Below are 113,581 nucleotides of genomic sequence, written 5' to 3' on the forward strand. Positions count from 1 at the left end.
CCCAGAGCAACGCTGTTGGCACCGCGCGCGGTGGCGTAGTAGCCAACGGCGGTGCTCTGCGCGCCACTGGCCCAGGTCTGTGCACCCAGTGCGCTGGCGTTCTCGCCCGGCGCATAGGCGAAGTAGCCAACGGCAACCGAGTCGGTGCCGGAGGCCTCGGTCAGGCTGCCGTTGGCCACGGCATGGTCGCCGCTGGCAATCGCGCCGGCACCGACGGCCGTGGCCGCTTCGCCGCTGGCCTGGGTCTGCACGAAGAAGCCCAGGCCCGGGATCAGATCGGCCGGACCACCGACGGCCACGCTGCTGGTGCCGGTAGCGTTGCTCTGCGTACCGACGGCCGTGGAGTAGTCGCCGATGGCATTGGAGACCGCACCGAACGCCGACGACTGCGCACCTGCCGCGTAGGCACCCACGCCGTACGCCGAGGCGGCGAAACCACCGGCATCGGCGCTGGCACCGACGGCGGTACCACCGACCCCAGCACTGGTGGCACCGGTCTCTACCGGCACGCCACCACTGGTGATCAGCGGATTGCCATCGGCATCCACCGCAGCACCGCCGACGGCGACGCTGCCCGGACCGACTGCCTGTGCGTTGTTGCCGAAGGCAGCACTGTTCTGGCCCGATGCCAGCGCGTTGTTGCCGACCGCAGTGGCGTTCTGCGCGACAGCGGTTGCACCCGCACCGACGGCGGTCGTGCCGTTGCCGATCGCATTGGCAGCTTCGCCAGCGGCGAGCGCGTCATCTCCCTCGGCCAATGCGCCGGCATCGCTGTTGCTGCTGCCGGTGGCCTGGAAGCGCTTGGCGGTGGTCTCGGCTACTGCCGCCACGCCCTTCAACTGGCCGACGTTGACCGCATCGGTATCTTCGGTACCTGCGGCAACGCTGGTGATCTGCCGGGTCAGGCCGTAGTCGACCGCACCTACCGACACGGTATCCACGCGATCGGCCAGCGAGCCGGCGCCAAGCGCCACGCTGCCGGTGGCCACGGCGGCCGAATTGGAACCCAGCGCGGTGCTGTACTCGCCTACCGCCGTGCTGAACGCACCGACGGCAATCGACGCTTCGTTGGCAGCAGTCGCACCGCGGCCCAGCGAGGTGCTGCCCGGGCCCATCGCCACTGCGCCTGCACCCACCGCAGTTGCGCCATCGGCGCTGGCTTCGGACAGTGCACCCAGTGCGGTGGCTGCGCCGTTCTCGCTGGCGGCAACGGCATGGGCACCAACGGCGGTATCGCCAAGGCCGAATGCGGCCGCGCTCTGCCCGACCACCACGCTGGCGTCACCGAAGGCGAGCGCGTTCTGGCCGAAGGCACTGGCACCGACTCCCGCAGCAATCGCTTGGGTGCCGACCGCAGTGGTGGCGTTGGCCAGCGACTGGCTGCCACTGCCGACGGCAATCGCGCCGTCGCCTTCGATCTTCGCCGCGTCGCTGTTGTCACCCGCGCCATCGGCCTTGAAATAACGGCTGCCCTCGGCCGCCGCCTGCGCAAGCGCAGCCTGCGTGGCGCGTGCCTGTGCATCCAGCTGCGCCTTGTTCACTGCATCGGTGGCGGCGGTACCGGCGGCGACGTTGGTCACCTGCCGTTCCTTGCCAGCATCACCGACAGAGACGGTGTTGGCGCGCGCTGCCTTGGAACCGGCGCCCAGCGCCACGCTGTTGGCGCCGGTGGCACTGGTACCCGCACCGATCGCCACGGCATTGCTGCCCTTGGCGCTGGCAGTGCCATCGACCGCGCACTTGTCCACCACTTTGCTGTTGAGCACCACGCAGTTCGCGCTGCCGCCAATCTCGACCGACTGCGCCGAAGCGATGCCGGTCATTCCCAGTCCCATTGCCAAGGCCAACGCTGCGGCCAGTCGTGCCGGCGCGGCATCCGTCGCACTGCGGCGCTGATCAACGACCCCGCCTGATGAGCTGGAAGAGGCCAGTTCCGAGGCCACCACCAACTGACCCAGTGCTTTGTTCCAGACCTTGCGATAAATCCGATTCATCGGTACGGCTCCTGATTGGACTGGTTTTGGGCAAAGCAACGCCACCGCCGAACCTTCGTGGTTCAACGTCCCCTGGGGGCGTTATTCGCGTGATTTACTGCGGGGTATTGCCGAACGGCGCGCAGGGACAGAAAACCGAGCGCATGCGCCGTGCGGTTACTGCGGGATGAACAGATTTGAAACGGGGGTCAAGTGTTAACGGCATCTTTGCGAATCGTCAAGACTTTGACGCAGCAAAAGCGATTGCCGTGAAGCAGTTCACTGTTTCACTTGTTTATGTACGTATTTTGTTAGGCGTACGTGATGGAATCTTCACGCATGAAAACGTATGTAACTAATGGCCAGTGCAGAAGTTTCCGTATTCAAAAAGAAAAACCCGCCGGTTTCCCGGCGGGTTTCCATACGCGATGGCATCGTCAGCTGCGCAACGCGTGTGCGATCAACCGCACCACACCCGTGCGTTGCGGAACATGCGCATCCAAGGTGAATCGCCCTGCCACTCGGCTGGGGCCCAGCTCAGGTTGAGCGCGCGCGGGGTGCGCTCCGGGTGCGGCATCATGATCGTCACCCGGCCGTCGGTGCTGGTCAGGCCGGTGATGCCGTCGGGCGAGCCGTTCGGATTCAGCGGGTACTGGCTGGCGACGTTGCCGTTGCCGTCGATGTAGCGCAACGCGACACGGGCTGTGGCCTGGTCGACGGCGTTGTCGAACACCGCCTGGCCTTCGCCATGCGCCACCGCCACCGGCAGGCGGGAACCGGCCATGCCACGCAGCAGGATCGACGGCGACTCCACCACTTCCAGCAGCGCGGTGCGGGCTTCGAACTGCTCGCTGGCGTTGCGGCGGAACTGCGGCCAGTGTTCGGCACCGGGGATGATGTCCTTCAGCTGGCTCATCATCTGGCAGCCGTTGCACACGCCCAGGGCGAAGCTGTCCTCGCGCGCGAAGAACGCAGCGAAGGCATTGCGCAGCGCAGTGCGCTCGAGGATCGAGGTCGCCCAGCCACGGCCGGCACCGAGCACGTCGCCGTAGCTGAAGCCGCCGCAGGCGACCAGGCCGGTGAAGTCCTGCAGCGCCACGCGGCCTTCGATGAGGTCGCTCATGTGTACGTCGAATGCGCGGAAGCCGGCACGTTCGAAGGCGTTGGCCATTTCAATCTGGCCGTTGACGCCCTGTTCGCGCAGGATCGCAACGCGCGGACGCGCCCCGGTCTGCACGAACGGTGCGGCAACATCCTCATTGAGGTCGAAGCTCAGCTTCGGCTTCAGGCCCGGCGCGGTGAAGGCGCGGGCGATCTCGCGCTCGGCATCGGCGTTGGCCGGATTGTCGCGGCGCTTCTGCATCGCGTGGGTCACCGACCACCAGGCATCGAACAGTGCTTCCCAGCGCCATTCGGCCAGCGAGTCACCGCCCAGCGACACCCGCACCACCGGCGCGGTGGTCGGCTTGGCGATGCGCTGCGCGCACTCGGTCAGCGCGTGGCGCTCGACCAGGTCGGCGAACGCGGCGCGGTCTTCGCGGGCGATCTGCACGACGGCGCCCAGCTCTTCATTGAACAGGCTGCGGAACGGATCATCGCCCCAGGCGTCGAGGGTGATGTCCAGGCCCAGGCGCGAGGTGAAGGCCATTTCGCACAGCGCGGCGAACGCACCACCGTCGCTGCGGTCGTGGTACGCGCGCAGCAGGCCGGCCTGGCGTGCATCGCGGATCAGCTCGAAGAAGCCACGCAGGCGCTGCGGGTCGTCCAGGTCCGGGGCGGCGCCGGCGAACGCAGGCAGGTCGCCATGGTCAGCGTGCACCTGGGCCAGGATCGAACCGCCCAGGCGCTGCTTGCCGGCACCGAGGCCGATCAACCACAGCTCGCTGTCGATATCGCGGTCCAGCAGCGGGGTCAGCTGCTGGCGTGCATCGGCCACCGGCGCGAACGCGGTGATCACCAGCGACACCGGCGACACGCTCTTGTGCGCTTCGCCCTGGTCGTGCCACTGCGCCTGCATCGACAGCGAGTCCTTGCCCACCGGGATGCTGATGTCCAGCTGCGGGCACAGTTCCATGCCCACCGCCTTCACCGCGTCGTACAGCAGCGCGTCTTCGCCCGGGTGGCCGGCAGCGGCCATCCAGTTCGCCGACAGCTTGATTTCATCCAGCGCATCGACCGGGGCCGCGCACAGGTTGGTCAGTGCCTCGCCCACGGCCATGCGGGCCGAAGCAGCCGCGTCCAGCAGCGCCAGCGGCGTGCGTTCGCCCAGTGCCATCGCCTCGCCGGCCACGCCGTCGAAATCGGCCAGGGTGATCGCCACGTCGGCCACCGGCAGCTGCCACGGGCCGACCATCTGCTCGCGCGCGGTCAGGCCGCCGACACTGCGGTCACCGATGGTGACCAGGAAGTTCTTGGAGGCCACCGTCGGGTGCGCGAGCACGCGCAGACCGGCTTCCTGCAGATCCAGACCACCGGTCTTCAGTGCCGGCCAGCGCGGTGCCGGCGGGTGCGCGGTATCGCGGTGCATCTTCGGCGGCTTGCCGAACAGCACGTCCATCGGCAGGTCGATCGGCGCATCGGCCGGGATGTTGCCCGGCACGGCGCCATAAGCCACCACCAGGTGTTCGGCTGCAGTGGCGACACCGACCGCAGCGAACGGGCAGCGCTCGCGTGCGCACAGCGCAGCGAATTCGGCCAGGCGCTCCTGCGCCACACCGAGTACGTAGCGCTCCTGCGATTCGTTGCACCACAGCTGCATCGGCGACAGCGACGGATCGTCGGTGGGCACCTTGCCCAGGTCGATGATGCCGCCCACGCCGGAGTCGTGCAGCAGTTCGGGAATGGCATTGGACAGGCCACCGGCACCGACGTCATGGAAGAACTTGATCGGGTTGTTGGTACCCATCGCCACGCAGCGGTCGATGACCTCCTGGCAGCGACGCTCCATTTCCGGGTTGTCGCGCTGCACGCTGGCGAAGTCCAGGTCCTCGGCGCTTTCACCGGAGGCGACCGAACTGGCGGCACCGCCGCCGAGGCCGATCAGCATCGCCGGGCCGCCGAGCACGATCACGGCATCGCCGTCCTGCAGCAGGATCTTGTCGACCTGCACGCGATCGATGGCACCGAGGCCACCGGCCAGCATGATCGGCTTGTCGTAGGCGCGCACCAGGTCGGCGCCTTCCGGCAGTTCGAAGCTGCGGAAGTAGCCGAGCAGGGCCGGGCGGCCGAACTCATTGTTGAACGCGGCGCCGCCGAGCGGGCCGTCGGTCATGATTTCCAGTGCCGGCGCCATGCGCGGGTTCAGCGCGCGCGGCGCTTCCCACGGCTGCGGCAGCTCGGGAATGCGCAGGTGCGAGACCGAGAAACCGCTCAGGCCGGCCTTCGGCTTGCCGCCACGACCGGTTGCGCCTTCGTCGCGGATTTCACCACCGGCGCCGGTCGACGCGCCCGGGAACGGCGCGATCGCGGTCGGGTGATTATGCGTTTCCACCTTGATCTGGAACGCGCTGGGCACCTGCGGTTCGCGGCGGTACTCGCCGCTGGCCGGGTCCGGGCGATAACGCGAGGCCGGATGGCCTTCGATCACCGCCGCGTTGTCGCTGTACGCGCTGAGCGTGTGCTGCGGCGTCTGCTGGTGGGTGTTCTTGATCATCCGGAACAGCGAGCGGTCCTGCTCCTGGCCGTCGATGGTCCAGCTGGCATTGAAGATCTTGTGCCGGCAGTGCTCGGAATTGGCCTGCGCGAACATCATCAGTTCCACGTCCGACGGCGACCGGCCCAGCGCGGTGAAGCGCTCGCGCAGGTAGTCGATCTCGTCCTGTGCCATGGCCAGGCCGAGGCGCTGGTTGGCGGCCTCCAGCTGGTCCACCGGTACGCGCTCGAGTTCGCCACGGGCCGGGGTCGAGAACAGGGACTGGCCCTGATCGACGGTCTCCAGCACCGACTGCGTCATCGGGTCGTGCAGCACCTTGATCAGTGCCTGCTGGGCGGCAGCGTCTGTCGGCCAGCCCTGGACGTCGATGCGCAGGCCACGCTCGACCCGGCTTACCGGCTGGCCGGCACCGCGGACCAGTTCGCTGGCCTTGCTCGACCACGGCGACAGCGTGCCCAGGCGCGGCACCACGATGCGGCTGACCGCACCATCCGCGACCGCCTCGGACTGCGGGCGGGCTTCCAGGATGCGGCACAGGGTATCGACGTCGGGGGCGGCAGTGCCCTCGGCCTGCACGAAGTAGACGTGCCAGGCACCGCTGATGCGCAGGGAGGGAGCGATGGACTGCAGGCGGGATTCAAGACGTTCGCGGCGGAACGGCGACAGGGCGGGCGCGCCCTCGAGGACCATCATGTCCGGGGAACCGTAGTTGGGAAACGGGCCCGACATTGTACCGGAAGCGGGGGTGGGCTTCGGCCGGGCGGCGCCCGGCACCCGCAGAGGCCAGAGCGCAGGCAACGGCCAAAGCAACAGCGGGCATTCCGCGGGATGGCGGGGTGGGTCCGGTTGCGGGGGACGCCGTGAATACGTCCATGTAGGCTCGGGCGCGCCATCCATGGCGCTCACGCCCCCGCAACCGGACCCACCCCGCCTTCGACAAATCTCCGCGATCTGTCGGCAGTTTAACGCCATGCGTAGATGCCCCCGGTAGTGCCGGCCGCTGGCCGGCAACCACAGGAATGCCTGCAATCAGACGCCTGAGAGCGAAGCGATCGGCGTTTGATCTTGATTTTTTGTTCTGTCTTTCGTGGCTGGCGCGCGCATGAATCTGTCCGTGGCCGGGTGGGTGGGCTGCGCAGGGGCGTGAGCCGCATGGATGCGGCGACCGAGCCTACAGGGACGTATTCACGGCGTCCCCTGCGCAGCCCACCCGCCCGGCCCACCCCCAGAAATCCGCTGTAAACGACCAACCCCAACCACGAGGGGGCTCCGCCGATGGCCGCCGACCGCGCGCCAGCGCCGCTCTCGCCCAAATCCCCGAACCATGCGCTCGCTCACGGATTGACCACGCAATTGATGACAACGTTGTCCCCACCTGGCGCCGGACTCTCTCCCCGGCCCACCAGGTACCTCCGTCCGCCCCCTCCGTCGCCTTCCCGGGCGATGTCCGGACCCTGCGTTACGTGCGGCGCCGTCTTGGCCCGTGCGCCAACCATCGATCGGAGACACACCATGTACGACCCGCTTGTGCAGAGTGCCGATGTACGCAGTGCCCGCCCTTCCCTTCATCGCTGTCGCCCGCGCCGTCTGGCCTGGCTGCTGGCTCTCGCCGGGGCGGTTGCCCTGCCCGGCCTGGCCCAGGCCGCCAGCTGTGCCGGCGTGGCCGAATGGGACCAGGCCAAGATCTACCGGAGTGGCGATACCCTGCAGAAAGGAGGCGTCCTCTACCGGGCGAACCAGGACATCTGGAACGCGCCGCCGGACCATCCGGCCGGGGCGCCCTACTACACCAACCTCGGCGCCTGCGACGGCGGCGGGGTCAACCAGCCGCCAGTGGTCAGCCTGACCTCGCCGGCCAACGGCGCCACCTTCAGCGCCGGCAGCACGGTCAACGTGACCGCCAATGCCAGTGATGCGGACGGCAGCGTCAGCAAGGTCGAGTTCTTCCGCGATGGCAGTTCGCTGGGCGTCGACACCAGCGCGCCGTACAGCGCCAGCTGGGCCAACGCCAGCGCCGGCAGCCACACCCTGCGCGCGGTCGCCACCGACAACAACAACGCCACCGCCAGCACCGCGACCATCACCATCACCGTCAACGCGGCCAGTGGCGATACCACCGCACCCAGCGTGCCCGGCGGCCTGGCCGTGGGCACCCGCACCGCCAACAGCATCGCGCTCAGCTGGAGTCCGTCCACCGACAACACCGGTGGCAGCGGCCTGGCCGGCTACGACGTATACCGCAACGGCAGCCTGGTCGGTTCACCGTCCAGCGCCAGCTATGTCGATGGCGGGCTGACTGCCTCCACCAGCTACAGCTACCGCGTGCGCGCCCGCGACAACGCCGGCAATGCATCGGCGCAGGGCACCGCGGTGACCGCCAGCACACTGGCCGGCGACGGTGGCACCACCGGCAAGCGGGTCATCGGCTACTTCACCCAGTGGGGCATCTATGGCCGCAACTACCGGGTCAAGAACATCGACAGCAGTGGTTCGGCTGCGCGCCTGACCCACATCAACTACGCCTTCGGCAACGTGCGCAACAACCGCTGCGAAGTAGGCATCACCCAGGCGTCGGACCCGAACAGCGGTGCCGGTGGCGATGCCTTCGCCGACTACAGCAAGGCCTTCAGTGCCGGCGAAAGCGTGAGCGGCAGCGCCGATACGTGGGACCAGCCGCTGCGTGGCAACTGGAACCAGCTCAAGCAGCTCAAGGCCAAGTACCCGGGCATGAAGGTGCTGATCTCGCTGGGTGGCTGGACCTGGTCGCGCGGCTTCTCCAGCGCGGCGCAGCCGGCCAACCGCCAGGCCTTCGTCGCCTCGTGCATCGACGCCTACATCAAGGGCAACCTGCCGGTGACCGACGGCGCCGGTGGCCCGGGTGCGGCGCTGGGTGTGTTCGACGGCATCGACATCGACTGGGAATACCCGGTGGCCTGCGGTATTGCCTGCGGCACGCCCGCGGACAATGCCAACTTCACCGCGCTGATGGCCGAGTTCCGCCGCCAGCTCGATGCGGTGCGTCCGGGCTTGTTGCTGACGGTGGCGGTCGGCGCCGGCATCGACAAGATCCGCGTCACCGATCCGGCCGCGTACCACCCGTACCTGGACTACATCAACGTGATGACCTACGACTTCCACGGTGCGTGGGATGCGAAGACCAATCACCAGTCGGCGCTGTTCGATTCGCCGAGTGATCCGTCCACCGGCGACCAGAAGCTGTACAACAGCAACGACGCCATCGAGGCCTTCATCAGCCGCGGTGTTCCCGCCGCCAAGCTCAACCTGGGCATCGGTTATTACGGGCGTGGCTGGACCGGCGTGACCAACGCCAACAACGGCCTGTACCAGAGCGCCACCGGTGCGGCACCCGGCACGTATGAAGCCGGCATCGAAGACTGGAAGGTGCTGAAGAACCTGGCGTGGCCGGGCTACACCGACAATACCGCCGGTGCCACCTGGATCTACAACGGCAGCACGCTGTGGAGCTTCGATACTCCGGCCAACATCACCCGCAAGATGGGCTACGTGAAGACCCAGGGATTGGGCGGTGCGTTCGTCTGGGAGTTCAGCGGCGACGATGCGCAGGGCACGCTGACCAAGGCGGTCAGTGATGGCCTGAAGTAGGAAAAAGGCCGGGGGCGCACTGCGTCCCCGGCCTCATTCGCGTTGCCACATCCGCCGGGCCAGGCCCGGCGCAATCGCATCAGATCAGCGGCCGCCGCCTGCAGCGCCTGCAGCCGAGCGCTTCTCCAACGCGGCACGCAGCTGCGCCGGCGGCAGGTAGCCGCCGAGCTGGGTGCCATCCGGCGCGAAGATGGCCGGCGTTCCGTTCACGCCCAGCTGCTGGCCCAAGGCGTACTGCATCGCCACCGGGTTGGTGCAGTTCTTCGCGGCCACCGTGCCACCGCGCTTGGCATTGGTCAGCGCCTGGCGACGATCGGCCGCGCACCAGACCGAGATCATGTCGGTGTAATCCTTGCTGCCCAGCCCCATGCGCGGGAAGGCCAGGTATTCAACGGTGATGCCGTTGCGGTTGAGCTCGGCGATGTCCTGGTGCAGCTTGCGGCAGTAGCCGCATTCGATGTCGGTGAACACGCTGATGGTGTATTTCGCGTTCGGCGCGGCGAACACGATGCGGTCGCCATGATTGGCCTTGGCCAGCAGGTCGCGGCGGTAGCCCAGCAGGCCTTCGCTGTTGGCCGGGCTCTTGGCACGGGTGTCGTAGGGCTGCGACTGGAACAGGTAACGGCCGTCGTCGGAGACGTACAGCAGCTGGCCGGAGACCACCACTTCACGGAAGCCCGGGAACGGCGCGGCGCCGATGTAGTCCACCTGGAAGCCGGGGTTGAGCTCGGTCAGGGCCTTGCGCACGGCCTGCTCGGCCGGAGCATTGGCGGTGGCGGCAGGACCGGCCTTGGCTGCCGCTGCGGCGGGCGCCTTTGCGGCTGGCGGGGCGGGCTGGGCGCAGGCACTCAGGCTGAGCGCGCCGAACACGGCGGCGATGGCGAATCGGAGCATGGAGCAGTCCGCAGCAGAAAGAAGACTTCGGATTCTGACACAGCCATCCTGAGCGGTCCGCGATGCCGCGCACAGGGCCGGCAGGGGTTCAGCCGTGGGCTCAGCCGCGTGGATGATGGCGGGCGTGCAGTTTCTGCAGGTGTTCGCGCGCGACCAGCGTGTAGATCTGGGTGGTGGACAGCGAGCTGTGGCCCAGCAGCATCTGCAGCGCGCGCAGGTCGGCGCCGCGGTTCAGCAGATGAGTGGCAAAACTGTGCCGCAGACCATGCGGACTGATCCGCGCCGGGTCGATACCGGCCACCGCCGCATAGCGCTTGACCAGGTGCCAGAACGCTTGGCGGGTCAAGCCATGCAACGCAGGCTCGATGAACAAGGGCGTCTGCCCGTCGGCCAGCGCCTGCACCTTGCCCTTGCCCACCAGTTGCGGTCGCGACTGCTGCAGGTAGCGTTCCAGCCAGTACTGCGACTCCTCGCCCAGCGGCACCAGGCGTTCCTTGCTGCCCTTGCCGGTCACCCGCAGCACGCCCTGGCGCAGGTTCACCGCCGTGGCGGGCAACAGCACCAGCTCGCTCACCCGCAGCCCGGCGGCATACATCAGTTCCAGCATGGCGCGGTCGCGCAGGCCGAGCGGACTGTCGATATCCGGCGCCGCCAGCAGCGCATCGATCTGGCTCTCGGCCAGTGCCTTGGGCAGCAGCCGTGGCAGCTTGGGTGGGTCGAGCAGTGCACTGGGATCTTCGCTGCGCTCGCCACGGCGCACGGCATCGGCAAAGAACGCGCGCAGCGCCGACAGCAGGCGCGCGTTGCTGCGCGGCGACCAGTTGTGGCGGGTGCGCCAGGCCAGGTAATCGAACAGGCCGGCGCGTTCAACACCGGCCAGCCCCCCGTCGCGTCCATCACACCAGCGCGCCAGGCCTTCAAGGTCGCGGCGGTAGCTGTCCAGCGTGGCGCGGGCCAAGCCGTGCTCGGCCCAGATCGCGTCGAGGAAACGCTGGATGCGCTGGCTGTCCTCGCCGCGCAGTTCGGGCAGTTGCTGGACCAGCTGACGACGTTCGGCGGGGGTGGAAGTGACGGCCATGCACGCAGGATACGAGGCCAACTGCGGGCACGGCCAGCATTGCGTATGCTCGGCACATGTCGAGCCCCGCCACCGATGCGGCCCACGTCGCCGCTGATACGCCCCGCCCGCGCGCGCTGCTGCTGTGGCGCCTGCTGGCGATGATCTATGACGCGTTGCCGGTGCTGGCCCTGTGGATGCTGGCCGGCACCGTGTTCACCCTGGCCTATACGTTCAGCGGCCATGCGCAGCGCGACAACATCGCGCCTTTCAGCGCATGGCAATGGCTGCTGTGGGCAGTGTGCTGGGGTTTGACCGGGTGGTATGCCACCGCCAGCTGGCGGCGCGGCGGGCAGACACTGGGCATGCGCCCGTGGCGCTTGAAGCTGGAATCACGCGATGGCACGCCGCTGCGACGCGGCCAGCTGTGGCTGCGGTTCGCGGTGGCCACGCTGTCGTTGTTGCTGGGCGGAGTGGGCTTCTGGTGGGCGCTGGTGGATCGCCAGCGGCTGACCTGGCACGACCGTGCGAGCGCCACGCGGGTGCTGCGGATGCCGAAGCGCTGAACTGTGCTGGTAGCGCCGGGCCATGCCCGGCGGACGTGGGATATCGGACACCTTCGCCGTGCATGGCCCGGCGCTGCCGCAATCAGCCCGATTTGCGTCGGAACAACAATCCGGACACCGCCAGCATCACGATCGGCGGCAGCGCGTAGGCAATGCGGTAGTCGAACTTCAGCGCGCCAGCCATGCGGCCGAAGAACAGCTGCAACAGCCAGAACGCCAGCGCGAACAGGATGCCCAGGAACAGGCGCTTGCCCATGCCGCCACTGCGCAGCGAACCAAACGCGAACGGCACCGCCGCCAGGCACAGCGCCAGCACATTCAGCGGATAGAACCAGCGGCTCCAGTACACATCCTCGTAATCCCGTGCATCCAGCCCGTTGCGCTCGCGGTAGGCGATGCTGGTGCTCAGCTCGGACACGCTGAGGTTGCGCGGCTTGGCGATGCCGGTGGCCAGGGCTCCGGCGTCCAGCTTGGAATTCCACGGCTCACGGGCCACTTCCTGGCGCGTTGCCGAGCGCTCGCCGAACGAGTCACGGCGCACGCCGGTCAACACCCAGCCATCCTTGTCATGCTCGGCGGTGGCGGCATGGGTCAACGTGCCGACCCGCCCATCCTCGTTGATCTTGTAGAGGCGCACGTCGCGCAGAATCAGCCGGGTGCCCTTGTCGCCGACCAGCTGTTCTTCGCCACTCTGTGCGTTGAGGAAGGTGTCACCCTCGCGCGCCCACAAGCCGGAGTAACGCGCTACCGCCATGTCGGTGCCCCACTTGGCACTCATCTTCAGCGAATCAGCGCGGTTCTGGCCCCAGGGCCCCAGGGTCTCGGCACTGATCACCATCAGCCCGGTCAGCAGCGACAGAGCGATCGCCACCGACACGCTCAGGCGCTTGCGCGACAGACCGAGCGCACGCAGCGCGGTCAGCTCCGAGGTCGCGGCCAGCTGGCCCAGGCCCATCAGCGCACCGATCACCGCCGCGGTCGGGAACATCGTGTAGGCCCGGCGCGGCACGGTGTACAGCACCCAGGCTGCAGCATGGCCCAGCGAATAGCCGTTCTTGCCGATGTCCTTGAACTCGCCGGAGAAGGCCATCAGCACGTCCAGGCCGACCAGCACCGCCCAGGTCAGCAGCACGGTACCCAGCACCGCGCGGCCCAGGTACAGATCGAAACGCATCGGTCGCAGCATCATGCGCGGGCTCCCTTCGGGCGGGCCATGCGGCCGTCACGCGCGTACATCCAGATCGCCAGTGCCAGCAGCGGCAGGGTCAGCCACCACAGGCCAAGCGCCGGCGGAATCTGGCCGTTGGCAATCCAGCCGCTGCCGATGAACATCATGTTGGTGCCGACCATATAGGCCAGCAGAGCCAGCATCATCCGTCCGTAGCGCTGCTGGCGCGGCGAACTGCGGCCCAGCGGCACGGTCAGCAGGGCGAAGGCCAGCGCGATCAGCGGCGGGGCCAGGCGGCGATGCAGCTGTGCCTGCGCCTCGGGGCGCTTGTCGCCGAACAACGCGGTGGTCGGCATCAGTTCGGGATCATCACTCTTGCGGGCCTCGCTGCCGTCGGGCAGCGCCACGTCGTTGCGGGCGAAGGTCGCCAGGCGGTAATCCAGTGCACCGGCCGCCGGCCCTTCCAGCTGGTGGCCATCATCCAGTTCGAGGAAGCGCTGGCGGGCGCCTTCGAAGTACATGCGACCGCTGGCGGCGGACACCACTTCAAGGCGATCCTCCTTCTGCCGCTGCAGGAACACCCGGCCCAGCTGGCTGCCATCGGGGGAGATCGAGGCGACGTAGACCACGCCACCATTGGGCAGCGGGGTGAACCGGCCCGGCTCCAGGCCGGCCATCAGCACGCTGCGGTTGGCGTCCTGGATCATCTGTTCGGCGGTGCGCTGGGCCCAGGGCCCCAGCCACAGCGAACAGGCACCGACCACCGCAATCACCGGCAGCACCAGCAGCAGCAGCGGCTTGAGCAGGCGTTTGGGGCCGACACCGATGGCGGTGATGACCGCCATTTCCGAGTCGCGGTAGAGGCGGGCGATGGCCAGCAGCAGGCCCAGCATCAGTGCCAGCGGCAGGATCAGCGGCATGTAGACGATGAACTGCAGGCCCAGCTGCGAGAACAGCAGCTTGGCCGGCAGCCGCCCGTCGGCGATGTTGCCGAGGATGTCCACCAGCACGCCGCCCACGCTGACCACCAGCAGGACGATCAGGGTAGCCAGGAAACTCTGGACGAAATCGCCCAATAGATAGCGGTCGAGCTTCAACATGGGGCGGTGGTTTAAACTCTCAGGTTCGTTCGCGGTGCCGCCCAGTCTAGCGTCTGGGCGTAAACGGTCCGCGATTGTACGGACTTGCCAATGGAATCTGCTCAATGGCTCTCGAATTCACCCTGAACCACCTCGCTGCGGCTTCGGCCGCCGTTGACTGCCTCGTCGTCGGCGCCTATGCCGACCATACCCTGACTGCGTCCGCGCAGGCACTGGATGCTGCAAGTGGTGGCCGCCTGGCCGCCCTGGCCCAGCGCGGCGACCTGTCCGGCAAGACCGGCGCCACCACCCTGCTGCACGACCTGCCGGGCGTGACCGCCCCGCGCGTGCTGGTGGTCGGCCTCGGCGATGCTGCCCGCTTCGGCGTGCCGCAGTACCTGAAGGCGGTCGGCGATGCCGTACGCGCGCTGAAGGCCGGCGCTGCCCGCAGCGCACTGTTCACCCTGTCCGAAGTGGCGGTGAAGGACCGCGACGCGGCCTGGGCGATCCGCCAGGCGGTGATCGCCGCCGACCACGCGGCCTACCGCTACACCGCCACTCTGGGCAAGAAGAAGGCCGACGATGCCGGCCTGGCGCAGCTGGCCATCGCCGGTGAGGACGCGCAGGCCCTGGCCCAGGGCCAGGCCATCGCCGCCGGTGTCGAGTTCGCCCGCGAGCTGGGCAACCTGCCGCCGAACTACTGCACCCCGGCATACCTGGCTGAAGTGGGCGTGAAATTCGCCGGCGAGCATGACGGTGCCGAAGCCGAAATCCTCGACGAGACCCAGATGGAAGCGCTGGGCATGGGCTCGCTGCTGGCCGTGGCCCGTGGCTCGGCCAACCGCCCGCGCCTGGTGGTGCTGAAGTGGAGCAATGGCGGCGACGCCAAGCCCTACGTGCTGGTCGGCAAGGGCATCACCTTCGATACCGGCGGCGTCAACCTGAAGACCCAGGGCGGCATCGAAGAGATGAAATACGACATGTGCGGTGGCGCCAACGTCATCGGCACCTTCGTCGCCGCGGTCAAGGCCAAGCTGCCGTTGAACCTTGTCGTGGTCGTGCCGGCGGTGGAAAACGCCATCGACGGCAACGCCTACCGTCCGTCCGACGTCATCACCTCGATGTCGGGCAAGACCATCGAAGTCGGCAACACCGACGCCGAAGGCCGCCTGATCCTGTGCGACGCCCTGACCTACGCGCAGCGCTTCGAGCCAGCTGCCCTGGTGGACGTGGCCACCCTGACCGGCGCCTGCCTGGTCGCCCTCGGCCACCAGACCGCCGGCCTGATGAGCAAGCACGACGACCTGGCCAACGAGCTGCTGGCCGCCGGCGAGCAGGTCTTCGACCGCGCCTGGCGCCTGCCGCTGTGGGACGAATACCAGCCGATGCTGGATTCCAGCTTCGCCGACGTCTACAACATCGGCGGCCGCTGGGCCGGTGCCATCACCGCTGGCTGCTTCCTGTCGCGCTTCGCCGAAGGCCAGCGCTGGGCCCATCTGGACATCGCCGGCGTGGCCAGCGATGAAGGCAAGCGTGGCATGGCCACCGGCCGTCCGGTCGGCCTGCTGAGCCAGTGGTTGCTGGACCAGGTCGCCCGCGCCTGACGCTGTACCTGACCCTGGCCGGCAACCGCCGGCCGGGGCCTCGCCGCTCCAGCCGTCACCCGGCATGGATCGGCACCTGCCTCACCTGGATGCCGCCATGCCCCGCGCCGACTTCTACCTGATCGCCAAGCCCCGATTCCTGACCGAGCCGTTGCGCCTGGTCTGCGAACTGGCGCGCAAGGCCAACGACGCCGGGTTGTTCACCCTGGTGCTGGCACGTGACCAGGCCCAGGCCGAAGAACTGGACGAACTTCTCTGGTCGTTCGACGACGATGCCTACATTCCGCACCAGATCGTGGGTGAGGATGTGGACGAGGAAGAGGCGCTGGTGCTGATCGCCCCGCCCGGTGGCGAGGCCCCCGTGCGGCCGCTGGTGATCAACCTGCGCGACGAACCCTGGCTGGGCCAGTGCGAGCGCGTGCTGGAAGTGGTGCCGGCCGATCCGGAAGCGCGCGAACCGCTGCGCGAGCGCTGGCGCCAGTACAAGACCGCCGGTTACGACCTGAACAAGCACGACATGTAAGCCCTGCGAGGACCCCTTGATGCGCCTGCTGATCGCCCTGATTCTTCCCTGGCTGTCCTTTTTCACCATCGGCCGGCCGTTTGCCGGCATCGTCTGCCTGATCCTGCAGATCACCCTGATCGGCTGGCTGCCCGCCGCGATCTGGGCTGCCTATTCGGTCAGCCAGTACCACACCGACCAGAAGATCCGGCGCACCCTCGGGTCGCGCTGATCTCCCTTCCCGCCTTGATGACTGGTTCCCCCGCATGACCCAACTCGCCTCCAGCTACGACCCGAAGTCCTTCGAGACCGACCTCTACGAGGCCTGGGAGAAGGCCGGCCATTTCAAGCCGTCCGGCAAGGGCGAGCCGTACACCATCCTGCTGCCGCCGCCGAACGTGACCGGCACCCTGCACATGGGCCATGCCTTCCAGCAGACCCTGATGGATGCGCTGGTGCGTTACCACCGCATGCGCGGCTACGACACGCTGTGGCAGGTCGGTACCGACCACGCCGGCATCGCCACCGAGATGGTGGTCAGCCGCAACCTGGCGCTGGAAGGCAACGGTGAGACCCGCGATTCGCTGGGCCGCGAGGGCTTCATCGGCAAGGTGTGGGAGTGGAAGCAGCAGTCCGGTGACATCATCGAACGGCAGATGCGCCGCCTCGGCACCTCGGCTGACTGGTCGCGCAGCACCTTCACCATGGACCCGCAGCCGTCCGAAGCGGTGATCGAAGCCTTCGTGCGTTGGCACGAACAGGGCCTGATCTATCGTGGCCAGCGCCTGGTCAACTGGGATCCGGTGCTGAAGACCGCGATTTCGGACCTGGAAGTGGAGAGCGCCGAGGAAGACGGTTTCCTGTGGTCGATCGCCTACCAGCTGGATGAAGGCCTGAGCTACGAGCACGTCGAGCGCGATGCCGACGGCGTCGAAACCCTGCGCGAAACCCGCGATTACCTGGTGGTTGCCACCACCCGTCCGGAAACCCTGCTGGGTGACACCGCGGTGATGGTGCACCCCGAAGACGAGCGTTACCTGCACCTGATCGGCAAGAGCGTGGTGCTGCCGCTGACCGGCCGCCGCGTGCCGGTGATCGCCGATGACTACGTGGACCGCGCGTTCGGTACCGGCGTGGTCAAGGTCACCCCGGCGCATGACTTCAACGACTATCAGGTGGGTGTGCGCCACAGCCTGCCGATGATCAACCTGTTCACTCCGGTGGCGGCGATCAACGACAACGCGCCGGAACGTTTCCAGGGGCTGGACCGTTACGACGCGCGCAAGGCCGTGCTGGGTGAACTGGAAGACCTGGGCATCCTGGTCGAGACCAAGGCGCACAAGCTGCAGGTGCCGCGTGGCGACCGCACCGGCCAGGTGATCGAGCCGTACCTGACCGACCAGTGGTTCGTGAAAATGGACGAACTGGCGCGTCGTGGCCTGGAACTGGTCGAGGACGGGTCAATCGCCTTCGTGCCGCCGAACTGGATCAACACCTACCGCCACTGGATGAACAACATCCAGGATTGGTGCATCAGCCGCCAGCTGTGGTGGGGCCACCGCATTCCGGCGTGGTTCGATGCCGCCACCGGCAACTGCTACGTCGGCCGCAGCGAAGAGGACGTGCGGGCGAAGCACAATCTCGGCAGCGACGTGGTGCTGAGCCAGGAAAGCGACGTGCTGGAGACCTGGTTCTCCTCGCAGCTGTGGCCGTTCTCCACCCTGGGCTGGCCGAACGAGCAGGCGATGGCCGAGCGCGGTTTCGACCGCTACCTGCCGTCGTCGGTGCTGATCACCGGCTTCGACATCATCTTCTTCTGGGTGGCGCGCATGATCATGGCCACCGACAACCTGACCGGCAAAGTGCCGTTCAAGGACGTCTACTTCACCGGCCTGATCCGCGATGGCCAGGGCCAGAAGATGTCCAAGAGCAAGGGCAACGTGCTCGACCCGCTGGACATCATCGACGGCATCACCATCGATGATCTGGTGGCCAAGCGCACCGGCGGGCTGATGCAGCCGCGCATGGTGGAGAAGATCGAGAAGGCCACGCGCAAGGAGTTCCCGGACGGCATCGCCGCCCATGGTGCGGATGCGCTGCGTTTCACCATCGCCGCACTTGCCACCCATGGCCGCGACATCAAGTTCGACATGAACCGCGCCGAGGGCTACAAGAATTTCTGCAACAAGCTGTGGAACGCCAGCCGCTTCACCCTGATGAACACCGAAGGTGCGGCGTTCACCGGCGTGCCGACGCCGCGTACCGATGCCGAGCGCTGGATCCTCTCGCGCCTGGCCGCCACCACCGCCGAAGCGCAGGGTCATTTCGCCGCCTATCGCTTCGACCTGCTGGCGCAGTGCCTGTACGAATTCGCCTGGAACGAGTTCTGCGATTGGTTCCTGGAGCTGAGCAAGCCGGCGTTGAACGGTGCCGATGCCGCCGACGCTGACAGCACCCGCCACACGCTGTTGTATGTGCTGGAGGCGCTGCTGCGCCTGCTGCACCCGCTGACCCCGTTCATCACCGAACAGCTGTGGCAACAGCTGGCCCCGCGCCTGGGCCTGGCCGAAACCACGCTGTCGCTGCGTCCGTACCCGACCGCCGCCGAGTTCGAGGGCGACCATGCGCAGGCCGAGGCCGACGTTGAATGGTTGAAGGCAGTGATCAGTGCCGTGCGCCGCGTGCGCAGCGAACTGAACGTTGCCCCGTCCAAGCTGGTGCCGCTGCGCCTGCTGGCCGGCCTGGAACAGGACCGCGTGCGCATCGAGCGCTTCAGTGCCTCGCTGTCGTTCCTGCTGAAGCTGGACAGCATCCAGTGGCTGGCCGACGCACAGAGTGCGCCGCCGGCAGCCGCCGCGATCGTCGGTGAACTGAAGCTGCTGGTACCGCTGGAAGGCCTGGTTGATCTCGATGCCGAGCGCGCGCGCCTGGACAAGGAGATCAAGCGCGTGGAAGGCGAGCAGGAGAAGAGCGAGACCAAGCTGGCCAAGTTCTCCGACAAGGTGCCGCCGGCGGTGATCGAGCAGGAGCGCGTGCGCCTGGTCGACTGGAACAACCAGCTGGCCGGCCTGCGCGAGCAGCGCGCGAAGCTGTAACAGCTGATCGGGTGGGTGCGGACCTTGGTCCGCGCCGCTGTGAAGTGCCAACCAAGGTTGGCACCTACCCTGCAGAGCAATGTGCCGACCAAGGTCGGCACCCACCCCTGCCTTTTGGCATCATCGCCTGATGCCGCTTTCCCTCTTCCTGCTGGTCCTCGCTGCCGCTGCACTGCACGCCAGCTGGAACGCGATCGTCAAACGCGGACCGGACAAATTCCTCGGCACGGTGCTGGTCACCGGCAGCGCCGCGCTGTTGTCTGCGCTCGTCCTGCCGTGGCTGCCCTTCCCCGCCGCGGAAAGCTGGCCGTGGCTGATCGCATCGGTGCTGCTGCAGGTGACGTACTACGCGTTGGTCGCACGCTGCTACCAGCAGGTCGACATGAGCCTGGCGTATCCGATGATGCGCGGCTGCGCGCCGATCCTGGTTGCGCTGGCCGGCGCCGTGCTCGGCGAACGCCTGCCGCCGTCGGCCTGGCTCGGCGTCATCCTGGTGAGTGGCGGCATCCTGTGCATGGCCCGCGGCGCATGCAGCGGCCAGCTGCGGCTGCCGTTGCTGACCGCCGCGATGATCGCCACCTACACGCTGGTCGATGCGCAGGGCGCACGGCTGTCCGGCAATGCGCTGAGCTATACGTTGTGGCTGTTCCTGCTGTCGGGCATTCCGTTGCCGCTGTGGGCACTGCATCGGCAGCGCGGCAAGCTGCTGGCGTATGCGCGCCAGCACTGGCCGCTGGGTGTGGCCGGCGGCATCGGCACCACCGCATCGTATGCGATGGCGCTGTGGGCGATGACCCAGGTGCCCGTGGCCATGGTGTCGGCGCTGCGCGAATCGTCGATCCTGTTCGCGCTGCTGATCTCGGTGTTCCTGCTGCGCGAGCGGGTACCGCGTGCACGCTGGACGGCGGCGACGTTGATCGTGGCCGGCGTGTTGGCGCTGCGGCTGGCGTAAACAACGCATCGGCAGCGCCGGGCCATGCCCGGCGAGCGCAGCGGCCACGCGACGCCGATTACAGCGGCGGCATCGTCTCCAGCTCGCCGTCCACCAGTTCGATCGCCATCACCAGCGCATCTTCGCGCCCCTGCGCAGCAGGGTAGTAGCGGGGGCGCCGGCCGATCTCGTTGAAGCCTTCGCTGTGATACAGCGCCAGGGCTGGCGTATTGGACGGACGCACTTCCAGGAACACCCGCTGCGCACCTCGATCACCAGCCAGGCGGACCAGCGCACGCAGCAGCTCACGGCCGAGGCCACGCGACTGCACCAGCGGATCGATGCAGATGTTCAGCACATGCGCTTCATCGGCAGCGAGGCTGAGCACGCCATAGCCGATCAACATGCCATCGCGCTCCATGGCCAGGCCGGGGTAACCGGCGCGCAGGCAATCCAGGAAAATGCCGCGGGTCCAGGGATAGGGATAGCCACGCACTTCGATGGCCATCACCGCGTTGAGATCGCTCTCGCGCAGTGCACGCATCGCCACCGGCCCGGGCTGGCTGACCGCACTCATGCGTTTCCGCCCTTGCGCAGCGCTCGCAGCTGCGGCCACAACGCGCGCTTGGCAGCAGGGTCGCGACGCAGTTGTTCCAGCGGCCAGCTTTCCATCAGCGTCTGTGTGGCGGGGTCGTTGGGATTGCAGCCCGACGCTCGCAACAGCGCGATCTGCAGGCGATCAGGCAGGCGCACCAGCGGCTGGCGCGCGTTTCCGGTGGGCAGCGGACGGGCAGCAGCCGGCACGGTATCCGGCGCCGCCACCGGCACGGCAGTGCGTGGCGGCGCGCGCTCGGGCCGCTGTTCCGGCGCAGGATCGCGCTGGTTGCGCGTGTGCTGCGTCGAAGGTGGAGCCGTGCGCGTCGGCTCGACCGCCGCAGGCATCGATGCCTCGGCTTCGGCCACGCTCAGCTGCAATGCCGCGTCCATCTCGGCGGCCAGCTGGCCGTCGTGATAGACGGTGTAGCCCATGGCCTGCAGCCAGGCCTGCTGGGCCGGGGACCACAACACGGGCAGGTCCTGACTCACGCTGCCTCGGGCTTCTTGCGCAGGCGCTGCACGCCCCACATCACCGGGCCTGACAGGGCGTAGAGGATGCCGACGACGAGCAACACACGTGGCAGATCGATCACCGCGATGGCGATGCCGATCGGTACCAGTGCCAGCACCAGGAACGGGACTCGGTCTGAACGTGCGCCCTCCTTGGCGGCGCCGCCCTTGAAGCTCCAGAAGCGGATGCGGCTGACCATCAGCAGTGCGGCGACAAGGGTCACCGCCAGCGCCACGAAGCGCAGCTCGTTGCCGTTCCAGCCCAAGGTGCCATCGGCGAAGGCCCACACGAAGGACATCATCAGGCCGGCAGCAGCCGGGCTGGCCAGGCCGACGAACCAGCGCTTGTCGACCACGGCCACCTGGGTGTTGAAGCGGGCCAGGCGCAGCGCCGCGCAGGCGGCGTACAGGAACGCCACAGCCCAGCCCAGGCGACCGACCAGCTCACCGTCGTACTTCAGTTCCGACAGGGACCAGTGGTACATCACCAAGGCGGGCGCCATGCCGAAGCTGACCAGATCGGCCAGCGAGTCGTACTGCACGCCGAACTCGCTGCTGGTACCGGTCAAACGCGCGACACGGCCATCGAGTCCATCCATCACCGCCGCCACGAACACGGCGATGCTGGCATTGACGAAATCTCCGTTGGCCGCGGCGATGATGGCGTAGAAGCCAGAGAACAGCCCAGCCGTGGTGAACAGGTTGGGCAGCAGGTAAATCGTGCGCGAGCGCGGCGGCGGTGTGATCGGGTCCATGGAATCCAGTTTAATCGACTTGCCAGCGGTCGGCGCCAATGCTGCAATCGGCGTTCTACGCCCATTCTGCGGAGTTTGCCATGCGTGCCCTGTCCTGCCTGGGATGCCTGCTGCTGTTGGCCAGTACCACTGCGCTGGCCGGCCCTGTCTACAAGTGGAAGGACGCCAAGGGCGTGACCCAGTATTCGGAAACGCCGCCGACCGGGGCCAAATACGAGACCCGAGCCCAGGCCAGGACACCGGTAGCGGGAGAAACGGAGGCAGCCAGTGCCGCTCCGGTGCCCAAGGAGTGCAGCACCGCCCGCGCCAACGTGGCGCTGCTGGAGGGCGGCGGCCCGGTGATGCAGGACACCGATGGCGACGGCAAGGCCGATACCGCGCTTACCCCTGAACAGCGCAGCGCGCAGAAGGACCTGGCCGAGGCGACGATCAAGGCGTACTGCCCACCGGCGGGTTGAGGGGGTAGCGGCCGGGCGGCGCCCGGCACCCGCAGAGGCAACGGCCGGAGCAACTGCAACGGCGGCTTCCTGGGGGATGGCGGGGCACTGTGGGTTTGCGGGGCCGCCGTGAACCCGTCCATGGGGGCTTGGTCGCCGCATCCATGCGGCTCACACCCCGCAAACCCACAGTGCCCCGCCTTCGACAGTTTCCCGGTGGCCAGTAGATCCACGCCATGTGTGGATGAATCTCCATCGAAATCGAATATTTCGACAATTGAACGTAGAACATCCACGCATGGCGTGGATCTACGGTGTCGACCAAGGTCGACACCCACCAAGAGCAGGCCATGCCATAGAGCAGGCCATGCCGTCCAGACAGATTGCGGAGATCTGTCGAAGGCGGGGTGGGTCCGGTTGCGGGGGCGTGAGCCGCATGGATGCGGCGACCGAGCTTACATGGACGTACTTGCAGCGGCCCCCGCAACCGGACCCACCCCGCCATCCCACGGAATACCCGCTTTTGCTTTGGCCGTTGCTCTGGCCGCTGCGGGTGCCGGGCGCCGCCCGGCCGATACCCCTCCCCCGGCCGGGCTGGCAGAATAGGTGTCTCTGCCGTAATCCGAAGCCGACGATGCGCCTCTCCCAGTTCCACCTGCACACCACCAAGGAAACCCCCAGCGACGCCGAGCTGACCAGCCACCGGCTGATGCTGCGCGCGGGCATGATCCGCAAGCTCGCGTCCGGCCTCTACACCTGGTCGCCGCTGGGCCTGCGCGTGCTGCGCAAGGTCGAACGCATCGTCCGCGAGGAAATGGACCGCGCCGGTGCCGTCGAATTCCAGATTCCGACCATCCAGCCGAAGGAACTGTGGGAGCAGACCGGCCGCTGGCAGAAGTTCGGCCCGCAGCTGCTGAAGATCAAGGACCGCAAGGAACAGACCTTCTGCTACAGCCCCACCGCTGAAGAAGCGGCCTGCGATTTCGCGCGCAGCGAACTGTCCAGCTACAAGCAGCTGCCGGTGAACTTCTACCAGATCCAGACCAAGTTCCGCGACGAGATCCGTCCGCGCTTCGGTGTGATGCGTGCGCGCGAGTTCCTGATGAAGGACGCCTACTCGTTCCACCTGCACGACGAAGACCTCGTGCGTGAGTACGAAAACATGAAGGTGGCCTACAGCCGCATCTTCACCCGTCTGGGCCTGGATTTCCGCATGGTGCAGGCCGATTCCGGTGCGATCGGCGGTGATGCCTCGCAGGAATTCCACGTGATCGCCGATTCCGGTGAAGACGCGCTGGTGTTCTCCACCGGTTCGGACTACGCCGCCAACATGGAAGCGGCCATTGCCGCCGATCCGGCTGCGCGCGCTGCGGCCAGCGAAGCGCTGCGCAAGGTCGAAACTCCGGTCCAGAAGACCTGCGAAGACGTTGCCGCCCTGCTCGGCATCGACCTGCAGCGCACGGTGAAGTCGGTGGCGCTGATCGCCGGTGAAGGCAAGGCACAGCAGTTCGTGCTGGTGCTGGTGCGTGGCGACCACGAGGTCAACGAAATCAAGCTGGGCAAGGTTGCTGGTCTGGACGAGCAGCGTTTTGCCAGCGAAGTAGAGATCGCCGACTACCTCGGCAGCGTGCCGGGCTTCCTTGGTCCGGTCGCAGCGGCCAAGCCGATCCGCGTGGTTGCCGATCGCGAAGTGGCGGCGATGTCCGACTTCGTCGTCGGTGCCAACGAGGCCGGTTTCCACCTGGCCGGCGTCAACTGGGGCCGCGACCTGGCCGAACCGGAAGTAGCCGACATCCGCAATGTACGCGCGGGTGATCGTGCGCTGGATGGCGGTGAACTGAAAATCGCCCGCGGTATCGAAGTCGGCCACGTGTTCCAGCTGGGCCGCACCTATGCCAAGGCGCTCGATGCCACCGTGCTGGACGAGAACGGCAAGGCCGCAGTGATGACGATGGGCTGCTACGGCATCGGCATTTCGCGTGTGGTCGCTGCAGCCATCGAGCAGAACCACGATGACGCCGGCATCATCTGGCCCGACGCGATGGCGCCGTGGCAGGTGGTGGTCTGCGTGATCAATCCGAAGGGCGACGCGGCCGTGGCCGATGCCGCTGCAGGCCTGCTGCAGGAGCTGCGCGACGCAGGTCTGGATGCTGCACTGGACGACCGCGGCCTGCGCCCGGGCGCGATGTTCGCCGACATGGAACTGATCGGCATCCCGCACCGGGTGGTGGTCAGCGAGCGCGGCCTGGCCGCAGGGACCTTCGAGTACCGCTCGCGCCGCGCGGCCGAAGCGGAGAGCCTGGACAAGGCCACCCTGCTGCAGCGCCTGCAGGATTGATCGGAAAAGACCGGGGTATACCCCGGTCTTTTTTTGCCGGACGGCCGCCCCCGGAAAATCGCAGCGGACATAATCCGGTCAAAATGGTCGCAACCGGGCCAGCCAGCCGACAGACGGTGACCTCAACTGTTTGTGCTGGGATTAATTCCTCATTACTCTGTCCCGCGACGCCACGGACCGGCTCGTCCCTGTCCCTAAATTAGTTTCTGGAGTAATCGTTGATGAGCATCGACCTGACCGGCCTGTCGGCACGTGAGCTGGGCGCATTGATCCGCACAGCCAAGAAGCAGCAGACCATCGTCGCCAAGCGTCGCCCGATCACCAAGGTACGTGCCCAGCTGAGCAAGCTGGCCAAGACCGAGGGTTACACCATCGAGGAACTGTTCGGTGGTGAACCCGCACCGCGTGCGCGCAAGGTCGCCAAGGCCACCAAGGCCCCGTCCAAGACCGCCGGCCGCAAGCTGGGCAAGGTTGCGCCGAAGTACCGCAACCCGGCCAACCCGAAGGAAACCTGGACCGGTCGCGGCAAGCAGCCGCGCTGGATGGCCGAGCTGACCGCCAAGGGCAGCAAGAAGCCGGAAGATTTCCTGATCAAGAAGGCCTGAGGCCAGATCGGGTTGCAATGAAAAACGCCGGCGAAAGCCGGCGCTTTTTCTTTGTCCGGTGTGTGGACCAACGGTCCACACCCACACCATTCAAGGGTGTGCGGACCAACGGTCCACACCTACAGGGTCTTGCGCGCCGGCATCAGCAGATTGCCGAACAGCAGGCCGGCGACCAGCGCCATCACCACGTTCAACACGGTCAGGAACACGCTCTGGCCGGCGCCCACGTCCTGTTGCTGGACCAGGGTCAGCACGCCGCGCAGGCTGGTGCTGCCAGGCACCATCATGATGATGCCCGGCAGGCGGATGATCGCGCCAGGGCGGCCGACCACGCGCCCGAACAGGTTGCCACCGGCGGTCAGCAGCATCGCCGACAGGAAGATGCCGGCCGGCGTACCCCAGGCATGACCACCAAATTTGGAGATCGCGTAACCGGCCACCGAGGCGGCGATCACCCACGGATAGTCGCGACGGTTGGCCTTGAACAACATGGCGAAGGCGAACGCCGCCGTCAGCAGCGAGCCCCACTCCACCCACGGCCCCTGTGGCCGCGAGGCACGGATCATCGGGTCCAGCCCCAGCACATCGGCCAGGGTCACCGCGATCATCGCGCCGACACTGAGCTTCATGATCGTGGTCAACGCGCCGGCAAAGCGCGCGGTGCCGGACACCCAGTGCTGGCTGGCCAGTTCATTGACCGCATTGGTCAGCGACATGCCCGGCAGCAGCACCACCAGCGAGGCGATGATCACGGTGTTGAGATTCAGGGCGCCCACGAACGTGGCGACCACGGTGGCGACCAGGCCGGCCAACAGCGCCGCCAGCGCTTCGGCCGCTTCACGGCTGGCCGGGCGCTTGTCGGTGACCATGCCGAGCAGGCCGATCAACAGGCCGATGACGCCGGCGGTGGCGATGTCCAGCCACGGCAGCTTCCACATTCCCGCCACGCCCGCCGCACCGAGGGTGAAGGACAGGATGGTGCGCAGCTTGCCGCGCCGGCCCGGATCCTTGTCCAGCTGGCGCAGCGCGGTGTGGCCCTGGGCGATGCTCATGCGGCCGTTGGCCACTTCTTCGGCGATCCCGTCAGCCACGCTGAGCTTGTGCAGGTCGTTCTCGCCGGGCGCCAGCCGGATCACCCGGGTGATGTCACTGGAGCCGATGGCCTGCGCCGGGTCGCTGAAACTGAGGATGATGCCGGTGGGATTCGACCACGGTTCACAATCCAGATCGAGCTGGCGGGCCAATGCAACCACCGCCGCTTCCAGGCGCTGGGCCGTTGTGCCGTAGCTGTGCAGGCGGCCGGCGATCTCGGAAACGAAGGCCACGCGCTGCGCGTAGGTGGCCTGGGGCGTGGGGATCGTGTGAGCGTCTGCGGACATGCGCCGTAGTATTACCTACGTCAGGCTCTGCTGGAGAAATTCATCCTGGTTCGACGCGACGTGCAATTCAGAACGGTTATGCTGCGACCCGAATGGCCCCCATGACCCCGACCCACGCCCCCCAGCTCGAACAGGACGCTCAGGATCCGGGACTGATCCGGCTGTCCGGCCACTGGACCCTGAAGACCGCGCTGGCCGCGGCCGAAGTGCTGCGTGGCGTTCCGGACACGCTGACCGGCATCGACGCCACCGGCATCGAGCTGCTCGACTCGGCCGGCGTGCTGCAGGTGCTGCGCGTCGCCCATCGTGCCGATCTCGGCGAGCACGCGCTGCAGTTCCGCCCGGACCACCAGGCGCTGGTGTGCACCATCGAAGAAGTGGCCGACGACCGTCCGAAGCCGAAGCGCGACTTCGGCGTGCTGGCGGCGCTGGAGCGGCTGGGCGTCAGCGTCCATGCCACGGGCCACAACATCAAGGCGCTGTGCAGCTTCCTCGGTGAGAACCTGGTCAAGGCCGCACGCTTGGTCAAGGAACCCCGACGTTTCCGCCTGACCGCGACCGTCCATCAAATGGAGCAGGTCGGGCTGGACGCAGTACCGCTGGTGGCGCTGCTGTCCTATCTGGTCGGTGCGGTGATCGCCTTCCTCGGCTCGACCATCCTGCGCGATTTCGGTGCGGAGATCTTCGTGGTCGAACTGGTGAACATCGCCTTCCTGCGCGAATTTGCCGTGCTGCTGACCGCGATCGTGCTGGCCGGCCGCACCGCCAGTGCGTTCACCGCGCAGATCGGTGCAATGAAGGCACGCGAGGAAATCGATGCGATGCGCACCCTGGGGCTCGACCCCATCGACCTGCTGGTGCTGCCACGCTTGGTCGCGCTGCTGGTGACGCTGCCGCTGCTGACTTTCATCGCGATGGTCGCCGGCCTGGCTGGTGGCATCACCGTCGGCGCGTTCGACCTCGACATTCCGCCGCAGATGTACATCGCGCGCATGCACGACACGATGGAAGTGCGGCACATGCTGGTGGGCCTGTCCAAGGCGCCGGTATTTGCGCTGGTGATCGGCCTGATCGGTTGCCTGGAAGGCCTGAAGGTCGAAGGCACCGCACAGTCGGTCGGCGAGCGCACCACCTCCAGCGTGGTGCAGACGATCTCGCTGGTGATCATCATCGACGCCTTCGCGGCGTTGTGGTTCATGCACATGGACTGGTGACATGAGCACGCATCCGATCCCCGAAGAAGTGCCCATGCAGGACGACGACGGCCACGACCTGGCCATCCGCGTGCGCGGGCTGGTCAACCGCTTTGGCAGCCAGACCGTGCATGAAGGGCTGGACCTGGACGTGCGCCGTGGCGAGATCCTTGGCGTGGTGGGCGGTTCGGGCACCGGCAAATCGGTGCTGATGCGCTCGATCCTGGGCCTGCGTGTGCCGGATGAAGGGCAGATCGAAGTGCTCGGTCGCGACGCGCGCGCCGATGACGCCGAGAGCCGCCTGCACATCGAACGCAATACCGGCGTGCTGTTCCAGGACGGCGCCCTGTTCTCGTCGCTGACCGTGGGCGAAAACGTGCAGGTGCCGCTGAAGGAACATCACCGCGAACTGCCCGAGCGCTGGCACTACGAGCTGGCCCTGCTGAAGGTGAAACTGGCCGGTCTGCCCGCCGATGCCATCAACAAGCTGCCCTCGCAGCTGTCTGGCGGCATGCGCAAGCGCGCCGGCCTGGCACGTGCGCTGGCGCTGGATCCGCCGCTGCTGTTCCTGGATGAACCCACCGCCGGGCTGGACCCGATCGGTGCGGCCGCGTTCGACCGTCTGATCAAGACCCTGCAGGAAGCGCTGGGGCTGACCGTGTTCCTGATCACCCACGACCTGGACACGCTGTATGCGATCTGCGACCGGGTGGCGGTCATCGCCGACCGCAAGGTGGTGGCCAATGCGCCGCTGCCGGAAATCGAGAGACTGGATCATCCGTGGATCCAGGAATACTTCCACGGACCCCGCGCGCGCGCCGCGCGTGGCGAACAGATCGAGAGTGCCTGAGCCATGGAAACGAAAGCCAACTACGTGCTGATCGGCGCGTTCACCCTGATCACCGGCCTGGCCCTGTTGGCCTTCGGCCTGTGGGCCGCCAAGTACTCCTCCGACCGTACCTGGCAGGAATACCGGGTAGTGTTCCGCGAAGCGGTGACCGGCCTGTCGGTCGGCAGCCCGGTGCAGTACAACGGCATCGCGGTGGGCTCGATCACCGAACTGAACCTGGTGCCGGACGATCCGCGCCAGGTGGTCGCACGCATCCGCCTGAACTCGACCACGCCGGTCAAGACCGATACCCGCGCCAAGCTGGCAATCACCAGCCTGACCGGCCCGTCGATCATCCAGCTCAGCGGCGGCACGCCGCAGTCGCCGGCGCTGACCACGGTCAACAAGGACCCGGCACCGATCATCCCGACCACGCCGTCGGCGCTGCAGAACATCACCGACGTGGCCAACCGCATCGTCGAGCGCATGGACCAGATCCTCAGCGACCGCAACGTCGCCTCGATCAACGCCACCCTGGCCAACCTGGAAACGATCAGTGGTGGCCTGGCCGACCGTGACCAGGGCACGCAGTCGCTGCTGCTCAGCGCGCGCGATGCCGCGCGCAGCCTGGACACCACCCTGAAGACCACCAACGGCACCATCGAGCGCCTGGACAAGAACCTGGTGCAGCAGTTGCCGGGCATCATCGACAAGCTCGACGCCACCCTGGCCAAGCTTGATTCGGCCGCCGGCAATGCCGATTCGATCCTTGGCGAGAACCGCGCGGCCATCAACAGCTTCGCCAATGACGGCCTGGGTCAGCTCGGCCCGACGCTGGGTGAACTGCGTGGCCTGATCCGCGACCTGCGCCGGGTCAGCGACCGTCTCGAGAACAACCCCGCACGCTACCTGCTCGGCCGCGACGCCCCGAAGGAGTTCGAACCCAAATGAGCCCGACCACCCTTCCGCGCCTGTTGCTGGCCGCGTCGCTGGCCACCCTGCTGGGTGGCTGCTCGATCCTCGGCAGCGGCGACAAGAATCCCGTCACCCTGTATTCGCCGGCCGTGCAGGTCAAGGTCGACCCCAGCTGGCCGCAGGCCGACTGGCAACTGGTGCTGGCCAAGCCCAGCGCCGCGCGCATGGTCGACAGCCCGCGCATCAACGTGCGGCCGACGCCGTCGGAGCTGGAGATCTACAAGGGCGCCAGCTGGGCACAGCCGGCCACCGACATGATCGAGGACACCCTGCTGCGCGGCTTCGAGGATTCCGGCCGCATCCACGGCGTGGCCCGCGTCGCCGCCGGCATCCGCGCCGACTACAAGCTGTCCACCGACATCCGTCGCTTCGAATCGGACTACCAGGGCCAGCCCACGCCGACGGTCGTCATCGAGATCAACGCCAAGCTGATCGACGTGACCAGCCAGCGGGTGGTCGCCGACCGTACCTTCCGCCAGCTGCAGCCGGTGGGCAGCACCGACGTGTCGGCCGTAGCCGCCGCCTTCGAGCGTGGCCTGCAGCAGGTGGCCCAGGACGTGGTGGGCTGGACGCTGACCAGCGGGCAGAATGACAAGCAGGCGCTGAAGCACTGACAGTCGCGCAGGTCGCAGCGAACCGATTGCCTTTGCTGGCTGCGGACTGATTGCCCTTGGTGGGTGCGGACCTTGGTCCGCATGACCGATCAGCGCGGTGTGATCCAGCGGAACGTCAGGTTGATGCGTTCACCCTGCACCCGCGCCATCTTCGGCAGCGCGTGCTGGTAGTGGCGCTGGGTCTGCCCTCCCATCAACAGCAGATCGCCGTGGCCGAGCAGGTACTCGGCCTTGCGTGCCGGGTCGTCGCGGCGGCGAAGCAGGAACCGTCGCGCCGCCCCGAGGCTCAACGAAGCAATCAGCGGCGCCGGCCCCAGCTCCGGCTCGTCATCGCTGTGCCAGCCCATGTAGTCGGTGCCGCCGCGATAGCGGTTGAGCAGTACGCTGTTGAACTCGCCCGTGCCCTGTTCCTGCAGGCGCATGCGCAGCGCCTGCAGCATCGACGGCCATGGATGCGGGATGAACTCGGCGCCTGAATAGCGGTAACGCGCCTGCGGATCACCGATCCAGCAGCTCAACCGCGGTGAATCCACCCAGTTGCCGAACATGCGGATGCGGTGGGTTTCCCACAGGATTTCGGCTTGCAGCGCCTGCTGCAGGGCATCAGCCTCAGCTGCGGGCAGCCATCCGGTCAGGTGACGGACATCGGCATCTGGCAGGTCGTGGGGGAACAGCATGGGGCTTTCAGAGAGATGGGGCAGCGACGCGCTGCCCCGTGGATGTTCAGCGGCGCTTGAACACGACGCCGGTCTTTTCCTTCAACTCATCGTCACCCACACCCGCGGCGGTCTCCACCAGCACCAGACCGTCATCGGTCACATCGAATACCGCCAGGTCGGTGATGATGCGGTCGACCACGCCCACACCGGTCAACGGCAGCGTGCATTCGGCCAGGAGCTTGTGCTCGCCGTTCTTGGCGGTGTGCTCCATCAGCACCACCACGCGCTGCACGCCGGCCACCAGGTCCATCGCGCCGCCCATGCCCTTGACCATCTTGCCGGGCACCATCCAGTTGGCCAGGTCGCCCTTGTCGGTCACCTGCATCGCGCCGAGGATGGCGAGGTTGACGTGGCCACCACGGATCATCGCAAAGCTGTCATGGCTGCCGAAGTAGCTGGCACCGGCGCGCGCGGTCACCGTCTGCTTGCCGGCATTGATCAGGTCGGCGTCAACCTCGGCCTCGGTCGGGAACGGGCCGATGCCGAGCAGGCCGTTTTCCGACTGCAGCCATACGTCCACGCCCTCGGGGATGTGGTTGGCCACCAGCGTCGGCAGGCCGATGCCCAGGTTCACGTAGGCGCCATCGGTCAGTTCACGCGCAGCGCGCGCCGCCATCTCATCGCGGGTCCATGCCATGTCAGTTGCCCTCCGCACGGATGGTGCGCTGTTCGATACGTTTTTCAGGGGTGGGGTTGTGCACGATGCGGTGCACGTAGATGCCCGGCAGGTGCACCTGGTCCGGATCGATGCTGCCGACCGGCACCACCTCCTCCACTTCCACGATGCAGACCTTGCCGGCCATCGCACAGGCCGGGTTGAAGTTGCGCGCGGTCTTGCGGAACACCAGGTTGCCGGCCTCGTCGGCCTTCCAGGCCTTGACCAGGGCAACGTCGGCGCGCAGCGCGGTTTCCATCACGTAGTGCTTGCCATCGAACTCACGGGTTTCCTTGCCCTCGGCGACCACGGTGCCGTAGCCGGTGGCGGTGAAGAACGCCGGGATACCCGCCCCGCCGGCACGCAGGCGCTCGGCCAGGGTGCCCTGCGGATTGAATTCCAGCTCCAGCTCGCCGGCCAGGAACTGCCGTTCGAATTCCTTGTTCTCGCCCACGTATGACGAAATCATCTTGCTGATCTGCCGGGTTTCCAGCAGCTGGCCCAGGCCGAAGCCATCGACGCCGGCGTTGTTGGAGATCACGGTCAGGCCCTTGGCGCCACTGTCGCGCAACGCGGCGATCAGTGCCTCGGGAATGCCGCACAGGCCGAAGCCCCCCACGGCCAGGGTCTGGCCATCGGCGACCACGCCCTGCAGGGCCTGCGCCGCAGAGGCGAAACGCTTGCTGCGCGTGCCGCTGGAAGTTGATTGCTGCATCTCTACTGCCCTACCCGGTGAGAATGCCGCCATTCTAGCGGCACACCCGACGCCGGCTGGGATGCGCCGCAGCATGAACCGGCATGCAGGGCTGCCAATCCGTAGAATGTTCCCTTTCCCGCTTGCGGTGCCCTTGGCAACGCGTGCTGTAGATGGAGAGGACAGGACGACGCATGGCCGAAGTATTCACCGGAGGGGAACTGTCCCGCTGGCTGGATGCCGGGACGTTGGAAAAGGGCAACCGCCGCGTGTCGGCAGTGCGCGAGCTGCGCTACCAGTCACCACTGCTGACCGCCCAGGTCGAGGGCTGGCAGGTAGCGATCGACCTGGATGCCAGCGCCCGCACCCCGCACAGCCCCCTGCAGAGTCGCTGCACCTGTCCGGCTGGAACGCACTGCGAGCATGTCGCCGCCGTGTTGCTGGCCGCGCTGCAGAACTCACTGGAGGGTGAACCGGGTTCGCTGCGTGCGGCCGCCGATCCGATACTGCCCGCCCTGCAGACCCAGGCGATGACGCCGATCCTCCATCTGCACAGCATGGAATACCGTCCTGCCTGGCTCACCGAACGGGACCCCTCGCAATGGCTCGACGTCGCCACCGTCGCTTTCGAGTACGACGAGCACGTACGTTTTCTCGACGACCCGTCGCTGTTCGTGCATGGCGGCGAGGGTCAGCTCTACCTGTTGCCGCGTGACCTGGCCGGGGAGGCACGGCGCGAAGCTGAACTGAACAGCGTCCACCTGCACCGCGAGCGGCAACCGCGCATCGTGCTGGAGGGCGGCGGTCCGTTGTTCGAGCTGCGCAGTTTCGACTGGACCCGCTTCCTGCTGGAGGATGTACTGCAGCTGGAAGCGCTGGGCTGGAAGATCGAGACCGACGATGCCTTCCGTCATCGCATCACCCGGGTGGAGGAGATCGACCTGGATGTACGGTCGGTGCCCACCGACAACTCCGCGTTCGACCTGGCCCTGACCATCGACATCGATGGCCGCAGCATTGCGCTGGCTCCGCTGTTGCAGGGCGTACTGCAGTCCGATCCGCGCTGGCTGCGCGGCCAGCTGGACGCGATCGGCGATGACGAGAACGTACTGCTGACGACAGCGGGCAATGAACGTCTTGCCCTGCGGGCAGCCCGGCTGAAACCGGTGATCGCGCTGCTGGCGGATCTTTTCGGCGACCGCGGGCAACCGCTGCGCCTGCAGGCGCACGACCGCGGACGCCTGTTGGCACTGCAGGACGCCGCGCAGCTGCGACTGCACAGCAGCAACGATACCCGCGCACGCGTGCAGCGCCTGCTGGACGCACCGGCGATGACCGCAGTCCCAGCGCCCCAGGGCTTGCGCGCGACGCTGCGCAGCTACCAGCTTGAAGGCCTGTCCTGGCTGCAGTACCTGCGCCAGCAGGGCCTGGGCGGCGTGCTGGCCGATGACATGGGCCTGGGCAAGACACTGCAGACCCTGGCCCATCTCCTGGTTGAAAAGCAGAGCGGCCGCCTGGACAAGCCGGCGCTGGTGGTCGTGCCAACCTCATTGCTGCACAACTGGCAGAGTGAAGCGGCGCGCTTCACTCCGGATCTGCGCGTCCTGACCCTGCACGGGCCTGGACGTGACACGCAGTTCGATGCCATTGCCGCACATGATCTGATACTGACCACCTATCCCCTGCTCTGGCGCGACGAACACGCGCTGCAGGCGCACACCTATCACCTGCTGATCCTTGACGAGGCACAGCAGGTGAAGAACCCCAGGTCGCGTGCAGCGGCCACGCTGCGCACGCTGCTGGCCCGTCATCGACTGTGCCTGACCGGCACCCCGCTGGAAAACCATCTGGGCGAGCTGTGGACGCAGTTCGACTTCCTGCTGCCCGGGCTGCTCGGCAGCGAAAAGCAGTTCAACCAGCACTGGCGCCACCCCATCGAGCGCGGCAGCGACCGCCGGCGCACACAGCTGCTGGCCCAGCGCCTGCGCCCTTTTATCCTGCGCCGACGCAAGGACCAGGTCGCCTCCGAACTTCCGCCGAAGACGGTCATCACCCGCACTGTGGCGATGGAAGGCGGCCAGCGCGAACTGTACGAAACCGTGCGCGCGGCAATGGAAAAGCAGGTCCGCGAAGCGATCAACGGCAGCGGGCTGGCGCGCAATCACATCGTGGTGCTGGACGCGCTGCTGAAACTGCGCCAGGTCTGCTGCGATCCGCGCCTTCTGCCGGGCCATGCACCCGCGCGCACTGCAGGCTCAGCCAAGCTGGACCTGCTGCGCGAGATGCTGCCGTCCATGGTCGAAGAAGGACGCCGCATCCTTCTGTTCTCGCAGTTCACCGGCATGCTGGCCCTGATTGCGCAGGCATTGGATGCCCTCGGTCTGGCCTACGTGACCCTGACCGGCGACACCCAGAACCGGGTCACACCGGTGCAGCGCTTCATGCAGGGCGAGGTTCCCGTGTTCCTGATCAGCCTGAAGGCCGGCGGCGTGGGCTTGAACCTGACCGCCGCCGACACCGTCATCCACTTCGATCCATGGTGGAACCCGGCTGCCGAGAACCAGGCCACCGACCGTGCCCATCGCATCGGCCAGGATCAGCCCGTGTTCGTCTACAAGCTGATCGCCGCCGGCAGCGTCGAGGAACGGATCGCCAAGCTGCAGCAGCGCAAGGCCGACCTGGCCGATGCGATCCTGGAAGGTGGCGGGGGCACGGGGCCGCGCTTCGATGCAGCCGATCTGGAGGCACTGCTGTCTCCCCTGCCCGGCGCGCCTGCAAAGCGCCCCGCGCGCAAACGCCGGTCCGCCCACACGTGACAGCTTCGGCGGTCAGGCAGCGTTGGGGCTATGGAAACGATTCCCATACAAGGCTGGGATTACACTAGCCAACTGATCTGACAAAGGATTCCAGCGATGCCCCTGCCCGCCTTCAAGGCTTATGACATCCGCGGCCGCGTGCCGGAAGAACTGAACGAAGACCTCGCCCGCCGGATCGGTGTGGCCTTGGCCGATCAGTTGTCGCCCGGGCCGGTGGTGGTGGGGCACGACGTGCGCCTGACCAGTCTGGCACTGCAGGACGCGCTGGCGGTGGGCCTGCGCGGCGCGGGCCGGGAAGTGATCGACATCGGCCTGTGCGGCACCGAGGAGGTCTACTTCCAGACCGACCATCGCGGTGCGGCCGGCGGTGTGATGGTCACCGCCAGCCACAACCCGATGGACTACAACGGCATGAAGCTGGTCAAGGAGAACGCGCGCCCGATCAGCTCGGACACCGGCCTGTTCGCAATCTCCGATGCGGTTGCCGCCGATACCGCGCCCGCCGCACCGGCCAAGGCCGGGCAGACCGCCCAGCACGACAAAAGCGCCTACATCCAGCACCTGCTGTCCTATGTCGATGTCAGCAAGCTGAAGCCGCTGAAGCTGGTGGTGAACGCCGGCAACGGCGGCGCCGGCGCCATCGTCGACCTGCTGGCGCCGCATCTGCCGTTCGAGTTCATCCGCATCTGCCACGAACCCGATGGCAACTTCCCCAACGGCATTCCCAATCCACTGCTGCAGGAGAACCGCGCCGCGACTGCCGAGGCGGTTCGCGAGCACGGCGCCGACTTCGGCATTGCCTGGGACGGCGACTTCGACCGCTGCTTCTTCTTTGACCACAGCGGGCGCTTCATCGAGGGCTACTATCTCGTCGGCCTGCTGGCCAAGGCGGCGCTGGACCGCAACCCGGGCGGCAAGATCGTGCATGACCCACGCCTGGTCTGGAACACCGTGGAGATGGTCGAACAGGCCGGCGGCGTGCCGGTGCTGTGCAAGAGCGGCCATGCTTTCATCAAGGAAAAGATGCGCGCAGAGGATGCGGTGTACGGCGGCGAAATGAGCGCCCACCACTACTTCCGCGAATTCGCCTATGCCGACTCGGGCATGATCCCCTGGCTGCTGATCGCCCAGCTGATTTCCGAAAGCGGCCGTTCGCTGGCCGACTGGGTGGAGGACCGCATGGCGGCGTACCCGTGCAGTGGCGAGATCAACTTCAAGGTCAGCGATGCGAAGGCGTCCGTGGCCCGCGTGATGGAACACTTCGCCGCGCAGTCGCCGGCGCTGGATCATACCGATGGCATCAGTGCCGACTTCGGCGACTGGCGTTTCAACCTGCGCAGTTCCAACACCGAACCACTGCTGCGCCTGAACGTGGAATCGCGCGGGGATGCGGCGCTGATGCAGGCGCGCACCGATGAAATCGCCGCGCTGTTGAAGGCCTGAGCGGAGATGTCCCGATGAACACCGTCCAGCCCGTCATCCTCTCCGGGGGCTCCGGCACCCGCCTGTGGCCGCTCTCGCGCGAAGCGTATCCCAAGCAGTTCCTGCCCTTGGCCGGTGAGCTGACGATGCTGCAGGCGACCTGGGGGCGCGTGGCGCCCATTGCCAGCCGTGGCCCGCTGGTCATTGCCAATGAGGAACATCGCTTCGTTGCGGCCGAACAACTGCAGCAGGTCGGCGCCGAGCCGGCCGCGATCATCCTCGAGCCGGTCGGCCGCAACACCGCCCCGGCCATTGCCGTGGCCGCGCTGGAAGCCACCCGTGATGGCGCCGATGCACTGCTGCTGGTATTGCCATCCGATCACGTGATCACCGACGAAGCCGCGTTCCGCGCTGCGGTGCAGGCGGCCGCCGACGCTGCTGAAGCCGGCAAGCTGGTCACCTTCGGTATCGTGCCGACCGGCCCGGAAACCGGCTACGGCTACATCAAGGCCGCCGACGGCCAAGGCGTGCGCGCGGTTGAGCGTTTCGTCGAAAAGCCCGATCTGGACACCGCCACCGGCTACGTGGCCAGCGGCCAGTACTACTGGAACAGCGGCATGTTCCTGTTCAAGGCCTCGCGTTACCTGCAGGAGCTGGAACGCCTGCAGCCGGCCATGTTGTCGGCCTGCCGCGACGCATGGCAGAGCGCACGCCGCGATGCCGATTTCACCCGGTTGGACAAGGACGCGTTCACTGCCGTGCCGTCCGATTCGATCGATTACGCCGTGATGGAAAAGACCGCCGATGCAGTGGTGGTGCCGTTGGATGCCGGCTGGAACGATGTCGGCTCCTGGACCGCACTGCGCGATGTATCGCAGCAGGACGGCGATGGCAATGCGCACCAGGGTGATGTGATCGCCATCGACTGCCGCAACACCTATGCCTACGGCCAACGCCTGGTGGCGATGGTCGGGCTGGATGATGTGATCGTGGTCGAGACCGACGACGCGGTGCTGGTCGGCAAGGCCGATCGCATGCAGGAGGTCAAGACGGTGGTGGCGAAGCTGAAGGCTGACGGCCGCAGCGAAGCGACCTGGCATCGCAAGGTCTACCGACCGTGGGGAGCCTACGATTCAATCGACAACGGCGAGCGTTTCCAGGTCAAGCGGATCACGGTCAAGCCCGGCGGTACGCTGAGCCTGCAGATGCACCACCACCGTGCCGAGCACTGGATCGTGGTCAGCGGCACTGCCGAAGTGACCCGCGGCGACGAGGTGATCCTGCTGAGCGAGAACCAGAGCACCTACATCCCGCTGGGCGTGACCCATCGCCTGCGCAACCCGGGCAAGCTGCCGCTGGAACTGATCGAGGTACAGTCCGGCAGTTACCTCGGCGAGGATGACATCGTGCGGTTCGAGGATACCTACGGGCGGAGTTGACCCTACGCCCTGCGGTGGGTGCCGACCGTTGGTCGGCACATCGCCTACCGGGTCAGGCAATCTCAGCCATGACCCGCTTCAGGCCGTCCTGCCAAGTCGGCAGTGCGATGCCGAAATCCTGCTGCAGCTTGCGGTTGTCGAGCACCGACCATGCGGGACGCTTGGCCGGGGTCGGGTATTCGGAACTGGGGATGGCTTCAACCGACGGCACCTTGTCCAGCACGCCCGTCGCCAGCGCTTCAGCGAAAATCGCTTCGGCAAAGCCATACCAGCTGGTCTGCCCCGACGCCGTCAGGTGCCACGTCCCCGACAGCGCGCCCGGATGCTGCAGCACCTGCACGGTGACATCAGCGATCAATGCCGCCGGCGTCGGCGTGCCGATCTGGTCGGCCACCACACGCAGCTGATCGCGCTCAGCGCCCACCCGCAGCATCGTGCGCAGGAAGTTTGCGCCGTGCGAGGCATACACCCACGCCGTGCGGAAGATCAGATGACGGCCGCCCGCAGCGCGCACGGCGTCTTCGCCATCACGCTTGCTGGTGCCATAGACCCCCAGCGGCGCGGTCGGTTCATCCTCACGGTACGGGGCCGTGCCCTGGCCATCGAACACGTAGTCGGTGGAGTAATGCACGAACGGCACGCCTTGCGCCGCACACCAGCGCGCGATCAGGCCCGGCGCCTGCGCGTTGGCCGCAAAGGCGGCGTCGACCTCCTGTTCGGCACGGTCGACGGCGGTGTAGGCGGCCGCATTGACCACGATCGACGGTTGCAGCCGGTCTAGCAGGGCCGACAGGCTGTCAGGCTGGCCGAAATCGGCCGTTTCGCAAGCGCTGCCGTCGGGCAGGACGCCGCTGCGGGTGGTCGCAACCACCTTGCCCAGCGGTGCCAACGCGCGCAGCAGCTCCTGGCCGACCTGGCCGTTGCCGCCAAACACCAGCACTGTCATGGCTGGTACACCGGCAAGCGATCTTCGGCGATGTCCTTCAGGAACGGGGCATTCTCGTCCTTGGCCGAAAGGGTCGGGATGCTGATCGGCCAGTCCACGGCGATATCGGCATCGTTCCAGCGGATGCCGGCATCCACCTCCTTGACGTAGACATCCGTGCACAGGTAGCTGAACAATGCTCGCTCGGACAACACGGCGAATCCGTGGGCGAAGCCTTCCGGAATCCAGAACTGCTTCCTGTTTTCAGCGCTCAACACGACCGCTTCCCAGCGGCCGAACGTCGGCGAGCCGCGGCGGATGTCGACGGCGACGTCGTACACCTCGCCTTCCAACACCGATACCAGCTTTCCCTGGGGCCGCGGCCATTGGTAATGCAGTCCGCGCAGTACACCCCGGCTGGAGGTGGACACATTGCTCTGCACGAAGCGATCCGGCAGGCCCAATGCAGCGAAGCGCTCAGCGTTCCAAGTCTCGTAGAAGAAACCACGTTCATCACCGAATACAGCCGGTTCGATCACCCGGCAACCCGGCAGTGAAGTTTCGATCACTTTCACGGAACGACTCCGCGCTGGGCGAGCGTGTGCAGGTACTGGCCGTAGCCATTCTTGATCAGCGGCGCAGCCAGTGCTTCCAGCTGCTCAGCGTTGATCCAGCCCTGACCGAAGGCGATTTCTTCCGGACAGCAGACCTGCAGGCCTTGGCGGGTCTGGATCGTCTCGATGAAGTTGGACGCTTCCAGCAGCGACTGGTGGGTACCGGTATCCAGCCACGCATAACCACGCCCCAGCGCTTCCAGGTGCAGATTGCCCTCCTGCAGGTAGCGCTTGTTGAGATCGGTGATCTCCAGTTCGCCACGCGGCGAGGGCTTGAGCTCGGCAGCGTAATCGCTGGCCTTGCCGTCGTAGAAGTACAGGCCGGTGACAGCGTAGTTCGAACGCGGCTTCTCCGGCTTTTCAACCAGGTCGATCACCTTGCCGCCCTTGTCGAACTCGGCCACGCCGTAGCGCTCCGGATCATTGACCCAGTAACCGAACACCGTCGAGCCGTCCACGCGTTCGTCGGCACGCTTCAGCACCTCGCGCAGGCCGTGGCCATGGAAGATGTTGTCGCCCAGCACCAGGCAGCTCGGCTTGCCGCCAACGAAGTCCTTGCCGATCAGATAGGCCTGCGCCAACCCGTCCGGGCTCGGCTGCACGGCGTACTGGATGTCCATGCCCCACTGCGAACCATCGCCCAGCAACTGCTGGAACAGCGCCTGTTCGTGCGGGGTATTGATGATCAGTACTTCACGGATGCCCGCCAGCATCAACACACTGAGCGGGTAATAGATCATCGGCTTGTCGTACACCGGCAGCAGCTGCTTGCTGACGCCCTTGGTGATCGGATACAGCCGGGTGCCGGAGCCGCCGGCGAGGATGATGCCCTTGCGTTGGGTCATGTCGTGTCCTTGGTTCAGGCCGCGGTGCCGATGCGCTGCAGGCGATAGCTGCCGTCGAGCACGCCGTTCACCCATTCCTGGTTATCCAGATACCAGTCGACGGTGAAGCCGATGCCCTGTTCAAAGGTGTAAGCCGGTTCCCAGCCCAGGTCGTTCTTCAGCTTCGAGGCATCAATCGCGTAACGGCGGTCATGGCCCGGCCGATCGGCGACATAGGTGATCTGGCTGCTGCGCGGCTGGCCATCGGCACGCGGACGGCGCTGGTCCAGCAGCGCGCAGATGGCCTGCACCACTTCGATGTTCTGCTTTTCCGAATTGCCACCAACATTGTAGGTCTCACCCACCTGGCCCTTGGCCAGCACGGTGCGGATCGCCTCGCAATGGTCGGACACGAAGAGCCAGTCGCGCACCTGCTTGCCGTCGCCGTACACCGGCAGCGGTTCGCCGGCCAGGGCCTTGGCGATCACCAGCGGGATCAGCTTCTCCGGGAAGTGGTACGGGCCGTAGTTGTTCGAGCAGTTGGTGGTCAGCACCGGCAGCCCGTAGGTGTGGTGGAACGCACGCACCAGGTGATCCGAGGCGGCCTTGGACGCCGAGTACGGCGAGTTCGGTGCATACGGGGTGGTTTCGCTGAACTTGCCGGTCTCGCCCAGCGTACCGTACACCTCATCGGTGGAGACGTGCAGGAAGCGGAACGCCGCGCCCTGCTCGGCCGGCAGCGCCTTCCAGTAGTCGCGCACGGCCTCGAGCAGGCCAAGGGTGCCGACCACATTGGTCTGGATGAACGCGCCCGGACCATCAATGGAGCGGTCGACGTGGCTTTCGGCGGCGAAGTTCAGCACGGCATCCGGCTGGTGCTCCGCCAGCAGGCGGGCAACCAGCGCGCTGTCGCCGATGTCACCCTGGACGAACACGTGGTTGGGATTGCCGTCCAGGCTGGACAGGGTCTTCAGGTTGCCGGCGTAGGTCAGCGCATCGAGATTGATGACCTTGACGCCGCGGGCGGCAGCCTCGAGAACGAAGTTACCGCCAATGAATCCGGCGCCGCCGGTGACAAGCCATGTGGGCACTACCTGTTCTCCTGATTATGATTCGCGGGACAGGGCCTTCGTGGCCCCGACAATGCAACGTGAAAGGATACAACGCACTTCCTGTAGCGGGCGATCACACAGGTGAACTGGCGCCCACTGAATTGCTGCGCCGCAGCAAGAGGCAAGTCCACCATACGCGTTCGCATGGTCACCCCAAGCCAGCTAGAATCGGGATCCCACCCCCGAACCGGTTGCTGTTGCAGGACCGGGCGTTCTCCGCAACTGTGAGCCGGCCAGCGACCGGCACTACAAGGATCTCGTACCAGATGAAAATCCTCGTCGCGTACAAGCGCGTGGTGGACTACAACGTCCGCATTCAGGTCAAGCCGGACGGTTCCGGCGTGGTCACCGACGGCGTCAAGCTGTCCCCCAATCCCTTCGATGAGATCGCCCTGGAAGAAGCGTTGCGCCTGCGCGACAAGGGCATCGCCAGCGAGGTGGTGGTTGCCACCATCGCTCCGGCCGACGCCCAGGCGCACCTGCGCAACGGTCTGGCCATGGGCGCCAACCGTGCCATCCACGTGGTCACCGACCAGGCTATCCAGCCGCTGACCGCCGCGCGCACCCTGCTCAAGCTGGTCGAGAAGGAACAGCCGGACCTGGTGATCCTGGGCAAGCAGGCCATTGACGACGATGCCAACCAGACCGGCCAGATGCTGGCCACGCTCTGGGGCCGTCCGCAGGCGACCTTCGCCAGCAAGCTGGACATTGCCGACGGCAAGGCCACGGTGATCCGTGAAGTCGATGCCGGCCTGGAAACGCTGGAAGTCGACCTGCCGGCCGTGGTCACCACCGACCTGCGCCTGAACGAACCGCGCTTCATCAAGCTGCCCGACATCATGAAGGCCAAGGCCAAGCCGCTGGAGACCCTGCAGCTGGCCGACCTCGGTGTTGAAGCTGCCGATACCTTCAAGACCACCCAGTACGCCGCGCCGTCCAAGCGCAGCAAGGGTGTGATGGTCAAGGACGCGGCCGAACTGGTTGCCGCACTCAAGCAGAAGGGGTTGCTGTAATGAGCAGGATTCTCGTCATCGCCGAGCACCACGACGGCAAGCTCAACGCCGCTACCGCCAAGACCGTCAGCGCTGCTGCAGCCGTTTCCGGCGCCAGCATTGACGTGCTGGTGCTGGCCGCCGACCCGACCGTCGTTGCTGCTGAAGCGGCGAAGATTGCCGGCGTCGCCAAGGTCCTGACCGTGGCCAACGCCGCCAACGCGCAGGCCTTGGCCCAGGTACTGGCCCCGCAGATCGCGCAGTTGGCCAAGGGCTACACCCACGTGTTCGGCCCGTCGACCACCTTCGGCAAGGACCTGATGCCGTGCGTGGCCGCCCTGCTCGGCGTCAACCAGGTCTCCGACCTGATGGCCGTCGAAGGCAGCCACACCTTCAAGCGCCCGATTTACGCCGGCAACGCGATCATCACCGTGGAGGCCCCGGCCGACCAGATCGTGGTCGCCACCGTGCGTGCCGCGTCGTGGCCGGAAGCGGCCCAGGGCGGCAGTGCCGCCGTTGAAGCTGCAAGCGTCGATGCAGCCCTGCCGACCCATACCCGCTTCGTCGGCCTGGCCGCCGGTGCCAGCGACCGTCCGGACCTGCAGAGCGCCAAGCGCGTGGTGTCCGGTGGCCGCGGCGTGGGCTCGGAAGAGAACTTCAAGGTCATCTTCCAGCTGGCCGACAAGCTCGGCGCCGCCGTCGGTGCATCGCGCGCTGCGGTCGATGCCGGCTACGTGCCCAGCGACCTGCAGGTCGGCCAGACCGGCAAGATCATCTCGCCGGAGCTGTACGTGGCCGTGGGCATCAGCGGTGCGATCCAGCACCTGACCGGCATCAAGGACGCCGGCACGATCGTGGCCATCAACAAGGACGCGGATTCGCCGATCTTCGAGATTGCCGATATCGGCCTGGTGGGGGATCTGTTTGCGATCCTGCCAGAGCTGGAAGCGGCGCTATAAGACAGGACGTCGCCATCCACTGCCGAATGGCGACGTTTTGCCGGAGGGAACCCCGCCGGCATGAGTCAAAGCGTGGAACCGGCTGCCGCTGAAGCCATCGCATCAGGAATGGTTACAATCGGCAGGGTATTGCCCAGCCCCGGCAGCCTGCTGCCGGCGCACCCACTAGAAGCGCGCTTGGAGCTTTGCTTCCAATGGCTTCAACCACAGCAGAATCCATTTCAATGACGCTTGAAGCCATTCCTGTCAATTCCCTCTCCCGTCACATCGAGCCGCTGAAGGATGCTCTTGCGGCAGCCGCCACCGAAGTGGTGGGAAGTGGCTATTACGTGCTGGGCCCAAACGTCCGTGCTTTCGAATCTGCCTTCGCCGCATATTGCGGCGTCGAGCACTGCATCAGCGTTGCCAACGGCACCGACGCGCTGGAGCTGTCGTTGCGCGCACTGGAGGTTGGCGGCGCGGACCGCGTCGCGGTCGTGGCCAACGCTGCGATGTACGGCACCTCGGCCGTACTGGCCTGCGGTGCCGAACCGGTCTTCATCGACATCAGCGCCGACAGCGCGACGATGGATCCGGCCAAGCTGGAGGCAGCACTGACCGACGGCGGCATCAAGGCCGTCATCGTCACCCATCTGTACGGCCAGCTGGCCGATATCGAAGCCATCGCGGCCCTGTGCAAGGCGCGCGGCATTGGCCTGGTGGAAGACTGCGCGCAGGCGCATGGCGCCCGTAACGACAATGGCGTGGCCGGCTCGTTCGGCGACATCGCCAGCTTCAGTTTCTACCCAACCAAAAACCTCGGCGCACTGGGCGATGGCGGTGCAGTAGTCACCGGTCGCACCGACCTGGCCGATCGCGTTCGTATGTTGCGCCAGTACGGCTGGACGCAGAAGTACACCAACGGCCTGGCCGGTGGCCGCAACAGCCGCCTGGATGAGATCCAGGCCAGCATGCTGCTGCTGATGCTCCCGCATCTGGACCAGTGGAACCAGAACCGCCGGAGTGTCGCCGAGCGCTACGCCGTTGGCATCCGCAACCCCAGGATCCGCACCAATGCCAGCGCCGGTCAGGGCTATGTTGCGCACCTGTATGTCATCCGCACCGATGAACGCACCGCGCTGCAGCAGCACCTGACCGACAACGGCATCCAGACCGACGTGCATTACCCCATCGCCGATCACAAGCAGCCCTGCCATGCGGGTCGATTCGACCGCGTCACGCTGCCTCAGACCGAGCTGGACTGCACCACCGTGCTCACCCTGCCGTGCTTCCCCGAACTGACGGATGCCGAAATCGATCGGGTCATCGACGCATGCAATCGCTTCTGAGCCCCTCGCTGACCGTCGTTGTCCCGGTTTACGGCAATGAAGGCTCGATCACGCCGCTGATCGCCGCACTTGCATCGATCAAGCAGGAGGCAGGCGTTGCATTCGAGGCGGTATTCGTCGTCGACGGCAGCCCTGACCAGAGCTATGCGCGCCTGCGCGAGCAGCTTCCCACGGCGGGATTCGATGCCCAGCTGATCGCGCTGTCACGCAACTTCGGCGCGTTCTCGGCGATCCGGGTCGGGCTTGAGCACGCGAAGGGATCGATCATCGCCGTGATGGCGGCCGACCTCCAAGAGCCCCCTGCCCTGGTGATCGACCTGTTCAAGGCCCTTCGGCCAGGCGACAAGGACATCGCCATGGGCGTGCGCGAGTCGCGTGAGGATCCGGGCCTTTCCAAACTGGCATCGGGGACCTTCTGGTCGCTTTACCGCCGCTTTGTGATGCCGGACATCCCCAAGGGTGGCGTGGACATCTTCGCGGTGACCTCGGACATGCGTGATCGCCTGCTTCTTCTGAAGGAAAGCAATACCAGTCTTCTGGCACAGCTGTTCTGGCTGGGGGGGCGACGTGCCTTCGTGTCCTACCAGCGGCTCCGCCGGGAACACGGCAAGAGTGCCTGGACTCTGAAGAAGAAGCTCCGCTACCTGTCCGACAGCGTGTTCGCCTTCACCGACCTGCCGGTGCGCCTGCTGATGGCCATCGGCACACTCGCGCTGATCGCCGCAGTTGGGCTGTCCATCCTGATCCTCGCCGCCAAGCTCTCCGGGCTGGTGGCGGTGCCGGGCTATGCCGGCACGATGGTGACCATTCTGTTCTTCGGCGCACTCAACTCGCTCGGTCTGGGCGTGGTGGGTGCCTACGCATGGCGGACCTTCGAGAACACCAAGGCCCGCCCGCTGTCCATCCTGCAGTCGCTGGAAACCTTCCCGGAACGTCATTCATGAGCTTCTACTGCCATCCCAATGCACTTTGCGAATCCGACCAGATCGGCGACGGCACCAGGATCTGGGCATTTGTCCATGTACTCCCCGGTGCCGTGATCGGCGATGACTGCAACATCTGCGATGGCGTGTTCGTTGAAGGCAATGTCGTGGTCGGCAACCGGGTCACCGTGAAGTCGGGCGTCCAGTTGTGGAATGGCACGCGCCTCGGCGATGACGTGTTCGTGGGCCCCAATGCCACGTTCACCAACGACCGTTTTCCGCGCTCCGGCCAGCATCTGGACAGCTTCCCGGAGACCGTGGTCGAAGCAGGCGCTTCGATCGGCGCCAATGCGACCCTGCTGCCGGGCGTACGCATCGGCAGCGGTGCCATGGTCGGCGCCGGCGCAGTGATCACCCGTTCGGTCCCGCCCAACGCCATCGTGGTGGGCAATCCGGCGCGCATCGTCGGCTACGTCACCGATGGCAAGACGCAGACCCGCCCAACCGCAGTATCCAGCGATGACACGCCACTCAGCAGCGTGTCCGGGGTGAAGCTGCACAAGCTGCCGCGCTACCAGGACCTGCGCGGCGCGCTGTCGGTGGGCGAGTTCTCCAAGGACCTGCCGTTCCAGCCCAAGCGCTATTTCCTCGTGTTCGACGTGCCCAGCCAGGAAACCCGCGGCGAACATGCGCATCGCATCTGCCACCAGTTCCTGATCTGCGTCAAAGGAAGCGTGCGCGTGCTGGCCGACGACGGTACCCGCCGCGAAGAGTTCACCCTGGATTCGCCAAGTGTCGGCCTGCACCTGCCGCCGATGATCTGGGGCACCCAGTACCAGTATTCGCCGGGCGCGGTGCTGCTGGTGTTCGCCTCGGAAGGCTACGATTCGGACGAGTACATCCGCCACTACGATGAATTCATCGCCCTGACCTCTGCGGCCAAGGCGTGAACCTGCGCGCATCCCTGCCAACCATCTTGCGATTCCTGGCAGGTGGTGCGCTCAATACCGGCAGCACCTTCGTGCTGTACTGGCTGTTACTGCTGGTGGTGGAGTTTCGAGTCGCGTATGCGATCAGCTTTGTCGCCGGCATCCTGCTCAGCTATGTGATCAATACCAAATTCGTGTTCCGGACCGATTACAGCCTGCGAAAAATCATCCTTTTTCCGCTGGTCTACCTCGCCACGTATCTCGCAGGCGCGGTAGTACTGGAACTCTCGGTGTCACGCTTCGGAGTGGATGCGCGGATTGCACCGTTCATCTCGATCTGCGCGACCTTGCCACTGACCTATCTTCTTTCCAAGCTGGTGCTCGCCGGCGGCCGCAGTCCCCCACGGCGCAACTGATCACCGTGCGGTCGTCGAAGCCGCCACTGATTCGAAGCAGCCCGTTCATGCGAGAATCCCAAGGATCTCCGACCGCTGTGTTTGTGCTGCCACGGCGGGAGAAGGCAACTCTCCAGAATTCAGGGACACAACCATGAAGAATTATTTCGGCATCCACCCCACCGCTCTCATCGGTGAGAACGTCAGCCTCGGCCAGAACGTTACTGTCGGCGCTCGCACGATCGTCTACGACAACGTCGTGATCGGCGATAACACCTTCATCGGCCCGGACTGCATCATCGGTGAGCCGAACGTGGCCATCCACTCCGAGCGCGACGCCTACGTCAATCCGGTACTGTCGATCGGCAGCAACTCACTGATCCGTTCCGGCACCATCGTGTATGCCGGCAGTACCTTCGGCGATCATTTCGAGACCGGTCACCGGGTCACGATCCGCGAACAGGCCAACATCGGCCACCACGTCCGCATCGGCACCCTGTCGGACATCCAGGGCCACTGCGACATCGGCAACTACGTGCGCCTGCACAGCAACGTGCACGTTGGCCACAAGAGCACCATCAAGGACTACGTCTGGATCTTCCCGTACGTGGTCCTCACCAACGATCCGCACCCGCCGTCGAGCACCCTGGTGGGTGTGACCATCGAAGAGTTCGCCGTGGTCGCCACGATGAGCGTGGTACTGCCGGGCGTGACCATCGGCAAGGATGCGCTGGTTGGCGCATCCTCGCTGGTGCGCTCGGATGTGCCGGCCGAGGCCGTCATCGTCGGCAATCCAGGCAAGCAGGTGGCAAGCGTGCGTGATATCAAGTCGAAGTTCGATGGTACGCCGGTGTACCCGTGGCGCGAGACTTTTGATCGCGGCATGCCGTGGCAGGGCGTGGGCTACGAGCAGTGGGCAAGCGCCAAGGCCAGCCAGCCCGCGGAGTAAACCACTCGCAGGAAGAAGGCCACGCCACTGACGGTGGCGTGGCCTTTTTCATTTCCAACGACGCTCGAGTGGATGAACTATGCGTTCGCCTTGGCATCCTTGATCCGCAGCCTGACGAATCCGACGCCGATGGCCATCAGCAGACCGATGAGTACGCAAAGGTAGGCAGGAAGCAGTGACGGCGGATGATAGCGGAGCTTGACCGTCCAGTTTCCTGGTGGCACCTGCCACGACCGAAGCGCCTGACTGGTCGAAACAACAGGGATCTCAGCCCTGCAATCATGCTCTGTGCACAGTGAGACCGCCCAACCAGGCCACCAGATCTCGTTCTCGACCACCCGTATTTCCCTCTGCGTCGAGATGCGGTAGTCGACCGCGTCACTACCATAGCTCAGGAAATTAACGCTCACCCCGTGGCTCTCGCCAGCCAGTGAGGCATCGTCAGGCCCATCCAGAGCAGGAATCCTGTCATCAGAAGGACCTGACAGAATCAACAGCTGCTGCGGACGCGCGGCGAATCTGGCGAGCTGGTCCCCGCCTTCCCCGCCAACGGCATCGCTGAACTTCCGGTGTGGCTCCGACAGTCGAAGGTTGTTGTAGCCGAAAGTGCAGAAACTGTGCGCATACCAGCAACGGTTGTACCGTGAGTTGTTCTTGTGCAACAGCACTTCGGCGGCATTTTCGCCAAGCTGGTAGCGCGCCGGACGTCGCTTGAGCGCACCCTCGCGTTGCTGGGCGACGAAACCATCGAACTCGCCCCCGAATGAGTCCAGTTCCGCGGCCTTGGTCCACGCCGGGCGCCATGTCGAAGGCTGGCTGCGATAGTAGCTGTAGCCATCCAACGCCGTGGTGATCAACAGCAGCGCCGGCAGAAGCATAGTCCAGCGCCTGGACGCGATGGCGCCATGCTGGAACAGACCGGCGATCATGCTCAACGCCATCAGGACGAACAAGACGGCCAGGACACGCGTCAGCATCTGCGCGGGATAGCCGAAACGGATCGCAGCGATGACGAGAAGTCCAATGGCTGCAAGCACCGAAAAGGCGCCAACAACGGTGCGCAGCAGCGAAAGCTGCTGCTCCAGAAGACGCTTCCAACCCGAAGCTCCTACCAGGATGATGCCCAGATGAAGCACCGGCCGCCAATCGGAGACAGGGAACCTGCTCATGCGCGCTCCGGGCAGCACCTGCTGCAGCAGTTCAGAACGCGGCACCACAAAGCCCATCACAAGCGCCAGGGTGATGAACCCCAGTCCCGTCAGCACCAACCTGTCGCGCATCCGGGCAAACGCAATCCCCCAGAGCGCGGCGGCCGGCAACCACAGCGCGCGCATGGTCAGGTCGTTTGACAGGCCGTCGAACTGGTAAGGCATCACCAGGGTCAAAAGGTGGTGAGCCATGATGGGCGTAGGTGCTACCGGATCCATCCCCAGTCCCGACCCGCTGAACAGAGCGACCGGCAGCCATTTTGGCATCGACATCAATGTCCCGCCGATGACTGCCACCGCGACTTTGAGCGTGTAGTTCTTCAGCTCATCGCGGTTCTGCACGGCGAGGGCCAACTGGAAGGACAATACCCAGAGTACGCAAGCATAGGCACTGGATATAATGTTGCCTGGATAGCCCGAGATCAGCAGTTGGGAGAGCACCACGGCGGCAAGAAGTGGCGCCCATGCCTTTCGGCTCAGGAGAGAAGGATGGAGCGACAGCAGCAGCCAGGGCAGCCATGCAACTGCGCGGATGATGTCCACGTGCTGCTGGTTGGAATAGAAGGTCGCTCCGTAGTGATAGATGACGGCGGCGAACAGCGCCACCAGCTTTCCCCAGCCAAGCACTCGTCCCAGGCAGTACATGCCCACGGCACCGAGGAGCACATGCAGAACCTGCACCATGGTGGCGACATGGATCGAGTAGGTCACACCGGCTGCGTCCAGCAGCGCGAGCGGCAGATACCAGGCCCCAGACTGGATTGCCAGGAACGCCGGGAAACCCATGTCCGACCAGGGCAGCCAACTGGGAGGCGCGAAAATGCTGCCCGCGTCAAACCAGCCGAACGCCTGCGCGTGGTAACCGCCCAGGAAATCCCAGGGGAACGTCGATTTACCACGATAGTGCCGGGCAAACGTTGCGAAATTGACGATTCCAAGCACCAGCAATGGGAAAAAACCGGTGAGGACACGTCGGATTCTATTGGGCATCAAGACTTTCCTTTCCGCGCGGCCCAATGGCCTACGTAAACGGTGCAGGCATTCTACAGCAGGCCCCCGCCTTGGCCGATGCAGCTGTATCCCTGTGAGCCTCGATCGCGTGTAATCAACTCACCGATAGGCCCGTGCACTTTCCCGAGCCAGGATGTGCATCACGGTGCCCATGTTGGCATCGGTCAACAGATCCACATTGGCTTGAGGTGCAGTCCAGATGCGGTCCTGCAGCGGAATCTCCTGCCTCGGATCATCCGAGGGATACTCGACCACGAATGCCCAGCTCTTCCCGGGCAGAGGGAGAACCCTGAATCCGTGGGGTTCGAACACTCGTTGCGCGGCGGTGACCGACCAGCAGGTGATATGACCACGCAGGAACGGATCCAGATAGCCCGGGTCTTCGTGCCGGACATACTCGGTCAGGCCGGTATTGAACAGGAACAGCGACCCTGGAGCGGACACCTTGCGTAGCGAGCCGGCCAGGGATCCGGCCATGGCCGGGGTCAGATGTTCGATGACTTCTACGCAGACGCCGCACTCAAAGGACATGCCCATGTCAGCCAGATCGGCGCAGACATAATTGGCATGCCTGGAACGGAACTCGGGGTCGGGAGGGAATTTCTCCACACCGTAGAAGCTGCTGGAGCTGGTAGGTAGATACCGATCCACCGCATCCAGCAGGAAACCCGGACCAGTACCGATGTCGATGAACTTGCGCACCGGCACCGCGCAGTACAGCAGCGCTTCACCGACCCGCGCCAACGATGATCCGTAGGAACGGTCGCGCGCTGATTCCAGCTCGGACCGCCAGTAGTCCTCGTCGTACTCCCGCGGAGACTCCCCGGCATCGATGGCAGCGATCAATGCCGGATCAGCGAAGATGAAATCGCACGCGCCACACTCGAAGTACTGCACGCCGTCGACCACTCGAAACGGAACGGCAGGATTGCTGCACAGGAGGCAGTTGCCCTCCTCTGACACGGACTTGAAACGCGTCACGGACCTCTCCCTTCCATGATGGTTCCAGCATGCTAGCAGTGCCGGGGCGGAGAAGATGACTGCGCTATCGGTATGGGCAGCTATAGCCGTGCCTGTACGTCGCCCAGCGTCTCCACCACAACGGCATTGTGCGGTGCGTCACCTTTACCGACATCGCCTGCCAGCAGGAACAGGCGCCCCACCCCTGCGGCGTGCCCAGCGTGCATATCGCTGATTTTGTCCCCCACCAACGCTGACTGTGGCAGATCGATCGGGTAGCGCCTGGCCGCCTCCAGGAACATGCCCGGGGCCGGCTTGCGGCAGCGGCAGACGGTGGTGAACGGCCCATTCCCTGCATCCGGGTGGTGTGGGCAGTACAGCGTGGCGGCAATGGCGATGCCACGTTGTGCGAACTGCGCATGCATCCAGCGCGTATAAACTTCGAACGCGGAAATGTCGTAATAGCCCCGCGCGATACCGGCTTGATTGGTGGCGATCACCAGCGCGTAGCCTCGGGCCTGCGCCGTTGCGCAGAGCTCGAAGATGCCCGGCACCCACTGCGTCTGCTCCGGTGTATGCACGTATCCGAAATTGACGTTGATGACGCCATCGCGGTCGAGAAACAGCACCCGACCGGCAGCCTGGTCGGTCATTCCCGCGCCCTCCACCAGCCCGGGACCCGCGGCTGCACGACTCATCGCGCCGCGAACTCGATCTGCGCGCGACGGAAGTCCTCCGGCACCCCGATGTCGATGAAAGCAGCGGTGTCCACCAGCGCACCCACCTTTCCCTTGGCCGCGGTCGGCTCCAGCACCTGCTTCTCGAACGAAAAGGCCGCTTCGGCCGGCAACTCGGCAAGCGCCGTGGCGCTCAGAAAATAGCTGCCGGCATTGATCAGGCCGCTGCCGCCCGGCCGCTTCTCGTGAAAACGCAGGACCTTGCCCTGCGCGACATCAACCGTACCGTACCGCGAGACATCCTCTACCCGCGCAAGCGCAATTGCCATAGGCAAGCCTTCTGCGGCCGCCTCCAGCGCAGCAGGAGAATATTCAAGATAGGTATCGCCATTGCACACATGCAGGCCGTTGCCGCTCGCCAGACGCGCGGCAGCCGCAATGGCACCGCCGGTTCCCAATGGCGTCTGTTCGCGTGAGTACACCACGTCCATTCCGGCCCAGCGCGTGCCGATGGTCTCTTCGACCACCTCACCGAGATAGCCGGTGGCCAGGATCACCTTGGTCATGCCGACGGTTGCATAGCGGTCCAGCAGGTAGCTCAGGAACGGCCGACCGGCGACGGGCGCCAGCGGCTTGGGCAGGTCAGGCACTTCGCTGCGCAAGCGGGTGCCGAAGCCCCCCGCCAGGATCAGGATCTCGGTGGCGGCCATGTCAGCGCGGGAACATTTCGCTTTCGATCAGCGCACACAGCAGGTGGCCGATGAACTCGTGGCCCTCCTGGATACGCGGCGTTTCGTTGGACGGCACGCGGAAACAGATGTCGCAGCGATCCTTCATGTCACCGCCGTGCTCGCCGGTGAAGCCGATCACGCGCACCCCCTTGGCTTCGGACGCTTCCAGCGCGCGCATGATGTTCTTCGAACGGCCCGAGGTGGAGATCGCAACGAAGACATCGCCTTCCTGGCCGAGCGCTTCGATCTGACGTGCGAACGTGTAGTCGTAGCCGTAATCGTTACCGATCGCCGTCAGGATCGAAGTATCGGTGGTGAGCGCGATTGCCGGCAGGCCCGGACGGTCGTAATAGAAGCGGCTGACCAGCTCGCCGGCCCAGTGCTGCGCATCGGCGGCGCTGCCACCGTTGCCAGCGAACAGGATCTTGCGCCCGGCCTTGAGCGCATCCACGCACAGTGCCACGGCCTGCTCGATCTGCGCGGCCAGCGCTGCATCGGCGGACATGCGCTGGAAGTTTTCGAGGGTCTTGCCGAACTCGGCCTTGATGAAGTCGTTCATCCGATTTTCCATGCCGTTGCCCCTTGATGGGTAAAGTGTGTGTCAAAGACGGTGCCGCCGGCGCCAGAAAGCGCGCGCACCAGATCAACCCGGTGTGCCGGATCGCAGAGGAACATCATGAAGCCGCCGCCGCCCGCGCCCGACACCTTGGTCGCGCGCGCGCCATGGCGCATGGCCAGCGCTTCGATCTCATCGATCATCGGGTTGGAAATACTGCTGGCACTGAGCTTCTTTGCTTCCCAGCCGGACTGCATGACCTGCGCAAGCCGCTCGAAGTCGCCGCGCAGCAGCGCCTCCTTCATCTGGCTGGCTTCCACCTTCAAACGATGCATCGCATCGAGCGAACTGGCCTTGCCTTCCTTGATGTTGCGCGACTGCTCATCAATGATTTTCGCGGAAGCCCGGGAGACTCCGGTGAAGTACAACACCAGGCCGGCCTCAAGTTCGGACCAGATCCACTCCTTGATGCGCAGCGGGTTCACGATCACCCGGTCGGCATCGTAGAACTCCATGAAATTGAAGCCACCGAACGCGGCCGCGTACTGGTCCTGCTTGCCGCCTGACAACTGCAGGTCGACGCGCTCGATGCGGTAGGCGAGCTGGGCGATCTCGTATTCGCCCAGAGGCAGGGAGAAGTATTCGGCAAATGCCGTGACCAGTGCCACCACCATCGTCGAAGACGAACCCAGGCCGGAGCCGGGAGGCGCATCGGAGTGGGCACGGATGCGGATGGCGGGCCGCTTGCCCTGCAGAAAGTCATTGCAGATGCGCAGGTAGACGCCCTTCATCAGCTGCAGCGGGCCTGGGTCAGCGACCACTGCGTGCGGATCGACGCGCTCGCAGGCGCCCGCATCCTGTGCGTGGAATTCGACCAGGCCATCGGGCGAGCCATCAAGGGTCGCGTAGGCGAATTTGTCGATGGTCACGTTCATGACGAAGCCACCGAACTGGTCGCAGAACGGCGACACATCAGTACCACCGCCGGCCAGGCCCAGGCGCAGCGGCGCGCGCGAACGAACGATCATGCCTTCTTCTCCATTGCGAATGCCGATTCCAACGCGCGTCCCAGTGCATCGCGCGAGAACTGGCCGCGGCAGTAACTCGCCGCCGCGCGCGAACGCTGCAGCCACAGCGCGTCATCCTCCAGCAACGACAACAGTCCTGCGGCAAGGCCATCGGCCTCGTCGGCCACTGTGGCTACGACCTCAAGGCCCACCAGGCCTTGGGCACCAACACCGGTAGTGACCAGCGGCAGGCCCTGCTGCATGGCTTCGACGACCTTGCCCTTGACACCGGCACCGAACCGCAGCGGAACGATGGCCACGCGCGCGGCACCGTAGCGCTGGGCCAGCTCTTCATCGCTGACAAAGCCGGTCACCTCGACATGCTCGCCGGCCAGTGCGCGCACGGCGTCGGTCGGGTTCGACCCGACCAGCGACAGCTTCACACCGGGGTGCCGTGCCCAGACCTGCGGCATCACCGATTCGACCATCCACTGTGCAGCGTCGATATTGGGACCGTGGGCGAAACCAGCGACGAACAGGATGCCGGAACGCTGTGCGGGTACAGCTTCATCATTGAAATGGTCGAAGGCATACGGGAGTATCGCGCGTGCATCGACGGATGGCTCGAGCACGCGGACGTCCTGCGCCTCTTCCGCGGAGGGATAGAGGACGCGGTCGACAGACGTCCAGATACGCCGTTCCAGCTGTTCCATGCGGCGTGCATCGCCATCGCTGCCACCGTTGCGCTGCGCCTCCATGTCCATGCGTCGGAAATGCAGATCGTGACCGTAATAGACCGTGCGCACGCCCGGGTGCTTCTGCAGGGCGTCGATGTAATGCTCGGAGATGTGCGGGCGCGAAAGCATCACGGTACCCACATGGGGGTTGTCCTGCAGGTAGCGCGCGAAGACGCCTACCCACTGGCCGCCGTACATCACTTCCACGCCACGGGCCTGCAGCGGCGGGGTGTAGATCGGGTCGAAGTACAGGTTGTCAGCCCAGAACTTGACTACGCAGCCACGCGCCAGCAGCGCGTCGATGAAGGCGATCATGGTCCGCGAACCGGCATCACGATCGGGCTGCGGCACGTAATGGTCAACGATCAGCACCGTTTCCTTGTGCCAGGCACGGTCGCGGGCCAGCACTACGTGCTCACCATTGGGTTCGTGCTGTGCCAGTTCGTCCTGCCAGCGCTCGCGCAGCTTCTTCTGGTTGGCTACCTGGTAGGCCTTGATGCCGCTGCCGGTATCGGTGCCGTGGGAGATGCCTTCGTAATGCACGACTTCCGAGGTCGGGCAGTAATAGAGCTGGAAGCCTGCCTTGCGCACGCGGAACGCCAGGTCCGAATCCTCGCAGTAGGCCGGCACGAACTCGGGATCGAAGCCGCCCAGCTCACGCAGCAGCGCACTGGGAATGAGCAGGCTGGCGCCGCTGCAGTAGTCCACCGGGCGCAGGTAGTTGTACTGGCTATCGGCCGGGTTATCCAGGCGGCCGTAGTTCCAGGCCGAGCCATCACGCCAGATGATGCCACCTGCTTCCTGCAGACGACCATCGGGATAGACCAGTTTGGAACCGACCATGCCGCAGTCGGGCAGGCGCTGGAACACGTCCAGCATCTGGTCCATCCATCCCGGACGCACCTCGGTGTCGTTGTTCAGGAAATAGGTGTAACGGCCGCGGGCCAGTTCCAGCGCCTGGTTGCAGGACAGCAGGAAGCCGAGGTTTTGCGGGTTGTGGTGGAAGCGCAGTCCCGGAACCGGCACCAGCTTCTCGATCTCGGCATCGCCGGAGGCATCTTCCAGCACAAGCACTTCATAGCTCACCGCCGGCGGATGGGCGGCAATGGAGCGCAGGCAGGCCAGGGTGTGCGGGAGGTTGCCGTAGGTGGGAATGACGATGCTGACTTCCGGCGATTCATGCACCGGGAAGGAGAGGGTCTTGAGCACTTCGTCGGGATCTTCCACCACCGACTGCAAGACAAGGCCGGCAGGCGGTTCGACCTGGCCCTTGTCATGACGCAGCAGCCAGCCACGGACCGGGCGCGCCAGCGGCGCCAGCAACGGATGGCGTGCCAGGCCGCTGGCACGCAGTGAAGCGATGATCGCCGGCACGTCGCCACGCAGCAGGCGGGAAGCGAAACGCATCGGGCGGGTGATGCGCCAGGATTTGGAGGCGAGCACCTGGGCGAACGCTTCGTTCAGGCTTTCCAGCTGTTCATCGTATTCACGGATGACCTGCTGCACTGCCAACTCGGACGCATCTTGCTGGCCGGGCCGGACCGCCACGCCAAGGCGCCGTTGCAGATCACGGCTGACTTCGGAACGGCTGGCAACGGCCTCATGGGCCGTCTGCAGAAGACGGCGCAGCTCGGCCGCTTCGTGCTGTGACGCCTGCTGGTGGCGCTGCAGATCGGTTTCGATGTTGGCCTTCTCAGCCTGCACCTGTTCCAGCTCCTCCTGCACCTGTTTCAGCTGGGCCTGCAGCACATCGTTGCGTGCGCGCAGTTCGGCAGCGCCGTTGTGGCCGCCGCTGGCCTGGACGATCTGGTCCAGCTCCAGCGCCCAGCGCGTGCGCTCATCGAACTCACCTTCCAGGCGGTGGTAATCGGTGCGGGCCTTCTCCAGGTCCGATTCAAGCGAACGCGCCCAACGAACGGTGTCCTCACGTTCGTTGTCCAGCCCCTGCGCCCAGCGCGCGATGTCATGCTGCTGCGCGTACAGGTCTTCGGCTTCGGCGTAGAGGATCGATGCCGGGGTCGGCGGCAGCAGCGCCGCGTCCGCTGCAGCCACGATCACGAAGTAGACTGCATCGGGGACGCTGGCAACCCGCGCCTCAACGGCGGTGCCCGTGTCGGTCAGGGCCTGGTAGCGATCCTGGCCAGCCGCATGCTGCAGCGGCGTGATGGTCGAGCACACCGACATACGATGGCCGCAAAGCTGCGATGCGGGGAAATAGCGGGCCACCAGCGCCTGGAATTCGTCCTGGTACAGCTCCTTCACATGGAAGTCGTTGTGGTAGCCGGCGCGATCGGAGTAGACCTCCTTGTTGGGCGAGGACATCACCATCACGCCGTCGGGCCTGAGCACACGGCGGATTTCGGCCATCATCTCTTCCTGCTCGAGCAGGTGTTCGATGGTCTCAAAGGAAACAACGACATCAACGCTGGAATCCGCCAGCGGAATGGCGGCAGCCGAGCCCTGCATGTAGGTCAGGTTCGACAGCGCTGCGTAGCGCGCTGCTGCGTGATCCACCGCCTCCTGGGAGATATCCACGCCCCGCACGGAGCGCGCGCGGGAAGCGAGCATCGCGCTGCCATAGCCCTCACCACTGGCGACATCCAGAACGTCCTTGCCTTCCACCATCGGCAGGCACCATGCATAACGATGCAGGTGCTCCTGCCGGATTACGCCATGCTCGGTCGGCACGAAACGCTCGCCGGTGAATTCGATCATTGCAACTCCTTGGAAACTTGGATCGACAACATCGGCAGCCCAACCAGGCCAAAACGCATCGTTTCATCCATCGCACGGAACTCCAGCGCATCGTGGATCCAATGCTGCTGTGTATGGTCATGCTGGTCACCGGAAGCGACCGCCGCGTCGACCATATAGGAGCCGGAAGGCATGATCGGCATGCGGAACACGAAGGTGCCGACGACCTGTTCCCCTGCCTTGCCGGAAACCGGCGTCTCCCGGCAAGCGAAGTAACTGTTGTCGCCAAACAGGCGCTGTCCCAGCCGATCCTTCACGTAGAATCCGACGATCAGATTGTCCAACGCCTGCTGCAGCTCGACACGCACCTGCAGGCGGACCAGTTCGCCCCCCTCTAGGACACCGACCCTCTGACCCTGATCGTTGGTCATGCTGACGTCGATGATGCGCGCGCCGCGTGCACCGAATTCCTGGCCCACGTTGTCCGGATCGAACTCGAAGAGCGCGATCCGATTGGAGACGCCAGCTTCAAGCAACGCGTCGTGACGGAAATCCGGGGTATCGAAAGCAAGCTTGCGCTGCTTCTTCTCTACGACGATCTCGGCATCACCTATTTCGCGGCGTCCAACCACATGCTGTTCGGTCATATACGCCTCGACCACTTCCTGCGAAGTCCCGGACAGACGCATCTGCCCGTTCTGCAGCCACACCGCGTTCTCGCACAGGTTGGTGACCGCCGCCGCGTCGTGACTGACGAACAGCAGTGTTCCGTTCTTCTGGAACTCACGCAGGAAGCGCATGCACTTCTGCGAGAAGAACGCATCGCCCACCGCCAGCGCCTCATCGATGATGAGAATATCGGCATCCACGTGGGCAATCACCGCGAAAGCAAGACGCACCGACATGCCGCTGGAATAGCTGCGCACCGGCTGGTCGATGAACTCACCGATATCGGCGAAGGCGAGGATCTTCTCCAGCCGCTGTTCGATCTGTGCACGCGAAAGACCCAGGATCGCCGCATTGAGGAACACATTCTCGCGACCGGTAAACTCGGGATTGAAGCCGCTGCCCAGCTCCAGCAAGGCCGCGACGCGCCCGTTCACCGATATCGAACCCTCGGTGGGATTAAGCGTGCCTGCGATCATCTGCAGCAGAGTGGATTTGCCAGAGCCATTGCGACCAACGATGCCGACGGTCTGCCCGCGGCGCACGCTGAAGCTGACGCCGCGCAGCGCCCAGAAGTCCTTGTAGTAGGCCTTGCGCTTGCCCGCCAATGCCTGCCACAGGCGGTGCGAGGGGCGCTCGTACATGTGGTAGCTCTTGCCGACCCCACGGACGTCGATCACCACTTCCGAATCGACACGATCAGAGCACATCGGCGAACCCCACTCGCAGTTTGTTGAACACGCGGTGCCCTATCAGTGCCACGGCACAGGCGATCAGCGCGTAGATGCCCAACCCCTCCCAATCCGGCAGCCGTCCCCAGATCACCACTTCACGCACCTGGTTGATGATGAAGGTGAGGGGGTTGAGCTCGAACACGATGCGATAGCTGGCCGGCACGGATTCGGGCGGCACGATAGCCGAAGAAAGGAACAGCATTGCGGTAGCGATCACGCCTGCGATCTGGCCGATGTCGCGCAGGTAGACGCCCAGCGCGGAAACAATCCAGCTCACCCCTACCGTGAGGATCACCAGCGGCAGCAGCACCACCGGCACCAGGACCGCTGTCGGGGGGATGCTGCCCTTCACTGCCAGATGCAGCAGCAGAAGGACCACGATGTTCATCAGCAGATGGAACAGCGCAGAGAAGGTCATGCTCCAGCCGAGGATGTCCAGCGGGAACACCACACGCTTGACATAGCTGGTGTTGGCCACGATCAGCTGAGGGGCGCGCGTGAAGCACTCAGCGAAGAACCCGTGCACGGTCAGGCCGGCGAAGAGGATCAGCGCGAAGTCAGTCGTGGAACCCGTCGAACCCGGCCAACGTCCCTTCATGATGTAGCCGAAGGCCATGGTGTAGACCAGCAGCATCAGGAACGGACTGATCAGCGACCACAGCAGGCCGAAACTCGCCCCACGATAGCGGCCAAGCACTTCACGCTGGGTCAGCTCGAAAGCCAGCGAGCGATGCTTGCCGAAGACCGAGAGAATGCCCATCAGGCTGCCTGCGCTCCCAGCGCCCGCTCAAGATCCACCTGCAGATCCCCCAGATCCTCAACACCCACGCTCAGCCTTACCAGTGCATCACTGATCCCCAGCTGCTCGCGGCGCGCCACCGGGATCGAGGCATGTGTCATCACCGCCGGGTGGTTCACCAGGCTTTCCACCCCGCCCAGCGACTCGGCCAGGGTGAACAGTTCGGTCTTCTCGCAGAAGCGCTTGGCCGCGTCGAAACCACCCTTCAGCACGATCGAGACGATGCCGCCGTAGCCGGCCATCTGCTTGCCCGCCAGCTCATGCTGCGGGTGCGAGGCCAGGCCCGGGTAGATCACCTTCTCCACCGCCGGGTGCTTTTCCAGCCACTGTGCGAGCGCCATCGCGTTGGCGCAGTGCGCCTTCATGCGCAGCGGCAGGGTCTTCAGGCCACGCAATGCGAGGAAGCTGTCGAACGGGCCCTGCACGCCACCGATGGAGTTCTGCAGGAAGGCCATCTGCTCGGCCAGTTCGGCGTTGTCGCCGACCACGACCATGCCACCGACCATGTCCGAATGGCCGTTGAGGTACTTGGTGGCCGAATGCAGCACCAGGTCCGCGCCCAACTCCAGCGGACGCTGCAGCATCGGCGAGGCGAAGGTGTTGTCGACCACTACGATCAGGCCATGGCGCTTGGCGATGGCGGCGACCGCGGCGATGTCCACGATCTTCAGCATCGGATTGGTCGGGGTCTCGATCCAGACCATCTTGGTCTTCGGCGTGATCGCCGCTTCGAAGGCGGCCAGATCGGTCAGGTCGACGAAGCTGAAGTCCAGCGCAGCGGTGCGGCGACGCACGCGCTCGAACAGGCGGAAGCTGCCGCCATAGATGTCGTCCATCGCCACCACGTGGCTGCCGGCATCCAGCAGCTCGATCACGGTGGAGCTGGCGGCCATGCCCGAGGCGAAGGCGAAGCCACGGGTGCCACCTTCCAGCGAGGCCACGCAACGCTCGTAGGCGAAGCGGGTCGGGTTGTGGGTACGCGAATACTCGAAGCCCTGGTGCTCGCCCGGGCTGGACTGCGCATAGGTCGAGGTGGCGTAGATCGGCGGCATCACCGCGCCGGTGCTCGGGTCGGGCGACTGGCCGCCATGGATGGCCAGGGTGGCCAGCGCCAGCGCGCGGTCCGGGGAAGAAGCGTTGGACATGTCGTTTCCTGATTGGCGCCGATGACCGGCGCCGTCGAAGGAGCGGGAGTCTATCAGCGCGGCCTTAACGAGCTTTGACGCGGATAAACCGGGATTCAGCAGCGATCTGCGGCGATAAACGCCTTACTGAACGCGCCGACGCAGGTAATTCAGCAGATCGATGCGGGTGATCAGGCCGAGGAAGGCGTCACCATCCATCACGATGGCCACCTGGCCACGGTCGAACACCGGCAGCAGCGCCTCGATCGGCGACTTCACATCCAGCCGGTCCAGCTTGCTGACCATGGCGGTGGCCACCGGGTCGCGGAAGCGTGCTTCGTCGCCGTAGACGTGCAGCAGCACGTCGCTTTCATCGACGATGCCGACCAGCTGGTCGCCGTCCATCACCGGCAGCTGCGACACGTCGTACAGCTTCATGCGCTGGTAGGCGGTGGTCAGCAGGTCATTCGGGCCGATCACGACAGTGTCGCGCTGGCCATACGGGCGCAGGATCAGGTCGCGCAGGTCGCCGTGCTGCGGGCGCTGCAGGAAGCCGTTGTCCAGCATCCAGTAGTCGTTGTACATCTTCGACAGGTACTTGTTGCCGGTGTCGCAGACCAGCACCAGCACCTTCTTCGGCGTGGTCTGTTCCTTGCAGTACTTCAGCGCCGCCGCCAGCAGGGTGCCGGTGGAGGAACCGCCGAGGATGCCCTCCTTGGCCAGCAGCTCGCGCGCAGTGTGGAAGCTCTCAGCGTCGGTGATCGCATAGGCCTGCTTCACCCGGCTGAAATCGGAGATCGAGGGCAGGAAGTCCTCGCCGATGCCCTCCACCAGCCAGCTGCCCGACTTGTCGTTGAGCACGCCGTCATTGATGTACTCGGCCAGGATCGAGCCGACCGGATCGGCCAGCACCAGTTCGGTCTTCGGCGACAGCGTGGCGAAGGCGCGCGACAGGCCGGTCATGGTGCCGGAGCTGCCGCAGCCGAACACGATGGCATCCAGATCGCCGCCCATCTGCTCGAGGATCTCCGGGCCGGTGCCGAATTCGTGTGCGGCCGGGTTGTCCGGGTTCCCGAACTGGTTGATGAAGTACGCGCCCGGGGTCTGCTCGGCGATGGTCTTGGCCAGGTCCTGGTAGTACTCCGGGTGACCCTTGGCCACGTCCGAGCGGGTCAGGCGCACTTCGGCACCCATCGCCTTCAGGTTGAAGATCTTCTCCCGGCTCATCTTGTCCGGGACCACCAGGATCAGCTTGTAGCCCTTCTGCTGGGCCACCAGTGCCAGGCCCAGGCCGGTGTTGCCGGCGGTGCCTTCGACCAGGGTGGCGCCAGGCTTCAGATCGCCGCGCTTTTCTGCCGCCTCGATCATCGACAGGCCGATGCGATCCTTGATCGATCCGCCCGGGTTGGCGCTTTCGAGCTTCAGGTAGAGCTCGCAGACGCCTGCATCCAGGCGCTGGGCCTTGACGATCGGGGTCTGGCCGATGAGTTCGAGGACGGAAGAATGGATGGGCATTCGGGGGACTTCGGTTCGCGCCACGCAGGGCCGGACCGATGATTATCCGACGGATGGCGACGAAAGTCAGGCCGGTTCGATGCCAAGGCGACAGCCCGCCCCAAAAGGGATGCGGACGGCCCCGGATCGACGAGGAGACCGGTACCGCCCGCATCGGGGGACGTGCCTGCAGGGCCAAGGCACCACCGCGTGTGGTGCCTTGGCGCGACGCCTGCGTTCAGCGGCGCCGCGTTGCCAGGTCAGGGGTGCCTGGCAGGGCCATCGATGGCCGGGTCATGCCATTCCGGGCACGACAGGGGTGCGTCAATGCGTGGGGGACGACGTTGCAAGCGGTGTTTCATACATTCGCAGAAGGCGTTGCTTGGCCAGCAGCTTCTCGCGCTTCATTCGACCCAGGGTGACATCATCGATCGGGAGTACACCCAACTCCGCATCCATGCACTTCTTGTTCAACTTGCGGTGCTGGTCATGGAGTGCCCGGAACTCCGGATCGCGCGCGCGACGGGCGTCGATCTCGCTCTGGGGCTGATCTTCAAACATGATGGACCTCCTTCGACAGATACACGAACGCCCCGGCCGCAAGGCACGGGGCGTTGTTCATGGAGGAGTGCCGGTCGATGCCCACATGGGTGCCCACAACGAAGTGCGGCACTGGCCTGCGCACGTCGATCTGCTGCGGTTCGCGCCCTGCTTGCATCGGCCCGGCCCTCCCATCGTCCGGTCCGCGTTATTGCGTCCCGGACGATTGACCCTACGCTTGCTCTGGACGGGGTTCAAGCCCCTGCGGCAAAAAGACCGAACCCCGCCGAGGCGGGGTTCAGGCTGAATACTCAACACAACGAAAAACAAACAATATCAAGCAATTACGGCGCGATCACGACCTCGGCCGAGCGGGCCCGGGTGGAGGCGGCCTTCTTGCCGGCAACCTGGATCCGGCTACTGGCGACGCCGGCTGAAACCAGCGCGTCGCGCAGTGCCTCGGCGCGCTTCTGGCCTACGCCATTGGCACTGTCGTAGGCCTCGATGCGGATCCTGCCCTTCTTGCCGATGTTCACGTACTCGGCCAAGGCCTTGGCCTGGTTGCGGGCGCCACCGGACAGGCTCGAGGCCCCGGCAGCGTACGCGTCACCGGCGAAAGTGAAGACCTCCCCGCGGCTATCGAACCTTGAGCCCGGCAGCTTCTGCCCGGACACCAGCTCAGCTTCCTCACGGGCCAGCTTGGCCGCGTTCTGCTGGGCCGAGCTGAGGCGCTGCTGCTGCTTGCCGGCCACGCTGGTCAGGGCGTTTTCGGCATCCTGGCGGGCCAGGGTCTCGGCCTCAGCCGCCTGGCGCAGGCGTTCAGCCTCTTCTGCCTGCATCTGCGCCTGCATGCGCAGCTGCTCGGCTTCCTGGCGGGCGCGGGCGGCATCGCGGCGGCTGGCCTCGATCAGCAGGTCGCTGCGGGTGCGCTCCAGACGGTCCACCTCGCGCGCGGCCAGCGCAGCCCGCACAGCGGTCTCGGCGATCTCGACCCGGCGCTCGGCCAGGTAGGTGGCCAGCTCCTGGTCGCGGCGCTTGGCCTTCTCCAGGGTCGCGATGGCCTGCTGCGCCTGCATGCGCTCGAAGGCACCCAGCTCGGCGGTGTCCGGATTGGCCTGGATCGACAGCAGGCGCTGGCTCAGCTGGCCGACCATCGGGTTGTCGGCGGCCAGGGCCAGCGTCGGCAGGGCCAGCAGCGTGGCCAGGGTGAGGGCGGAAATCGTCTTCATCGGCGGTCCTCCCCGGTCGACAACTGGCGTTGCAGCTGGTTGACCTCGTTGCGGCGCAACTGCAGCTGTGCGGTCGCCGTGGCTTCCTCGCTACGAGCACGGGCCAGATCGGCGTCCGCGGTGGCACGCAGGGCCATGGCCGGTGCGTTCTTGCGCTCGCGGCGGTCGCCCGCGGCACGCTGGGCCTGCTCCAGTCCCTGGCGGGCCAGCCCGATCAGGTCCGGGGCGTACTGGTCGGCATCGGCCTGGGTGGCTTTGTCCACCGCCTGCCGGGCCTGCGCCAGTTCCAACGCGCCGTCCTGCGCCCAGACGGGGGCAGAGAGTGCGAATGCAAACGCCATCACATACAGGCTGTGGCGCATTCGTGCGAAGCTAAGTCGTTTCATTGGGGAGGCCGTACCGGTTGTCGGTTCGCGGCCATTGTCGTCAAGCCGGTACCGTGCTTGCAACGGGCACCGGCAGTTTCGTTGGGGAAAATTCGCAATGGATATCGGCTACTTCCTGAAGCTGATGACCGAAAAGAACGCTTCGGACATGTTCTTGACCACCGGCGCGCCGGTCTACATCAAGATCGAGGGTAAGCTGTATCCGCTCGGCAATACCGGCCTGCCGCCGGGAATGGTGAAGAAAATCGCCTACTCGCTGATGGACGAGGGCCAGGTGCCCCAGTTCGAGCGCGAGCTGGAGCTCAACATGGCCATCGCCCTGGCCGATGCCGGGCGTTTCCGCGTCAACGTGTTCAAGCAGCGCGGTGAAGTGGGCATGGTCATCCGCGCCATCCGCAGCAGGATTCCGAGCATCGAAGAGCTCAACCTGCCGCAGGTGCTGAAGGACGTCATCATGACCCCGCGCGGGCTGGTGCTGGTGGTGGGGTCCACCGGCTCCGGCAAGTCCACCTCGCTGGCGTCGATGATCGATCACCGCAACAGCACCACCACCGGTCACATCCTCACCATCGAGGACCCGATCGAGTACCTGCACAAGCACAAGATGTCGATCGTCAACCAGCGCGAGGTCGGGCTGGATACCCATACCTTCCACGCCGCGCTGAAGAATGCGATGCGTGAAGCACCCGACGTGATCCTGATCGGTGAGATCCTGGATGCGGAAACGATGGAGGCCGCCATTGCCTTCGCCGAAACCGGCCACCTGTGCCTGGCCACACTGCATTCCAACAACGCCGACCAGACCATCGAGCGCATCCTCAACTTCTTCCCGGAAAGCGCCCACAAGAACGTGCTGATGAACCTCGCGCTGAACCTGCGTGCGGTGGTCAGCCAGCGCCTGGTGAAGAACAAAGAGGGGCGCCGCCTGCCGGCCACCGAAGTGCTGATCAACACGCCGATGATCCGCGACCTGCTGCGTCGCGGCCAGGTGCACGAGATCAAGGCAGCAATGGAGGCCTCGCTGGAAGAAGGCATGGAGAGCTTCGACCAGTGCCTGTTCCGTCTGGCCAAGAACGGCACCATCGATCAGGAAGAGGCACTGCGTGCGGCCGACTCACGCGATGGGCTGGCGCTGAAGTTCCGCCTGTCCGAAGGCGGCAGCGGCGAGCATGATCCCTATGCGGACTTCTCGGCCGGCGCGCCGAGCATTACCCACGGGTTCTGACACGGGTATCCGCCGGGCATGTCCCGGCGCTACCTGCCCGCCACTGGTAGCGCCGGGCCATGCCCGGCGTTGTTTGCTGAATTGTTCACCGGCTGTCTCATCCAATGAGACCTCTTGTCCGTAGGTTCCTTCAATGGAAACCATACGCAAGCTGGCCATCCTTGCCGACGCCGCAAAATACGATGCCTCCTGCGCCTCCAGCGGTGCGGGCAAGCGCGATTCGCGCGCCTCCGGCGGCATCGGCAGTACCGAAGGCATGGGCATCTGCCACAGCTACACGCCCGATGGCCGCTGCGTGTCGCTGCTGAAAATCCTGCTGACCAACTTCTGCGTCTACGACTGCGCTTACTGCGTTAACCGGGTGTCCAGCAACGTGCAGCGCGCGCGTTTCAGCGTGGACGAGGTGGTCACGCTCACCCTGGACTTCTACAAGCGCAACTACATCGAGGGCCTGTTCCTTTCCAGCGGCATCATCCGCAATGCGGACTACACGATGGAACGCATGGTGGAAGTGGCACGACGGCTGCGCGAGGAGCATCGGTACGCCGGTTACATCCATCTGAAGACCATCCCCGAGGCATCGCCAGAGCTTCTGGCCGCTGCGGGACGTTACGCCGATCGCCTGTCAATCAATGTTGAACTGCCCACCGAAGCGGGCCTGGCCACCCTCGCCCCGGAAAAGACCAGCACATCGATCCGCGGCGCGATGGGTGAGCTGCGCTGGCGTATCGAAGAAGCCAAGGAGGCCCGCAAGGCGCCGGCCGTGATCGCCCCGCTATCCACCCGCAGCGCACGCCCTCGCCCTCCCCGCTTCGCCCCTGCCGGGCAGAGCACGCAGATGATCGTCGGTGCCGACGGTGCCAGCGACCAGCAGATCCTGACCAGTGCCGACAGCCTCTACGGCAACTACCGCATGCGCCGGGTGTATTACTCCGCCTTCAGCCCGATTCCCGATGCGAGCCGCCAGCTGCCGCTGCAACCACCCCCGCTGCAGCGCGAGCACCGCCTGTACCAGGCCGACTGGCTGCTGCGTTTCTACGGCTACGGCGTGGAGGAGATCACCGACACCACCCAGGGCGGCATGCTGGATCTGGACATCGATCCGAAGATGGCTTGGGCGATCCGGCATCCCGAGCGCTTCCCGGTGGACCTGAACCGTGCGCCGCAGGAACTATTGCTGCGCGTGCCCGGACTGGGCGTGCGCAACGTCAAGCGTGTGCTGATGGCGCGCCGCCACGGCCGCCTGCGCGTGGCCGACCTGGCCCGGCTGAAGGCACCGATGAGCAAGCTGCTGCCGTTCGTGCAGCTGGCCGACCACCATCCCCGCAACGCGCTGGATGATCCGACGGCGCTGCGCGCGAAGCTGACCCCACCGCCGCGCCAGGGCTCGCTGTTCGATGCCGCGCCCGCTGTCTGAGATGCAACGCTGGTCTTTGCGGGTGGACCCGCCGTGGTCACTGGACGCCTGGCGCAACGCGGCGCGGGAGGCGTTGCTGCGCGGCGTGCGCCCTGAACAGCTGGACTGGCTGATGGATTCCGAGTCGTCCCTGCTGGATGCGCCAGCGGTCCAGCAGGCGCCGTTGCCCGACGGTGCCACCGCACCGAACGTGCCGCGCGACTTCGTGGAACTGGCCGCGACCTGCCTGTGTCATCGCGATCCGCAGCGCCTGCCGTTGCTGTACCGCCTGCTGTGGCGCATCGCCCACGGCGAACGTACGGTGCTGTCCAATCCCGCCGATGCTGATGTGCTGCGTTTGATGGCGCTGGCGCAGGCGGTGCGCCGCGATACGCACAAGATGAAGGCCTTCGTGCGCTTCCGCGAGGTGCCCGGCGAGACCGACACGTTCATCGCCTGGTTCGAGCCCGATCACAACATCGTCGACCGCGTTGCACCGTTCTTCGCCCGCCGTTTCGCCGGCATGCGCTGGGCGATCCTGACGCCCACGCGCAGCGTGCAGTGGGATGGCAGCGCGCTATGGTTCGGCGATGGCGGCACCCGCCAGGATGCCCCCGCCGAAGACGCACGCGAAACGCTGTGGCAGACCTATTACGCCAGCATCTTCAATCCGGCGCGGCTCAACACGCGGATGATGCAGCAGGAAATGCCCACCCGGTACTGGAAGCACCTTCCCGAAGCACAGCTGTTGCCTGGCCTTGTGCGCGATGCGGCCAACCGCGTGCAGGAGATGCACGATCGGCCGGCGCAGGCCCCGCAACGACGTATTCCAGCGCGGCCGAACGGTGCCATCGATGCCGCTGCGGACGATGGCAGCCTGCAGGCACTGCGCCAGCAAGCAGCCGTCTGCCGGCAGTGTCCGTTATGGGAGGCATCCACCCAGACCGTGTTCGGCGAAGGTCGTGCCGATGCACGCATCATACTGGTGGGCGAACAGCCCGGCGATGTCGAGGACCTGAGTGGTCGCCCCTTTGCGGGACCGGCCGGCAAGCTGCTGGACCGCGCGCTGCAGGAACTGGGCATCGAACGCAGCACGCTGTACCTGACCAACGCGGTGAAGCATTTCCACCACGAGCGGCGCGGCAAGGTGCGCCTGCATAAACGCCCTGAGAGCCGCCATGTGCACGCCTGCCGGCCGTGGCTGCAGGGCGAGATCGCACGCGTGAAACCGCAGGTGATCGTCTGCCTGGGTGCCACCGCAGCGACCGCGTTGTTCGGCAACGGCTTCAATCTGATGCGCGACCGCGGCCGCTGGCACGTACTGGACGACGGCACCCGTGGTTACGCCACCGTGCATCCGGCCTGGGTACTGCGGCAGAAGGATGAAACGCGGCGCGAGGACGCCTACCGGTTGTTCCGCGACGACCTGCGGCAGTTGCAGGAAGGGGACGACAAACAGCGGTAGCGCCGGGCCATGCCCGGCGAGCACCGCGGCACGTCAGGCAGCGTCGATCTGGTTTTCCGGACGTGCACCGGTGAATGCGTCGAGCTGCTGGCAGGCGGTCTCGATCCGGCGGAGGAACGGGTACGGCGCCAGATCCAGACCAAACCGATGCGCGTTGTACAACTGCGGCAACAGGCAGATGTCAGCCAGACCCGGGCGGTCACCGTGGCAGAACCTGCCGGTGTCTACGCTGGCGGCCAGCATCGCCTCCATCGCCGCGAAGCCTTCGGCCATCCAGTGCAGCGTCCATTGCGTGCGTGCATCGGCAGGCAACTGCAGATCGCGCTCCAGGTACTGCATCACCCGCAGGTTGTTGATCGGATGGATGTCACAGGCCACCAGTTGCGCCAGCGCCCGCACGCGTGCGCGGCCAGCAGCGTCGGCCGGCAGCAGCGGCACCTGCGGGAAGCGCTCTTCCAGATACTCCAGGATCGCCAGCGACTGGGTCAGCACGTGACCGTCATGCAGCAGCGTCGGCACCAGCTGCTGCGGGTTGAGCCCGCGATAGGCGTCATGATGCTGCTCACCGCCCTCGCGCACCAGATGCACCGGTCGTGCTTCGAAGGCCAGGCCTTTCAATGCCAGGCCGATGCGCACGCGGTAGGCGGCGCTGGATCGCCAGTAGGTGTACAGCACGATGCCGTCGTCGACCGGAATCTCCATCGCCGCCTCCATGCTCAGGGCTTGGCCGCCTGTTCGATACGCTGCTCGATCGCACCGAAGATGCTGTTGCCGGCGGCATCGAGCATTTCGATGCGCACCACATCGCCGAAGGACATGAACGGCGTACTCGGCTTGCCGTCGCGCAGGGTTTCCACCACGCGCTGCTCGGCGAAGCAGGAAGCGCCCTTGCTGGTGTCTTCGTTGGCGATGGTGCCCGAGCCGACGATGGTGCCGGCACTGAGCGGACGCGTCTTCGCCGCGTGTGCAACCAGCTGGGCGAAGTTGAACTGCATGTCGACACCGGCTTCCGGCGCGCCGAACCACTTATCGTTGATGTGGGTCAGCAGCGGCAGGTGCACCTTGCTGTCCTGCCAGGCAGCGCCCAGCTCATCGGGGGTGACAAACACCGGCGACAACGCCGAGCGCGGCTTGGACTGCAGGAAGCCAAAGCCCTTGGCCAGCTCGCCCGGGATCAGATTGCGCAGCGAGACGTCGTTGACCAGGCCGATCAGCTGGATGTGGCCGGCGGCCTGCTCCGGCGTGGCCGCCATCGGCACGTCGTCGGTGATCACCACGATCTCTGCTTCCAGATCGATGCCGTAGTCCTCGCTGACCACCTTGACCGCATCGCGCGGGCCGTAGAATCCGGCACTGGTGGCCTGGTACATCAGCGGATCGCTGTAGAAGCTCTCCGGCACCTCGGCGCCGCGGGCGCGACGTACGCGCTCGACGTGCGGCAGGTAGGCGCTGCCGTCAACGAATTCGTAGGCGCGCGGCATCGGCGCGGCCAGGGTCAGCGGGTCCAGATCGAACACGCCATCGGCGTCACCGGCATTGAGCGAGTCATACAGGGCGTTCAGGCGCGGGGCCAGATGGCTCCAGTCCTCCAGGGCCAACTGCAGGGTGGCGGCGATGCCGGTGGCGCGTACGCCGTGGCGCAGGTCACGCGAGACGACGATCAGGGTGCCGTCGCGGCCGCCTTCCTTCAAGGAACCAAGCTTCATGGTGGGTGTCCGGAGTCGTGGGCAAACAAGTTTCAAGTGTAATCAAATATGCGGCGCAGCCAAGCTGCAGCGCGGCATCGCCTCACCCTACCGTAGTGGGGGGTGTTAGGCAGGGCTGCGCCCTGCACCTGCAGAAGCTTTCAAGCCAAAGCCCGAGCAACGGCCAAAGCGGCATTCCGTGGGATGGCGGGGCGGTGTCGGATTGCGGGGACGCCGTAAACCCATCCCTGGGGGCTTGGCAGCCGCATCCATGCGGCTGACACCCCGCAATCCGACACCGCCCCACCTTCGACAGTTTCCCGATGACGGTTGGTAGATCCACGCCATGCGTGGATGGATCTCCATCGAAATCAAATATTTCGACAATTGAACGTAGATCCACGCATAGCGTGGATCTACCGTGTCGACCTAGGTCGACACCCACCAAGAGCAGGCCATGCCATCCCGACAGATTGCGGGGATCTGTCGAAGGCGGGGTGGGTCCGGTTGCGGGGGTGTCCGCGGCATGGATGCCGCGGCCAAGCCTACAGGGACGCACTTGCGGCGTCCCCCGCAACCGGACCCACCCCGCCATCCCACAGGAACCCGGCTTTTGCCGTTGCCGTTGCCTTGGCCTCGGCGGGTGCAGGGCGCAGCCATGCCGGAAACCCCAACCTGAACAGCCTGTTTTGCGTGAGGTCTCATCCTTCCGCTAGACTATGCGGGTCTGCAGCGGCCGTCCGTTTCCCTCCGGGATCGCCGGCGACAGGGGTCCGCCCCATCGCCCGCCCCCACTCCGACGCCGTTCGTCACGCATTCCAGCCTGCGCTTCGCGTTGGCTGCACCCAATTCTCGCAGCGCGGTTCACGGGAACGCTCCGAGTCAGCCGATCAGTTTGATCTGCCCCCGTCTGTCCGTTCGGACAGGCGTTAACTGTACTTGGAGCAATCTCGATGTCTTTTGAATCCCTGGGCCTTGCGCCCTTCCTGCTGCGTGCGCTCGCCGAGCAGGGCTACGAAACCCCGACCCCGATCCAGCAGCAGGCGATCCCGCTGGTGCTGGCCGGTCGCGACCTGCTGGCCGGCGCACAGACCGGCACCGGCAAGACCGCCGCGTTCGGCCTGCCGCTGCTGCAGCACCTGGGCACCGCTTCGCAGGAAGTGCGCACCGGCCCGCGCAAGCCGCGCGCGCTGATCCTGGCACCGACCCGCGAACTGGCCACCCAGGTGCATGACAGCCTGCGCGGTTACAGCAAGTACCTGCGCATCCCCAGCGCCTGCATCTACGGCGGCGTCGGCATGGGCAACCAGCTCGACATCCTGCGTCGCGGCGTGGACCTGCTGGTGGCCTGCCCGGGCCGCCTGATCGACCATCTGGAGCGTCGCAGCATCGACCTGTCCGGCATTGAACTGCTGGTGCTGGACGAAGCCGACCGCATGCTGGACATGGGCTTCCTGCCCTCGATCAAGCGCATCCTGGCCAAGCTGCCCAAGCAGAACCGTCAGACCCTGCTGTTCTCGGCCACCTTCGAGGACAACATCCGGCAGTTGGCGCTGGAGTTCATGCGCAACCCGGAGCAGATCCAGGTCACGCCGAAGAACACCGTGGCCGAGACCATCACCCACAAGGTGCATCCGGTCGATGCCAGCCGCAAGCGCGATCTGCTGCTGCACCTGTTGGCGCAGGACAGCCGCGAGCAGACCCTGGTGTTTGCCCGCACCAAGCACGGCAGCGACAAGCTGGCCGCGTTCCTGGAAAAGTCCGGCATCAAGACCGCGGCGATCCACGGCAACAAGAGCCAGGGCCAGCGCCTGCGTGCGCTGGGCGACTTCAAGGCCGGCCGCGTGACCGTGCTGGTGGCCACCGACATCGCCGCGCGCGGTATCGACATCAACGAGCTGCCGAAGGTGATCAACTTCGATCTGCCGATGGTGGCCGAAGACTACGTGCACCGCATTGGCCGTACCGGCCGCAACGGTGCTACCGGTGAAGCGATTTCGCTGGTTGCGCAGGACGAAGTGAAGCTGCTGCGCGCGATCGTGCGCCTGCTGGGCCGCGACATGGACATCCGCGATGTGCCGGGCTTCGAGCTGCAGACGCCGATCCGCTGGGGCAACAGTGCTCCGGGCAAGGCCGAGGCCGATACCGGCGAGCGCGTGCCGCGCAAGACCCACGCGCGCCGTCCGCACGGCGATGCGCCGCGTCATGCACACGCAGGCCCGAAGAAGGCCGGCGGTGGCCGCCGCGAGGGTGCTGGCAACGGCCAGCAGCGCGCGGGCGCAGGTGCCGGTCAGGGCCAGCGTCGCGGTGGCGGTGCCAATACGGGTGGCGGTCGTGGCCGCGGCCAGGGCGGCGGCGGCGGTCGCGCCAGCTGATCCCGGCTGACAGGGATGGCGTCTCCCGCTGCGCGGGGGCTGCTTATCGGGGGACGACGCTGACGCGTCGTCCCTTTTTTGTTGCTGGCTGCCGAATGGTTTGAGAGCTGGCGGTGGGCTTGGCTTGAGGCGGCGCAGGGCGGAGTGGGCGCAAAACACGCCGTAAACCCATCCATGGGGGCTCGATCGCGCCATCCATGGCGCTCACGGTTTTGCGTCCACTCCGCCCTACGCCGCTTCCATCATTACCAGCGCCTTCTTGTCCCGCCGGATAGCCGGGAGAAGAAGGATCAAGTTCAAATTCAAAGACAAAAGCAAAAGCCGAAATTCCAGCTTTTGCTTTTGCATTTGCCCTTGCTCCCGCCTTGGGTTTGATGCATCCGCGCCCGCAGGAAACTGTCTGGGGAGGACGGATGGGCCGCGCAGGACCGCAGGCGCCATGGATGGCGCCTACGAGCCTACAGGGACGTACTTGCGGCGTGTCCTGCGCGGCCCATCCGTCCTCCCTATCCCAGCGTCAATTCGGCGCGTAATGCCTCAACCCCGCGCTTTCGCCGGATTCACCAGATTCCCAAAGAAGATCGCATTGATCAGCAACCGGTCGGTGCCATGCCAGTACTTGCGATGCGCCGGATCATCCGCAAACAGGATCACGTTGCCCTGCCCCTGCGCCGACACCAGCAGCCACGCACTGCCAGCCACGCGACTGCGGTTGCGCTCGGACAGATACCCGTTTACCCGTGGCGTGTCGTCGATCCGTACCACCGTGGAAAACCCGTTCGTGCTCGGCTGCAGGATGACCGTGTTCTCCTTGTTGATCGCCAGCTGTCGGCGCGGCACGCCGAACGCCAAAGGATGGCTGGGATCGACGTCGGCGCTGAGGATGTTGCCGCTGACACGCTCGATCGCGGCGATATCTCGCTGATCACCGAAAGCGCGGCGCGCGGTGTCGCCTGCGTCCTCCTCCTTGCCCAGCTTCTCGCCGTCGGCAAGCTTCTGTTCGATCGCCCACTTCGAAGCGCTGCCATAGGTGACCAGTGATCCACCGGCCTGGATCCAGCGCTTCAATGCCGCTACCGCGGTTGCGTCGATGCCCGTGTAGGTGCCGCCGGAAAGCACGATGGTGGTGTAGCGGTCCAGCGATACCTTGCCCAGCTGCTGCGGGTCCAGCTTGCTGGCCGGCAAGCGCAGCTGCTGGTCGAGCAGGAACCAGGCCGAACCGATTTCGGTGGCGGCCACGCCCTCGCCCATCACCAGCGCGACGGCGGGCTTGCGCAGTGCCTTGACGCCGTCACTGCCAAGGTCGATGCCATCGCGGCTGCGACCGCTGGCCAGTGCATGCACCTGCACGCCAGCGGCCCGCGCAGCGGCGGTGACCGCCTCCTGCAGCGCCGCGCCCTGCAGCGGCTGTCCCGCCACCGGCACCACGATGCTGCCACCGGCAAAGGCCACGTCACCCTGTGCGGTGCTGGCGGTGAACGGCTGGAAGGTGGCACGCGTGGACAAGCCCTTGGCCTGCAGGCCGGCCAGTGCGCGGCCCGCGTTGTAGTCGCGCCAGTCGATCACGTAGGCGAAGCCCGCTTCACCACCAATCACCCCGCCCTGTACTGCGGGAACCTCAAGCACGCGGGCGCCGCCGTCGATGCGGCTGCGGCTGCCGGCAGAGGCCACGCCGTAGGCCGGTGCGATCGCATAGCTGGTGCTGCCGTAGAACACGTCGCCCTTGATCGGCGGGGTCTCGGCGAAGATCGAATGGACCAGCCGGAACTGCGCCTGCTGCACCGGCACCACGTAGGCAGTGCCCGCTTCGAAACGCTGGCCATCCACGGTGACGGCGCGATCCAGCGCATGCACTTCAATCCTGTGCAGCAACAGCAGTTCCAGCAGGCGTCGGGTCAATGCCGGATCATGCGCGTCGCCGAACACGAAGCTCTTCACCGGCTGCTGCGCGGCCTGCTTCAGCGCGCTCTGGAAGAACTGCTTCTGCAGATCGAACAGCGCGCTGCGCTCGGTCACCGCACCCCGTACCGTGCCCAGACCGGTGGCAACCTGGTTGCGGATGGTGAACGGGAACGTCAGCAGGCCATTCACCGATTCCTGCACGCGACCACGCGAACTGGCCTGTTCGACGGTGACACCAACCGCGCCGTGGAAATCCGGATAGGTCGAGCCGTACACGGGCGAAAAATTGTCGAAGTTCTCACCGGTGTAGTACAGCGAACCCAGTGCATCGAGTGCCTGGGCGTGGTACTTGGCCAGGGTCTTGTTGAACTCGTACGACGCCGCCGGGATCAACGGACTATGCATGCTCTTCGGCGAGGGCTCGAAGTAGTACGTGCTGTCCTTGCCCATCTCGTGGAAGTCGATCTGCACGTTCGGGTACCACTGGTGGAACTGCGCCACCTTGGGTCGCGAATCCTGCTGGGTCAGCGCCAGCCAATCGCGGTTGAGATCGGTGAAATAGTGGTTGGTGCGGCCCTGCGGGAACGGTTCGACGTGCTCCTTGTCGGCCGGATCGGCCGAGGCCGGATCTGACGCCCAGGCGTTGTGCCAGTTGGCGGCGCGGTCGCGGCCATCGGGATTCTGCGCCGGGTCGAACAGCACCACCGCCTGTTGCAGCCACTGCTGCGTTTCCGCGCTGCGGTTGGCCACCAGGTAGTAAGCGGTCAGCATCGCGGCTTCGCCGCTGGAGGTCTCGTTGCCGTGCACGCTGTAGCCCAGCCACACCACCACCGGACTGTCACCGGCAGCGCTGCGCGGCTGCGCCGGATCGACCAGGGTCGCGTGCTGCTGGCGGATCTGTTCCAGCCGCGCGTGGTTGCCGGCAGCGGTGACCGTGGCAATCAGCAGCGGGCGGCCCTCATAGCTGCGGCCGATCTCGCGCACGCTGATCTTGTCCGAGTGCTTGGCCAGCTCCTGGAAGTAAGCCACCAGCTGGTCGTGGCGGGTGTAACGGCTGCCGATCGGATAACCGAGGAACTGCTCCGGCGTGGGAATGGCGGTATCGAAGGCCGCTGCATCGGTGGTCTGCGGGAAGAAATAGGCGCTCTGCGCATGCACCGCAGAGGGCAGCGATACGGCGGTGGCGACGGCAAGCAACAGCGGGAAAACAGCACGGCGGCGGAAGGACACGGTGACTCCCCAGGAACATGGCAACACGGCCGGCCACACAGGGTGGCCGGCCGCGGCGGGTGGATCAGAAGCGGTAATCGAAGCCCAGCGTGAAGTAGCGGCCACGCAGGTCGTACTGGCTGAAGTCGTACGGCGCGCGGATGCCCGGGAACGAGGCGTCGTACGGCGGCGTCTTGTCACCAAGGTTCTGCACCTTGGCATACACGGTCAGGTTCTCGATGCCGGTGTAGCCCAGGTACAGATCGAACTGGTTGTAGGCGTCGACGCGGTTCTGCACCGCAGCGGCGGCGGTGCTGGCCTTCTGGTCGTAGCCACTGGTGTAGTACCAGGTCACCGCAGCGGTGTAGTCGCTGTACTTCCAGTCCAGGGTGGTGGTGGCCTTGTTCTTCGGCAGGGTGGCGCCGAGGTTGCTGCCCGCATAGTCCACCAACGGGCCACCGACCACGGTCGGGCGCCGGTAGTCGCGCACGTGGGTGTAGGCCGAGGTCACGGTGAAGTCACCGAAGGCGGTGGTCGGGATGCGCTGGCGCAGCTCGACGTCGATGCCCGAGGTCTTCAGCTCGCTCAGGTTCTGGTAGCGGTTGTAGACCGCCTGCAGCTTGCCGCGCTCATCGCGCTGCACAGCACCAGCCACGTTGTCGTTGACCAGGGTCTGGGTGTTGTTGGTACCGACCAGGTTGTCCAGCTGGATGCGGTAGTAGTCGATGCTCAGGTTGGTGTTCGCCCACGGCGACAGCACCACCCCGAAGTTCACGCTCTTGGTGCGCTCCGGCTTCAGGTCGCTGTTGCCGACGGTGAAGAAGGTCGGGTTCTGCCGCGAGCCCGGCACGTCCGGATCACGCGGATCGACCACGCTGCCGTAGGCGATGCTGGTGCTGTTGGAATTCTCCGACAGCGACGGCGCACGGAAGCCCTTCGACGCGGACGCACGCACCAGCAGGAAATCCAGCGGCTGCCAGCGCAGACCGAGCTTGGGCGAGAACGCGTCGCCGAAGTCATCGTAATGATCGGCGCGGGCGGCGGCGGACAGTTCCAAGGTCGAAGCCAGCGGCACGTTGACCTCGGCATAGGCGGCGCTGACCTTGCGTTCGCCATGCACTTCAGCGATGGCCGGGCGCACCTGCAGGCCGGCATCGATCTGCCACGGGTTGTTCGAATCGAGCTTCTCGCGGCGCCATTCGGCACCGGCAGCGAAACCGATGTCGCCGGCCCAGGTATGGCCGAGGCTGCCGGAGATCTTCGCGTCGATGCCCTGCAGCACCGACTCGGCCGGACGCAGGGTGGCGATGTTGATCGAATCGCGCACCGACTGCGGCGTGGCCGCCGGATTCAGCAGGTTGTAGCTGCCGGTCGCCAGCGCATTGGCCAGTGCCCAGCGGTTGGCGAAGCCGCCGGAGACGGTTTCGCGCTCGCTGCTGCGCGCACCGAATGCGGCCACTTCCCAGTCCCACTTCTCGGTGTTGCCACGCAGCCCGAACACACCGCGATAGGCGGTGGAGCGGTTGGTCTTGATGGTGCCGCCGAGGTCGAAGAAGGTGTATTCGATCGGGATCGCGCGGCCGTACGGGTTGTGCGGATTGCTGGCCGGCAGGTTGGACGACACCGGCTCGGCCAGGCCGGTCTGCGCGTTCAGTGCGAAGCGACCGCTTTCCAGGGTGAAGAACGGGCTGCTGCCGAACCACGCCGCGCTCTTGATCTGGCTGTACAGCACTTCGCCGAAGGCTTCGACGTTGTCGCCGAGGCGGAAGGTGCCGTTGGCGTAAGCCTGGTAGCGCTTGGTGGACGGAATCAGGGTGGTGAACGGGGCCTGGTTGAAGCCGCAGGTGTCACCGGCCAGACCGTCGATCGGTGCACTGGCCACGCGGGTGGTGCCGGTGGGGCAGTTGCCGTTGGCATCGAGCATCGGCACGGAGGTGCCATTGACCAGATAGCGTGCGCCCTTGGCCGACCAGCCGTTCCAGCGGCCGCCGGGCTGGTCGCTGTAGATGCCGCTCTTGGTCAGGTTGCGCTCGTCCTGGTCCAGTCGCTCGCGGTTGTAGGCCTGCAGGCTGAAGAGGATGTTGTAGCCGTCCTTGTCGATGTCGCCCAGACCGCCGACGAACTTCAGGTTCTGCTCGTGCAGGCCGCCCTGGTCGGCGCCACCGAAGCTGCCGCCGATCTCGGCGCCTTCGAAGTTCTGCCGGGTGATGATGTTGACCACACCGGCCACTGCATCACTGCCGTACACCGCGGATGCACCGTCCTTGAGCACTTCGATGCGTTCGACAGCCACCAGCGGCAGCGCGTTGAGATCGACGAAGGTGTCCGACAGGCCGCCGGCCGGGAAGCCGTAGTTGGCCAGGCGCCGGCCGTTGAGCAGCACCAGCGTGTTCTTCTGCGAGAGACCGCGCAGGCCGATGCCGGCCGAGCCCGACGCCCAACCGTTGTTGGTGGTCTCGTTGCTGGCGTTGCCGGTGTTGGCCGAGATCGAGCGCAGCACATCGGCCACGGTGGCCTTGCCGGTCTGTTCCAGCTGCTGGCGGCCAATCACCTGCACGGGGTTGGAGGCTTCCGTGTCAGCGCGTTTGATGTTGGAACCGGTGACGCGCACGGCAGCCAGGGTACTGGCTTCGCCGCTGGCGTCAGCGGTGGTTTCGGCGGCGGCAGACAAAGGCGCGGCCAGAGCGACGGCCAGGGCCGCCACAAGCAGGGTGTGCTGGGGCATGACGATGTGGGGGAGGTAGTGGAAGGACGAGGTAAGTTCCGCAGTAATCCATGCCTGGCCGGGCTGCGGCCAATAACATCTCTTCATACGGATATAAGAGAAACTATCATCTCTTCATCCGGATGGAAAGAATTTCTTCACAGAAGGACAACGCGGGATCGGGCTGATCGGGCGCCTGCGGCGTACAATCGGGGCATGGAAATCTTCAAAGTCTTCATGCTCGAGGCGGCGCATCGCCTCCCCAACGTGCCGCCGGGGCACAAATGCGCGCGTCTGCACGGCCACTCCTTCCGGGTGGAACTGAAGGTTGAGGGCGAGCCGGGTGCGCAGACCGGCTGGATCATGGATTTCGGCGATGTGAAGGCGGCGTTCCAGCCGATCTACGACCGCCTGGACCACCACTACCTCAATGACATCCCCGGCCTGGAGAACCCGACCAGCGAGAATCTGGCCGTATGGATCTGGGCCGAGCTCAAGCCCATCCTGCCGGCATTGAGCGAGATCACGGTGCACGAAACCTGCACCTCGGGCTGCCGCTACCGCGGCCCAGCCGCCTGATCAACCCCTTGATCTGAAAGGCATCAAGGCGCCGAACGCGGCGCCTTCGTGATTTTTGTTGCAATGCCGCATGATCGGCGTATGCTGCATTGCATCAATACAAATGCACGGCGGATGCGACTGGCAACAGCCACTGGCGCGACGCCCACGCTCATTGCATGGGTCCCTCCCCCCATGCAATCCGGACCCGGCAGATCCCTCCCTCTGCCGGGTCTTTTTTTGTCTGGCGTCTGGATTCTGGAGCGCGTCTTCGTCCGGGTCTCTGCGAGCTGAAGGGCCCCGTCGGAGCAGGTAGGGGCCTAGGCAAATGTCCCCCGGCGCCGGCCGTTGGCCGTCACCTCCCCCTTTACTTTGCCCAGCCCCCTACCCGCCCCGACGAGGCTCGGCTTGCGGCAGCAGGCGCGCAGATCGCTGCTTTCCTGAGGCCACCGAAGATCTCCCCACGCAGGGCGGAATGAGTTCGTCGCGCAAGGAATACTCAGCGCCCGCGGTTGCCGTGCCAGTGCTGGTACCACGCCTGGAACATCAACACGTTCCACAGGTGCGTATGCCATTTGCGCTCGCCGCGCAGGAACGCCTCCCAGATCGCGCGCACGCGCACCGCGTCGAAGCAGCCCTGGTTGCGCAGCAGCTGCGGATCGAGCAGTGCTTCTGCCCAATCGCGCAGCGGGCCAGCCAGCCAGCGCGCCATCGGCGGGCCGAAGCCGCGCTTGGGACGATAGACCAGCGGCGCGGGCAGGTAGCGCGAAAGCAGATGCTTGAGGATCAGCTTGTGCTCACCATCGTGGTACTTCAGGTGCTGCGGCAGGCGCCAGGCCAGGCGCACCACCTCCATGTCCAGCAAGGGCGAGCGTGTTTCCACGCCGGCCGCCATACCGGCACGGTCGACCTTGGCAAGAATGCCTTCGGCCAGATCCATACGGAAATCCAGCAGCTGGATGCGCGCTTCTGCCGGCAGTGCGGTGTCCTGCTGCTGGAAGATCGTCGCCGGCTCGCGTGCGCCCAATACCACCTGGGTCGGCTGCCGCCAGCGGGTAACGCGCTGCAGGTAATGCCCCTCCACATCGTTGGCCGCCACTTCGGCCACCAGTGCCCGCCAACCGCCAAGACGCCCCCGCTCCACGTTCAAGCGGCTGCTGCCACGTCGCGCGAGGTCGCGCACCCAGTCCGGCAGGCCACCGCACAGGCGCGCATTGCGCAAGGCACGGCCATAGCTGGGATGGCCGAAGAACAGTTCGTCGCCGCCGTCGCCGGTCAGCGCCACCGGCTTGCGCGCGCCGAGCAGTTCGCTGGCCAGCAAGGTGGGCAGCTGCGAAGCATCGGCGAACGGTTCGCACCAGACCTGCGGCAAGCGCTGCAGCAGGTCCAGGCCCTGCCGGCTGTCCATCCTGTGCAGGTGGTGATGCACGCCCAGGTGGCGCGCGACCTGCGAGGCCCAGTCGCTCTCGTCGTGACCGGGGTCGTCGAAACCCACCGTCCATGCTTCCACCGGCAACGCCGACTGCGCCTGCATCATCGCCACCACCAGCGAGGAATCGGTACCCCCGGACAGGAATGCACCGCAGGCCACGGGTGAATGCATGCGCGCGGCGATCGCCTGCTGCAGCACCACCTCCAACTGGTCGGTGGCCTGCTCGAGGCTGGGCGCCGGCTGCAACGGCTCCTGCAGCGCGGATTGCATCGCATCGCGCGCGCACCAGTAACGATGGCCTCCCTGCGTCGCCTGCGTTGATCCGCCGGCGGCATGGTCGTTGAGGTCCACGCGCAGCATCGCCCCGGCCACCAGCTTGTGGATGCCGCGATAGATGGTGTGCGGCGCGGGCACATAGTCATGGCGCAGCAGCAGGCTCAATGCATCCTGGTCGATGCTGGGAGCAAACCCGGCGAAGGCCTGCAGCGCCTTCAACTCAGAAGCGAACAGGAACTGGCCCTGGTACCACCCGTAATACAACGGCCGTTCGCCGACCGGGTCGCGCGCCAGCCAGAGTTCATGCGCATGGCGGTCCCAGACGCTGAACGCAAACGCCCCTTCGATGCGCGACAGCGCACGCTGCACGCCCCACTCGACGATGGCCTGCAGCAGCAGGCGTGCATCGGTGCAGCTGCGCGGCAGATCACGCAGCTGCGACTGCAGCGCGGCTCTGTTGTAGATGCGGCCATCCAGGCACAGCACGTAGCGCCCGCAGCTGGAACTGAGCGGCTGCAACGGCATGTCGGTCGGCGCGCGGCAATGACCGAGGGCCAGTCCTGCGTCGGCATCGGTCCAGTAACCGATGCGACCCCGGCCGCGCTGCTGCAGCGCCCGCAGCATCGGCGCCAGCTGCTGCAGCAGCTGCTCGTCGTCGGCAGGCGGCAGCCAGGCCCCGACCACGCCGCTCATCGCTGGCCTCCATGGCAATGGCAATCAAGGGAAAGCACGGGGCAGGAAGCGGACGGCATGAGGGCGGCACGCGGATGGGGAGAGCTGCCATGCTCCGCCCCGCCGCGCGCCACGTCAGTCGTAGCGCTGTCAGCGACCGTCACCGCAGGCACGCCTTGCGTAACGTTTTGTAACAACCGGATTGCTAACCTGCCGCCAAGTCATTGCCCGGCCTGAGGCCCGGCCCGTGCGCCAGCAACCCCGGCTGAATGGCGCCCGCCCCCAGGACCCGGGCGGCCCGACAGCTGGGATAGCATCGCCGCGCTCGTGCCACGGCGGTACGGAAGTGCCCCGGAGGCCTTGTAAATGCTGGATATCGTACTGGTTGAAGACGACGCTCGGCTGGGCACGATGGTCAGCGACTACCTGCAGCGCCACGGTTACCAGGTCGCCCATGAGCGCTGCGGCCAGCGCGCGATCGCCCGAATCCTCAGCGAGAAGCCGGCGCTGGTCCTGCTCGACATCGGCCTGCCGGGCCAGGATGGTTTCGAAGTGTGTCGGCAGATCCGGCCCCACTATGACGGGATCATCTGCGTGCTGAGCGCCCGTACCGACAACATCGACCAGGTGCTGGGGCTGGAACTGGGCGCCGACGACTACATCGGCAAGCCGATCGAACCGCGGGTGCTGCTGGCCCGGCTGCGCGCCCACCTGCGCCGCCACCGCCGGGTCGAGCCACGCGATGAAGCGCTGCGTTTCGGTGAACTGAGCATCGACCCGTCCACCCGCAACGTGCATCTGCAGGGCCGCCTGCTGGAGCTGACCACCGCCGAATTCGACCTGCTGTTCCTGCTGGCCGGCAACGCGGGCCAGATCCTCGACCGCGATGCGCTGCTGCGCGGCCTGCGCGGCATCGCCTTCGATGGCCTGGACCGCTCGATCGATGCACGCATCTCGCGCCTGCGGCGCAAGCTGGGCGACAACCCGGAACAGCCCGAGCGGATCAAGACCGTGCGCGGCCGCGGTTACCTGTTCAGCCGGTCGGCATGGGGATGAAGCGCACACCGTCGGCCATGCGTGGCCATGCCTTCCACTTCCTGCGCTACGGCATCGGCTTCCTGGTAGCCCATCTGTTGCTGATCGTGCTCGGGTTGTGGGCCTGGGATGCGCTGCTGGAAGACCGCACCGAGGCCAGCCTGCAGGCGGAAATGCGCGGCCCGCACGCGATGCTGCAACATCGATTCGCCGAAACCCCGCCCGCACAGTGGCCAGCCCTGACACGCCAGCTGGACAGCGATTTCGCCTACCCGCTGCAGCTGATGCCGTTGACCGAAGCGGCCGAGATAGTGCCGGCGAAACAGCGCCAGGGCCTGTACAAGGGACATGTGCAGATCGAGCTGGACAGCATGCGCAGCCTGCAGCGCATCGGCAACAGCAGCAGTGCGTTGATCCTGGGACCATTGGACCAGGCCCTGCCTGAAGAAGGCTGGCAGGACAGCGAGGCCTCCGGCGTGGCCATCATCCTGCTGATCCTGATGGTGGCGGTGGCGTTGCCGATGTACGTGATGGTCTACCGGCTGTGGCGCGATGTATCGCAGCTGGCGCAGACCGCGCGACGGATGCGCGATGGTCAGCTCGACAGCCGCGCGCCGCGCGCGGGTACCGCGCTGGTGCGCCCCTTGGCCAAGGCGTTCAACCACATGGCCGAACAGCTGCAGTTGCTGCTGGAAAGCCAGCGCGTGCTGGCCCAGGCGGTGGCGCACGAAGTACGTACACCGCTGGCACGGATGCGCTTCGGCCTGGCCGACCTGGAAGACACCGGACTGGACGACGCCCAGCGCGATGCGCTGTCCGGGCTGCGCATCGATGTGGACCGCCTGCAGCACCTGACCGACGCCGGCGTTGAATACGCCGCGCTCGGGCGCTGCCATCAGCTCACCCGCCAGCGCCTGCAGCTGGCCGCACTGGTACGCGGCGTGGTCGATCAGTTCGCACCACTGACGATCCCGGTGCAGCAGGACCTGTCACCGGCAGGGCTGGTCAACGTCAATCGGCACATGCTGGAACTGGCGCTGCGCAACCTGCTGGGCAACGCGCTGCGCTATGCGCGCCGGCAGATCCGCATCGTCAGCACGCTCAACGAGGGATGGTTGTGCCTGCAGGTGGAGGACGACGGCCCCGGCATCGCCGTCGAACTGCGCAGCCAGGTGCTGCAGCCCTACGTGCGGCTGGACCAGGCCAGCCCAGGTTTCGGGCTGGGGCTGGCACTGGTGCAGGTGGTGGCGGACAAGCATCGCGGCCACGTGGAAGTGGCTGATTCGGCGCTTGGTGGCGCCTGCATCCGGCTGCTGCTGCCGATGGAAAGCGGTATCGCACCGCCGGCAGAAGACGTCTAGTTCGTCTCGGCATCCGCACGTGGCAAGGCGAACACGAACAGCGCGCCCTGTTCGCTTTCGCGCAGTTCGATACGGCGGCCGTGCAACTGCACGATCCGCTGCACGATCAGCAGGCCGAGCCCGCCGTTTTCGCCACGCCGCGCGCCCAGTGCGGCCGGCGCCTGGAACAGTTGCCCACGCAGCGCCGGCAGCACCCCGGGGCCATCGTCCTGTACCGCCACCTGCACACTGTCGGGCAGCGCCGACAGCTGCACCTGCACGCTGCCACCGTCCGGCGCATGGCGCAGCGCGTTGTCGAGCAGGTTGGTCAGCACGCGCTCCACAAGACCGAGATCGGCACGCACCAGCGGCAAGCCCGGCGGGAACTCAGCATGCAGGCGCTGCCCACGCGCCTGCGCGGCCAGTTCGAATTTCTGCAGCACGTCCTGCAACAATTCCGGCAGCGCGAACACTTCCCACTCCAACCGCACTTCGCCGTGTTCCAGCCGTGCCAGCTCGAACAGTGCGCGGGCAAGACGGCCGACCTTGGCGCTCTGCGCAATCGCGATACCGAGATAGCGACGACGCTCCTGCGGCGACAGCGTGGCTTCCTTCAGTGCCAGCGTTTCCAGGTAACCGTGCAGCGAGGACAACGGCGTGCGCAGGTCGTGCGAGATGTTGGCCACCAGTTCGCGGCGCTGCAGGTCCTGCTGGCGCAGCTGCTGCCACTGTTCGCCCAGCCGCTGTGCCATCTGCGCATGGGCATGTTCGAGGATCTTCAGCTCATCGCGCTCGCCCGCGCGCAGCGGTACCGGCGCTGGCAGCGGCGTGGGTGCGTCGATGTCGAAGGCCTGTATGCGCCGGGTGACCTGGCGCAGCGGCCGGGTTACCCAGTAGAAGGCCACCAGGCCGGCAAGCAGACCCAGCCCGCCTATCAACAGCACCGACCACAGCGTGGTGTGCCATTGGCTGCCAGCGGCCAGGTCATCGGCCAGCATCTGCCGGTGTTCGCCCACCAGCACCACGTACACGTAGCCGGCCTGCCGCCCCTGCACCACCAGCGGAGCGACGCTGAACACCTTGCGGCCATCGGCACTGCGGGGATCGTCACCGAGGATCGGCAGTGCCGCGCCGGACAGCAGGCGCCGCAGCGGTGCCACATCCACCTGGCTGCGCATCAAGTGGCCGCTGGGTGCATCATGGCCGAGAATGCGCCCCTGCTCATCCAGCAGGTACACCTCGACACTGGGGTTGACTGCCATCAGCTGGCCGAACAATGCGCGCACCGCCGCATCACGCATACCACTCGTGTCCATCAGCTCGCTGCGCTGGGCGATGTGCTCGGCCAACCCCAGCGACAGGCGCTGCACCACTTCCTGCTCATGCCGGGTATTGGTGCGCATCTGCCAGGCCAGCAGCGCCATGCAGCACGTCAGCATCAGCGCCGACATCACCAGCGCCAGTTTCTGCCAAAGGTTCGGCTTGATCATGCTGCCGCCCCGGCCGGGTCGACCAGCTTGTAGCCGCGCCCCCACACCGTCAGCAGACGCCGTGGGTTGCCCGGGTCGGTCTCGATCTTGCTGCGCAGGCGGTTGATGTGGGTGTTGACCGTGTGCTCGTAACCATCGTGCTGGTAGCCCCAGACCTGGTTGAGCAGTTCCATCCGCGCAAATACCTGGTCCGGGTGGCGGGCGAAGAACAGCAGCAGTTCGAACTCACGCGGGGTCAGCTCCAACGCATTGCCATCGACGGCGGCCGTGCGCGCGACCGGATCCAGGCGCAGTCCACCGAGTTCAATCGCCCCGGCATCGATGCGTGCGTTCTGTGCCATGGCTTCGGCACGGCGCAGCAGCGCACGCACGCGTGCCACCAGTTCCGGCATCGAGAACGGCTTGGCCAAGTAGTCGTCCGCACCCAGTTCCAGACCGACGATGCGCTGGGTTTCGCTGCCGCGCGCACTGATGATGATGATCGGCACATAGCGCGCCATCGCGCGTGCACGCTGGCAGATCTGCAGGCCGTCCACGCCCGGCAGCATCACGTCCAGTACCAGCGCATCCCACGGGCCTTCCTGTTCGATCAGGCGCAGGCCGGCATCACCGCTGGCGGCGTGTGCGACTTCATAGCCCTCATCGCCCAGGTGCATGCGCAGCAGGTCGGCGATGTGGGCATCGTCTTCAACGATCAGGACACGTTTGGCGGACATCGGCAGGTTCAGGCCAGTGGGGAGGCTGCCCGCATTGTGGCGCGGGAGCGGCGTGGATACCTCACGAAAAATTGAATCCTGCGTGAGGATTCGTTGACCGGAGGGGGCGCAGGATGGCCCCGTCGCCCCTTCCCGGAGTCCGCCATGTCCCTCACCCGCCGCCATCTGCTGGGCCTGGGCGGTGCTGTCACCGCCGCCGGCCTGCTGGGCCTGGGCGCGTGCAGCCGTGCTGCTCCCGCCGCTGCCGAGGCACGGCCTTCGCGACAGTTCGAGGTGGCCCGCAGCGACGCCGAGTGGCGCCGGCTGCTGAGCCCGGCGCAGTACGCTGTGCTGCGCCAGCAGGCCACCGAACGTCCCTGGAGCAGCCCGCTGAACAAGGAACACCGGCAGGGTACGTTCGCCTGCTCCGGCTGCGCGTTGCCGCTGTTCTCGTCGTCCACCAAGTTCGAGAGCCACACCGGCTGGCCCAGCTTCTGGGCGCCGCTGCACAACGCCATCGGCGAAGACCGCGACACCACTTTCGGCATGTTGCGGGTGGAGGCACATTGCCGCCGTTGTGGCGGCCACCTCGGCCACGTGTTCAACGACGGCCCGCGCCCGACCGGACTGCGCTACTGCATGAACGGTGCGGCGATGGTGTTCATGCCCGGGGCTGCACAACAGGACGCCGCTGGCGGCTGGCGCGTGCCACTCGGTTCTTCCCCCGTTTCTGGAGCCTGATGATGCTGCTGTTGCTGCTTGCCTATCTCGGGGGCGTGCTGACCCTGCTCAGCCCGTGCATCCTGCCGGTGCTGCCGTTCGTGTTCGCACGCGCCGATCGTCCTTTCCTGCGCAGCACCCTGCCGTTGCTGACGGGCATGGCGCTGACCTTCACCGTGGTCGCCAGCCTGGCGGCGGTCGGCAGCCAGTGGGTGGCGCAGGCCAATCAGATCGGCCGCTGGGTAGCACTGGTGCTGATGGCCGTGTTCGCCATCGCGCTGCTGTGGCCGACCCTGGCCGACCATCTGCTGGCGCCGTTCCAGCGCATCGGTGCGCGCCTGAGCGCGCGTGCCGACGCCGCTGATGCGGCCGGCCGTGGCGGCGCCTGGACCTCCCTGCTGATCGGCATCGCCACCGGCCTGCTGTGGGCGCCCTGCGCCGGCCCGATTCTCGGCCTGGTGCTGACCGGCGCCGCCCTGAACGGCGCCAGTGTCGGCACCAGTTCGCTGTTGCTGGCCTACGCGCTGGGCGCAGTCACCGCGCTGGCGCTGGCGGTGTGGGTGGGCGGCCGCGTGTTCCGTGCACTGCAGGCCCGCCTCGGTCTGGGCAATGTGGTGCGCCGGGTGCTGGGCGTGGCCGCGCTGCTGGCGGTGGTGGCAATCGGCCTGGGCTGGGACACCGGCCTGCTGACCCGTCTGTCCGCCGTCAGTACCGCACGCATCGAGCAGGGCCTGCTGGATGCCGTGCCTGGTACGCAGCCGGCGGCACCGCCGATGATGATGATGGCGGCCGGGCAAGGTGGCGCGCCGCTGCCAGTGGAAGGCGCCCTGCCCTCGCTGGACGGCGCCACCGGCTGGCTCAACAGCCCACCGCTGAGCCGCGAGCAGCTGCGCGGCAAGGTGGTGCTGATCGATTTCTGGACCTACTCCTGCATCAACTGCCTGCGCGCGATGCCGTTCGTGCACGAGTGGGCGCAGCGCTACCGCGACCATGGCCTGGTAGTGGTCGGCGTGCACACGCCGGAGTTCGCGTTCGAGCGCGACCCGCGCAACGTGATGAAGGCCGTGCAGCAGCTGAGGGTCGGGTACCCGGTCGCACTCGACAACCAGTATGCGATCTGGCGCGCGTTCAACAACCGCTACTGGCCAGCGCACTACTTCATCGACGCGCAGGGCAACATCCGCGGCCACCAGTTCGGCGAGGGCAACTACGCGCACTCCGAACAGGTGATCCGCCGCCTGCTGGTGGAAGCCGGCCAGACCGATCTGCCGCCACCTGCGGACCCGGCCGCGGCTGACCTGCAGGGCGTGGCAACGCAGGCCGACATGGGCAACCTGCGCTCGCCGGAAACCTACCTGGGCCACGCACGTGCCGAGCAGTTCGCCTCTCCGGGCGGGCAGCGCGCCGACGCAGTATTCGGCTACACGCTGCCGTCCACCCTGGCGCTGAACCAATGGGGCCTGTCCGGACAGTGGCGCGTCAACGATGAAGCCGCACAGCTGCAGCAGGCCGGCGGGCGCATCGCCTTCCAGTTCCATGCCCGCGACCTGCATCTGGTGCTGGCACCGGGCGAGGACGGCAAGCCGGTGCGCTTCCGCGTGCTGCTCGATGGCAAGCCATTGCCAACGGCCGATGCCGGCGCCGACGTGGCTGCCGATGGCACCGGCACCGTCAACGAACACCGGTTGTACCAGCTGATCCGCCAGCGCGGCACGATCGGTCCGCATCGCTTCGAGATCGAATTCCTCGACGCAGGCGTGCAGGCCTACGCCTTCACCTTCGGTTGAACCGGGAGCACATGATGAAACTCTCCTTCGAACAGGGTATTGCCGCCGGCGTCGCCGGCCTGGTCGCCACTGCGCTGCTCGCTGGCGTGCTGCTGGTGGACCACGGCGCGGTGGCCGCAGCGGCCGAGCCCACGGCGCAGGTGCAGGCGCTGCCTGCGCCCAGCGGCGATGCAACGTTCCGCGATGACACCAGCCACGCCAGCGTGGTCTTCGCCGGTGGATGTTTCTGGGGCGTGCAGGGCGTGTTCCAGCACGTCAAAGGGGTGAGCAACGCGGTGTCCGGGTACATCGGAGGCAGTGCCACCGATGCCCGCTATGAGCGCGTCAGCGGTGGCCGCACCGGCCACGCCGAAGCGGTGAAGGTGGACTACGACCCGCGCCAGGTCAGCTATGGGCAGCTGATGCAGGTGTTCTTCTCGGTGGTGCACGACCCGACCCAGCTCAACCGCCAGGGGCCCGATCACGGCAGCCAGTACCGCTCGGCGATCTTCGTCGATGACATGCGCCAGCAGACAGCAAGTCGCGCCTACATCGGCCAGCTCGGCCAAGCGGGCAGCTACCGCGCGCCGATCGTTACCCAGGTGGGCAGCGGCCAGCGCTTCTACCCCGCCGAGAGCTACCACCAGAACTACATGAGCAACTACCCGCAGGCCGCGTATATCCGCTACTACGACGCGCCCAAGCTGGCCGCGCTCGGCAAGCAGTTCCCGGCGCTGTATCGCCGCGATCCGGCGCTGGTGCCGATGCGGTGACACCCCGGGTAGTGCCGGCCGCTGGCCGGCAACCGCACCCTTCCTGAGGCAGGGATTGCCGGCCAGCGGCCGGCACTACCCAGGCAAGGAAAAAGACGCACGGCCACGGGGCCGTGCGCTTGGGAAGTATCGACCCGGCCCCGATCAGGCCCGGCCGACAACGACATGCTAGGCTCGTCGGCATCATGGGTACAGAACCAGATGCGGATCGAGTCGATGGATACAGAAGACACCACCACGATGATCCCACCCCGCTACCAGCGGCTCTCGGACGAGCTGGCTGAAGCCATCCACGGCGGACGCTTGCCGGTCGGCAGCCGGTTGCCGTCGCTGCGGCAGATGGCTTCGCAGCGCCAGCTCAGCCTGAACACCGTGATTGCGGCCTATCGCCAGCTGGAAGACGCCGGACTGGTGATTCCGCGGCCGAAGGCCGGCTTCGAAGTCGCGCCGCGACTGTCGGCACCGCAGCGTTCGCTGCGCGATGCACCGTCAGCGCCGACCGCGCCACTGCAACAGGTACTGATGGCCCGCGTGCTGGAAGCACAGCGTCGCCCCGGCGTGGTCGACCTGGCCTTTGCCGGCCCGCGCGGACGACAGTTCTACCCGGGCGCGCAACTGGCACGGCACACCGCACAGGTGCTGCGACATGGCCAGCAGACCGTCGAAACCTATGCCCGTCCCAACGGGTCGCAGCGCCTGCTGGCGCAGATCGTGCGGCGTGGCCCGCGGCTGGGCCTGCATACCCACGCCGAGCGCCTGCTGCTGACCCATGGCGCGATGGAGGCACTGCAGCTGGCCCTGCGCGCGGTTACCCAGGCCGGTGATGCCGTCGGCATCGAGGCGCCCTCGTACTTCAACCTGTATCCCTTGCTGACCACCCTCGGCCTGCAGCCGATCGAGTTGCCCACCCATCCGCAGCGTGGCCTGGACGTGGATGCGTTGGAAGCACTGCTGGAGCACACGCCGCTGGCGGCACTGGTGGTGATGCCGACCGTACACAACCCTCTGGGCTGCACGATGCCGATCGCCGACAAGCAACGTCTGGCCGAGCTGGTCAACGCACGCCAGGTCCCGCTGATCGAAGACGCGGTGTATGCCGAACTGCAGTACTGCGAGCCGCCCGCCCCCTTGCTGAAGGCGTTCGACCGCGACGGTTGGGTGATGGTGGTCGGCGGCTTTTCGAAGACGCTGGCACCGGACTACCGGATCGGCTGGCTCGATGGCGGACGCTTCGCCGAACGCATCGCGCTGCTCAAATTCCAGTCCACCGGCGGTGAACCGCAGCTGCTCGGCGATGCGGTGGCTGCTTACCTGGAAGCCGGCAGCTACGAGCACCACCTGCATCGCATGCGACGGTTGTACCGCGAGCAGGTCGGTCGCCTGCGGCAACTGGTGGCCGAACACTTCCCTGCCGGCACCTGCGCCACCGAGCCGCAGGGCGGTTTCCTGCTGTGGCTGGAGCTGCCGGGCGTGGACACCCGTGAACTGTTCGAGCGCGCACTGGCGGAGGACATCGTGTTCATGCCGGGCCAGGTGTATTCGCGTGGCGCGCGGTACCGGCATTGTCTGCGGCTGTCGTGCTGCCAGACTCTGGACGCGCGCTTCATCGGTGCGGTGGAACGGTTGGGCGCGATCGCGCGGGAGCTGGCGGCGGCAACACGGTAGTGCCGGCCGCTGGCCGGCAACTGCACGCATTCCATTACCTCCAGGTTGCCGGCCAGCGGCCGGCACTACCCTTGGTCGTGGTGCAGGTACGCGCTCAGCGCTTCGCCATCGGCGCCCGGCAGATGCGGCAGCCGTCCCCAACAGGGCATCGGCAGGCGCTGCTGCAGGGTCGCGCAGTTCTCATCCTGGCGCTGCATCGAAGGATCGATGTGGTTGCCGATCCAACCCAGGCAGTCCACGCCATTGGCCTGCAGCGATTGTGCGGTCAACCGCGCGTGGTTCGGGAGCTGGCGGCGGCAACACGGTAGTGCCGGCCGCTGGCCGGCAACCTCGAGGTAGTCAAGTGCGTGCAGTTGCCGGCCAGCGGCCGGCACTACCCTTGGTTGTCGTGCAGGAAGGCGCTCAATGCTTCGCCATCGGCACCCGGCAGATGCGGCAACCGCCCCCAGCAGGGCATCGGCAGACGCTGCTGCAGGGTCGCGAAGTTCTCATCCTGGCGCTGCATCGAAGGATCGATGTGGTTGCCGATCCAACCCAGGCAGTCCACGCCGCTGGCCTGCAGCGATTGTGCGGTCAACCGCGCGTGGTTGACGCAGCCCAGGCGCATGCCGACCACCAGCACCACCGGCAGCCGCAGTGCACGTACCAGATCAAGCTGGTCCAGCTGCGCCGACAGTGGCGCCAGCCAGCCGCCCACGCCTTCGACCACCACCACGTCGGCCTGTGCGCGCAGGCGTTCGAAGGCCGCCACGATCGGTGCCAGTTCGATGCGCACGCCATCTTCTGCCGCCGCCAGCTCCGGCGCCAACGGCTGGCGCAATGCGTAGGGGTTCAGATCGGCGTAGGCCGGCACCGGCAGGCTGGCGGCCTGCAGTGCCAGCGCGTCGTCGTTGCGCAACCCCTGCCCCAGATCGTGGCTGCCGCTGGCCACTGGCTTCATGCCTACCGCGCGCAGGCCGCGCCGGCGCAGCGCGTACAGCAGCGCGGTACTGGCGGCGGTCTTGCCGATCTCGGTATCGGTGCCGGTGACGAACAGGGCCGTCGGCAACGTGGCAGGCAGGGACATCACAGGCTCCAGCACGGCAACAGAGCCTGCATTATCGCTGGCCCGGCACGCTTGCTAGACTGCGGCCATGTTTGCCAACGCCTCGCTCACCGGCAGCAAGCCGGAACAATACGCCCAGCTGCTGGAACAGGCCCGTGGCCTGGTCTACGGCGAGTCCGACCGCATCGCCAATGCGGCCAACCTCGCTGCACTGGTCTACCACGCCCTGCCCGACCTGAACTGGGTCGGCTTCTACCTGTATGACGGCAAGGAACTGGTGGTCGGTCCGTTCCAGGGCCTGCCGGCCTGCGTGCGCATTCCGCTGGACAAGGGCGTGTGCGGTGCGGCCGCCAGCCAGCGTGTGACCCAGCGCATCGAAGACGTGGAGGCCTTCCCCGGTCATATCGCCTGCGATGCTGCATCGCGCTCGGAGCTGGTTGTGCCGCTGGTCCGGGGTGAGGAGCTGATCGGCGTGTTCGATATCGACAGCCCGGTCGTCGGCCGCTTCGATGCTGAGGACCAGGCCGGTCTGGAAGCCATCGCCCACGTGTTCGTCGGGGCGTTGAAGTGAGCGCGGTCAAGCTGCGCAACATCGGCCCGAAGAGTGCGGCATGGCTGCGCCAGGTCGGTCTGCGCAGCCGCGAGGATCTGGTCGCCATCGGTGCCGTCGGCGCCTTCGTCAAGGTCAAGCGTGCCGGCTTCAAGCCCAGCCTCAACCTGCTGTATTCGCTGGAAGGTGCACTGCTGGACTGCCACTGGCAGGAACTGAGCGAACCGCAGCGCACCGCGCTGGTGCAGGACTACGAAGCACGTATCGCGGTGCATCCGCTGAAGGCGGCAGGCCCCGCATCGGGCCCGGTGCATGAGCAGCGCTTCGACGCCGAGGACGACGGCGAAGAAGGCACGGCCGAAAGCGCCGACGAGGATTGATCGGTAGCGCCGGGCCATGCCCGGCGGGTGCGCTCAGGGCTGCTGCAGCTCCAGCAGCTCGCCCACCAGCCCGGCTTCACCGCGCTCGACCCACACGCGCAGGCGCGTGCCGTGGTCGATGCGCAGCGCCCAGCACAGCGACATCGGCAGGCCACACACCTGCGACAGCACCATGCGCAGCGGACCGCCGTGGCTGACCACTACCGTCGGCGCCGGGTCGTCGTCATCCAGCAGTCGATCCAGCGCGCGTGCGATGCGCCGTTCGAAATGACCCCAGCTCTCGCCATGCGGCGGCGGAAACGCGTGCGGATCCGCGTGGAAGGCGGCCAACGCGTCTTCCGGCAGGTCGAACAGCGATTGGCCATCCCAGTCGCCGAAATCCAGCTCTTCCCACTCCTCGTCCGCCTCCACGTCCAGCGCGCGCGGTGTGGCCAGGGCCATCGCCGTATGCAGCGAGCGCAGGCGCGGCGAACTGATCACCCGTTCCCACGATTGCCCGGCATAGGCATCGACCAGCTCCTGCGGCAGGCGGGCCAGCTGCGGCGGATCGCTGCGGCCATCGAGGAACTCATCACGACCGTTGCCGGCATGGCGGACCAGGTCGAGGATCATGCGCGTGCCCAGTACGGGCGGCGCGGGAACAGCGGAAAACAGACGGACATCGGCAACGGCACCACGATAATTCGAGCTGCATTCTAGGCGCTGGCGCAGGTCTGCTGCACCGTGCAGGTGCATTCGCGCCTGTCCAGGCGCGCAGGTTCAACGCTACGGGCCGGCCGCGATGCCGTAGACTGCGCGCACTTCCAGGTGACCTGCGGCCCTGCCGGCAGGTTGAAACGGGAAGCCGGTGACGCGTGACAACACGCCATGCCGGCGCTGCCCCCGCAACGGTAAGCACGTCAGTTCCAGGCAACCCGCCACTGTGCCGCAGGCATGGGAAGGCGCTTGGACGGTGGCCTCGGGCCACCCGGCGGCGAGCCCGGAGACCGGCCCGGAAGCCTCAGGTCGCGATGCGGTGGGCATGGCGCTGGATGTCTGTGGCGATGGCCGCGGCATCGGCGCGTGCCTGCCTGTTGTGACTCCTCCCCTTCGCTGCGCGGGCGTGCGCGGCACCTGGAGTCCCCCCGATGAAACTGCAGTCCCGAATGCTGTCCCTGGCCGTGCTGGCCGCTCTTCCTGCGTTGGCCCTGGCCGAAGATGGCGCCGCCGATCTCGATCAGGTGCTGGTCACCGCCACTCGCACGCCGATCGCCCTGCAGGACAGCATTGCGCCTGCGCAGGTGATCGACCGCGCGCAGATTGAATCCAGCCAGGCCACCTCGCTGCAGGAACTGCTGCAGGGCCGCGCCGGCATCAACCTGACCAATGCCGGTGGGCTGGGCAAGCAGAGCTCGCTGTTCCTGCGTGGCACCAATTCCTCGCACACCGTGGTGTTGGTCGATGGCGTGCGCATCAACAGCGCCGACCTCGGCTTGGCGATGTACCAGGATCTGCCGCTGGCGCAGATCGAGCGCGTGGAAATCGTGCGCGGCCCGCAGTCCAGCCTGTACGGTGCCGACGCCATCGGTGGCGTGATCCAGATCTTCACCCGCCGCAACCAGGGCGACTTCGCTCCGCACTTCCAGCTGGGCGGCGGCAGCAACGGCCTGCGTGAAGCCAGCGGCGGCATCGGTGGCGGCACCGAACGCGGCTGGTTCGGCGCCGACATCGCTTACCAGCATTCGGATGGTATCGATGCCTGCCGCGGTTCGGCCACGCTGTTTACCGGCTGCTTTGCCGATGAACCCGACCGCGACGGCTACCGCAACCTGTCCAAGAGCCTGCGCGGCGGTTACAACCTGAGCGACCAGTGGACCGTGGAAGGCAGCGCGCTGCGTGCCGACGGCAAGAACCACTACGACGGCTACTACAATTACTCCGAGACCCGCCAGCAGGTGCTGGCCGGTAAGGTGCGTTTCACTCCGTCCGAGCAGTTGACGCTCACTGCCAATGTCGGCCGCAGCGACAACGAGTCCGACAACTTCGGTGATTTCGGTGCACGCGGCAGCGCACAGACGCACCGCGACAACGCCTCGCTGCAGGCCGACATCGGTGTGGCCGAAGGCCAGCTGCTCAGCGCCGGCGTGGACTGGAGCGAAGACAACCTGGACGGCAGCAGCGCCGGTTACCTGGTCGACAGCCGCCGCAATACCGGCGTGTTCCTGCAGTACCAGGCGCGCTTCGGCCGTCATCAGCTGCAGGCCAGCGCGCGCAACGACGACAACCAGCAGTTCGGCAACCACGCCACCGGCAGCCTCGGCTGGGCGATGGAGCTGGGCCATGGCCTGCGCGTCAACGCCAGCTACGGCGCCGCGTTCAAGGCGCCGACCTTCAGCGACCTGTACGACCCGTGGAGCGGCGTGCCGACGCTGGACCCGGAGAGGTCCAAGAGCGCCAACCTCGGCCTCTCGCAGCAGGGCCAGGGCTGGCGCTGGGGCCTGGACGTGTACGAGACCCGCATCGATGACCTGATCACCTATGACGCGGCCACCTTCCGCATGCAGCAGGTCGAAAAGGCACGCATCCGCGGTGCGGAACTGACCGGCGGCGCTACCGTGGCCGGCTTCGACATCAACGCGCAGCTGAGCTTCACCGACCCGCGCAACCGCACCAACGGCAGCGCGCAGTTCGACAACTGGCTGGCACGCCGTGCGCAGCAGACCGCGCGTCTGGACATCGACCGCCGCTTCGGTGACTTCCGCACCGGCCTGACCGTGCAGGGCGCGGGCAAGCGTTACGACGATGCCGCCAATGCGGTGAAGGTCGGCGGCTACGGCACGCTGGATCTGCGCGCCGAATATGCGCTGACCCCGGCATGGTCGGTGCTGGCGCGGGTGGCCAATGTGTTCGACCGCGAGTACGAGACCGTGGCGTGGTTCAACCAGCCCGGTCGCGAGTACCAGCTGAGCGTGCGTTACCAGCCAAAGTGACCGCAACGGTCACGGTAGTGCCGGCCGCTGGCCGGCAACATCATGACCTTCGGCAACGGTCACGGTAGTGCCGGCCGCTGGCCGGCAACATCATGACCTTCGGCAGCGCGTCACGGGGTGCCGGCCAGCGGCCGGCACTACCCGCTGCGTCAGCCCTGCAGGCCCGGCAGCTCGCGCAGGTCGTCGATCACCGCAACCGCGTGCGCGTTGTCCAGGTCCAGTCCTCGCGGATACCCGTAGCGCACCAGCGCGATCGGCATGCCGGCGTCTTCGGCGGCACGGTAATCGGTAAGCGAATCGCCCACCATCAGGCACGCATCGACGGGCAGTTCGAAGTGTGCGGCGATATGCCGCAACGGCTCTCCACTGGGCTTGCGCTGCGGCAGCGAATCACCGCCCAGCACCAGCGCGAAGGCCTCGGCGATACCCAGGTGCTGCAGCAACGGCGGCACCAGCGCGGCCGGCTTGTTGGTGCAGATGGCCAGCGGTACGTTCAACGCGCGCAGTTGCGCCAGCGCTTCGACCACGCCATCGAACAGCTTCGGGCTGCGCAGCAGGCATTCGCGGTAGTGGACCATGAAGGTCGGCATCACCGCTGCCAGATCGATCTCGCGCCCGGCAGCCTGCACCGCCTGTTCGACCAGCAGGCGCACGCCGTCGCCGATCCAGCCCAGCACGGTGGCTTCAGGTACGCGCGCCAAGCCGATGTCTTCCAGCGTGCGGTTCAGTGCTTCGGCGATATCGGCCGCGCTGTCGACCAGCGTGCCATCGAGGTCGAACACGACCAGCGGATAGGGATACGACAAGGGACAGCTCACTCGTGCAACGTGGGGCCGTCCATTGTACGCCCGCGCCTTCAGCCGACCCGGCGTGCGCGGGTGGCCAGGAAGGTCGGCAGGTAGCTGTCGATCAGGAAACGCGGCTGCGGTTGCCAGTCTTCCATGAAGCGATCGATGACGAACCCTGCATCCAGCTGCCCGCCGATCAGATCACCCAGGCTGTGACCGAATGTCAGCGCTTCGCCACGGGCCAGCTTGGCCTCGCGTGCAGCCGGGTCCAGGTCTTCCAGGTCGGAATAGGGAATCGCGTACTGCGGGCGGATCATGCCCTGCTCGTTCAACTGTGCGTCACGCGCAGCGACGAACACCACCGGATTGTAGAAGCTGGCCATCAGCAGGCCATCGCGCGCCAGCACCCGGTGGCACTCGGCCCACACAGGGCGCACGTCGGGCACGTACAGGTTCGAGATGGGATGGAACACCACGTCGAAGCTGTCGTCGGCAAAGGCCTGCAGATCACGCATGTCACCCTGCACGGTGCGCAGCGACAGACCATCGCGGTCGGCCACGGCGCGATCCTGCGCCAGCTGCCCGTCGGAAAGATCGAACACGGTCACTTCGGCGCCTGCCGCAGCAAGCACGGGCGCCTGCTGGCCACCGGCCGAGGCCAGGCACAGGATGCGCCTGCCACGCACATCGCCAAGCCAATCCAGCGGCAACGCACGCGGCGTCAGGTGCACCTGCCAACGCCCCTCGCGGGCGGCGGCAATCGTTGCGGCATCCACCGGTCGCGACCACTCACGCACCTCGCTGGCCTGGCGGTCCCAGGCGGCACGGTTGTGGTCGATCAACGCCTGTCCATGGTTCATGTGTTCTCCTTGCCCGAAGGGCGCCAGTCCAGATCCTGGAAGGCCGGGCTCGCGAAGCATTCGGCGAGGAAGTCCAGGAATCGCCGCATGATAGCGGGCTGCTGTCGACGCGACGCATACACCGCATGGATGCCGAGCTCGTCCAGGCTGTACTCGGGCAGCAGTTCGATCAGTTCGCCACTGCGCAGCAACGGTGCGACCTGGTAGGTCGGCAACATGGCAATGCCGGCATTGGCGCGCACGGCCTCCAGCAGCAGCGATGCCTCATTGGCACTGATGTTGCCGCCCACCGCAACCGACAACGAACGCCCTTCGCGATGCAGCTGCCATAGGCTCTTGCCGACGTAGTGATGGGTCAGGCAGTTGTGCGCAGCGAGGTGTTCGGGTGCAGTCGGCGTGCCACGTGCCTGCAGGTAGGCCGGCGTCGCGCACAGCACCGAGCGGCAGATCGCCAAGCGACGTGCAATCAGGCTGGGATCGATCTGCCGCGCGATGCGCACCGCCAGGTCGACGCGCTCCTCCACCAGGTTGACCGTGCGGTCGACCAGCAGCAGTTCGATGCGGGCGGCCGGATGGCGCTGCACGAAGGCGGCCACTGCGCGCGCCAGATGGCTCTGCCCGAACGACACGCTGGCAGTGATGCGCAGCGTTCCGTGTGGCTCGGGATCGTCGCTGGCCAGCTCGCCCTGCAGTTCATCGCCGATCGCCAGCATCTGCCGGAAACGCGCCAGCGCGGCTTCACCGGCCCCGGTCAGGCTGACCCGCCGCGTGGTCCGGTGCAGCAGCCGCGCGCCCAGCCAGCCCTCCACCTCGGCGAGGTAGCGGCTGACCATCGCCCGCGACATGTCCAGCACCTCGGCGGCGGCGGTCAGGCTGCCGCGCTCGGCAACTTCGACGAACACGGTCATGGCGGTCAATCGGTCCATCTGCTCGATCCATGCAACAAACAAGCGCGTTATACGCTGTTTTTCGAGCGACTGCAGCGGCCTACAGTGGCCTCATTCCCCCAGCCCTACCCCACGGAGTCCTGCCATGAAGATCGCCCTCGTCGGTGCCACCGGCAACATCGGCCGCCAGATCGCCCGCCACGCGCTGGCCAACGGCCACCAACTGACCGTCATCGTGCGCAGCGCGCAGGACCTGCCGGCCGAGCTGGCCGGCGCCCATCCGGTCATCGTCTCGCTGGATGACCAGGATGCCCTGGTCGCCGCCATTGCCGGCCACGATGTGCTGGCCAGCGCCTACGGCCCGCGCCCGGGCGACGACATCGGTCGCGTCGGCGAGGTTGCCGCGCAGCTGGCCGACGCCGCCCGCAAGGCCAACGTGCCGCGCCTGGTGGTGGTCGGTGGCGCCGGCAGCCTGGAAGTCGCCCCCGGCGTGCAGCTGGTCGACACCCCCACCTTCCCGGAGGCCTACAAGCCGTACGCGCTGGCCCACCGTGAAGCCTTCAACCGCCTGCAGGCAGTGGATGACCTGGATTGGACCTTCTTCTCGCCGGCGGCCGAAATCGGCCCGGGGGAAGAGCGTGGGCAGTATCGCGTGCAGCCCAAGGCCTTCCTCGCCGATGCCAGCGGCCACAGCCGCATCAGCTACGCCGACTACGGCGCCGCGTTCGTCGCCGAACTGGAAGCGCGCAAGTACCCGAAGCAGATCATCACGGCAGCGTATTGATCGACACGCTTGTTCTGTAGAGCCGAAGGCAACGGCAGGAGCCGTTGCCAACGTCGCTTGCGACGGCCCGCAGGGGGCCGGGCAAGGACGCCCGGCATAGCCCACGCTCGTCTCAACGCAAACATGCAGCCGAGCATGGCTCGGCTCTACACGAGGAATTCCCCATGCGTACCGCTGCCCTGCTGTTCCCCCTCGCGCTGGCTGCAGGTTTCGCCAGCACCCCGCTGCTGGCCGCACCGGCCGCCCCTGCGCCTGCCAGCGCCGCGAAATCGCAACTGCGCCTGCAGACCTTCCATCCCGGCCCGCAGGCGATGTTCTCGGTGTCCTCGGTGCTGATCGAAGGGCGCAACGACGCGATCCTGGTCAACGCGCAGTTCGCTGCCGGCGATGCGCGCCGGCTGGTCGAGCAGATCCGCGCCAGTGGCAAGCAGCTGACCACCATCTACATCAGCCATGGCGATCCGGACTATTACTTCGGTCTGGCCACCGTGCAGGATGCGTTCCCGCAGGCGCGCATCGTCGCCACCGCGCAGACCGTGGCGCATATCCGTGAATCCCAGGCCGGCAAGCTGGCGTACTGGGGGCCGAAGATGGGCGCCGACGTTCCCGCACGCATCGTGGTGCCGGCGGTACTGGAAGGCGATGCACTGCAGTTGGAGGGCCAGCGCCTGCCGCTGATCGGCCTGGATGGACCGACCCCGGACCGCAGCGTGCTGTGGGTGCCGTCGCTGCGTGCAGTCGTCGGCGGCATTCCGGTGGTGGCCGGCGAGCATGTGTGGATGGCCGATACGCAGACGCCGCAGTCGCATGCCGATTGGCTGCGCACGCTGCAGCAGCTGCAGGCGTTGAAGCCGAAGGTGGTTGTGCCCGGTCATTACGCGGAGGGTGCGGCACTGGATGCCAGTGCGTTGCGCTTCACGGCGGAGTACATCCGTGCCTTCGATGTTGAAACGGCCAAGGCCAAGGACAGTGCGGCGTTGGTGAAGGCGATGCAGGCGCGCTATCCGAAGCTGGCGGGTGTGGCGTCGCTGGAGTTGAGTGCGAAGGTGGCCAAGGGCGAGATGCAGTGGCCGTAGGGTAGGGGGTTTCTTTTGCAGGGCTGCGCCCTGCACCCGCCGAATCGGTAGTGCCGGCCGCTGGCCGGCAACCTAAAAGCCAAAGCAACAGCAGGCATTCCGTGGGCAGGCGGGGTGGGTCCGGTGGCGGGGGACGCCGTAAACCCGTCCTTGGGGGCTTGGCCGCGGCATCCATGCCGCGGACACCCCCGCAACCGGACCCACCCCGCCTTCGACAGTTGGCCGCGATCTGTTGGAACCTGCTGCTGATGGAACCTGCTGTTGATGGTGGGTGCCGACCGTTGGTCGGCACGGCAATGATCAGTGCTCGAACAATTCGCCCTGCACCACGGCTTCCTTTTCGCGGAAACCGCCGAGGCCGACGCCGACGAGACGGTAGCGGGTGTCGGCGGGCAGATCGACGCGGGCGCGCAGTGCCAGCGCGATGTCGCGCAGTTCCGCCATCGATTCCGGCGGGCGTTCCGGGGTGAAGCTGCGGGTGAGGAGGCGGAACTGCGCGGTCTTCAGCTTCAACACCACGGTGTGGCCGATGCGTTCGGTCTTGCGCGTGGCATGCCAGGTCTTCTCGGCAAGCTGCACGATCGCTTCAGCCAGGTCTTCCAGCAACAGGTCCTCGGCGAAGGTGTCTTCGGAGGAGATCGACTGCACCTGCTGGTCGGGCTCTACCGGCCGCTCGTCGACACCGCGGGCGCGGTTGTACAGGCTGCGGCCGAAGCTGCCGAAGGCTTCTTCCAGGTCCGGCAGCGTCCACTGCCGCAGGTCGCCGCAGGTGACGATGCCGCGCGCTGCCAGTTTGCCTTCCATCACCTTGCCGACGCCCGGAACGCGGTTCACCGGCAGCGGCAGCAGGAACGCATCCACCCGCTGCGGCGGAATCACGAACTGGCCATCGGGCTTGCGCCAGTCCGAGGCGATCTTGGCCAGGAACTTGTTCGGCGCGATCCCGGCTGACGCAGTCAGATGGGTTTCCTCGCGGATCTGCGCGCGGATGGTGCGGGCGATGTCGGTGGCCAGCACGATGTCGCTCTTCGGCACCGTGACATCCAGATAGGCCTCATCCAGTGACAAAGGCTCCACCAGGTCGGTATGGCGCAGGAAGATCTCGCGCACGTGGCGTGACACCGCCTTGTAACGTGCGAAGTCCGGGGGCACGAAGATCGCGTCCGGACACAGGCGCTCTGCGCGCATCGCCGGCATCGCCGAACGCACGCCGAACACGCGCGCCTCGTACGAGGCAGCACACACCACTGAACGCGCGCCGCGCCATGCCACGACCACCGGCTTGCCGCGCAATGACGGATCGTCGCGCTGCTCCACCGACGCGTAGAAGGCGTCCATGTCGACGTGGATGATCTTGCGCAGTGCGTTCATGGTTGGGCCCCATGATACCTGCACCGTACCCGTCCAGACGCCGAAGTATGGTCGTTGTGCATCAACGGGATGCGTGGTTTCAGCTGAAAACACTACGCACGCGTACGGAGACGCGGTTTGATATCCGCCTGATCCGTCGTGCATCCTCGGGAACTCGTTGCCTTGTTTTCGCTTCCAGGATTGCGCTTTCCATGACTCGTCTCCACGCGTTCAACCGCGACCAGCTGCTGGCCAGCGCACGCGGTGAACTGTTCGGCGCTGCCGCCGGCCGGTTGCCCAACGACCCGATGCTGATGTTCGACCGCATCACCGAAATCCGCGAGGACGGCGGACCGCATGGCAAGGGCATGGTACGCGCCGAACTGGATATCCGTCCGGACCTGTGGTTCTTCGGCTGCCACTTCATCGGCGACCCGGTGATGCCCGGCTGCCTGGGCCTGGATGCCATGTGGCAGCTGACCGGCTTCTTCCTCACCTGGCTGGGTGCGCCCGGCAAGGGCCGCGCCCTGGGCTGCGGCGAAGTGAAGTTCACCGGCCAGGTGCTGCCCGATGCCAAGCTGGTGCGCTACGAGATCGACATCAGCCGCGTCATCAACCGCAAGCTGGTGATGGCCCAGTCCGACGCGCGCATGTACGTCGACGATCGCGAGATCTACAACGCCCGCGACCTGCGCGTGGGCCTGTTCACTGAAACCGGGAGCTTCTGATGCGTCGCGTCGTCATCACCGGCATGGGCATCACGTCCTGCCTCGGCAATGATCTGGATACCGTTTCGGCCGCCCTGCGCGAGAGCCGCGCCGGCATCACCGCGCTGGCCGACCACGCCGAAGCCGGCCTGCGCAGCCAGGTGGGCGGTCGCGTCGACCTCGACCTGGACGCGCTGATCGACCGCAAGCAGAAGCGCTTCATGAGCGACGCCGCCGCCTTCGCCTATCTGGCGATGGCCGATGCCATCACCGATGCGGGCCTGACCCCGGAGCAGGTCAGCGGCCTGCGCACCGGCCTGATCGCCGGTTCCGGTGGTGGCTCCAGCGAATGGCAGGTGGGTGCGGTCGATCTGCTGCGCAGCCGCGGCGTGCGCAAGGTCGGTCCGTACATGGTGCCGCGCACGATGTGCTCGACCGTGTCGGCCTGCCTGGCCACCGCATTCCAGATCAAGGGCGTCAGCTACTCGCTGTCGGCCGCCTGCGCGACCTCGGCGCATTGCATCGGCGCGGCTGCCGACCTCATCCGCCACGGCGCGCAGGACATCATGTTCGCCGGCGGCGGTGAAGACCTGCACTGGTCGATGAGCGTGATGTTCGATGCGATGGGTGCCCTGTCCACCAGCTTCAACGACACCCCCGCCAGCGCCTCGCGCCCGTACGACAAGGACCGCGATGGCTTCGTCATCGCCGGTGGTGGCGGCATGCTGGTGCTGGAGGATTACGACCACGCGGTGGCGCGTGGCGCACACATCCATGCCGAGCTGATCGGCTATGGCGTGACCTCCGATGGTGCGGACATGGTCGCGCCGTCCGGTGAGGGCGCCGTGCGCTGCATGAAGATGGCGCTGCAGAACGTCGACCGTCCGCTGGATTACCTCAACACCCACGGCACCTCGACCCCGCTGGGCGATGTGACCGAGCTGGGTGCGATCCGCGAGGTGTTCGGCGATGCGATTCCGCCGCTGTCCTCGACCAAGGCGCTGTCAGGCCATTCGCTGGGCGCTGCCAGCGTGCATGAAGCGATCTACTGCCTGCTGATGATGCGCGACGGCTTCGTGGCCGGTTCGGCCAACATCGGCGAGCTGGACCCGAAGGTGGAAGGCTTCCCGATCCTGCGCGAAAGCCGCGAGCAGAAGCTGGACACGGTGATGTCCAACAGCTTCGGTTTCGGTGGTACCAACGCGGCGCTGGTGTTCGGCCGCGTTTGATGTGAGGGCGTGCCGACCAACGGTCGGCACCCACCATGGCCTGCGCACCCACCAGAACGATGGTCGTGGCGGTGTAGAGCCGAGCCCATGCTCGGCTCAGTGCCAACCAAGGTTGGCACCTACCAGAGCGGTAGCGCCGGGCCGTGCCCAGCGAGGGCGGTGAAGCGTGCCGACCAACGGTCGGCACCCACCATCACCCACCGTTACCTCGGCAACAGCGGCAGCAGCAGCGCGTGCGCGTCCACCAGCGAGCCGACGATGCGGTGGCCCAGCGCGCGCAGTTCTTCATCGGGATGCACCAGGTCCGGCACCTGGATCACGGTCATGCCCGCAGCCAGTGCGGCACGCGTGCCGGCCGGGGAATCCTCCAGCGCCAGGCAGCGTTCCGGTGCCTTGCCCAGCCGCTGCGCGGCCAGCAGGTAGATGTCCGGTGCCGGCTTGGCCCGCGCCACGTCGCCACCGGCAACCACCGCATCAAAGTACGGCAGCAGCCCGGTCGCGGCCAGCTTGCGGTTGGCCCGCGGTTGCCGGGTCGAGGTCGCCACCGCACGCGGCACCGCGTGCGACTTCAACAACTCAAGCAGTTCCAGGATGCCCGGGCGCAGCGGCAACCCTGTCTGCGTGCGTTCCTCGTACAGATCATGGCAACGCGCGGCCATCGCCTCGATCATGCTGTCTTCGATGCCCTGTTGGCGCAGCAGCGCTTGGCTGTCGCGGTCGCCAAGGCCGACCATGCGCACGAAGAAACTTGCATCCAAGGGCAGGCCGAACTCCTCCGCCGCCTCGCTCCAGCAGGCAAGCGACACGCGCTCGCTGTCGATCATCAGGCCGTCCATGTCGAAGATGACGGCGTCGGGCAGGAACGGCAGCGCAGCGATGGAGGTCATGGAGCGAACAACGTATCCAGATCGGTGGAGGTCAGCAGCCGCCATTCCCCTTCGGCCAGTCCCTGCAGGTCCAGGCCACCAACACGGCTGCGATGCAGTGCCTGCACGTGGTTGCCTGCGGCAGCGAACATGCGGCGAACCTGATGGTAGCGGCCTTCGTGCAGTATCAGACGCGCCTTGCGCGGCCCGAGCACCTGCAGTTCAGCCGGCAGCAGGGGCGTCTTCTCCGCTTCCAGCATCAACGTGCCGCTCGCAAACAGCGCCACCTCGTCACCGCGCAGGTCGTCGGCCAGCTCTACTTCGTAGACCTTGGGCAGCTTCGACTTCGGCGAGATGATCCGGTGTAGCAGGTTGCCGTCGTCGGTCAGCAGCAACAGGCCGCTGGTCTCGCGGTCCAGGCGGCCGACGGTGGACAGCACCGGGTCGCGGTCGCGGAAGCGCGGCGGCAGCAGGTCGTAGATCAGGCGGCCCTTGTCCTTGGTCGAACAGGTGTAGCCGGCCGGCTTGTACATCGCCAGTGACAGGCCCACCGGCGGGTCCAGCGGCTCGCCGTCGACCCGAACCGCTTCATGCGGCACCTGGTCGTCGGCATACAGCACCTCGCCGTCGGCGTCGGTAACGCGGCCTTCGCGGAACATCCACTGCACCTGCTTGCGGCTGCCGTAGCCGAGGTTGGCGATGTGCTTGACCAGCTTCACCGGCCTTTCCCCTTGCCCTTCACGGCCTCGACCAGCTTGAAGCCATCGCGCTCGGCAACCACGCGCACCGCGCCGAAGCTCTCGTTGAGCGTGTACTCGTACGGCAGGTGGCGGTTGGCCACCACGTACAGGCGCCCGCCCGGGCGCAGCGCCTGCGCGGCCACGGCGATGAAGCGCTGGCCGATGTCCGGGCGATCCGCACGCGAGGGCGTGTGGAACGGCGGGTTGCTGATGATGACGTCGTAGTCCGGCTCGATGCCGGCGGTGACGTCGCGCCACAGGAACCGCAGCGGCACCGGGCGCGGTGGCGGCGCCAGATTGAGTTCGGCCAGGTCCAGCGCGCGCTTCTCGGCCTCGTACAGGTCCAGCGCGGTGATCTTCGGGCAGCGCTCCAGCAGCTCGCGCGACAGGTAGCCGTAGCCGGCACCGAGATCGGCCGCACGCCCGGCCAGGTCGGCCGGCAGGTGTTCGGCAAGCAGCGCCGATGCCGGATCGATGCGGTCCCAGGCGAACACGCCCGGGCGGCTGAGGAAACGGCCGCCGACGATCGGCCGCACCGCGTCCAGGCTGCCCCAGCGCTTGGCCACGTCCGCATCGTGCTGGCCCTGCAACGGCGCCGTCCAGAACACGCGGCAGTGGTTCTTGGTCAGGCTGCCGCCGAGGCCGGCCAACTGCTTCAGGTCGCCTTCGCCGGAGCGGGCGCCTTCGTTGTTGTGCTGGCAGGCCACGATGCGGCCACCCTCGGCGACCAGCGCCAGGGCGCGGGCGAACAGCGCGCGGGCTTCCTCGCGCTGGCGCGGCGGCAGCACCAGCACCAGCGGGTAACGGCCGCGGCCGGCAACATCATCCAGCTGCCCGCTGACGGTCCAGCCAGCGGCCTGCTGCAGCGGCTGCGCGAACGGGGCGAAGCTCTGCTCGCAATCCACCTCGCGGCCGCCGGCCTGCTCGCGCAGGGGCCAGCCGTCACGGGCGCGCAGGAAGGCCACCGGACCCTCCGGCCAGCGCAGGGCGCCGCTGGAGAACGGCAGGAACAGGGTCTGCAGGGGGGCGTCGTCGCTGGATGCCATCGGCGCGGGTACTGGAAGCGTGAGGGCCGTCCATTGTACCGGCTTGTCCGTCCCTGGCCCCGGCCGTCGCTTTGCGAAACTTCAACGTTGCCTTGATGCCGCAGCAACATGCCAGCGTTCAGGGTAGAAGCTCCCCCGCAACTCCTGGAGATCCTGCATGCGTGCCTTGTTCGTCGGAGGTGTTGTCGACAACAGTGAAATGGACCTGGAAGGCAGCCATCCCCCCGTGCATTACCCGGAGGATACCGGCGGCGGCCATTCCCGCTATCGCCTGCACCAGGTCGGCCACGGCGCCGATGGCAGCGTGGCCTACGCCGTCTATGGCGCGCCGGATCTGGCCGATGATGAAGTGAGCCGGGTAGCCGAGGAACGCGCCTATGCGCGCAGGTTCGAGGCGACGGCAACGCTGTTCGAACACTGACCACCGCAGACCGTCGCAGCCACGCATGGCGTGGCTCTACTGGTGATCCACGCCCACTGCAGCCACGCATGGCGTGGCTCTACTAGAGATCCACGCCCACTGCGGATGCGGTCACAGTAGATCTACGCGATGCGTGGGTTTTTGCCGGAGTAGATCCACGCCATGCGTGGATGGCGCTGGCTGGTTGCCGTCAGCGCTTCGGCGGCAGCTGGCGGATGCTGTCGATTTCATCCAGCCAGACGTGATGCTGCTGCACCGGTGTATCCAGATCGTCCAACCGCAGCTGGCCATTGCTGCCTTCGTCGCCGGCCTCATTTCGGTATTGCTGCAACGTCGGTTGCACGGCCACGGTACCCAGCAAGCGGCGACCGTCGTGCAGGATCAGCTGCACCTCGGTTTCCCCGTGCAACTGCGGCAGCAGGGCTTCCAGGCGCGCGATCTGCGCGGCATCGGTATGGATTCGCGGAGCAATACGGGACATCGGCGACCTCCTGCGTGCAGGCGTGCAGGGTCGCCGATCAGCCGTGAATGCTCAGTGCAGCAGGCCGTCCCCGCGCGTGGCCTGCACGCGCCGCACCACACCAACCAACTGGGCCACCGAATACGGCTTGGCCACATGCTCCTGGAAGCCGGAGGCCAACGCACGGCGACGGTCATCGGCACGTGCCAGCGCCGTCACCGCCACCGCTGGCAAGGCCGCGGCGTCCACACCCAGGTCGTCGCGCAGTGTGCTCACCAGGCCATAGCCATCCATGCCCGGCATGCCGATGTCGGTCAGCAGCACGTGGTACTGCAGGTGGCCATTGTCGGCCAGCAGCGCCAGTGCCTCGCCCGCAGAGCTGGCCGCCGACACGCTGGCGCCCTGCTCTTCCAGCATGCGCCGCAGGTACTCCAGAACTTCAGGCTGGTCTTCCACCGCCAGCACATGCAGGCCGCGCAGCGGATACGGCTCGACCACCATCGGCTCCAGGATCGGACCGCTGACGACCTCACGTAGCGGACGCCGTTCGGCATCAGGCAGGTGCTGCGGCAGGCGCACGGTGAAGGTGGCGCCGTGACCGTGGCCATCGCTGGCCGCGCTGACCGTACCGCCGTGCAGTTCGACCAGCTGCTGCACGATCGCCAGGCCCAGACCCAGACCGCCATGACGGCGGGTAGTGGTGCCGTCGGCTTGGCGGAAGCGGCTGAACAGGTGGTTCAGAAACTCCGGCGCGATGCCATCGCCGGTATCGCGCACGGTGATCGTCCAATAATTGCCATCGGCCTGCAGCTGCACGTCGATGCGGCCTTCGGCCGGGGTGAATTTGATGGCGTTGGACAGCAGGTTCCAGAACACCTGCTGCAGCCGGGTGGCGTCGCCCAGTACCGGGCAGGCCTGCGCTGGCAACTGCAGGGTGACATCCAACGCCTTGCCCTCGGCCACCAGCTCCTGCGCGCCCATCGCTTCGTTCAATTGATCGCGCAGGTCCAGTACTTCCACTTCCAGCTGCACCTTACCCAGCAGCATGCTGCTGAGATCGAGCATGTCCGAGATCAGCCGCTTCTGCGCGGTGGCACTGTTGGCGATCACGCCCAGGCCCTTGTACAACGGACTGGTCGCATCGACGCGCTGCAGCAGCAGTTCGCTCCAGCCCAGGATCGTGGTCAGCGGCGTGCGCAGCTCGTGCGACAGCGTGGCCAGGAATTCATCCTTCAGCCGCGCCATGTTTTCCGCCGCACTGCGCGCGGCACGCTCGGACTGCAGCAGCTCCTCGCGCGCCAGTTCGATCTCGCGACGCTCGGTGACATCCGGGCTGCTGCCGGCCAGGCCGATGAAGCGGCCCATCCGCGAGAAGCGCGGACGTGCGTTCATTTCCAGCCAGCGCCACTGCCCATCGGCGCGGCGGGCGCGCACCAGCGCATGCATCGAACGCTGCGCTTTCAGCGCTTCCTGCAGTTCGTACTCGAACACCGAGGCATCGTCGGGATGCACCAGACCGCGCCAGACATCTTCCGGCACACGGTTTTCGTCGCCACCGAAGAACTCGCTGAAGGCACTGTTGACGAAGCGGGCGTGGCCGCGCTCATCCAACACCCATACCGGCATCGGCAGGCCATCGGCCAACGCACTGAAACGCGCTTCGCTCTCGCCCAGCTCCACTTCCATCTGCTTGCGCGCGGTCACATCGAAGAACAGGATGCCGACCTTGTCCTCCTCAGGCCGGCCGACCCGCACCGCATCCACCGCGAACGTGCGCCCGAGGGCACGGGCGTCCATCTCGAACTGGGCCGGTCGCCCGGTCCGCGCGACTTCCCCATAAATGCGGAACCAGTCACGTTCGTGCTGGGGCTCCAGTGTGCTCATGCGCTTGCCACAGGCATCCTTCAGGCCGGTGTGGCGCTCAAAGGCATCGTTGACCTCGAGGAAGCGGTAATCGATCGCCTCGTCGCCGTCGAACAGCACCTGGATCACACAGAAACCTGCGTGGATGCGCTCAAGCACGCCATGGTGCAGGTCGGGTTCGGGCGTCGGCACCATCAAGGGTGAGCGCTCCACAAGGGGCGGCAGTGTGGACAAGGGCGTGGGGAGAAAGACCGGATGGAGGTACAGCATCTTCCAGAGCGCGTATTCACAGCGTCAAGCGCCGTCAGTCAGGGTTGACGACCATGAATTGGCGGCAACTGTTGACGCATTTGACGCTACTGGCCATTGCTGTGGCCCTCCGGCGGGATCAGACTCGATCCGAGATCATCATCCTCCCCGCTTCGGGGATGCAGGAGACTGCCATGAAAGGTTCGCTTTCAACCGCCCTGCTGCTGGCCGGCATGCTTGCCGTGGGCAGCGTGGCCGCCGCGCCGCGGACGGTAACGGCGCCCGATGCACCGCGCGCGCTGCAGGCCGACGGCCCGGTCAGCGTGAAGTGGGACGATCCGGCGAAATTCACCGAGATCCGCCAGACCACCAATCGCTTCGAGGCTGAACGCGGTGATTGGGTGCAGCAGCTGGCGCGCTACGTGCAGACCAGCGCCGCCAAGCCACTGCAGCCCGGGCAGACGCTGGACGTCACATTGGTCGATATCAAGCGCGCGGGCGACTACGAGCCCTGGCACGGCCCGCGTGGCAGCGACATCCGGATCATGCGCGACATCTACCCGCCGCGGATCACCCTGCAGTACACGCTGAAGGATGCCAGCGGGCGCATCATCGATGAAGGCGACGCACGCCTGAGCGACAGCGGCTACCTGCACAACATCGGCCTGAGGAGCGATACCGATCCGCTGCGCTATGAGAAGCGTCTGATCGATGATTGGGTGAAGCGCCAGCTGACCTCGCGCGTTACCGCTGCGCGGTAATCCCGCGCAGCGCGACCCACCGGTAGGTGTCGACCTTGGTCGACACACATCCACGGCGCCGACCAAGGTCGGCCGCTACCAGAGCCGTGCGCAGCGTCCGATCGATCCGGTAGGTGTCGACCTTGGTCGACACGCACTCACAGCGCCGACCAAGGTCGGCCGCTACCAGAGCTGTGCGAAGCGCCTGATCGATCCGGTAGGTGTCGACCTTGGTCGACACACATTCACGGCGCCGACCAAGGTCGGCAGCTACCAGAGCCGGTCAATCCTGGTAGACGCGTGCCACGCGCTTGACGCCACACGGCAGCTGGTAGGCACTGACACCGCAGCGCGGGGCCAGCTCTGACAGGGTGGGTGCAGTGCCCCACAGCTCCACCACGCTGCCGACGCCGGCCTGCGCATGGGCGGTCAGGTCGACGGTCAGCATGTCCATCGACACGCGGCCGATCACCCCACCGGGTTGGCCATCGATCAACACCGGGGTGCCATTGGGCGCGAACTGCGGATAACCATCGGCATAGCCCAGTGCGACCACGCCCACGCGTGTGCGTGCCTTGGCGACGAAGCGCGCACCGTAGCCGACCGGTTCACCGGGCTCGATCCAGCGCTCGGCGATCACCTTGGACTGCATCGTCATCACCGGGCGCAGGCGCGCAGTGAGTTCGCTGTTGTCCGGCAGCGGATTGGCGCCGTACAGCATCAGGCCTGGGCGCACCCAGTCACTGCGTACGTCGGGCCAGCCCAGCAGCGCCGGCGAATTGCAGACGCTGGTCTCACCTTGCAGGCCTTCGATGGCCTCGACGAAGGTGGCGGCCTGCTCATGGGTACGCTCGCTGTCCAGCTCGTCTGCACGTGCCAGATGGGTCATCAATACAATGCGCGCCACCTGCGGCAGTGCAGACAAACGTGCGTGCGCGGCGCGGAAACCGGCAACGTCCAGGCCAAGCCTGTGCATGCCACTGTCCAGCTTCAGCCACACCGTCAGCGGACGCGGGCTGTCGAATGCGGCCAGTGCTTCCAGCTGCCACGGCGAACCGACCGAGAACCACAGGTCATGCTCGGCCACCAGCGCCATTTCGCTGGGCTCGAAGATGCCTTCCAGCAGCAGGATCGGTGCACGGATACCGGCCTGGCGCAGCTCCAGTGCCTCTTCGATGGTGGCGACGCCGAAGCCGTCAGCCTCACCTTCAAGCGCCTGCGCGCAGCGCACCGCGCCGTGGCCATAGGCATCGGCCTTGATGATCGCCAGCGCCTTGCCACCGCCCAGCTCACGGGCCAGGCGATAGTTGCTGCGCAGTGCGCCCAGATCGATCAGCGCGCGGGCAGGACGCATGTGCGGTTCTCATGTTGCGGGGCGTGGCGGTACTGGCCGTAGCGGAAGATATCCAGGCCTTCGGTGCTGATCTGCGGCTGGCGCGCGCTCATCAGGTCGGCCAGGTAGCGGCCCGAGCCGCAGGCCATGGTCCAGCCCAGCGTGCCGTGGCCGGTGTTGAGGAACAGGTTGCGGAACGGCGTAGCGCCGATCACCGGCGTGCCGTCCGGCGTGGCCGGGCGCAGGCCGGTCCAGAACTCGGCCTTGGCCAGGTCACCGCCCTTCGGGTACAGATCCCGCACCACCAGTTCCAGCGTCTCGCGCCGACGCGGCGACAGCGACAGGTCGAAACCGGCCACTTCGGCCATGCCGCCGACGCGGATGCGGTTGTCGAAGCGCGTCACTGCAACCTTGTAGCTCTCATCGAGGATGGTCGAGGTGGGCGCCATTGCCGGGTCGGTGATCGGCAGGGTCAGCGAGTAGCCCTTCAGCGGATACACCGGCAGGCGCATGCCCAGCGGCGCAACCAGCGCCGGCGAATAGCTGCCCAGTGCGACCACGAAGCGGTCTGCGGTTTCCAGCTTGCCGCCGATGCGTACACCGGTGATGCGGTCACCGTCGAATTCCACGCCGGTGATGTCCTGGTCGTAGCGGAACTCGACACCCGCTTCGGCCGCCATCTGCGCCAGGCGACGGGTGAACAGCTGGCAATCGCCGGTCTGGTCACGCGGCAGGCGCAGCGCGCCGACCAGGCCATCGACGTGGGCCAGCGCAGGCTCGGCCTTGATGATGCCGGCGCGATCCAGCACTTCGTACGGCACGCCGTACTGGGCCAGGATCTCGATGTCCTGCGCCGATGCATCCAGCTGCTGCTGGGTGCGGAACAGCTGGGTGGTGCCCAGGTCGCGCCCTTCGAAATCGATGCCGATCTGCGCGCGCAGCTCGTTCAGGCAGTCGCGGCTGTACTCGGACATGCGCACCATGCGCGCCTTGTTGATCGCGTAGCGCTCGTGGGTGCAGTTGCGCAGCATCTGCCACAGCCAGCGGTACTGGGCCAGGTCCATGCCCGGCTTGATCGCCAGCGGTGCGTGCTTTTCGAACAGCCAGCCGATGGCCTTCTTCGGTACGCCCGGGGCGGCCCATGGCGAGGTGTAGCCGAAGGACAGCTGGCCGGCATTGGCGAAGCTGGTTTCCAGCGCGGGACCGGGCTGGCGGTCGACGACCGTGACTTCAAACCCGGCCTGTCGCAGGTACCAGGCACTGGTGGTGCCGATCACGCCGCTGCCGAGAACTAGGACTCGCATGGAAATTCTCCAACCCGATCATTCCCTGCATTTGTGTGCGCAGGGGCCATAATCGGGGAAGTATATTCTTCCGTTCCTAGATGATTTGCCTGATTTTAGGAATACAGGCAGGATATTTTCCTATGATTCATTCCCCAAGGTTGACGGCCATGACCACCCGCCCCCGCGAACTGGACAAGATCGACCGCAAGATCCTGCGCATCCTGCAGGGCGAAGGCCGCATCTCCTTCACCGAGCTGGGCGAACGCGTTGGTCTGTCGACCACCCCCTGCACCGAGCGCGTGCGCCGGCTGGAGCGCGAAGCGGTGATCACCGGCTATCACGCCCACCTGGACCCGTCGGCGCTGAAAGCCAGCCTGCTGGTGTTCGTGGAGATCAGCCTGGCCTACAAATCCGGTGACATCTTCGAGGAGTTCCGGCGGGCGGCGCTGAAGCTGCCCAACGTGCTGGAATGCCATCTGGTGTCGGGCGATTTCGATTACCTGTTGAAGGCGCGGATCAGCGAGATGGCCTCCTATCGCAAGCTGCTTGGCAGCACCCTGCTGACCCTGCCGCATGTGCGTGAATCGAAGAGCTACATCGTGATGGAAGAGGTCAAGGAGACCTGGACGCTGCCGATTCCCGATTGAGTCGACGGGCGGCAGCGGGACCAGACCCCGTAGCACGGGCTCTGGCCCCTGGCTGCATCAGCGCTGCTGCGGGTTCTTCATGGAACCCTGTTGCGGATTCTTCTTCTGCTGCTCGTTCGGCTGCTGTTGCTGTTGCTGCTGGCGCTGCTGGTCCTGCGGTGTTTTGCCCTGCTGTTCCTTGCCGGGATGACGGTTCTGCTGGTTGGCCATGATCGTATTCCAAGGGGACGAGGGAAGCGCGACGGCGGGGATGCCGGCGCAGGTCCACCGTGGTCCTGGCGCGGTTAATCGCAGGCG

General features: G+C 66.2%; 99 protein-coding genes and 1 riboswitch (1 of these 100 only partly in view). Of the genes, 45 read left to right on the top strand and 54 right to left on the bottom strand.

From position 1 onward, the window contains the following. A protein-coding gene (locus ACQ5SA_RS09845; RefSeq protein WP_499314108.1) for an ESPR-type extended signal peptide-containing protein crosses the window boundary here: on the bottom strand, nt 1–1,994 show its beginning. It extends 6,121 nt beyond the left edge of the window; the window shows 1,994 of its 8,115 coding nt (coding positions 1–1,994); its start codon is at nt 1,992–1,994; its stop codon lies beyond the left edge, outside the window. 439 nt (nt 1,995–2,433) lie between these two features. Then, nucleotides 2,434–6,318, bottom strand: a complete 3,885-nt coding sequence (purL, locus tag ACQ5SA_RS09850; protein ID WP_499314109.1) for a phosphoribosylformylglycinamidine synthase — start codon at nt 6,316–6,318, stop codon at nt 2,434–2,436. An 819-nt stretch (nt 6,319–7,137) separates the two neighbouring features. On the opposite strand from purL, the gene ACQ5SA_RS09855 reads away from it, so the two are divergent. Next, nucleotides 7,138–9,249, top strand: coding sequence for a glycosyl hydrolase family 18 protein (locus ACQ5SA_RS09855; RefSeq protein WP_499314110.1), 2,112 nt, complete (start codon nt 7,138–7,140; stop codon nt 9,247–9,249). An 84-nt stretch (nt 9,250–9,333) separates the two neighbouring features. Here the strand turns inward: ACQ5SA_RS09855 and ACQ5SA_RS09860 are convergent, their stop codons facing one another. Together ACQ5SA_RS09860 and xerD are read right to left on the bottom strand one after the other, a co-directional pair. Next, on the bottom strand, nt 9,334–10,143 hold the full coding sequence (locus ACQ5SA_RS09860; protein ID WP_353100844.1) for a thioredoxin fold domain-containing protein: 810 nt from the start codon (nt 10,141–10,143) through the stop codon (nt 9,334–9,336). 100 nt (nt 10,144–10,243) lie between these two features. After that, a complete protein-coding gene (xerD, locus tag ACQ5SA_RS09865; protein WP_033830309.1) occupies nt 10,244–11,221 on the bottom strand; it encodes a site-specific tyrosine recombinase XerD in 978 nt (325 codons plus the stop codon). A 56-nt stretch (nt 11,222–11,277) separates the two neighbouring features. Between xerD and ACQ5SA_RS09870 the strand changes: the two genes are divergently transcribed. Then, entirely contained in the window at nt 11,278–11,766 is a 489-nt protein-coding gene (locus tag ACQ5SA_RS09870) for an RDD family protein (protein ID WP_353100840.1), read from the top strand. A gap of 82 nt (nt 11,767–11,848) precedes the next feature. On the opposite strand, the gene lptG is transcribed toward ACQ5SA_RS09870, so the two are convergent. Next, nucleotides 11,849–12,955, bottom strand: a complete 1,107-nt coding sequence (gene lptG / locus ACQ5SA_RS09875; RefSeq protein WP_499314111.1) for an LPS export ABC transporter permease LptG — start codon at nt 12,953–12,955, stop codon at nt 11,849–11,851. Beyond that, entirely contained in the window at nt 12,952–14,034 is a 1,083-nt protein-coding gene (gene lptF, locus ACQ5SA_RS09880) for an LPS export ABC transporter permease LptF (RefSeq protein ID WP_340570026.1), read from the bottom strand. The genes lptG and lptF overlap by 4 nt, the downstream gene beginning before the upstream one ends. 104 nt (nt 14,035–14,138) lie before the next feature. Between lptF and ACQ5SA_RS09885 the strand changes: the two genes are divergently transcribed. From ACQ5SA_RS09885 to ACQ5SA_RS09905, 5 genes are all read left to right on the top strand, one after another. Beyond that, nucleotides 14,139–15,617 (top strand): leucyl aminopeptidase, encoded by a 1,479-nt coding sequence (locus ACQ5SA_RS09885; RefSeq protein ID WP_499314112.1) that lies wholly within the window; start codon nt 14,139–14,141, stop codon nt 15,615–15,617. A 97-nt stretch (nt 15,618–15,714) separates the two neighbouring features. After that, a complete protein-coding gene (locus ACQ5SA_RS09890; RefSeq protein WP_025879359.1) occupies nt 15,715–16,140 on the top strand; it encodes a DNA polymerase III subunit chi in 426 nt (141 codons plus the stop codon). Nucleotides 16,141–16,159: 19 nt separating this feature from the next. Next, the gene (locus ACQ5SA_RS09895; RefSeq protein WP_025879360.1) at nt 16,160–16,351 is read left to right on the top strand and encodes a YqaE/Pmp3 family membrane protein; all 192 of its coding nucleotides are present in this window, start codon (nt 16,160–16,162) and stop codon (nt 16,349–16,351) included. A gap of 34 nt (nt 16,352–16,385) precedes the next feature. Further along, nucleotides 16,386–19,214: a valine--tRNA ligase gene (locus ACQ5SA_RS09900; protein ID WP_499314113.1), complete on the top strand. Its 2,829-nt coding sequence runs from the start codon at nt 16,386–16,388 to the stop codon at nt 19,212–19,214. A gap of 130 nt (nt 19,215–19,344) precedes the next feature. Next, the gene (locus tag ACQ5SA_RS09905; protein WP_499314114.1) at nt 19,345–20,166 is read left to right on the top strand and encodes an EamA family transporter; all 822 of its coding nucleotides are present in this window, start codon (nt 19,345–19,347) and stop codon (nt 20,164–20,166) included. A 58-nt stretch (nt 20,167–20,224) separates the two neighbouring features. On the opposite strand, the gene rimI is transcribed toward ACQ5SA_RS09905, so the two are convergent. Genes rimI through pssA form a run of 3 tightly spaced genes read right to left on the bottom strand, consistent with a single transcriptional unit; the run spans nt 20,225 to nt 22,007 of the window. After that, nucleotides 20,225–20,722, bottom strand: a complete 498-nt coding sequence (rimI, locus tag ACQ5SA_RS09910) for a ribosomal protein S18-alanine N-acetyltransferase (RefSeq protein WP_499314115.1) — start codon at nt 20,720–20,722, stop codon at nt 20,225–20,227. Continuing rightward, the gene (locus ACQ5SA_RS09915) at nt 20,719–21,174 is read right to left on the bottom strand and encodes a hypothetical protein (RefSeq protein WP_499314247.1); all 456 of its coding nucleotides are present in this window, start codon (nt 21,172–21,174) and stop codon (nt 20,719–20,721) included. Before ACQ5SA_RS09915 ends, rimI begins: the two co-directional genes overlap by 4 nt. 53 nt (nt 21,175–21,227) lie before the next feature. After that, nucleotides 21,228–22,007 carry a CDP-diacylglycerol--serine O-phosphatidyltransferase gene (pssA, locus tag ACQ5SA_RS09920; protein ID WP_089238651.1) on the bottom strand — a complete coding sequence of 260 codons (780 nt, stop codon included), beginning with the start codon at nt 22,005–22,007 and terminating at the stop codon, nt 21,228–21,230. A gap of 80 nt (nt 22,008–22,087) precedes the next feature. Between pssA and ACQ5SA_RS09925 the strand changes: the two genes are divergently transcribed. The 3 genes from ACQ5SA_RS09925 to ACQ5SA_RS09935 all read left to right on the top strand — a co-directional run bounded on the left by ACQ5SA_RS09925 (nt 22,088) and on the right by ACQ5SA_RS09935 (nt 25,387). Next, complete coding sequence (locus tag ACQ5SA_RS09925) at nt 22,088–22,465, top strand: DUF4124 domain-containing protein (protein ID WP_499314116.1); 378 nt, start codon at nt 22,088–22,090, stop codon at nt 22,463–22,465. A 613-nt stretch (nt 22,466–23,078) separates the two neighbouring features. Then, the gene (locus tag ACQ5SA_RS09930) at nt 23,079–24,782 is read left to right on the top strand and encodes a proline--tRNA ligase (RefSeq protein WP_499314117.1); all 1,704 of its coding nucleotides are present in this window, start codon (nt 23,079–23,081) and stop codon (nt 24,780–24,782) included. A 221-nt stretch (nt 24,783–25,003) separates the two neighbouring features. Next, nucleotides 25,004–25,387 (top strand): H-NS histone family protein, encoded by a 384-nt coding sequence (locus tag ACQ5SA_RS09935; protein WP_089238647.1) that lies wholly within the window; start codon nt 25,004–25,006, stop codon nt 25,385–25,387. A 119-nt stretch (nt 25,388–25,506) separates the two neighbouring features. Here ACQ5SA_RS09935 and ACQ5SA_RS09940 read toward each other — a convergent pair whose 3' ends face one another. Next, nucleotides 25,507–26,766: a threonine/serine exporter family protein gene (locus tag ACQ5SA_RS09940; RefSeq protein WP_025878492.1), complete on the bottom strand. Its 1,260-nt coding sequence runs from the start codon at nt 26,764–26,766 to the stop codon at nt 25,507–25,509. A 92-nt stretch (nt 26,767–26,858) separates the two neighbouring features. On the opposite strand from ACQ5SA_RS09940, the gene ACQ5SA_RS09945 reads away from it, so the two are divergent. Genes ACQ5SA_RS09945 through ACQ5SA_RS09960 form a run of 4 tightly spaced genes read left to right on the top strand, consistent with a single transcriptional unit; the run spans nt 26,859 to nt 30,377 of the window. Further along, on the top strand, nt 26,859–27,980 hold the full coding sequence (locus ACQ5SA_RS09945) for an MlaE family ABC transporter permease (RefSeq protein ID WP_176429855.1): 1,122 nt from the start codon (nt 26,859–26,861) through the stop codon (nt 27,978–27,980). A 1-nt stretch (nt 27,981) separates the two neighbouring features. Next, a complete protein-coding gene (locus ACQ5SA_RS09950; RefSeq protein WP_053442492.1) occupies nt 27,982–28,809 on the top strand; it encodes an ABC transporter ATP-binding protein in 828 nt (275 codons plus the stop codon). Nucleotides 28,810–28,812: 3 nt separating this feature from the next. Beyond that, nucleotides 28,813–29,739 carry an MlaD family protein gene (locus tag ACQ5SA_RS09955; protein ID WP_100551507.1) on the top strand — a complete coding sequence of 309 codons (927 nt, stop codon included), beginning with the start codon at nt 28,813–28,815 and terminating at the stop codon, nt 29,737–29,739. Then, complete coding sequence (locus ACQ5SA_RS09960; RefSeq protein WP_499314118.1) at nt 29,736–30,377, top strand: ABC-type transport auxiliary lipoprotein family protein; 642 nt, start codon at nt 29,736–29,738, stop codon at nt 30,375–30,377. Before ACQ5SA_RS09955 ends, ACQ5SA_RS09960 begins: the two co-directional genes overlap by 4 nt. Nucleotides 30,378–30,466: 89 nt before the next feature. Here the strand turns inward: ACQ5SA_RS09960 and ACQ5SA_RS09965 are convergent, their stop codons facing one another. From ACQ5SA_RS09965 to ACQ5SA_RS09975, 3 genes are read right to left on the bottom strand one after another with little or no spacing between them, the layout of a single operon-like run. Continuing rightward, a complete protein-coding gene (locus ACQ5SA_RS09965; protein WP_499314119.1) occupies nt 30,467–31,054 on the bottom strand; it encodes an alpha-ketoglutarate-dependent dioxygenase AlkB family protein in 588 nt (195 codons plus the stop codon). A gap of 46 nt (nt 31,055–31,100) precedes the next feature. Continuing rightward, the gene (locus ACQ5SA_RS09970) at nt 31,101–31,733 is read right to left on the bottom strand and encodes a CoA transferase subunit B (protein ID WP_499314120.1); all 633 of its coding nucleotides are present in this window, start codon (nt 31,731–31,733) and stop codon (nt 31,101–31,103) included. 1 nt (nt 31,734) lies between these two features. Beyond that, nucleotides 31,735–32,466, bottom strand: a complete 732-nt coding sequence (locus tag ACQ5SA_RS09975) for a CoA transferase subunit A (RefSeq protein ID WP_025878484.1) — start codon at nt 32,464–32,466, stop codon at nt 31,735–31,737. Between the two features lie 173 nt (nt 32,467–32,639). On the opposite strand from ACQ5SA_RS09975, the gene ACQ5SA_RS09980 reads away from it, so the two are divergent. From ACQ5SA_RS09980 to ACQ5SA_RS09990, 3 genes are all read left to right on the top strand, one after another. Next, a complete protein-coding gene (locus ACQ5SA_RS09980) occupies nt 32,640–35,261 on the top strand; it encodes a DEAD/DEAH box helicase (RefSeq protein WP_499314121.1) in 2,622 nt (873 codons plus the stop codon). Nucleotides 35,262–35,357: 96 nt separating this feature from the next. Further along, nucleotides 35,358–36,704, top strand: coding sequence for a phosphohexomutase domain-containing protein (locus ACQ5SA_RS09985; protein ID WP_099820377.1), 1,347 nt, complete (start codon nt 35,358–35,360; stop codon nt 36,702–36,704). Between the two features lie 14 nt (nt 36,705–36,718). Further along, nucleotides 36,719–38,122, top strand: coding sequence for a mannose-1-phosphate guanylyltransferase/mannose-6-phosphate isomerase (locus ACQ5SA_RS09990; protein WP_499314122.1), 1,404 nt, complete (start codon nt 36,719–36,721; stop codon nt 38,120–38,122). Between the two features lie 52 nt (nt 38,123–38,174). Here ACQ5SA_RS09990 and rfbD read toward each other — a convergent pair whose 3' ends face one another. The 4 genes from rfbD to rfbB are packed head-to-tail and all read right to left on the bottom strand — an operon-like array spanning nt 38,175 to nt 41,576. Then, nucleotides 38,175–39,068, bottom strand: a complete 894-nt coding sequence (rfbD, locus tag ACQ5SA_RS09995; RefSeq protein WP_499314123.1) for a dTDP-4-dehydrorhamnose reductase — start codon at nt 39,066–39,068, stop codon at nt 38,175–38,177. Further along, a complete protein-coding gene (gene rfbC / locus ACQ5SA_RS10000) occupies nt 39,065–39,622 on the bottom strand; it encodes a dTDP-4-dehydrorhamnose 3,5-epimerase (protein WP_499314124.1) in 558 nt (185 codons plus the stop codon). Before rfbC ends, rfbD begins: the two co-directional genes overlap by 4 nt. Then, on the bottom strand, nt 39,619–40,506 hold the full coding sequence (rfbA, locus tag ACQ5SA_RS10005) for a glucose-1-phosphate thymidylyltransferase RfbA (protein ID WP_499314125.1): 888 nt from the start codon (nt 40,504–40,506) through the stop codon (nt 39,619–39,621). Before rfbA ends, rfbC begins: the two co-directional genes overlap by 4 nt. Nucleotides 40,507–40,520: 14 nt before the next feature. Then, entirely contained in the window at nt 40,521–41,576 is a 1,056-nt protein-coding gene (rfbB, locus tag ACQ5SA_RS10010; protein WP_499314126.1) for a dTDP-glucose 4,6-dehydratase, read from the bottom strand. Between the two features lie 287 nt (nt 41,577–41,863). Between rfbB and ACQ5SA_RS10015 the strand changes: the two genes are divergently transcribed. The 7 genes from ACQ5SA_RS10015 to ACQ5SA_RS10045 all read left to right on the top strand — a co-directional run bounded on the left by ACQ5SA_RS10015 (nt 41,864) and on the right by ACQ5SA_RS10045 (nt 48,072). Next, complete coding sequence (locus ACQ5SA_RS10015) at nt 41,864–42,610, top strand: electron transfer flavoprotein subunit beta/FixA family protein (RefSeq protein ID WP_499314127.1); 747 nt, start codon at nt 41,864–41,866, stop codon at nt 42,608–42,610. After that, nucleotides 42,610–43,548, top strand: a complete 939-nt coding sequence (locus tag ACQ5SA_RS10020; RefSeq protein ID WP_499314128.1) for an electron transfer flavoprotein subunit alpha/FixB family protein — start codon at nt 42,610–42,612, stop codon at nt 43,546–43,548. The genes ACQ5SA_RS10015 and ACQ5SA_RS10020 overlap by 1 nt, the downstream gene beginning before the upstream one ends. Nucleotides 43,549–43,772: 224 nt before the next feature. After that, the gene (locus ACQ5SA_RS10025) at nt 43,773–44,876 is read left to right on the top strand and encodes a DegT/DnrJ/EryC1/StrS family aminotransferase (RefSeq protein WP_499314129.1); all 1,104 of its coding nucleotides are present in this window, start codon (nt 43,773–43,775) and stop codon (nt 44,874–44,876) included. Continuing rightward, nucleotides 44,861–45,820: a glycosyltransferase family 2 protein gene (locus ACQ5SA_RS10030; RefSeq protein ID WP_499314130.1), complete on the top strand. Its 960-nt coding sequence runs from the start codon at nt 44,861–44,863 to the stop codon at nt 45,818–45,820. Before ACQ5SA_RS10025 ends, ACQ5SA_RS10030 begins: the two co-directional genes overlap by 16 nt. Further along, nucleotides 45,817–46,749: a WxcM-like domain-containing protein gene (locus ACQ5SA_RS10035; protein WP_499314131.1), complete on the top strand. Its 933-nt coding sequence runs from the start codon at nt 45,817–45,819 to the stop codon at nt 46,747–46,749. The genes ACQ5SA_RS10030 and ACQ5SA_RS10035 overlap by 4 nt, the downstream gene beginning before the upstream one ends. Beyond that, the gene (locus ACQ5SA_RS10040) at nt 46,746–47,144 is read left to right on the top strand and encodes a GtrA family protein (protein WP_499314132.1); all 399 of its coding nucleotides are present in this window, start codon (nt 46,746–46,748) and stop codon (nt 47,142–47,144) included. Before ACQ5SA_RS10035 ends, ACQ5SA_RS10040 begins: the two co-directional genes overlap by 4 nt. Before the next feature lie 133 nt (nt 47,145–47,277). Beyond that, a complete protein-coding gene (locus ACQ5SA_RS10045; RefSeq protein WP_499314133.1) occupies nt 47,278–48,072 on the top strand; it encodes an acyltransferase in 795 nt (264 codons plus the stop codon). A 77-nt stretch (nt 48,073–48,149) separates the two neighbouring features. Here the strand turns inward: ACQ5SA_RS10045 and ACQ5SA_RS10050 are convergent, their stop codons facing one another. The 14 genes from ACQ5SA_RS10050 to ACQ5SA_RS10115 form a co-directional block, all read right to left on the bottom strand. Next, nucleotides 48,150–50,270, bottom strand: a complete 2,121-nt coding sequence (locus ACQ5SA_RS10050) for a putative glycosyltransferase family protein (RefSeq protein WP_499314134.1) — start codon at nt 50,268–50,270, stop codon at nt 48,150–48,152. Between the two features lie 120 nt (nt 50,271–50,390). After that, nucleotides 50,391–51,272: a methyltransferase domain-containing protein gene (locus ACQ5SA_RS10055; RefSeq protein ID WP_499314135.1), complete on the bottom strand. Its 882-nt coding sequence runs from the start codon at nt 51,270–51,272 to the stop codon at nt 50,391–50,393. Nucleotides 51,273–51,352: 80 nt separating this feature from the next. Then, a complete protein-coding gene (locus ACQ5SA_RS10060; protein WP_499314136.1) occupies nt 51,353–51,904 on the bottom strand; it encodes a D-glycero-alpha-D-manno-heptose-1,7-bisphosphate 7-phosphatase in 552 nt (183 codons plus the stop codon). A gap of 41 nt (nt 51,905–51,945) precedes the next feature. Then, nucleotides 51,946–52,638 (bottom strand): sugar phosphate nucleotidyltransferase, encoded by a 693-nt coding sequence (locus tag ACQ5SA_RS10065; protein WP_499314137.1) that lies wholly within the window; start codon nt 52,636–52,638, stop codon nt 51,946–51,948. 1 nt (nt 52,639) lies between these two features. Further along, nucleotides 52,640–53,218: a D-sedoheptulose-7-phosphate isomerase gene (locus tag ACQ5SA_RS10070; RefSeq protein ID WP_499314138.1), complete on the bottom strand. Its 579-nt coding sequence runs from the start codon at nt 53,216–53,218 to the stop codon at nt 52,640–52,642. Then, the gene (locus tag ACQ5SA_RS10075; protein ID WP_499314139.1) at nt 53,215–54,348 is read right to left on the bottom strand and encodes a GHMP family kinase ATP-binding protein; all 1,134 of its coding nucleotides are present in this window, start codon (nt 54,346–54,348) and stop codon (nt 53,215–53,217) included. The genes ACQ5SA_RS10070 and ACQ5SA_RS10075 overlap by 4 nt, the downstream gene beginning before the upstream one ends. Further along, nucleotides 54,240–57,674, bottom strand: coding sequence for a glycosyltransferase (locus ACQ5SA_RS10080; protein ID WP_499314140.1), 3,435 nt, complete (start codon nt 57,672–57,674; stop codon nt 54,240–54,242). Before ACQ5SA_RS10080 ends, ACQ5SA_RS10075 begins: the two co-directional genes overlap by 109 nt. After that, complete coding sequence (locus ACQ5SA_RS10085) at nt 57,671–59,029, bottom strand: ABC transporter ATP-binding protein (protein ID WP_499314141.1); 1,359 nt, start codon at nt 59,027–59,029, stop codon at nt 57,671–57,673. The genes ACQ5SA_RS10080 and ACQ5SA_RS10085 overlap by 4 nt, the downstream gene beginning before the upstream one ends. Continuing rightward, nucleotides 59,019–59,813: an ABC transporter permease gene (locus tag ACQ5SA_RS10090; protein WP_093818805.1), complete on the bottom strand. Its 795-nt coding sequence runs from the start codon at nt 59,811–59,813 to the stop codon at nt 59,019–59,021. The genes ACQ5SA_RS10085 and ACQ5SA_RS10090 overlap by 11 nt, the downstream gene beginning before the upstream one ends. Beyond that, nucleotides 59,813–60,997 carry a cystathionine gamma-synthase gene (locus ACQ5SA_RS10095; RefSeq protein WP_499314142.1) on the bottom strand — a complete coding sequence of 395 codons (1,185 nt, stop codon included), beginning with the start codon at nt 60,995–60,997 and terminating at the stop codon, nt 59,813–59,815. The genes ACQ5SA_RS10090 and ACQ5SA_RS10095 overlap by 1 nt, the downstream gene beginning before the upstream one ends. Before the next feature lie 123 nt (nt 60,998–61,120). Continuing rightward, the gene (locus tag ACQ5SA_RS10100) at nt 61,121–62,491 is read right to left on the bottom strand and encodes a pyridoxal-phosphate dependent enzyme (protein WP_499314143.1); all 1,371 of its coding nucleotides are present in this window, start codon (nt 62,489–62,491) and stop codon (nt 61,121–61,123) included. Nucleotides 62,492–62,794: 303 nt separating this feature from the next. Then, a complete protein-coding gene (locus tag ACQ5SA_RS10105; RefSeq protein WP_025878453.1) occupies nt 62,795–63,031 on the bottom strand; it encodes an HP1242/YdcH family protein in 237 nt (78 codons plus the stop codon). 323 nt (nt 63,032–63,354) lie between these two features. Further along, nucleotides 63,355–64,239 (bottom strand): OmpA family protein, encoded by an 885-nt coding sequence (locus tag ACQ5SA_RS10110; protein WP_089238586.1) that lies wholly within the window; start codon nt 64,237–64,239, stop codon nt 63,355–63,357. Then, nucleotides 64,236–64,601: a DUF4398 domain-containing protein gene (locus ACQ5SA_RS10115; RefSeq protein WP_499314144.1), complete on the bottom strand. Its 366-nt coding sequence runs from the start codon at nt 64,599–64,601 to the stop codon at nt 64,236–64,238. The genes ACQ5SA_RS10110 and ACQ5SA_RS10115 overlap by 4 nt, the downstream gene beginning before the upstream one ends. Before the next feature lie 121 nt (nt 64,602–64,722). On the opposite strand from ACQ5SA_RS10115, the gene ACQ5SA_RS10120 reads away from it, so the two are divergent. From ACQ5SA_RS10120 to ACQ5SA_RS10130, 3 genes are all read left to right on the top strand, one after another. Continuing rightward, a complete protein-coding gene (locus ACQ5SA_RS10120) occupies nt 64,723–65,850 on the top strand; it encodes a PilT/PilU family type 4a pilus ATPase (RefSeq protein ID WP_499314145.1) in 1,128 nt (375 codons plus the stop codon). Between the two features lie 133 nt (nt 65,851–65,983). Beyond that, nucleotides 65,984–67,267, top strand: a complete 1,284-nt coding sequence (locus ACQ5SA_RS10125) for a putative DNA modification/repair radical SAM protein (RefSeq protein ID WP_499314146.1) — start codon at nt 65,984–65,986, stop codon at nt 67,265–67,267. A gap of 1 nt (nt 67,268) precedes the next feature. Next, nucleotides 67,269–68,711 carry a UdgX family uracil-DNA binding protein gene (locus ACQ5SA_RS10130; RefSeq protein WP_499314147.1) on the top strand — a complete coding sequence of 481 codons (1,443 nt, stop codon included), beginning with the start codon at nt 67,269–67,271 and terminating at the stop codon, nt 68,709–68,711. 33 nt (nt 68,712–68,744) lie between these two features. Here the strand turns inward: ACQ5SA_RS10130 and maiA are convergent, their stop codons facing one another. Beyond that, nucleotides 68,745–69,413: a maleylacetoacetate isomerase gene (gene maiA / locus ACQ5SA_RS10135; protein WP_499314148.1), complete on the bottom strand. Its 669-nt coding sequence runs from the start codon at nt 69,411–69,413 to the stop codon at nt 68,745–68,747. A 14-nt stretch (nt 69,414–69,427) separates the two neighbouring features. Continuing rightward, nucleotides 69,428–70,417 (bottom strand): fumarylacetoacetate hydrolase family protein, encoded by a 990-nt coding sequence (locus tag ACQ5SA_RS10140; RefSeq protein WP_499314149.1) that lies wholly within the window; start codon nt 70,415–70,417, stop codon nt 69,428–69,430. Nucleotides 70,418–71,349: 932 nt separating this feature from the next. Here ACQ5SA_RS10140 and ACQ5SA_RS10145 point away from each other — a divergent pair. Next, complete coding sequence (locus ACQ5SA_RS10145; protein WP_089238573.1) at nt 71,350–72,771, top strand: DEAD/DEAH box helicase; 1,422 nt, start codon at nt 71,350–71,352, stop codon at nt 72,769–72,771. Nucleotides 72,772–73,308: 537 nt separating this feature from the next. Here the strand turns inward: ACQ5SA_RS10145 and ACQ5SA_RS10150 are convergent. Together ACQ5SA_RS10150 and ACQ5SA_RS10155 are read right to left on the bottom strand one after the other, a co-directional pair. Next, entirely contained in the window at nt 73,309–75,903 is a 2,595-nt protein-coding gene (locus ACQ5SA_RS10150; protein ID WP_499314150.1) for a M14 family zinc carboxypeptidase, read from the bottom strand. Between the two features lie 64 nt (nt 75,904–75,967). Further along, nucleotides 75,968–78,607: a TonB-dependent receptor plug domain-containing protein gene (locus tag ACQ5SA_RS10155; RefSeq protein ID WP_499314151.1), complete on the bottom strand. Its 2,640-nt coding sequence runs from the start codon at nt 78,605–78,607 to the stop codon at nt 75,968–75,970. Nucleotides 78,608–78,802: 195 nt separating this feature from the next. Between ACQ5SA_RS10155 and queD the strand changes: the two genes are divergently transcribed. Beyond that, the gene (gene queD, locus ACQ5SA_RS10160; RefSeq protein ID WP_230113347.1) at nt 78,803–79,165 is read left to right on the top strand and encodes a 6-carboxytetrahydropterin synthase QueD; all 363 of its coding nucleotides are present in this window, start codon (nt 78,803–78,805) and stop codon (nt 79,163–79,165) included. A 478-nt stretch (nt 79,166–79,643) separates the two neighbouring features. Here queD and asnB read toward each other — a convergent pair whose 3' ends face one another. Then, on the bottom strand, nt 79,644–81,545 hold the full coding sequence (gene asnB / locus ACQ5SA_RS10165) for an asparagine synthase (glutamine-hydrolyzing) (protein ID WP_230113174.1): 1,902 nt from the start codon (nt 81,543–81,545) through the stop codon (nt 79,644–79,646). 345 nt (nt 81,546–81,890) lie between these two features. On the opposite strand from asnB, the gene ACQ5SA_RS10170 reads away from it, so the two are divergent. Together ACQ5SA_RS10170 and ACQ5SA_RS10175 are read left to right on the top strand one after the other, a co-directional pair. Continuing rightward, the gene (locus ACQ5SA_RS10170; protein WP_099821602.1) at nt 81,891–82,580 is read left to right on the top strand and encodes a winged helix-turn-helix domain-containing protein; all 690 of its coding nucleotides are present in this window, start codon (nt 81,891–81,893) and stop codon (nt 82,578–82,580) included. After that, nucleotides 82,577–83,920 (top strand): ATP-binding protein, encoded by a 1,344-nt coding sequence (locus ACQ5SA_RS10175; RefSeq protein WP_499314152.1) that lies wholly within the window; start codon nt 82,577–82,579, stop codon nt 83,918–83,920. The genes ACQ5SA_RS10170 and ACQ5SA_RS10175 overlap by 4 nt, the downstream gene beginning before the upstream one ends. Here ACQ5SA_RS10175 and ACQ5SA_RS10180 read toward each other — a convergent pair. Further along, entirely contained in the window at nt 83,917–85,389 is a 1,473-nt protein-coding gene (locus ACQ5SA_RS10180) for a sensor histidine kinase (RefSeq protein WP_499314153.1), read from the bottom strand. The two genes, ACQ5SA_RS10175 and ACQ5SA_RS10180, sit on opposite strands and share 4 nt — an antisense overlap. After that, nucleotides 85,386–86,105 carry a response regulator transcription factor gene (locus ACQ5SA_RS10185; protein WP_499314154.1) on the bottom strand — a complete coding sequence of 240 codons (720 nt, stop codon included), beginning with the start codon at nt 86,103–86,105 and terminating at the stop codon, nt 85,386–85,388. Before ACQ5SA_RS10185 ends, ACQ5SA_RS10180 begins: the two co-directional genes overlap by 4 nt. Before the next feature lie 144 nt (nt 86,106–86,249). Between ACQ5SA_RS10185 and msrB the strand changes: the two genes are divergently transcribed. The 4 genes from msrB to ACQ5SA_RS10205 all read left to right on the top strand — a co-directional run bounded on the left by msrB (nt 86,250) and on the right by ACQ5SA_RS10205 (nt 91,008). After that, nucleotides 86,250–86,825, top strand: a complete 576-nt coding sequence (gene msrB, locus ACQ5SA_RS10190; RefSeq protein WP_499314155.1) for a peptide-methionine (R)-S-oxide reductase MsrB — start codon at nt 86,250–86,252, stop codon at nt 86,823–86,825. A 2-nt stretch (nt 86,826–86,827) separates the two neighbouring features. Beyond that, the gene (locus ACQ5SA_RS10195) at nt 86,828–88,591 is read left to right on the top strand and encodes a cytochrome c biogenesis protein DipZ (RefSeq protein WP_499314156.1); all 1,764 of its coding nucleotides are present in this window, start codon (nt 86,828–86,830) and stop codon (nt 88,589–88,591) included. A 14-nt stretch (nt 88,592–88,605) separates the two neighbouring features. Continuing rightward, nucleotides 88,606–89,343 carry a peptide-methionine (S)-S-oxide reductase MsrA gene (gene msrA, locus ACQ5SA_RS10200; protein WP_499314157.1) on the top strand — a complete coding sequence of 246 codons (738 nt, stop codon included), beginning with the start codon at nt 88,606–88,608 and terminating at the stop codon, nt 89,341–89,343. 216 nt (nt 89,344–89,559) lie between these two features. Continuing rightward, complete coding sequence (locus ACQ5SA_RS10205) at nt 89,560–91,008, top strand: aminotransferase-like domain-containing protein (protein WP_499314158.1); 1,449 nt, start codon at nt 89,560–89,562, stop codon at nt 91,006–91,008. A 65-nt stretch (nt 91,009–91,073) separates the two neighbouring features. On the opposite strand, the gene bioD (ACQ5SA_RS10210) is transcribed toward ACQ5SA_RS10205, so the two are convergent. Then, nucleotides 91,074–91,277, bottom strand: coding sequence for an ATP-dependent dethiobiotin synthetase BioD (gene bioD / locus ACQ5SA_RS10210; protein ID WP_499314159.1), 204 nt, complete (start codon nt 91,275–91,277; stop codon nt 91,074–91,076). A 104-nt stretch (nt 91,278–91,381) separates the two neighbouring features. After that, on the bottom strand, nt 91,382–92,074 hold the full coding sequence (bioD, locus tag ACQ5SA_RS10215) for a dethiobiotin synthase (protein WP_499314160.1): 693 nt from the start codon (nt 92,072–92,074) through the stop codon (nt 91,382–91,384). Between the two features lie 67 nt (nt 92,075–92,141). On the opposite strand from bioD (ACQ5SA_RS10215), the gene ACQ5SA_RS10220 reads away from it, so the two are divergent. Both ACQ5SA_RS10220 and ACQ5SA_RS10225 read left to right on the top strand, forming a co-directional pair. Further along, nucleotides 92,142–92,624, top strand: a complete 483-nt coding sequence (locus ACQ5SA_RS10220) for a free L-methionine (R)-S-oxide reductase MsrC (RefSeq protein ID WP_230113166.1) — start codon at nt 92,142–92,144, stop codon at nt 92,622–92,624. Continuing rightward, complete coding sequence (locus tag ACQ5SA_RS10225; RefSeq protein WP_132826048.1) at nt 92,621–92,983, top strand: TfoX/Sxy family protein; 363 nt, start codon at nt 92,621–92,623, stop codon at nt 92,981–92,983. The genes ACQ5SA_RS10220 and ACQ5SA_RS10225 overlap by 4 nt, the downstream gene beginning before the upstream one ends. Before the next feature lie 33 nt (nt 92,984–93,016). Here ACQ5SA_RS10225 and ACQ5SA_RS10230 read toward each other — a convergent pair whose 3' ends face one another. After that, the gene (locus tag ACQ5SA_RS10230) at nt 93,017–93,595 is read right to left on the bottom strand and encodes a histidine phosphatase family protein (protein ID WP_089238474.1); all 579 of its coding nucleotides are present in this window, start codon (nt 93,593–93,595) and stop codon (nt 93,017–93,019) included. Nucleotides 93,596–93,771: 176 nt separating this feature from the next. Beyond that, nucleotides 93,772–93,992, top strand: a riboswitch (cobalamin riboswitch). Between the two features lie 118 nt (nt 93,993–94,110). On the opposite strand from ACQ5SA_RS10230, the gene btuB reads away from it, so the two are divergent. Beyond that, complete coding sequence (gene btuB, locus ACQ5SA_RS10235) at nt 94,111–95,952, top strand: TonB-dependent vitamin B12 receptor (protein WP_499314161.1); 1,842 nt, start codon at nt 94,111–94,113, stop codon at nt 95,950–95,952. A gap of 149 nt (nt 95,953–96,101) precedes the next feature. Here btuB and gph read toward each other — a convergent pair whose 3' ends face one another. From gph to ACQ5SA_RS10250, 3 genes are read right to left on the bottom strand one after another with little or no spacing between them, the layout of a single operon-like run. Then, nucleotides 96,102–96,758: a phosphoglycolate phosphatase gene (gene gph, locus ACQ5SA_RS10240; protein ID WP_499314162.1), complete on the bottom strand. Its 657-nt coding sequence runs from the start codon at nt 96,756–96,758 to the stop codon at nt 96,102–96,104. A gap of 50 nt (nt 96,759–96,808) precedes the next feature. Continuing rightward, nucleotides 96,809–97,600 (bottom strand): class I SAM-dependent methyltransferase, encoded by a 792-nt coding sequence (locus ACQ5SA_RS10245; protein ID WP_499314163.1) that lies wholly within the window; start codon nt 97,598–97,600, stop codon nt 96,809–96,811. After that, complete coding sequence (locus ACQ5SA_RS10250) at nt 97,597–98,526, bottom strand: LysR family transcriptional regulator (protein ID WP_100462792.1); 930 nt, start codon at nt 98,524–98,526, stop codon at nt 97,597–97,599. Before ACQ5SA_RS10250 ends, ACQ5SA_RS10245 begins: the two co-directional genes overlap by 4 nt. Nucleotides 98,527–98,632: 106 nt before the next feature. On the opposite strand from ACQ5SA_RS10250, the gene ACQ5SA_RS10255 reads away from it, so the two are divergent. Together ACQ5SA_RS10255 and ACQ5SA_RS10260 are read left to right on the top strand one after the other, a co-directional pair. Continuing rightward, nucleotides 98,633–99,271: an NAD(P)-dependent oxidoreductase gene (locus ACQ5SA_RS10255; RefSeq protein WP_499314164.1), complete on the top strand. Its 639-nt coding sequence runs from the start codon at nt 98,633–98,635 to the stop codon at nt 99,269–99,271. Nucleotides 99,272–99,435: 164 nt separating this feature from the next. Next, nucleotides 99,436–100,347, top strand: a complete 912-nt coding sequence (locus ACQ5SA_RS10260; RefSeq protein ID WP_499314165.1) for an MBL fold metallo-hydrolase — start codon at nt 99,436–99,438, stop codon at nt 100,345–100,347. A gap of 300 nt (nt 100,348–100,647) precedes the next feature. Here ACQ5SA_RS10260 and dinB read toward each other — a convergent pair whose 3' ends face one another. Then, nucleotides 100,648–101,718, bottom strand: coding sequence for a DNA polymerase IV (gene dinB / locus ACQ5SA_RS10265; RefSeq protein ID WP_230110323.1), 1,071 nt, complete (start codon nt 101,716–101,718; stop codon nt 100,648–100,650). Nucleotides 101,719–101,909: 191 nt separating this feature from the next. Between dinB and fabA the strand changes: the two genes are divergently transcribed. Both fabA and fabB read left to right on the top strand, forming a co-directional pair. Then, entirely contained in the window at nt 101,910–102,425 is a 516-nt protein-coding gene (fabA, locus tag ACQ5SA_RS10270) for a 3-hydroxyacyl-[acyl-carrier-protein] dehydratase FabA (protein WP_025878420.1), read from the top strand. Beyond that, nucleotides 102,425–103,633 (top strand): beta-ketoacyl-ACP synthase I, encoded by a 1,209-nt coding sequence (gene fabB, locus ACQ5SA_RS10275; protein WP_089238458.1) that lies wholly within the window; start codon nt 102,425–102,427, stop codon nt 103,631–103,633. Before fabA ends, fabB begins: the two co-directional genes overlap by 1 nt. Nucleotides 103,634–103,836: 203 nt before the next feature. On the opposite strand, the gene ACQ5SA_RS10280 is transcribed toward fabB, so the two are convergent. The 3 genes from ACQ5SA_RS10280 to ACQ5SA_RS10290 are packed head-to-tail and all read right to left on the bottom strand — an operon-like array spanning nt 103,837 to nt 106,285. Then, a complete protein-coding gene (locus ACQ5SA_RS10280) occupies nt 103,837–104,520 on the bottom strand; it encodes an HAD family hydrolase (RefSeq protein WP_340572418.1) in 684 nt (227 codons plus the stop codon). Then, the gene (locus ACQ5SA_RS10285; RefSeq protein WP_353099387.1) at nt 104,517–105,218 is read right to left on the bottom strand and encodes a pseudouridine synthase; all 702 of its coding nucleotides are present in this window, start codon (nt 105,216–105,218) and stop codon (nt 104,517–104,519) included. Before ACQ5SA_RS10285 ends, ACQ5SA_RS10280 begins: the two co-directional genes overlap by 4 nt. Continuing rightward, nucleotides 105,215–106,285: a class I SAM-dependent methyltransferase gene (locus ACQ5SA_RS10290; protein WP_099821583.1), complete on the bottom strand. Its 1,071-nt coding sequence runs from the start codon at nt 106,283–106,285 to the stop codon at nt 105,215–105,217. The genes ACQ5SA_RS10285 and ACQ5SA_RS10290 overlap by 4 nt, the downstream gene beginning before the upstream one ends. A gap of 157 nt (nt 106,286–106,442) precedes the next feature. On the opposite strand from ACQ5SA_RS10290, the gene ACQ5SA_RS10295 reads away from it, so the two are divergent. Then, entirely contained in the window at nt 106,443–106,706 is a 264-nt protein-coding gene (locus ACQ5SA_RS10295) for a hypothetical protein (protein WP_230110317.1), read from the top strand. 190 nt (nt 106,707–106,896) lie between these two features. Here ACQ5SA_RS10295 and ACQ5SA_RS10300 read toward each other — a convergent pair whose 3' ends face one another. Together ACQ5SA_RS10300 and ACQ5SA_RS10305 are read right to left on the bottom strand one after the other, a co-directional pair. Then, the gene (locus ACQ5SA_RS10300; RefSeq protein WP_230110315.1) at nt 106,897–107,187 is read right to left on the bottom strand and encodes a DUF3247 family protein; all 291 of its coding nucleotides are present in this window, start codon (nt 107,185–107,187) and stop codon (nt 106,897–106,899) included. 51 nt (nt 107,188–107,238) lie between these two features. Continuing rightward, nucleotides 107,239–109,224: a hybrid sensor histidine kinase/response regulator gene (locus ACQ5SA_RS10305; RefSeq protein WP_353099389.1), complete on the bottom strand. Its 1,986-nt coding sequence runs from the start codon at nt 109,222–109,224 to the stop codon at nt 107,239–107,241. Between the two features lie 248 nt (nt 109,225–109,472). Here ACQ5SA_RS10305 and ACQ5SA_RS10310 point away from each other — a divergent pair, with 248 nt between their 5' ends. Further along, complete coding sequence (locus tag ACQ5SA_RS10310; protein ID WP_499314166.1) at nt 109,473–110,039, top strand: DUF3016 domain-containing protein; 567 nt, start codon at nt 109,473–109,475, stop codon at nt 110,037–110,039. Here the strand turns inward: ACQ5SA_RS10310 and ACQ5SA_RS10315 are convergent. The 3 genes from ACQ5SA_RS10315 to ACQ5SA_RS10325 are packed head-to-tail and all read right to left on the bottom strand — an operon-like array spanning nt 110,023 to nt 112,655. Continuing rightward, the gene (locus ACQ5SA_RS10315; protein ID WP_499314167.1) at nt 110,023–110,259 is read right to left on the bottom strand and encodes a hypothetical protein; all 237 of its coding nucleotides are present in this window, start codon (nt 110,257–110,259) and stop codon (nt 110,023–110,025) included. The two genes, ACQ5SA_RS10310 and ACQ5SA_RS10315, sit on opposite strands and share 17 nt — an antisense overlap. Nucleotides 110,260–110,301: 42 nt before the next feature. Continuing rightward, nucleotides 110,302–111,372, bottom strand: coding sequence for an alanine racemase (gene alr, locus ACQ5SA_RS10320; RefSeq protein ID WP_499314168.1), 1,071 nt, complete (start codon nt 111,370–111,372; stop codon nt 110,302–110,304). Beyond that, a complete protein-coding gene (locus ACQ5SA_RS10325) occupies nt 111,351–112,655 on the bottom strand; it encodes a D-amino acid dehydrogenase (RefSeq protein WP_099821579.1) in 1,305 nt (434 codons plus the stop codon). The genes alr and ACQ5SA_RS10325 overlap by 22 nt, the downstream gene beginning before the upstream one ends. Before the next feature lie 149 nt (nt 112,656–112,804). On the opposite strand from ACQ5SA_RS10325, the gene ACQ5SA_RS10330 reads away from it, so the two are divergent. Beyond that, nucleotides 112,805–113,284, top strand: coding sequence for an Lrp/AsnC ligand binding domain-containing protein (locus ACQ5SA_RS10330; protein ID WP_265954740.1), 480 nt, complete (start codon nt 112,805–112,807; stop codon nt 113,282–113,284). A gap of 57 nt (nt 113,285–113,341) precedes the next feature. Here the strand turns inward: ACQ5SA_RS10330 and ACQ5SA_RS10335 are convergent, their stop codons facing one another. Beyond that, entirely contained in the window at nt 113,342–113,494 is a 153-nt protein-coding gene (locus tag ACQ5SA_RS10335; RefSeq protein ID WP_089238441.1) for a lana protein, read from the bottom strand. Nucleotides 113,495–113,581 lie beyond the last annotated feature (87 nt).

The organism is Stenotrophomonas indicatrix, from assembly GCF_050573115.1.
Lineage (GTDB): Bacteria > Pseudomonadota > Gammaproteobacteria > Xanthomonadales > Xanthomonadaceae > Stenotrophomonas > Stenotrophomonas lactitubi_A.

Bases quoted from the DNA above. Each gene is read 5' to 3' on its own strand.
- purL (WP_499314109.1), bottom strand. From the start codon at position 6,318: ATGATGGTCCTCGAGGGCGCGCCCGCCCTGTCGCCGTTCCGCCGCGAA.
- ACQ5SA_RS09855 (WP_499314110.1), top strand. From the start codon at position 7,138: ATGTACGACCCGCTTGTGCAGAGTGCCGATGTACGCAGTGCCCGCCCT.
- ACQ5SA_RS09860 (WP_353100844.1), bottom strand. From the start codon at position 10,143: ATGCTCCGATTCGCCATCGCCGCCGTGTTCGGCGCGCTCAGCCTGAGT.
- xerD (WP_033830309.1), bottom strand. From the start codon at position 11,221: ATGGCCGTCACTTCCACCCCCGCCGAACGTCGTCAGCTGGTCCAGCAA.
- ACQ5SA_RS09870 (WP_353100840.1), top strand. From the start codon at position 11,278: ATGTCGAGCCCCGCCACCGATGCGGCCCACGTCGCCGCTGATACGCCC.
- lptG (WP_499314111.1), bottom strand. From the start codon at position 12,955: ATGATGCTGCGACCGATGCGTTTCGATCTGTACCTGGGCCGCGCGGTG.
- lptF (WP_340570026.1), bottom strand. From the start codon at position 14,034: ATGTTGAAGCTCGACCGCTATCTATTGGGCGATTTCGTCCAGAGTTTC.
- ACQ5SA_RS09885 (WP_499314112.1), top strand. From the start codon at position 14,139: ATGGCTCTCGAATTCACCCTGAACCACCTCGCTGCGGCTTCGGCCGCC.
- ACQ5SA_RS09890 (WP_025879359.1), top strand. From the start codon at position 15,715: ATGCCCCGCGCCGACTTCTACCTGATCGCCAAGCCCCGATTCCTGACC.
- ACQ5SA_RS09895 (WP_025879360.1), top strand. From the start codon at position 16,160: ATGCGCCTGCTGATCGCCCTGATTCTTCCCTGGCTGTCCTTTTTCACC.
- ACQ5SA_RS09900 (WP_499314113.1), top strand. From the start codon at position 16,386: ATGACCCAACTCGCCTCCAGCTACGACCCGAAGTCCTTCGAGACCGAC.
- ACQ5SA_RS09905 (WP_499314114.1), top strand. From the start codon at position 19,345: ATGCCGCTTTCCCTCTTCCTGCTGGTCCTCGCTGCCGCTGCACTGCAC.
- rimI (WP_499314115.1), bottom strand. From the start codon at position 20,722: ATGAGTGCGGTCAGCCAGCCCGGGCCGGTGGCGATGCGTGCACTGCGC.
- ACQ5SA_RS09915 (WP_499314247.1), bottom strand. From the start codon at position 21,174: ATGGGCTACACCGTCTATCACGACGGCCAGCTGGCCGCCGAGATGGAC.
- pssA (WP_089238651.1), bottom strand. From the start codon at position 22,007: ATGGACCCGATCACACCGCCGCCGCGCTCGCGCACGATTTACCTGCTG.
- ACQ5SA_RS09925 (WP_499314116.1), top strand. From the start codon at position 22,088: ATGCGTGCCCTGTCCTGCCTGGGATGCCTGCTGCTGTTGGCCAGTACC.
- ACQ5SA_RS09930 (WP_499314117.1), top strand. From the start codon at position 23,079: ATGCGCCTCTCCCAGTTCCACCTGCACACCACCAAGGAAACCCCCAGC.
- ACQ5SA_RS09935 (WP_089238647.1), top strand. From the start codon at position 25,004: ATGAGCATCGACCTGACCGGCCTGTCGGCACGTGAGCTGGGCGCATTG.
- ACQ5SA_RS09940 (WP_025878492.1), bottom strand. From the start codon at position 26,766: ATGTCCGCAGACGCTCACACGATCCCCACGCCCCAGGCCACCTACGCG.
- ACQ5SA_RS09945 (WP_176429855.1), top strand. From the start codon at position 26,859: ATGGCCCCCATGACCCCGACCCACGCCCCCCAGCTCGAACAGGACGCT.
- ACQ5SA_RS09950 (WP_053442492.1), top strand. From the start codon at position 27,982: ATGAGCACGCATCCGATCCCCGAAGAAGTGCCCATGCAGGACGACGAC.
- ACQ5SA_RS09955 (WP_100551507.1), top strand. From the start codon at position 28,813: ATGGAAACGAAAGCCAACTACGTGCTGATCGGCGCGTTCACCCTGATC.
- ACQ5SA_RS09960 (WP_499314118.1), top strand. From the start codon at position 29,736: ATGAGCCCGACCACCCTTCCGCGCCTGTTGCTGGCCGCGTCGCTGGCC.
- ACQ5SA_RS09965 (WP_499314119.1), bottom strand. From the start codon at position 31,054: ATGCTGTTCCCCCACGACCTGCCAGATGCCGATGTCCGTCACCTGACC.
- ACQ5SA_RS09970 (WP_499314120.1), bottom strand. From the start codon at position 31,733: ATGGCATGGACCCGCGATGAGATGGCGGCGCGCGCTGCGCGTGAACTG.
- ACQ5SA_RS09975 (WP_025878484.1), bottom strand. From the start codon at position 32,466: ATGCAGCAATCAACTTCCAGCGGCACGCGCAGCAAGCGTTTCGCCTCT.
- ACQ5SA_RS09980 (WP_499314121.1), top strand. From the start codon at position 32,640: ATGGCCGAAGTATTCACCGGAGGGGAACTGTCCCGCTGGCTGGATGCC.
- ACQ5SA_RS09985 (WP_099820377.1), top strand. From the start codon at position 35,358: ATGCCCCTGCCCGCCTTCAAGGCTTATGACATCCGCGGCCGCGTGCCG.
- ACQ5SA_RS09990 (WP_499314122.1), top strand. From the start codon at position 36,719: ATGAACACCGTCCAGCCCGTCATCCTCTCCGGGGGCTCCGGCACCCGC.
- rfbD (WP_499314123.1), bottom strand. From the start codon at position 39,068: ATGACAGTGCTGGTGTTTGGCGGCAACGGCCAGGTCGGCCAGGAGCTG.
- rfbA (WP_499314125.1), bottom strand. From the start codon at position 40,506: ATGACCCAACGCAAGGGCATCATCCTCGCCGGCGGCTCCGGCACCCGG.
- ACQ5SA_RS10015 (WP_499314127.1), top strand. From the start codon at position 41,864: ATGAAAATCCTCGTCGCGTACAAGCGCGTGGTGGACTACAACGTCCGC.
- ACQ5SA_RS10020 (WP_499314128.1), top strand. From the start codon at position 42,610: ATGAGCAGGATTCTCGTCATCGCCGAGCACCACGACGGCAAGCTCAAC.
- ACQ5SA_RS10025 (WP_499314129.1), top strand. From the start codon at position 43,773: ATGACGCTTGAAGCCATTCCTGTCAATTCCCTCTCCCGTCACATCGAG.
- ACQ5SA_RS10030 (WP_499314130.1), top strand. From the start codon at position 44,861: ATGCAATCGCTTCTGAGCCCCTCGCTGACCGTCGTTGTCCCGGTTTAC.
- ACQ5SA_RS10035 (WP_499314131.1), top strand. From the start codon at position 45,817: ATGAGCTTCTACTGCCATCCCAATGCACTTTGCGAATCCGACCAGATC.
- ACQ5SA_RS10045 (WP_499314133.1), top strand. From the start codon at position 47,278: ATGAAGAATTATTTCGGCATCCACCCCACCGCTCTCATCGGTGAGAAC.
- ACQ5SA_RS10050 (WP_499314134.1), bottom strand. From the start codon at position 50,270: ATGCCCAATAGAATCCGACGTGTCCTCACCGGTTTTTTCCCATTGCTG.
- ACQ5SA_RS10060 (WP_499314136.1), bottom strand. From the start codon at position 51,904: ATGACCGACCAGGCTGCCGGTCGGGTGCTGTTTCTCGACCGCGATGGC.
- ACQ5SA_RS10065 (WP_499314137.1), bottom strand. From the start codon at position 52,638: ATGGCCGCCACCGAGATCCTGATCCTGGCGGGGGGCTTCGGCACCCGC.
- ACQ5SA_RS10070 (WP_499314138.1), bottom strand. From the start codon at position 53,218: ATGAACGACTTCATCAAGGCCGAGTTCGGCAAGACCCTCGAAAACTTC.
- ACQ5SA_RS10080 (WP_499314140.1), bottom strand. From the start codon at position 57,674: ATGATCGAATTCACCGGCGAGCGTTTCGTGCCGACCGAGCATGGCGTA.
- ACQ5SA_RS10085 (WP_499314141.1), bottom strand. From the start codon at position 59,029: ATGTGCTCTGATCGTGTCGATTCGGAAGTGGTGATCGACGTCCGTGGG.
- ACQ5SA_RS10090 (WP_093818805.1), bottom strand. From the start codon at position 59,813: ATGGGCATTCTCTCGGTCTTCGGCAAGCATCGCTCGCTGGCTTTCGAG.
- ACQ5SA_RS10095 (WP_499314142.1), bottom strand. From the start codon at position 60,997: ATGTCCAACGCTTCTTCCCCGGACCGCGCGCTGGCGCTGGCCACCCTG.
- ACQ5SA_RS10100 (WP_499314143.1), bottom strand. From the start codon at position 62,491: ATGCCCATCCATTCTTCCGTCCTCGAACTCATCGGCCAGACCCCGATC.
- ACQ5SA_RS10105 (WP_025878453.1), bottom strand. From the start codon at position 63,031: ATGTTTGAAGATCAGCCCCAGAGCGAGATCGACGCCCGTCGCGCGCGC.
- ACQ5SA_RS10110 (WP_089238586.1), bottom strand. From the start codon at position 64,239: ATGAAGACGATTTCCGCCCTCACCCTGGCCACGCTGCTGGCCCTGCCG.
- ACQ5SA_RS10115 (WP_499314144.1), bottom strand. From the start codon at position 64,601: ATGCGCCACAGCCTGTATGTGATGGCGTTTGCATTCGCACTCTCTGCC.
- ACQ5SA_RS10120 (WP_499314145.1), top strand. From the start codon at position 64,723: ATGGATATCGGCTACTTCCTGAAGCTGATGACCGAAAAGAACGCTTCG.
- ACQ5SA_RS10125 (WP_499314146.1), top strand. From the start codon at position 65,984: ATGGAAACCATACGCAAGCTGGCCATCCTTGCCGACGCCGCAAAATAC.
- ACQ5SA_RS10130 (WP_499314147.1), top strand. From the start codon at position 67,269: ATGCAACGCTGGTCTTTGCGGGTGGACCCGCCGTGGTCACTGGACGCC.
- maiA (WP_499314148.1), bottom strand. From the start codon at position 69,413: ATGGAGATTCCGGTCGACGACGGCATCGTGCTGTACACCTACTGGCGA.
- ACQ5SA_RS10140 (WP_499314149.1), bottom strand. From the start codon at position 70,417: ATGAAGCTTGGTTCCTTGAAGGAAGGCGGCCGCGACGGCACCCTGATC.
- ACQ5SA_RS10145 (WP_089238573.1), top strand. From the start codon at position 71,350: ATGTCTTTTGAATCCCTGGGCCTTGCGCCCTTCCTGCTGCGTGCGCTC.
- ACQ5SA_RS10155 (WP_499314151.1), bottom strand. From the start codon at position 78,607: ATGCCCCAGCACACCCTGCTTGTGGCGGCCCTGGCCGTCGCTCTGGCC.
- queD (WP_230113347.1), top strand. From the start codon at position 78,803: ATGGAAATCTTCAAAGTCTTCATGCTCGAGGCGGCGCATCGCCTCCCC.
- asnB (WP_230113174.1), bottom strand. From the start codon at position 81,545: ATGAGCGGCGTGGTCGGGGCCTGGCTGCCGCCTGCCGACGACGAGCAG.
- ACQ5SA_RS10170 (WP_099821602.1), top strand. From the start codon at position 81,891: ATGCTGGATATCGTACTGGTTGAAGACGACGCTCGGCTGGGCACGATG.
- ACQ5SA_RS10175 (WP_499314152.1), top strand. From the start codon at position 82,577: ATGAAGCGCACACCGTCGGCCATGCGTGGCCATGCCTTCCACTTCCTG.
- ACQ5SA_RS10180 (WP_499314153.1), bottom strand. From the start codon at position 85,389: ATGATCAAGCCGAACCTTTGGCAGAAACTGGCGCTGGTGATGTCGGCG.
- ACQ5SA_RS10185 (WP_499314154.1), bottom strand. From the start codon at position 86,105: ATGTCCGCCAAACGTGTCCTGATCGTTGAAGACGATGCCCACATCGCC.
- msrB (WP_499314155.1), top strand. From the start codon at position 86,250: ATGTCCCTCACCCGCCGCCATCTGCTGGGCCTGGGCGGTGCTGTCACC.
- ACQ5SA_RS10195 (WP_499314156.1), top strand. From the start codon at position 86,828: ATGCTGCTGTTGCTGCTTGCCTATCTCGGGGGCGTGCTGACCCTGCTC.
- msrA (WP_499314157.1), top strand. From the start codon at position 88,606: ATGAAACTCTCCTTCGAACAGGGTATTGCCGCCGGCGTCGCCGGCCTG.
- ACQ5SA_RS10205 (WP_499314158.1), top strand. From the start codon at position 89,560: ATGGATACAGAAGACACCACCACGATGATCCCACCCCGCTACCAGCGG.
- bioD (WP_499314160.1), bottom strand. From the start codon at position 92,074: ATGTCCCTGCCTGCCACGTTGCCGACGGCCCTGTTCGTCACCGGCACC.
- ACQ5SA_RS10220 (WP_230113166.1), top strand. From the start codon at position 92,142: ATGTTTGCCAACGCCTCGCTCACCGGCAGCAAGCCGGAACAATACGCC.
- ACQ5SA_RS10230 (WP_089238474.1), bottom strand. From the start codon at position 93,595: ATGATCCTCGACCTGGTCCGCCATGCCGGCAACGGTCGTGATGAGTTC.
- btuB (WP_499314161.1), top strand. From the start codon at position 94,111: ATGAAACTGCAGTCCCGAATGCTGTCCCTGGCCGTGCTGGCCGCTCTT.
- ACQ5SA_RS10245 (WP_499314163.1), bottom strand. From the start codon at position 97,600: ATGAACCATGGACAGGCGTTGATCGACCACAACCGTGCCGCCTGGGAC.
- ACQ5SA_RS10250 (WP_100462792.1), bottom strand. From the start codon at position 98,526: ATGGACCGATTGACCGCCATGACCGTGTTCGTCGAAGTTGCCGAGCGC.
- ACQ5SA_RS10255 (WP_499314164.1), top strand. From the start codon at position 98,633: ATGAAGATCGCCCTCGTCGGTGCCACCGGCAACATCGGCCGCCAGATC.
- ACQ5SA_RS10260 (WP_499314165.1), top strand. From the start codon at position 99,436: ATGCGTACCGCTGCCCTGCTGTTCCCCCTCGCGCTGGCTGCAGGTTTC.
- dinB (WP_230110323.1), bottom strand. From the start codon at position 101,718: ATGAACGCACTGCGCAAGATCATCCACGTCGACATGGACGCCTTCTAC.
- fabA (WP_025878420.1), top strand. From the start codon at position 101,910: ATGACTCGTCTCCACGCGTTCAACCGCGACCAGCTGCTGGCCAGCGCA.
- fabB (WP_089238458.1), top strand. From the start codon at position 102,425: ATGCGTCGCGTCGTCATCACCGGCATGGGCATCACGTCCTGCCTCGGC.
- ACQ5SA_RS10280 (WP_340572418.1), bottom strand. From the start codon at position 104,520: ATGACCTCCATCGCTGCGCTGCCGTTCCTGCCCGACGCCGTCATCTTC.
- ACQ5SA_RS10290 (WP_099821583.1), bottom strand. From the start codon at position 106,285: ATGGCATCCAGCGACGACGCCCCCCTGCAGACCCTGTTCCTGCCGTTC.
- ACQ5SA_RS10295 (WP_230110317.1), top strand. From the start codon at position 106,443: ATGCGTGCCTTGTTCGTCGGAGGTGTTGTCGACAACAGTGAAATGGAC.
- ACQ5SA_RS10300 (WP_230110315.1), bottom strand. From the start codon at position 107,187: ATGTCCCGTATTGCTCCGCGAATCCATACCGATGCCGCGCAGATCGCG.
- ACQ5SA_RS10305 (WP_353099389.1), bottom strand. From the start codon at position 109,224: ATGGTGCCGACGCCCGAACCCGACCTGCACCATGGCGTGCTTGAGCGC.
- ACQ5SA_RS10310 (WP_499314166.1), top strand. From the start codon at position 109,473: ATGAAAGGTTCGCTTTCAACCGCCCTGCTGCTGGCCGGCATGCTTGCC.
- alr (WP_499314168.1), bottom strand. From the start codon at position 111,372: ATGCGTCCTGCCCGCGCGCTGATCGATCTGGGCGCACTGCGCAGCAAC.
- ACQ5SA_RS10325 (WP_099821579.1), bottom strand. From the start codon at position 112,655: ATGCGAGTCCTAGTTCTCGGCAGCGGCGTGATCGGCACCACCAGTGCC.
- ACQ5SA_RS10330 (WP_265954740.1), top strand. From the start codon at position 112,805: ATGACCACCCGCCCCCGCGAACTGGACAAGATCGACCGCAAGATCCTG.
- ACQ5SA_RS10335 (WP_089238441.1), bottom strand. From the start codon at position 113,494: ATGGCCAACCAGCAGAACCGTCATCCCGGCAAGGAACAGCAGGGCAAA.